The sequence below is a fragment of the Glaciecola sp. KUL10 genome, from assembly GCF_003203515.1.
Classification (GTDB): Bacteria; Pseudomonadota; Gammaproteobacteria; order Enterobacterales; family Alteromonadaceae; genus Glaciecola.
The window spans coordinates 173,015-288,357 of record NZ_BGNG01000002.1 but is presented as its reverse complement, the minus strand read 5'-3'; the positions used below and the strand labels follow the sequence as shown (position 1 = coordinate 288,357).

General features: G+C 41.4%; 96 protein-coding genes and 2 pseudogenes (2 of these 98 running past the window's edge). 38 read left to right on the top strand and 60 right to left on the bottom strand.

Annotated elements, in window-relative coordinates; all coding sequences use genetic code 11:
• From KUL10_RS05130 to KUL10_RS05095, 8 genes are all read left to right on the top strand, one after another.
• Positions 1 to 661: the 3' portion of a formate/nitrite transporter family protein gene (locus tag KUL10_RS05130; protein WP_110427827.1), read on the top strand. It extends 149 nt beyond the left edge of the window; only the last 661 of its 810 coding nucleotides appear in the window; the start codon falls outside the window, past its left edge; the stop codon is at positions 659 to 661.
• 138 nt (positions 662 to 799) lie between these two features.
• A complete protein-coding gene (gene cynS / locus KUL10_RS05125; protein WP_199509190.1) occupies positions 800 to 1,255 on the top strand; it encodes a cyanase in 456 nt (151 codons plus the stop codon).
• Positions 1,256 to 1,281: 26 nt separating this feature from the next.
• Complete coding sequence (locus KUL10_RS05120; RefSeq protein ID WP_110427826.1) at positions 1,282 to 3,015, top strand: bifunctional protein-serine/threonine kinase/phosphatase; 1,734 nt, start codon at positions 1,282 to 1,284, stop codon at positions 3,013 to 3,015.
• 165 nt (positions 3,016 to 3,180) lie between these two features.
• On the top strand, positions 3,181 to 4,209 hold the full coding sequence (locus KUL10_RS05115) for a 2-hydroxyacid dehydrogenase (RefSeq protein ID WP_233499730.1): 1,029 nt from the start codon (positions 3,181 to 3,183) through the stop codon (positions 4,207 to 4,209).
• Positions 4,210 to 4,349: 140 nt separating this feature from the next.
• Positions 4,350 to 8,339, top strand: a complete 3,990-nt coding sequence (locus tag KUL10_RS05110) for an ExeM/NucH family extracellular endonuclease (RefSeq protein ID WP_110427824.1) — start codon at positions 4,350 to 4,352, stop codon at positions 8,337 to 8,339.
• A gap of 35 nt (positions 8,340 to 8,374) precedes the next feature.
• Entirely contained in the window at positions 8,375 to 8,926 is a 552-nt protein-coding gene (locus tag KUL10_RS05105; protein WP_110427823.1) for a cohesin domain-containing protein, read from the top strand.
• A 208-nt stretch (positions 8,927 to 9,134) separates the two neighbouring features.
• Positions 9,135 to 11,324, top strand: a complete 2,190-nt coding sequence (locus KUL10_RS05100; RefSeq protein ID WP_110427822.1) for a M3 family metallopeptidase — start codon at positions 9,135 to 9,137, stop codon at positions 11,322 to 11,324.
• 156 nt (positions 11,325 to 11,480) lie between these two features.
• Entirely contained in the window at positions 11,481 to 13,478 is a 1,998-nt protein-coding gene (locus KUL10_RS05095; protein ID WP_110427821.1) for a S9 family peptidase, read from the top strand.
• 133 nt (positions 13,479 to 13,611) lie between these two features.
• On the opposite strand, the gene KUL10_RS05090 is transcribed toward KUL10_RS05095, so the two are convergent.
• Together KUL10_RS05090 and KUL10_RS05085 are read right to left on the bottom strand one after the other, a co-directional pair.
• Positions 13,612 to 14,208: a GNAT family N-acetyltransferase gene (locus KUL10_RS05090; protein WP_110427820.1), complete on the bottom strand. Its 597-nt coding sequence runs from the start codon at positions 14,206 to 14,208 to the stop codon at positions 13,612 to 13,614.
• Positions 14,209 to 14,236: 28 nt separating this feature from the next.
• Positions 14,237 to 15,418: a serine hydrolase gene (locus KUL10_RS05085; protein WP_110427819.1), complete on the bottom strand. Its 1,182-nt coding sequence runs from the start codon at positions 15,416 to 15,418 to the stop codon at positions 14,237 to 14,239.
• 222 nt (positions 15,419 to 15,640) lie between these two features.
• Between KUL10_RS05085 and KUL10_RS05080 the strand changes: the two genes are divergently transcribed.
• A complete protein-coding gene (locus KUL10_RS05080) occupies positions 15,641 to 17,131 on the top strand; it encodes a winged helix-turn-helix domain-containing protein (protein ID WP_158525321.1) in 1,491 nt (496 codons plus the stop codon).
• A gap of 5 nt (positions 17,132 to 17,136) precedes the next feature.
• On the opposite strand, the gene KUL10_RS05075 is transcribed toward KUL10_RS05080, so the two are convergent.
• The 6 genes from KUL10_RS05075 to parC form a co-directional block, all read right to left on the bottom strand.
• A complete protein-coding gene (locus tag KUL10_RS05075; protein WP_110427817.1) occupies positions 17,137 to 18,027 on the bottom strand; it encodes a PD40 domain-containing protein in 891 nt (296 codons plus the stop codon).
• A 127-nt stretch (positions 18,028 to 18,154) separates the two neighbouring features.
• Positions 18,155 to 19,003, bottom strand: coding sequence for a trypsin-like serine protease (locus tag KUL10_RS05070; RefSeq protein WP_110427816.1), 849 nt, complete (start codon positions 19,001 to 19,003; stop codon positions 18,155 to 18,157).
• A 607-nt stretch (positions 19,004 to 19,610) separates the two neighbouring features.
• Entirely contained in the window at positions 19,611 to 20,039 is a 429-nt protein-coding gene (locus KUL10_RS05065) for a RimK/LysX family protein (protein WP_110427815.1), read from the bottom strand.
• Between the two features lie 26 nt (positions 20,040 to 20,065).
• Positions 20,066 to 21,106 (bottom strand): succinylglutamate desuccinylase/aspartoacylase family protein, encoded by a 1,041-nt coding sequence (locus KUL10_RS05060; RefSeq protein ID WP_110427814.1) that lies wholly within the window; start codon positions 21,104 to 21,106, stop codon positions 20,066 to 20,068.
• Complete coding sequence (gene rimK, locus KUL10_RS05055; RefSeq protein ID WP_110428031.1) at positions 21,106 to 22,011, bottom strand: 30S ribosomal protein S6--L-glutamate ligase; 906 nt, start codon at positions 22,009 to 22,011, stop codon at positions 21,106 to 21,108. Before rimK ends, KUL10_RS05060 begins: the two co-directional genes overlap by 1 nt.
• A gap of 36 nt (positions 22,012 to 22,047) precedes the next feature.
• Positions 22,048 to 24,330, bottom strand: a complete 2,283-nt coding sequence (parC, locus tag KUL10_RS05050; RefSeq protein ID WP_110427813.1) for a DNA topoisomerase IV subunit A — start codon at positions 24,328 to 24,330, stop codon at positions 22,048 to 22,050.
• A 154-nt stretch (positions 24,331 to 24,484) separates the two neighbouring features.
• On the opposite strand from parC, the gene KUL10_RS05045 reads away from it, so the two are divergent.
• Both KUL10_RS05045 and KUL10_RS05040 read left to right on the top strand, forming a co-directional pair.
• A complete protein-coding gene (locus tag KUL10_RS05045; RefSeq protein ID WP_233499712.1) occupies positions 24,485 to 27,631 on the top strand; it encodes a hybrid sensor histidine kinase/response regulator in 3,147 nt (1,048 codons plus the stop codon).
• A 154-nt stretch (positions 27,632 to 27,785) separates the two neighbouring features.
• Positions 27,786 to 29,708, top strand: a complete 1,923-nt coding sequence (locus tag KUL10_RS05040; RefSeq protein ID WP_110427812.1) for a methyl-accepting chemotaxis protein — start codon at positions 27,786 to 27,788, stop codon at positions 29,706 to 29,708.
• Here KUL10_RS05040 and KUL10_RS05035 read toward each other — a convergent pair.
• From KUL10_RS05035 to KUL10_RS05020, 3 genes are all read right to left on the bottom strand, one after another.
• On the bottom strand, positions 29,705 to 30,307 hold the full coding sequence (locus KUL10_RS05035) for a DUF2982 domain-containing protein (RefSeq protein WP_233499711.1): 603 nt from the start codon (positions 30,305 to 30,307) through the stop codon (positions 29,705 to 29,707). The genes KUL10_RS05040 and KUL10_RS05035 overlap by 4 nt on opposite strands.
• Before the next feature lie 284 nt (positions 30,308 to 30,591).
• On the bottom strand, positions 30,592 to 33,762 hold the full coding sequence (locus KUL10_RS05025) for an efflux RND transporter permease subunit (protein ID WP_110427809.1): 3,171 nt from the start codon (positions 33,760 to 33,762) through the stop codon (positions 30,592 to 30,594).
• 1 nt (position 33,763) lies between these two features.
• On the bottom strand, positions 33,764 to 34,930 hold the full coding sequence (locus KUL10_RS05020) for an efflux RND transporter periplasmic adaptor subunit (protein WP_158525320.1): 1,167 nt from the start codon (positions 34,928 to 34,930) through the stop codon (positions 33,764 to 33,766).
• Positions 34,931 to 35,119: 189 nt separating this feature from the next.
• Here KUL10_RS05020 and KUL10_RS05015 point away from each other — a divergent pair, with 189 nt between their 5' ends.
• The 4 genes and pseudogenes from KUL10_RS05015 (at position 35,120) to KUL10_RS05000 (ending at position 39,352) form a co-directional block, all read left to right on the top strand.
• Complete coding sequence (locus KUL10_RS05015) at positions 35,120 to 35,782, top strand: TetR/AcrR family transcriptional regulator (protein WP_233499710.1); 663 nt, start codon at positions 35,120 to 35,122, stop codon at positions 35,780 to 35,782.
• A gap of 121 nt (positions 35,783 to 35,903) precedes the next feature.
• Positions 35,904 to 36,944: an aspartate carbamoyltransferase gene (locus KUL10_RS05010; RefSeq protein ID WP_110427807.1), complete on the top strand. Its 1,041-nt coding sequence runs from the start codon at positions 35,904 to 35,906 to the stop codon at positions 36,942 to 36,944.
• Positions 36,945 to 36,948: 4 nt separating this feature from the next.
• Positions 36,949 to 38,237, top strand: a pseudogene (gene hemL / locus KUL10_RS05005) (glutamate-1-semialdehyde 2,1-aminomutase).
• A gap of 14 nt (positions 38,238 to 38,251) precedes the next feature.
• The gene (locus KUL10_RS05000; protein WP_110427806.1) at positions 38,252 to 39,352 is read left to right on the top strand and encodes an adenylate/guanylate cyclase domain-containing protein; all 1,101 of its coding nucleotides are present in this window, start codon (positions 38,252 to 38,254) and stop codon (positions 39,350 to 39,352) included.
• 88 nt (positions 39,353 to 39,440) lie between these two features.
• Here KUL10_RS05000 and KUL10_RS04995 read toward each other — a convergent pair whose 3' ends face one another.
• The 3 genes from KUL10_RS04995 to KUL10_RS04985 form a co-directional block, all read right to left on the bottom strand.
• Positions 39,441 to 41,075, bottom strand: a complete 1,635-nt coding sequence (locus tag KUL10_RS04995) for a glycoside hydrolase family 43 protein (protein WP_199509189.1) — start codon at positions 41,073 to 41,075, stop codon at positions 39,441 to 39,443.
• A 3-nt stretch (positions 41,076 to 41,078) separates the two neighbouring features.
• Positions 41,079 to 42,164 (bottom strand): endo-1,4-beta-xylanase, encoded by a 1,086-nt coding sequence (locus tag KUL10_RS04990; protein WP_233499709.1) that lies wholly within the window; start codon positions 42,162 to 42,164, stop codon positions 41,079 to 41,081.
• 216 nt (positions 42,165 to 42,380) lie between these two features.
• Positions 42,381 to 43,400 (bottom strand): LacI family DNA-binding transcriptional regulator, encoded by a 1,020-nt coding sequence (locus tag KUL10_RS04985; protein ID WP_110427805.1) that lies wholly within the window; start codon positions 43,398 to 43,400, stop codon positions 42,381 to 42,383.
• 130 nt (positions 43,401 to 43,530) lie between these two features.
• Here KUL10_RS04985 and KUL10_RS04980 point away from each other — a divergent pair, with 130 nt between their 5' ends.
• The gene (locus KUL10_RS04980; RefSeq protein ID WP_110427804.1) at positions 43,531 to 44,229 is read left to right on the top strand and encodes a 2OG-Fe(II) oxygenase family protein; all 699 of its coding nucleotides are present in this window, start codon (positions 43,531 to 43,533) and stop codon (positions 44,227 to 44,229) included.
• A 12-nt stretch (positions 44,230 to 44,241) separates the two neighbouring features.
• Here KUL10_RS04980 and KUL10_RS04975 read toward each other — a convergent pair whose 3' ends face one another.
• From KUL10_RS04975 to mrcB, 8 genes are all read right to left on the bottom strand, one after another.
• Positions 44,242 to 45,624, bottom strand: a complete 1,383-nt coding sequence (locus tag KUL10_RS04975) for an ABC transporter permease (RefSeq protein WP_110427803.1) — start codon at positions 45,622 to 45,624, stop codon at positions 44,242 to 44,244.
• Entirely contained in the window at positions 45,624 to 46,322 is a 699-nt protein-coding gene (locus tag KUL10_RS04970; protein ID WP_110427802.1) for an ABC transporter ATP-binding protein, read from the bottom strand. Before KUL10_RS04970 ends, KUL10_RS04975 begins: the two co-directional genes overlap by 1 nt.
• Positions 46,323 to 46,393: 71 nt before the next feature.
• Positions 46,394 to 47,353: a Dyp-type peroxidase gene (locus tag KUL10_RS04965; protein ID WP_110427801.1), complete on the bottom strand. Its 960-nt coding sequence runs from the start codon at positions 47,351 to 47,353 to the stop codon at positions 46,394 to 46,396.
• On the bottom strand, positions 47,353 to 49,080 hold the full coding sequence (ggt, locus tag KUL10_RS04960) for a gamma-glutamyltransferase (RefSeq protein WP_110427800.1): 1,728 nt from the start codon (positions 49,078 to 49,080) through the stop codon (positions 47,353 to 47,355). The genes KUL10_RS04965 and ggt overlap by 1 nt, the downstream gene beginning before the upstream one ends.
• A gap of 231 nt (positions 49,081 to 49,311) precedes the next feature.
• Positions 49,312 to 49,776, bottom strand: coding sequence for a hypothetical protein (locus KUL10_RS04955; protein ID WP_110427799.1), 465 nt, complete (start codon positions 49,774 to 49,776; stop codon positions 49,312 to 49,314).
• Between the two features lie 220 nt (positions 49,777 to 49,996).
• Positions 49,997 to 51,244: an ammonium transporter gene (locus tag KUL10_RS04950; RefSeq protein ID WP_110427798.1), complete on the bottom strand. Its 1,248-nt coding sequence runs from the start codon at positions 51,242 to 51,244 to the stop codon at positions 49,997 to 49,999.
• 29 nt (positions 51,245 to 51,273) lie between these two features.
• The gene (gene glnK, locus KUL10_RS04945; protein WP_110427797.1) at positions 51,274 to 51,612 is read right to left on the bottom strand and encodes a P-II family nitrogen regulator; all 339 of its coding nucleotides are present in this window, start codon (positions 51,610 to 51,612) and stop codon (positions 51,274 to 51,276) included.
• Positions 51,613 to 51,884: 272 nt separating this feature from the next.
• Positions 51,885 to 54,263, bottom strand: coding sequence for a penicillin-binding protein 1B (gene mrcB, locus KUL10_RS04940; protein ID WP_110427796.1), 2,379 nt, complete (start codon positions 54,261 to 54,263; stop codon positions 51,885 to 51,887).
• A 97-nt stretch (positions 54,264 to 54,360) separates the two neighbouring features.
• Here mrcB and phaC point away from each other — a divergent pair, with 97 nt between their 5' ends.
• The 3 genes from phaC to KUL10_RS04925 all read left to right on the top strand — a co-directional run bounded on the left by phaC (position 54,361) and on the right by KUL10_RS04925 (position 58,913).
• Positions 54,361 to 56,139, top strand: coding sequence for a class I poly(R)-hydroxyalkanoic acid synthase (gene phaC, locus KUL10_RS04935; RefSeq protein WP_110427795.1), 1,779 nt, complete (start codon positions 54,361 to 54,363; stop codon positions 56,137 to 56,139).
• Between the two features lie 142 nt (positions 56,140 to 56,281).
• Positions 56,282 to 57,430, top strand: coding sequence for a polysaccharide pyruvyl transferase family protein (locus tag KUL10_RS04930; protein WP_110427794.1), 1,149 nt, complete (start codon positions 56,282 to 56,284; stop codon positions 57,428 to 57,430).
• Positions 57,431 to 57,674: 244 nt separating this feature from the next.
• Positions 57,675 to 58,913: an endonuclease/exonuclease/phosphatase family protein gene (locus KUL10_RS04925; protein WP_110427793.1), complete on the top strand. Its 1,239-nt coding sequence runs from the start codon at positions 57,675 to 57,677 to the stop codon at positions 58,911 to 58,913.
• 77 nt (positions 58,914 to 58,990) lie between these two features.
• On the opposite strand, the gene katG is transcribed toward KUL10_RS04925, so the two are convergent.
• Entirely contained in the window at positions 58,991 to 61,270 is a 2,280-nt protein-coding gene (katG, locus tag KUL10_RS04920; RefSeq protein ID WP_110427792.1) for a catalase/peroxidase HPI, read from the bottom strand.
• 268 nt (positions 61,271 to 61,538) lie between these two features.
• Here katG and phaR point away from each other — a divergent pair, with 268 nt between their 5' ends.
• From phaR to KUL10_RS04895, 5 genes are all read left to right on the top strand, one after another.
• Positions 61,539 to 61,961, top strand: a complete 423-nt coding sequence (gene phaR, locus KUL10_RS04915) for a polyhydroxyalkanoate synthesis repressor PhaR (protein ID WP_110427791.1) — start codon at positions 61,539 to 61,541, stop codon at positions 61,959 to 61,961.
• A gap of 227 nt (positions 61,962 to 62,188) precedes the next feature.
• A complete protein-coding gene (locus tag KUL10_RS04910; protein WP_110427790.1) occupies positions 62,189 to 62,881 on the top strand; it encodes a phasin family protein in 693 nt (230 codons plus the stop codon).
• A 48-nt stretch (positions 62,882 to 62,929) separates the two neighbouring features.
• A complete protein-coding gene (locus KUL10_RS04905) occupies positions 62,930 to 63,280 on the top strand; it encodes a phasin family protein (protein WP_110427789.1) in 351 nt (116 codons plus the stop codon).
• Positions 63,281 to 63,411: 131 nt separating this feature from the next.
• Positions 63,412 to 64,629, top strand: coding sequence for a polyhydroxyalkanoate depolymerase (locus KUL10_RS04900; protein WP_110427788.1), 1,218 nt, complete (start codon positions 63,412 to 63,414; stop codon positions 64,627 to 64,629).
• A gap of 261 nt (positions 64,630 to 64,890) precedes the next feature.
• On the top strand, positions 64,891 to 66,057 hold the full coding sequence (locus KUL10_RS04895) for a lytic murein transglycosylase (RefSeq protein WP_233499728.1): 1,167 nt from the start codon (positions 64,891 to 64,893) through the stop codon (positions 66,055 to 66,057).
• A gap of 70 nt (positions 66,058 to 66,127) precedes the next feature.
• Here KUL10_RS04895 and phbB read toward each other — a convergent pair whose 3' ends face one another.
• Together phbB and KUL10_RS18600 are read right to left on the bottom strand one after the other, a co-directional pair.
• The gene (phbB, locus tag KUL10_RS04890; RefSeq protein ID WP_110427787.1) at positions 66,128 to 66,850 is read right to left on the bottom strand and encodes an acetoacetyl-CoA reductase; all 723 of its coding nucleotides are present in this window, start codon (positions 66,848 to 66,850) and stop codon (positions 66,128 to 66,130) included.
• Positions 66,851 to 67,052: 202 nt separating this feature from the next.
• Positions 67,053 to 67,226 (bottom strand): hypothetical protein, encoded by a 174-nt coding sequence (locus tag KUL10_RS18600; RefSeq protein ID WP_158525319.1) that lies wholly within the window; start codon positions 67,224 to 67,226, stop codon positions 67,053 to 67,055.
• Between the two features lie 115 nt (positions 67,227 to 67,341).
• Here KUL10_RS18600 and purU point away from each other — a divergent pair, with 115 nt between their 5' ends.
• Positions 67,342 to 68,190 carry a formyltetrahydrofolate deformylase gene (gene purU / locus KUL10_RS04885; protein WP_110427786.1) on the top strand — a complete coding sequence of 283 codons (849 nt, stop codon included), beginning with the start codon at positions 67,342 to 67,344 and terminating at the stop codon, positions 68,188 to 68,190.
• 5 nt (positions 68,191 to 68,195) lie between these two features.
• Here the strand turns inward: purU and KUL10_RS04880 are convergent, their stop codons facing one another.
• Positions 68,196 to 69,728 carry an EAL domain-containing protein gene (locus KUL10_RS04880; RefSeq protein WP_110427785.1) on the bottom strand — a complete coding sequence of 511 codons (1,533 nt, stop codon included), beginning with the start codon at positions 69,726 to 69,728 and terminating at the stop codon, positions 68,196 to 68,198.
• A 302-nt stretch (positions 69,729 to 70,030) separates the two neighbouring features.
• Between KUL10_RS04880 and KUL10_RS04875 the strand changes: the two genes are divergently transcribed.
• Complete coding sequence (locus KUL10_RS04875) at positions 70,031 to 70,213, top strand: hypothetical protein (RefSeq protein WP_110427784.1); 183 nt, start codon at positions 70,031 to 70,033, stop codon at positions 70,211 to 70,213.
• Here KUL10_RS04875 and KUL10_RS04870 read toward each other — a convergent pair.
• The 10 genes and pseudogenes from KUL10_RS04870 to KUL10_RS04825 all read right to left on the bottom strand — a co-directional run bounded on the left by KUL10_RS04870 (position 70,210) and on the right by KUL10_RS04825 (position 83,379).
• Positions 70,210 to 71,514, bottom strand: coding sequence for a 3-deoxy-D-manno-octulosonic acid transferase (locus KUL10_RS04870; protein WP_233499708.1), 1,305 nt, complete (start codon positions 71,512 to 71,514; stop codon positions 70,210 to 70,212). The two genes, KUL10_RS04875 and KUL10_RS04870, sit on opposite strands and share 4 nt — an antisense overlap.
• Complete coding sequence (locus KUL10_RS04865; RefSeq protein ID WP_110427783.1) at positions 71,511 to 74,198, bottom strand: PAS domain-containing hybrid sensor histidine kinase/response regulator; 2,688 nt, start codon at positions 74,196 to 74,198, stop codon at positions 71,511 to 71,513. The genes KUL10_RS04870 and KUL10_RS04865 overlap by 4 nt, the downstream gene beginning before the upstream one ends.
• 4 nt (positions 74,199 to 74,202) lie before the next feature.
• Positions 74,203 to 75,196: pseudogene (gene moaA / locus KUL10_RS04860) on the bottom strand (GTP 3',8-cyclase MoaA).
• 122 nt (positions 75,197 to 75,318) lie between these two features.
• Positions 75,319 to 76,428 carry a glutathione S-transferase family protein gene (locus KUL10_RS04855; RefSeq protein WP_110427782.1) on the bottom strand — a complete coding sequence of 370 codons (1,110 nt, stop codon included), beginning with the start codon at positions 76,426 to 76,428 and terminating at the stop codon, positions 75,319 to 75,321.
• 22 nt (positions 76,429 to 76,450) lie between these two features.
• Positions 76,451 to 77,974, bottom strand: coding sequence for a carbon-nitrogen hydrolase family protein (locus tag KUL10_RS04850; protein ID WP_110427781.1), 1,524 nt, complete (start codon positions 77,972 to 77,974; stop codon positions 76,451 to 76,453).
• A gap of 194 nt (positions 77,975 to 78,168) precedes the next feature.
• Positions 78,169 to 79,185 (bottom strand): lipopolysaccharide assembly protein LapB, encoded by a 1,017-nt coding sequence (locus KUL10_RS04845; RefSeq protein ID WP_110427780.1) that lies wholly within the window; start codon positions 79,183 to 79,185, stop codon positions 78,169 to 78,171.
• 290 nt (positions 79,186 to 79,475) lie between these two features.
• Positions 79,476 to 79,964: an SEL1-like repeat protein gene (locus tag KUL10_RS04840; protein WP_110427779.1), complete on the bottom strand. Its 489-nt coding sequence runs from the start codon at positions 79,962 to 79,964 to the stop codon at positions 79,476 to 79,478.
• Positions 79,965 to 80,138: 174 nt separating this feature from the next.
• A complete protein-coding gene (locus KUL10_RS04835; protein ID WP_158525317.1) occupies positions 80,139 to 81,656 on the bottom strand; it encodes a diguanylate cyclase in 1,518 nt (505 codons plus the stop codon).
• Between the two features lie 264 nt (positions 81,657 to 81,920).
• Positions 81,921 to 82,355 (bottom strand): SirB2 family protein, encoded by a 435-nt coding sequence (locus KUL10_RS04830; RefSeq protein ID WP_110427777.1) that lies wholly within the window; start codon positions 82,353 to 82,355, stop codon positions 81,921 to 81,923.
• A gap of 76 nt (positions 82,356 to 82,431) precedes the next feature.
• Entirely contained in the window at positions 82,432 to 83,379 is a 948-nt protein-coding gene (locus tag KUL10_RS04825) for a hypothetical protein (protein ID WP_110427776.1), read from the bottom strand.
• Between the two features lie 204 nt (positions 83,380 to 83,583).
• On the opposite strand from KUL10_RS04825, the gene KUL10_RS04820 reads away from it, so the two are divergent.
• The 5 genes from KUL10_RS04820 (at position 83,584) to KUL10_RS04800 (ending at position 88,483) form a co-directional block, all read left to right on the top strand.
• Complete coding sequence (locus tag KUL10_RS04820) at positions 83,584 to 84,417, top strand: MipA/OmpV family protein (RefSeq protein ID WP_110427775.1); 834 nt, start codon at positions 83,584 to 83,586, stop codon at positions 84,415 to 84,417.
• A 10-nt stretch (positions 84,418 to 84,427) separates the two neighbouring features.
• Positions 84,428 to 84,838 (top strand): DUF3019 domain-containing protein, encoded by a 411-nt coding sequence (locus tag KUL10_RS04815; RefSeq protein WP_110427774.1) that lies wholly within the window; start codon positions 84,428 to 84,430, stop codon positions 84,836 to 84,838.
• Positions 84,839 to 84,840: 2 nt separating this feature from the next.
• Positions 84,841 to 85,551, top strand: coding sequence for a response regulator (locus tag KUL10_RS04810; protein ID WP_373415176.1), 711 nt, complete (start codon positions 84,841 to 84,843; stop codon positions 85,549 to 85,551).
• Positions 85,548 to 86,822 carry an ATP-binding protein gene (locus KUL10_RS04805; protein WP_110427773.1) on the top strand — a complete coding sequence of 425 codons (1,275 nt, stop codon included), beginning with the start codon at positions 85,548 to 85,550 and terminating at the stop codon, positions 86,820 to 86,822. Before KUL10_RS04810 ends, KUL10_RS04805 begins: the two co-directional genes overlap by 4 nt.
• A gap of 104 nt (positions 86,823 to 86,926) precedes the next feature.
• The gene (locus tag KUL10_RS04800; protein ID WP_110427772.1) at positions 86,927 to 88,483 is read left to right on the top strand and encodes a sugar porter family MFS transporter; all 1,557 of its coding nucleotides are present in this window, start codon (positions 86,927 to 86,929) and stop codon (positions 88,481 to 88,483) included.
• Positions 88,484 to 88,487: 4 nt separating this feature from the next.
• On the opposite strand, the gene KUL10_RS04795 is transcribed toward KUL10_RS04800, so the two are convergent.
• A complete protein-coding gene (locus KUL10_RS04795; RefSeq protein WP_110427771.1) occupies positions 88,488 to 89,339 on the bottom strand; it encodes a DUF6671 family protein in 852 nt (283 codons plus the stop codon).
• 176 nt (positions 89,340 to 89,515) lie between these two features.
• Between KUL10_RS04795 and KUL10_RS04790 the strand changes: the two genes are divergently transcribed.
• On the top strand, positions 89,516 to 89,818 hold the full coding sequence (locus KUL10_RS04790) for a hypothetical protein (protein WP_110427770.1): 303 nt from the start codon (positions 89,516 to 89,518) through the stop codon (positions 89,816 to 89,818).
• A 117-nt stretch (positions 89,819 to 89,935) separates the two neighbouring features.
• Entirely contained in the window at positions 89,936 to 90,874 is a 939-nt protein-coding gene (locus KUL10_RS04785) for a choice-of-anchor A family protein (protein ID WP_110427769.1), read from the top strand.
• 17 nt (positions 90,875 to 90,891) lie between these two features.
• Here KUL10_RS04785 and KUL10_RS04780 read toward each other — a convergent pair whose 3' ends face one another.
• Positions 90,892 to 91,233 carry a zinc ribbon domain-containing protein YjdM gene (locus KUL10_RS04780; protein ID WP_110427768.1) on the bottom strand — a complete coding sequence of 114 codons (342 nt, stop codon included), beginning with the start codon at positions 91,231 to 91,233 and terminating at the stop codon, positions 90,892 to 90,894.
• 165 nt (positions 91,234 to 91,398) lie between these two features.
• Between KUL10_RS04780 and KUL10_RS04775 the strand changes: the two genes are divergently transcribed.
• Positions 91,399 to 91,686: a hypothetical protein gene (locus KUL10_RS04775; RefSeq protein ID WP_110427767.1), complete on the top strand. Its 288-nt coding sequence runs from the start codon at positions 91,399 to 91,401 to the stop codon at positions 91,684 to 91,686.
• A 62-nt stretch (positions 91,687 to 91,748) separates the two neighbouring features.
• Positions 91,749 to 92,054 (top strand): hypothetical protein, encoded by a 306-nt coding sequence (locus KUL10_RS04770; RefSeq protein WP_110427766.1) that lies wholly within the window; start codon positions 91,749 to 91,751, stop codon positions 92,052 to 92,054.
• Positions 92,055 to 92,152: 98 nt separating this feature from the next.
• On the opposite strand, the gene rpsQ is transcribed toward KUL10_RS04770, so the two are convergent.
• The 12 genes from rpsQ to KUL10_RS04710 all read right to left on the bottom strand — a co-directional run bounded on the left by rpsQ (position 92,153) and on the right by KUL10_RS04710 (position 98,205).
• Positions 92,153 to 92,407 (bottom strand): 30S ribosomal protein S17, encoded by a 255-nt coding sequence (gene rpsQ / locus KUL10_RS04765; protein ID WP_110427765.1) that lies wholly within the window; start codon positions 92,405 to 92,407, stop codon positions 92,153 to 92,155.
• A 3-nt stretch (positions 92,408 to 92,410) separates the two neighbouring features.
• On the bottom strand, positions 92,411 to 92,617 hold the full coding sequence (gene rpmC / locus KUL10_RS04760; protein ID WP_110427764.1) for a 50S ribosomal protein L29: 207 nt from the start codon (positions 92,615 to 92,617) through the stop codon (positions 92,411 to 92,413).
• Positions 92,617 to 93,030 carry a 50S ribosomal protein L16 gene (gene rplP, locus KUL10_RS04755; protein ID WP_110427763.1) on the bottom strand — a complete coding sequence of 138 codons (414 nt, stop codon included), beginning with the start codon at positions 93,028 to 93,030 and terminating at the stop codon, positions 92,617 to 92,619. The genes rpmC and rplP overlap by 1 nt, the downstream gene beginning before the upstream one ends.
• A 2-nt stretch (positions 93,031 to 93,032) precedes the next feature.
• Positions 93,033 to 93,734 carry a 30S ribosomal protein S3 gene (gene rpsC / locus KUL10_RS04750; protein WP_110427762.1) on the bottom strand — a complete coding sequence of 234 codons (702 nt, stop codon included), beginning with the start codon at positions 93,732 to 93,734 and terminating at the stop codon, positions 93,033 to 93,035.
• A gap of 9 nt (positions 93,735 to 93,743) precedes the next feature.
• Positions 93,744 to 94,076, bottom strand: a complete 333-nt coding sequence (gene rplV, locus KUL10_RS04745; protein ID WP_110427761.1) for a 50S ribosomal protein L22 — start codon at positions 94,074 to 94,076, stop codon at positions 93,744 to 93,746.
• Positions 94,077 to 94,086: 10 nt separating this feature from the next.
• Positions 94,087 to 94,362 carry a 30S ribosomal protein S19 gene (rpsS, locus tag KUL10_RS04740; protein ID WP_110427760.1) on the bottom strand — a complete coding sequence of 92 codons (276 nt, stop codon included), beginning with the start codon at positions 94,360 to 94,362 and terminating at the stop codon, positions 94,087 to 94,089.
• A gap of 15 nt (positions 94,363 to 94,377) precedes the next feature.
• Entirely contained in the window at positions 94,378 to 95,202 is an 825-nt protein-coding gene (rplB, locus tag KUL10_RS04735) for a 50S ribosomal protein L2 (RefSeq protein ID WP_110427759.1), read from the bottom strand.
• A gap of 14 nt (positions 95,203 to 95,216) precedes the next feature.
• Entirely contained in the window at positions 95,217 to 95,516 is a 300-nt protein-coding gene (gene rplW / locus KUL10_RS04730) for a 50S ribosomal protein L23 (protein WP_110427758.1), read from the bottom strand.
• Positions 95,513 to 96,118, bottom strand: coding sequence for a 50S ribosomal protein L4 (rplD, locus tag KUL10_RS04725; RefSeq protein ID WP_110427757.1), 606 nt, complete (start codon positions 96,116 to 96,118; stop codon positions 95,513 to 95,515). Before rplD ends, rplW begins: the two co-directional genes overlap by 4 nt.
• 17 nt (positions 96,119 to 96,135) lie before the next feature.
• Complete coding sequence (rplC, locus tag KUL10_RS04720; RefSeq protein WP_110427756.1) at positions 96,136 to 96,774, bottom strand: 50S ribosomal protein L3; 639 nt, start codon at positions 96,772 to 96,774, stop codon at positions 96,136 to 96,138.
• A gap of 18 nt (positions 96,775 to 96,792) precedes the next feature.
• The gene (gene rpsJ / locus KUL10_RS04715) at positions 96,793 to 97,104 is read right to left on the bottom strand and encodes a 30S ribosomal protein S10 (RefSeq protein ID WP_110427755.1); all 312 of its coding nucleotides are present in this window, start codon (positions 97,102 to 97,104) and stop codon (positions 96,793 to 96,795) included.
• Positions 97,105 to 97,497: 393 nt separating this feature from the next.
• Positions 97,498 to 98,205 carry a helix-turn-helix domain-containing protein gene (locus tag KUL10_RS04710; protein WP_110427754.1) on the bottom strand — a complete coding sequence of 236 codons (708 nt, stop codon included), beginning with the start codon at positions 98,203 to 98,205 and terminating at the stop codon, positions 97,498 to 97,500.
• 319 nt (positions 98,206 to 98,524) lie between these two features.
• Between KUL10_RS04710 and KUL10_RS04705 the strand changes: the two genes are divergently transcribed.
• Positions 98,525 to 100,747 carry a GspE/PulE family protein gene (locus KUL10_RS04705; protein ID WP_110427753.1) on the top strand — a complete coding sequence of 741 codons (2,223 nt, stop codon included), beginning with the start codon at positions 98,525 to 98,527 and terminating at the stop codon, positions 100,745 to 100,747.
• Here the strand turns inward: KUL10_RS04705 and KUL10_RS04700 are convergent.
• Both KUL10_RS04700 and KUL10_RS04695 read right to left on the bottom strand, forming a co-directional pair.
• Complete coding sequence (locus tag KUL10_RS04700; RefSeq protein ID WP_110427752.1) at positions 100,728 to 102,482, bottom strand: helix-turn-helix domain-containing protein; 1,755 nt, start codon at positions 102,480 to 102,482, stop codon at positions 100,728 to 100,730. The genes KUL10_RS04705 and KUL10_RS04700 overlap by 20 nt on opposite strands.
• A gap of 169 nt (positions 102,483 to 102,651) precedes the next feature.
• Positions 102,652 to 103,212, bottom strand: a complete 561-nt coding sequence (locus KUL10_RS04695; protein WP_233499707.1) for an HAD family hydrolase — start codon at positions 103,210 to 103,212, stop codon at positions 102,652 to 102,654.
• Positions 103,213 to 103,357: 145 nt separating this feature from the next.
• On the opposite strand from KUL10_RS04695, the gene KUL10_RS04690 reads away from it, so the two are divergent.
• A complete protein-coding gene (locus KUL10_RS04690) occupies positions 103,358 to 103,642 on the top strand; it encodes a YebG family protein (RefSeq protein WP_110427751.1) in 285 nt (94 codons plus the stop codon).
• 101 nt (positions 103,643 to 103,743) lie between these two features.
• Positions 103,744 to 104,520 (top strand): MBL fold metallo-hydrolase, encoded by a 777-nt coding sequence (locus tag KUL10_RS04685; protein ID WP_110427750.1) that lies wholly within the window; start codon positions 103,744 to 103,746, stop codon positions 104,518 to 104,520.
• On the opposite strand, the gene tldD is transcribed toward KUL10_RS04685, so the two are convergent.
• From tldD to KUL10_RS04645, 8 genes are all read right to left on the bottom strand, one after another.
• Positions 104,497 to 105,942 (bottom strand): metalloprotease TldD, encoded by a 1,446-nt coding sequence (tldD, locus tag KUL10_RS04680; protein ID WP_110427749.1) that lies wholly within the window; start codon positions 105,940 to 105,942, stop codon positions 104,497 to 104,499. The two genes, KUL10_RS04685 and tldD, sit on opposite strands and share 24 nt — an antisense overlap.
• Before the next feature lie 98 nt (positions 105,943 to 106,040).
• On the bottom strand, positions 106,041 to 109,877 hold the full coding sequence (locus KUL10_RS04675; RefSeq protein ID WP_110427748.1) for a YhdP family protein: 3,837 nt from the start codon (positions 109,875 to 109,877) through the stop codon (positions 106,041 to 106,043).
• Positions 109,874 to 111,343, bottom strand: a complete 1,470-nt coding sequence (rng, locus tag KUL10_RS04670) for a ribonuclease G (protein WP_110427747.1) — start codon at positions 111,341 to 111,343, stop codon at positions 109,874 to 109,876. Before rng ends, KUL10_RS04675 begins: the two co-directional genes overlap by 4 nt.
• On the bottom strand, positions 111,340 to 111,930 hold the full coding sequence (locus tag KUL10_RS04665; RefSeq protein WP_110427746.1) for a nucleoside triphosphate pyrophosphatase: 591 nt from the start codon (positions 111,928 to 111,930) through the stop codon (positions 111,340 to 111,342). Before KUL10_RS04665 ends, rng begins: the two co-directional genes overlap by 4 nt.
• A 1-nt stretch (position 111,931) precedes the next feature.
• The gene (gene mreD / locus KUL10_RS04660) at positions 111,932 to 112,414 is read right to left on the bottom strand and encodes a rod shape-determining protein MreD (RefSeq protein WP_110427745.1); all 483 of its coding nucleotides are present in this window, start codon (positions 112,412 to 112,414) and stop codon (positions 111,932 to 111,934) included.
• Entirely contained in the window at positions 112,411 to 113,280 is an 870-nt protein-coding gene (mreC, locus tag KUL10_RS04655) for a rod shape-determining protein MreC (protein ID WP_110427744.1), read from the bottom strand. Before mreC ends, mreD begins: the two co-directional genes overlap by 4 nt.
• Before the next feature lie 27 nt (positions 113,281 to 113,307).
• The gene (locus KUL10_RS04650; RefSeq protein ID WP_110427743.1) at positions 113,308 to 114,351 is read right to left on the bottom strand and encodes a rod shape-determining protein; all 1,044 of its coding nucleotides are present in this window, start codon (positions 114,349 to 114,351) and stop codon (positions 113,308 to 113,310) included.
• Positions 114,352 to 114,482: 131 nt separating this feature from the next.
• A protein-coding gene (locus KUL10_RS04645) for a LamG domain-containing protein (RefSeq protein ID WP_158525316.1) crosses the window boundary here: on the bottom strand, positions 114,483 to 115,343 show its end. It continues 3,300 nt past the right edge of the window; the window shows 861 of its 4,161 coding nt (coding positions 3,301-4,161); its start codon lies beyond the right edge, outside the window — the gene reads right to left on this strand; it ends in the stop codon at positions 114,483 to 114,485.

Here is a 115,343-nt window from a genome sequence, read left to right as displayed (position 1 = left end):
CACCCAAACCGGTAATGCACTCATAGGCGCAATATTATTCCCCGTCGGTTTTATTATGCTTTATTTAATGAAATATGACTTGTTAACAGGCGTATTTACACTTGTACCACTGGCGGTTATCGATAAGCGCCCCGGATGCACAGTGAAAGGCATGCTGAGAAACTGGGGCTTGGTCTTTTGTGGAAATTTTGCTGGCGCGTTAACCACTGCATTTTTTGCATCGTTCATTTTGACCTATGGTTATCAGATAGACGGTGGTGCTGTAGCAGCTAAAGTAGCCACTATCGGTGAATCAAGAACTTTGGGCTATAAAGAACAAGGCGTATTGGGTTGGTTTACAATTTTTATTCGCGGCATGCTTTGTAACTGGATGGTATCAATGGGTGTGGTTGGAGCGATGATCTCGACATCAGCTGGTGCAAAAATGGCGGCTATGTGGATGCCAATTATGCTTTTCTTCTACATGGTTTTCGAACATTCAATCGTTAACATGTTTTTATTCCCATTCTCAATGATCATGGGTGGTGACTTTCATTTGATTGATTACTTCATGTGGAATGAAATTCCGACTGCGCTTGGTAACTTAGTGGGTGGATTCTTACTGGTAGGCTTACCAATTTACCTTACTCATGTGCGTGAAACTAAAAAGCGTGCAGCGTAATCGCTTGATAATCAATGTGAATCGCGTTGATAAATAAAGTGAGCGGGTAAATTAGAAGGATTTCAGATTTGCCCGCTATTAAATTCACGCCAACACATCGCAAGCGAACAACTTAAAGCATTTATGTGGAAAAATACTATGACAACACCAATAACTAGAAATGAAGTGACGGAATTAATCATATTACAAAAGCAATTGAAGAACCTCACATGGCCACAATTAGCTGACATTGTCGGTCAAAGTAAAGAGTGGACAACTGCTGCCCTACTCGGGCAAATGACTTTGACCGCGGATCAAGCTTCGAGAGTAGGACTAGCACTTGAGCTACCAGAAGCAGCTGTCGCTCAACTACAAGTTGTTCCCTACAAAGGCTCGTTACCTACAGCTGTGCCAACTGACCCATTAATTTATCGTTTTTACGAATTGATCAATGTATACGGTACCACTTTCAAAGCACTTATCCATGAAGAGTTCGGAGACGGAATCATGAGCGCAATTGATTTTGATATGGACCTAAGTCGGCAAGAAGATGCAAAAGGTGATAGAGTAAAAATTACCATGACGGGTAAGTTCCTACCCTACAAAAGTTACTAAAAACAACACATGAAAAAAGAATCACCATGCCTAGCCAATTAAGCGTATCGGTTGGGCAGTATTCAGATAAAGGCCGTAAGCCAGAAAACCAAGACTTTCAAGGCGTAATGATCCCGGCTGAACCTCAGCTTTCAACAAAGGGAATAGTGGCTGCTATTGCAGATGGTATAAGCACAAGTCAAGTCAGCCATATTGCAAGCCAAGCATGCGTGAAAAGCCTGCTAGAGGACTACTACTGTACATCCGAGACTTGGTCAGTTAAACAATCTGCCGAAAAAGTACTAAGTGCAAACAACTCTTGGCTATATTCACAAACCGATAAGAGTGAATACAAATACGATAAGGACAAGGGCTATGTGTGTACGCTCAGCGCACTGATTCTCAAGTCAACAACGGCTTATATCTTTCACCTAGGCGACAGCCGAATTTTTCATTTTAGAGCTAATAAACTTAGTCAACTGACAGAAGATCATCGCACTTGGGTCTCTAGTCAACAAAGCTATCTTGCGCGCGCAATGGGTATTTTTCCTCAACTCGACTTAGAACATCATTCACTAAAGTTAGCTGAAGGCGACATCTTTATACTCGCAACAGATGGTGTATATGAATATCTAAGCAAGCAGGATATGCAAGAAATCATAAATGACAATTCGGATGATTTAAATTTAGCAGCTAAACAATTGGGAGAACGCGCATTTAAATTAGGTAGTTCAGACAATCTAAGCGCCCAAATCATTAGAGTTAATAACCTACCCAGCGAAGACGCTAAAGAGCGCATAGAGCAACTATCAACCCTAAAGTTTCCACCTATATTAGAAGCTCGACAAGAATTTGATGGCTTCAAAATACTCAGAGTATTGCACTCTACTGCTCGAAGTCATGTATATCTAGCGCAAGACTTGTCTTCAGATCCACAACGGTCTTTTGTTTTAAAAGCCCCCTCGATTGCATTAAAAGAAGACGCGGCGCATTTAGAACGATTTTTAATGGAAGAGTGGATAGCAAAACGCATTAATAGCGCGCATGTTCTCAAACCGTGTGATGCAGGACACAAGCGGAATTTTCTTTACACCACGTTTGAATATATAGAGGGGCAAACTCTCAGCCAATGGATGCAAGACAATCCCAAACCCAGCTTGCAAAGCGTACGCGATATTATTGAACAAATCGCCAGAGGGCTAATGGTTTTCCATCGCTTAGAGATGCTCCATCAAGATTTGCGCCCTGAAAATATAATGATAGACCAAAATGGCGTTGTCAAAATAATAGACTTTGGCTCCACAAAGGTCGCAGGTTTGATGGAAATGACCCAAAGTACTGAGCATGAAGATATTCTAGGCACCGTTCAGTTTACTGCGCCTGAATATTTTTTAGGAGAGCCAGGTGCCCCCCGTTCAGACTTATTTTCGTTAGCCGTTATCTGCTATCAAATGTTAACGGGTAGATTACCCTATGGAAGTGCACTGCCAAGAGCAAGAACAAAAGCGGCACAAAGCAAGCTTAGATATCGCAGCGCTTTGCATGATGAGCGAGAAATACCGGCTTGGGTAGACGATACTCTAAAAACTGCTTTACACATAAATCCTCTAAAACGCTATCAAGAGTTATCAGAGTTTGTTTTTGATTTAAAACAACCAAGCAATTCATTTTTAAGGAAAAATAAAGCCCCTCTGATGGAGCGAAACCCAGTTGTATTTTGGCAAAGCACATGTATCTTTTTAATTCTTGTTATTGTTTATTTGCTGAATACAAATAACTAAGAATAATGTGCTAAATTGAGTTTGCTTCTCAACTAGTTAGCGAGTAAAAAGTGAATGGATAATCAACAACGACTTAAGGATTTACAGGCTAAACTTGACGCTTTAAATGGTCTTGACGAACGCTTATACGAGCAGCTGTCGGAACACTTATCTAGCGAAATAGATATGCAAAATTCATCAGATGACTCAGGTGTCAAAGTCGCTATGTTTGACACAAAGACATACGATAAAGAGTATTTCGATAAACTCAATCCTCAAAAGATACAGTTAAGAACCATCGCAGCTTCCCTTAATGAACAAACGGTTGACCTTGCTAAAGGGTGCGAAGTCGTTTGCATATTCGTCAATGATAAATGCGACGCCAACACGGTTATGGCACTTGAAAAAATTGGCGTTAGGTTGATTGCACTTCGTTGTGCAGGTTTTAATAATGTTGATTTAGAGGCATGTAAGCGCCACAACATAAGCGTCGTACGAGTGCCAGAATATTCTCCTCATGCTGTTGCCGAACATTCTGTGGCACTGATGATGATGCTTAATCGACAATTGCACAAAGCGTATATGCGAAATCGTGCTGGTCAATATGTGTTGGATGGGTTAGTCGGCTTCGATATGTTTGGCAAAACGGTCGCGGTATTGGGTACAGGTAAAATTGGAGCATGTGTCATCGAGATTCTAAGTGGTTTTGGTTGTAAAATCCTAGCCTATGACAAATACCCAAACCCTCGATTAGGCGAAATGAGTAACGTTGATTACACGTCCATTGAAAACATCATTAGCGCAGCCGACATTATCACTCTGCATATCCCGTTAAGCGACGAATCAAAACACATCATTAACGACGCAGCAATCGGTAAGATGAAGCGGGGTGTCATGCTTATCAATACTAGTAGAGGGGGCCTTGTCGATACATCCGCACTCATTAGGGGACTAAAAACGGGCATCATAGGTAGCGCAGGTTTAGATGTTTACGAAGAAGAAGCAAACATATTTTTTCATGATATATCCAATCAAGTACTAAATGATGAAGTGTTTGCTAGGTTAACAACCTTTAACAATGTGATTATTACCTCTCATCAGGCTTTTTTAACACAAGAAGCACTATCAAATATTGCTGAGACAACAATTGAGAATATTTTAGAATATGCCGCGGGAAAACGTTTTGATGAGTTGAGCAATTCAGTTGTTTGTTAAAGGCGCCGTGTTTAGTTCTATTCTGTAAAGTTGTTTGCTTAATTCAGAATCGTCAAAAATTTGTCATTTTCCTGTCATGTTTTTCCTAGACCCTCATACAGCTAAAAAATCTAACGACAACACTTCTCAAGGGAAACAACATGAACGTGAAATACACGAGTTTGTTCGCGCTTCTTTTGGCGGGAGCAAGCCATGCTAGTCCATTCATAAATGAATTGCATTATGACAATGACGGGGCTGACGAAGGCGAAGCAGTTGAAATAGCGGGTCCTTCAGGCACAGATCTAAGTGGCATGAGTATAGCTTTATACAACGGTAATGGTGGTACAGTTTACTCCACCATTTCGCTATCTGGCGTGCTGTCAGACCAAAGCAATGGATTTGGTACACTTTCTTTTTTCACATCAAGCTCAATTCAAAATGGTAGCCCTGACGGACTTGCTTTAGTTGCTTCAGATGGAAGCGTTATTCAGTTCTTAAGCTACGAAGGTCAAATAACTGCAACCGATGGGCCAGCCAATGGTTTAAATAGTGTAGATATCGGTGTATCAGAGAGCAACTCAACCCCCGTTGGCCATTCGTTGCAATTGAGCGGCACTGGGTCGCAGTATTCAGATTTCACTTGGTCTAGTGCAGCGGCTAATACTTTTGGCTCTGAGAATAATGGACAAACATTTACGACTTCCGATGGTAATGATACTCCCGACCTTGGCTTTGTATCAGGCAGTGCATGTCAAATTTCTGATGGTACATCTCAATGTCCAGATCTACCCTTCATCGTCGACATTAACGCATTCAATTCGGTTGAATATTACGCAGCGGTTACTACTGAAATTTCTTTAAACTCGGCTCCCTCAGTGATTCTTGGCGTCCTGAGCGATACTGTTACTCAAGGTCAAAAGGCCTTAAATTACAATGAAGTATGGACAGGTCTTACTTACACTGACGAAGACCCGAATAATACCGACAATGTATTGCTTTGGTATAGCAATCGCTCACAATCTAAGCTGACCAATGGCAGTGGCTCGGTTGCATCAAGTAATGGTGATAATTGGAACAGAGAACACTCATGGCCAAGAAGCCATGGTTTTAACTCTACATCACTGATGGCACACAACGACCTACACCACCTTAGAGCAACCGATATTTCAATCAACGGCGAACGCGGTAATCTTGATTTTGATGCGGGTGGGACTGGCTTAACTGAAAGTCCAATCAATAAGAAAGACAATGATTCATTTGAGCCGCGAGACGCTATTAAAGGTGATGTTGCTCGTATGATGTTGTATATGGATATTCGATACGAGGGGCTTGATACAGATGGTACCCCAGACCTTGAACTCGTCGATCGTTCTACCTCTACTGATGAAGCGAAACTTGGCTGGTTGTGTCGTTTAGTTGAATGGCATCAAGCGGATTTAGTTGACGCATCAGAAACACTCAGAAACAACCGAATTTACCAGTTACAGGGCAATCGTAATCCTTTTATTGATAATCCAGAATGGGTTAGCCTACTGTATCCAAGTGATGCTTGCAGCACGACAGGTGGCGGTGATGATGGCGATACCGGGGACGGTGATACCGGTGGGGACACGGGTGGAGATACAGGTGGAGATACAGGTGGAGATACGGGTGGGAACAACAACAGTACTGTTTTCATCAATGAACTACACTACGACAATGCCAGTACAGATACCGGTGAAGCAGTTGAAGTAGCAGCGTTAGCAGGGACTGACCTTTCAACCTTCAGTATTGTATTCTACAACGGTAGCAATGGTTCTTCATATGCGACACTTAACCTTGACGGTATCGTGCCCGATTTAGACAATGGTTTTGGTGTCTTGTCTTTTGCTCAAACCGGCATACAAAATGGTTCTCCTGATGGCTTAGCATTGGTTGACCCTAATAATAATGTCATTCAGTTTCTGAGTTATGAAGGTTCATTTACCGCAAGCAACGGCCCCGCACAAGGACTCACAAGCGAAGATATTGGTGTTTCTGAACTAAGCAGTACACCTATTGGTGAGTCACTCCAACTATCAGGCAGTGGCACTCAATACACCGACTTTTCTTGGCAAGCACCTGCAAGTTCTACATTTGATTCGATCAATAACAATCAATCCTTCGGTGATTCGAATGGAGATGTTACGCCCCCTATTGAAATCGGAATGTGTGGCGAAGATGCGACCTTAATCAGTACAATTCAAGGGGAAGCGCTTGAGTCTACTCTACAAAACGAAACGCATATAATTGAAGGAACGGTAACTGCCGTTTATGAAAATTTTAGTGGTTTCTTTATTCAGGAAGAAGCGAAGGATAGTGACAATGATGACGCTACGTCAGAAGCAATATTTGTTAATTATACTGCTAGCGAAACATTACCAACAGTCAATACAGTGATTAGGTTGCTGGGGCAAGTTTCCGAAACCTTTACAAAAACGACCCTCAATGCCAGTGAGCCAGAGGTTCTTTGTACAGAAGCAGAACCCACAATTTTACTCACTGAATTGACCTTGCCATTTAGCGATGAGAATCAAACCGAGGCACTTGAAGGAATGGTAGTAACAGCTTCACAAGATCTGGTAGTCAGCGAAAATTTCACCTTAGCTCGATTTGGTCAAGTAACCTTATCTAGCGAGCGTTTGTTTGTGCCGACTAACCTATTCGCTCCCGGCTCAGAAGGAGCGGTTCAGCTAGAAACGAGCAATGCTTTGAATCAAGTTATTATGGATGATGCATCAAATGAACAAAACCCGGATGTAGTCATATATCCCACGGGAGGTTTGTCAGCGAACAATACACTTAGAGTGGGCGATACAGTGAGTAATTTGAAAGGAATAGTCGATTTTGCTTTTGGAAATTACCGTATTCTACCTTTAAGCGAACCGACAATAATCGCCACTAATACGCGAGAGGCTTCGCCAAGTTTAGCTAAAGGGAACTTGAATATTGCAAGTTTGAATGTACTCAATTACTTCACAACCCTAAACGTTACTGGTAATCGTTGCGGACCAAATCAAAACTTTACCTGCAGAGGCGCAGGTTCTGAACTTGAACTTGAACGACAAAAAGCTAAAACGGTGGCGGCTATTGTTGAAATGGATGCAGATATTCTTGGGCTAATGGAAATCGAAAACAATGGTTTTGGAGAAGGCTCAGCGATTCGAAGCCTCGTCAGTGAAATCAATACTGAATTAGGCGAGCCGGTTTATGATTTCGTCTCGCATGAGCAAACTATTGGTAGCGATGCCATCACTGTCGCGATGGTGTACAAACCCGCAAGCGTTTCACTAGTCGGCGACGTCAAAATCTTAGACAGCTCAAACTCAATAAGCGATGAATTCGGCACTCTATTTAACGATGGTAATACACGACCAACCATGGCGCAGAAGTTTTTGCATACACAAAGCGGTAAAGAGCTTGTCGTTGCAGTTAATCACTTCCGTTCAAAAGGAGGAAGCTGCGATGATGATGAAGGGACTTTGTTACTCGTCGACGATGACTTAGTAAATGGTCAAGGCGCTTGCAACATTACACGTGTCAGAACATCTCAAGCGGTACTTGCCTTCCTTGAAAGCGAATTTGGCACCGATATCCCCAGTCTGATTATTGGTGATTTAAACGCTTATGCTAAAGAAGATCCGATTCGCGCATTAACCGATACTGGTTACACTAATCTTATTGAGCGTTTTGTTGGTGACGACGCCTACTCTTACACCTTTGGCGGTGAGTTTGGTTACCTAGATCATGCCTTGGCAAACGCTGCCGCGCTTGATTATGTAAGTGATGTAAGTGAATGGCATATTAATTCCGATGAGCCTGTTGCCTTAGACTACAACGTAGAGTTTAAGACGGAAGCGCAGATCGCAAGCTTCTACTCACCTGACGCTTTTAGAATGTCAGACCATGATCCAGTGCTTATAGCGATGCAGCTACAAAACGACGCCGTGCGAGGTGACTTCGACGGTGACGGTGATGTCAATATTATTGATATTCGTGCATTCATGAGAGCCATCATTTCACGTCAGGAAATCGATATTTCATTTGATTTGAATGACGATGGGAATATCAACGTGCTTGATGTACGAGCCATGTACAGACTATGCACAAAAGCTAGATGTGCAAGTTAACCCTACTTTTTGATCACAATAATGAGAAATATTAAATGAAATTTTGTAAACAACTTTTTATCGCTTTGGCACTTTGTTTAAGTTTTCAAGCAACTGCAAATGAGATCAAGATCAATATTGACGAATCTGAGTTCACTCTTGGGGAGCAGTTTGACGTAGAAATTGAACTCGCAGATTTAGACTTTTTCGATACTTTCGAATTCTACCTGTCGTTTGACGCAAGTATTTTTGAAGTCGTAATGGGCACTGATTCTACAACTCTTCCAAATGATGGAGTGGATAATTTGTTTGATTTTTTTGCTTCCCCTGGCGAAGTTGGATTCTCCTTTTTAAGCTTTGTTAACTCATTCGATGGTAGTTACCTAATCAATTTTTCCATGGAAGCAATCGGTACGACCGATTCACCAAGTGAATTGTTTTTAGATGTTGAAGTATTCGAAGACGTCTTTGCAGGTGAGGTTCTTACAATAGATAGCACTGCGACTAAGTCTTTAACAGTTAACGCTGTTCCAATACCAACGCTAGCAGGAATGATAGGGCTTGCGACTTTGCTGCTTGTTGGTCGTCATCGTCAGCAATCAAAATAAATAAGCAAATAGTCCTTTTTATAGTTTAAAGCACAATAAATGATTCACGTTATTATTTATTGTGCTTTTTTATTGATGACAGAGCTAACTTTCAAAATCTAAGAACGTAACGATACTCACATTTCGACACCTCAAAAATTGTCACTTAACTAATCCACTTTACTGTAAATAAACGTAGACATACTTATCGAAAATAAGAGGATAAGTAATGCCATCAATCGAACTAAAAAGAAGTGGTTTAGCGCTAGCTATCGCTATTTCACTATCTTTGAGCGGATGTTCAAAACAAGTAGACGACACCAATGCAAACGAAACAAGTATAACGGCAAGCGATGTCGATCAAGCAGCGTTAGCCAGCAATCCTTTCTTTCAGGATTGGGATACTCCGTTTAATACTCCACCCTTTGGCAAGATAAAAACAGAGCATTACAAACCTGCATTTCAAGCAGCAATGAAAGAGCACAAAGCAGAAATTACAAACATCGCGAATGCCGACAGTACGCCTGACTTTGACAATACCATCGCTCAAATGGAGCTTGCTGGTGCGCGCCTAACACGCGTCGCTCGTGTATTTTTTAATGTCGCAAATACTGAATCTGATGATGATATCCAGTCGTTACAACGCGAGTTTTCACCCATGCTCTCACGTCACAATACTGAAATCACAATGAATCCAGATTTATTTGCACGCGTGAAAGCTGTTTACAACAAGCGTAACGAAAGTAATTTAAACGCTGAACAACTTAGACTACTAGACCGCGTTTACGATGAGTTTGTGCGTGCAGGGGCTAATCTAGAAGGCGAAGAAAGAGAGCAATTTGCTCAAATCAACGAACGCCTTTCAAGCTTAACCACTTCATTTGGTCAAAATAGTTTAAATGATGCTAGAGCTTTCACCTTAACGCTCGAAGAAACCGATTTAGAGGGTTTACCTCAATCGCTTATCGATGCCGCTGCAGCGCAAGCAAAATCGCGTGGATTAGAGGGTAAGTACGTGATTACGTTGAATCGTTCAAGTGTCCAACCCTTCTTGCAATTTTCTGCGCGCCGAGACCTGCGCGAAAAGGCGTTTAAAGGCTGGGCAATGCGCGGAGACAACGACAATGAGTTTGACAACAAGGCAAATATTCAAGAAATCGTGGCCCTTCGAGCACAGCGCGCCAAACTATTGGGGTACAAACATCATTCGGACTTTGTTTTATCTGATGCGATGGCAGGTACACCACAAGCTGCAATGGATTTGCTATTAAAAGTTTGGGAGCCAGCAGTTGCAAAAGCTGAGCAAGAAAAACAATGGATTGAAGAAGTCATGGCGCAAGAAGGAGTAGAGCACAAGCTTGAACCTTGGGATTGGCGCTACTATGCAGAAAAAGTGCGCAAAGCTAGGTTCGACCTAGACCAAGCTGAAATTACTGAATACTTCGAGCTTAATAATATGATCGATGCTCAGTTTTATGTGGCAAATAAACTGTTTAGTTTGAGTTTTGAAGAACGTCAGGATGTGCCTGTATACAACGACGTAGTTCGGGTTTGGGAAGTTAAAGACGCTACCGGCAACTCGCTTGGGCTTTTTTATGGCGACTACTATGCTCGTGAGACAAAACGCTCTGGTGCATGGATGAGTGCATTTAGAACACAACAAAAATTAGCAGGTGATGTTAAGCCGCTTATCTTAAACAATATGAACTTGAACAAGCCGGCTGATGGCGAACCCACACTTATGACCTACAGCGATGCAGTGACCCTGTTCCATGAATTTGGTCACGCTTTACACGGCTTACTATCAGACGTAACCTACCCGACGCTTGCCGGTACAAGTGTTCCAAGAGACTGGGTTGAATTCCCAGCCCAAATATACGAGCACTTTATTGCACAACCTTATATGCTCGAAAAGTTTGCGCGTCACTATAAAACAGATGAGCCCATGCCATCAGAGCTTATCGAACGCATAAAAAGCGCCAGTACCTTCAACCAAGGCTTTGCGACCGTCGAATTTACGGCGTCAGCCCTAGTAGACATGGCTTACCACCAGCTAAGCACGGTTGAAGACTTAGATATTCGTGCATTTGAAGATCGCGTATTAAGCGAGTACGGTAAACCTGAAGAAATCATCATGCGCCATAGAAGTACCCACTTTGGGCATATCTTCGCAGGCGGCTATTCATCTGCCTATTACGCTTACATGTGGTCTGAAATATTAGACGCTGATGGCTTTGATGCGTTTCTTGAAGCTGGCAATATATTCGACAAAGAAACGGCAGATAGACTCAAAGAGTTTGTATTCAGTACTGGTGATACCATGGAATACATCGACGCTTATAAAGGGTTTAGAGGTCGTGCGCCAACTACCGATGCATTACTCAGAAATCGTGGGCTTGATAGAGGTACCTCGGAATAGTTTACTTGTAGCGTCAAATTAATTCTGTGAGGCATAGTGCCTCACAGGGTTTTTATTGGCCGTAAATTAAGTTATGCTTGTTGGGTAACTCAATATCTCTAATGGATAGAGTGTTTTGTTTAGCTGTACCCTTCTAATTAAAAAGGACTTTATCTCATGCTTTCACGCTTGTTTGTTTTTCTATTTCTATTAATTACCAGTCTATCTAATGCCGTTGTGGCACAAGTACTACCCATAAATGCTTTCTCTAAGCACGGTGACTACCTTGACATGAAGTTGTCTCCAGATGGCAAGCATTTACTTGCAAGAACCCGAATCGAAGGTCGTATTGTCATGTTTTTCTTCGACAGTAAAACAATGGAGGTAGTTGGTGGCGTCAAACCACCCAACAACGACGAGATTCACTCTGCCACATGGATCAATAACGAACGTATCGTCTACCAATACCGAGAGAAAAGTATTGAATTCGACCGTCCCACTGCGACAGGCGAATTATTCGCTGTCAATATCGATGGCACGAAGGCAAATATGCTGTTCGGTTATCGAGCAGGTGAATCAACCACTGGTACTCGTTTAAAAAAACGAGAAGCAACAAGGGCCAGCGCTGAGATCATTAGCCCATTAATAAACGACAAAAAATACATTTTGATCGCTGAATATCCCTTTTCAACGCAAGGTAAATACTTAATTGATGACAGAAAGCGCCAACCCATCATTAGCCGATTAAATGTATACACTGGCACAAAGAGAAAGCTAGAAGTCATTCCTTACGCAGGCGCAAAGGTCTTCGCGACAGACGAAGGTGATATAAAGTTCATTCGATGGATTGATGATGAGTTAAACGTAAAGTCAGCGTACCGAGAATCCCAAAAAGATGATTGGCAAGTGTTTGAAGTCTCAAACATGAACGATTTAGCACCAATTGCACTGAGCAATGACGGAAAAACAGTATTTTTGACGGGTGATATTGGTGCGCAAGAGCTCAATACTATTTATCAATTTAATCTAGAAACAAAGACCCTTACTTCACTGTTCGATAACCTAAGTGCAGATATAGAAACTTATAATTGGGACCCAGAACTCAATATGCCCGTTGTCGGCGAGAGTATGCCGTCGAAAGTTAAGTACCACTATGCACAAATTGATGGTGTTAAAGTCAAAAGCCGAACGGCAACTTATCATAAGTCTCTAGCGGCCGCGTTCGCGGGTCAACGTGTTCTCATCCAAAGTCAAAGTGAAGACGGAAAACTCTTACTATTGCATGTAAGCAGCGATATTAACCCGGGTGAGTATTACTTATTTAACACCCAATCTAATAAAGCTGACTTTGTATGGGCTAATCGTTCATGGTTAGATCCGCGAATGATGAAACCTAAAACCCCCATTTCATTTACGTCTCAAGATGGTTTGGTAGTTAATGGCTATCTGACCTTGCCAAAATCAGACACTCAAACAAGCCATCCGCTGGTAATAATGATCCATGGAGGCCCATACGGAATCCGTGATGAATGGGATTTTGAATCTGAAACACAGTTACTTGCCAACAGGGGATTTGCCGTACTTCAAGTCAATTACCGCGGTAGCGGTGGCTACGGTGATAAGTTTATTCGCGCAGGTCATCGCCAATGGGGCGGTTTGATGATTCAAGACATGCTAGACGGCATTGCACATGTCGTTAACGAGTATCCCGTTGACAAAGAGCGTATTTGCGCATATGGAGCAAGTTATGGTGGATATGCAGCGCTCATGTTAAGCGTAAAAGCGCCCGAGCTCTTTAAATGTACTGTTGGCTATGTTGGCGTATATGATATGAACTTTATGTACACAGAAAGCGACATTCCTACTAATACCGGAGGTCTAGCCTACCTTCACCGTGTAATCGGCACCGACCAAGACGAACTATATGCATACTCACCTGTAAACTTTGCAGATAAGATAAAAGCAAACGTTATGCTTATTCACGGTAACAAAGACATTCGTGTATCTGTTAAAAACTCTGAAAAAATGAAGGCAAATTTAGAAGCTGCTGGAAAACAAGTTGAATACTTAAATTTCAGTAAAGCAGGCCATGGCGTATATGGCGAAGCCGAGCGCGAAGACTTATACACTAACCTAATCCGCTTTTTAGAAGATAATTTGATGGTATCTAATTAATTAGTTAGATAAAAAGCCCAAAGAAACGATGTAGAGCAATAAAATTAAGAAACCTATATTTCTATATTTTATTGCTCGTTGTCTTTGACACCAGATCTTGGCCTGCCAAATAGGCTTGCAAATGCCAAGAGCGCTATTTGACAATCGCACCTGTCAACTTAAACGCCAAATTCTGCTTAACCGCCAACCACTCCGAATTAATAATAGAAAATACAACAGTATCTCGATAGCCGCCATTGGCTAATTTTTGATGATTTCTAAGCACACCGTCTTGCTTGGCACCTAACCTTAATATTGCAGCTCTTGAGGCTTGATTATGCCAATTGGTGCAAAACACAACGGCAATGGCCTTGAGCGTTTCAAATGCATGGGTTAATAGTAATAGCTTACATTCAGTGTTACACGATGTACGCTGAAAACGTTTACTATACCAAGTGTATCCAATTTCAACGCGCTTATTACTTGCATCTGCGTTACAGAATCGAGTAGAGCCAATAATGTCACCCGTAGATTTTTCTACCACTACAAATGGCAAAGATTGACCTCTCGCCTTTTGGTCGAGTGCATTTGAAATATAATCCTCAACTTTTTCAGTACTTGGTACAGAAGTGAACCATAAATTCCAAAGTTCACCATCGCTCGCAGCTTCTAATAAGGGAGCAGCATGCGATTTTGTTAATGGAATCAGTTTTATTGTTGTTGATTCAAGCTCGACGTCTGTTAACCACATTTTGTTCTCCTGAGCACTAATAGTATTTTTAATTCGAACGTACAGCTTTGCGAATATACTGATACATCTCTTGCTTGGTATCATACTCACTTGAGCCAGAAGCTCTTTCCCAATTACTGTTAATTGCGATAACTAAAGACGCATCAGGGTCAATAAACAAACCTTGCCCAAAAATGCCGCGGCCTTGAAACGTACCATCATGTGATGTCCACCATTGATAGCCGTAGCCACCTTTATCGCTGCCTGTTTCAGCTTTGACAGAAGTCGCCTGTTGCCACCATGTATCCGGAACGATAGCGTCGGTTTGACCATTAATTTGTTCAAGTACAAACTGGCCAAACCTAAGGACATCTTTGGTCGTAGCTTGTATGCAACAGCCTCCTATTTCATTGCCCGTTGGGCCCAAAATCCAAGATGCATCTTGCTCAGCTCCGATGTTTTGCCATATCTTTTCTGACAAATACGCTGACAATGATTTACCGGTTGCTTCAACAACAAGTAGCCCGATTAAATTGGTTTCGCCAGTGCTATAAAGCCATTGGCTACCAGCAGGAGCGGCTCTTTCTAATTTGCGCATATAACTTGCTGTTGCATCGACACCAGCGTCGGGTGCTTCAAAGTTAAAGCGAGATACGTCTGAGCTTGGATCGCTGTAATCTTCATTCCATTTAACGCCTGACGTCATTGTGAGCAATTGCTCGATACTCACATCGTCATAAACACTTCCTTTCATTGAGGTAATGTAGTCACTGACTTTGTCATCTAATGTCTTTATGTAACCATCTTTTATCGCAGCGCCAACTAAGGTTGAAGTGAATGATTTAGCCACAGAAAAGCTTGTCCATTTTTCATCTGGCGTAAACTCTAAGCCATATTCCTCAAGAACGACTTGTCCATTGTGCATCGCAATTAAGGAGGCCGTTCGGTTTTGCTGCATAAATTCACGAATGTAATGCATGTCAATTTCTGGAGCACTCACCTTTTCAAATTGACGCACCGCTTGGCCTTTTTGAATCATGTTATAAGGCAAGACTTTAAGCTTTTCGATAGCTCTAAACCCTGCGTCGCGTTGTTCGGTCGTCCAAAACAGAACGTTTTCGTTGGCAGGTGGATTTAGAATGAGGTAGCGCACGCTTTTATCCATGCTAAACCATGCAATAGTGCTTGCGGTGATGATGACGACAAGGGTAATTAGGATCCACTTTTTCATTGTTTGGCTCTTTTTTTTATTATTTTGGCTTGGTTTAGTTTATGGGTATGTGTTTGAGTTAACAAGCTTTGGCTTGTAGGAGTAGGGGTAAATTCCACTCCCGACGTCTTTCATTTTTAATAACGCGGCATAAGGAAATGTTTTTCGGCTGGACGCTTTCAATGTGATAACATTTTCTTAGTGTTGAACGCTTGCCCGAGTACTCGTAATCAGGAGTGAATATTGTCTTTACGTGAACATGTTTGTGAATTAAATAGACAGACAGGTGAAGTGCTAATTAACGGTCAGGTTATCGTATTAAGACCGAAAACATTTGAGTTATTATGTTTGTTAGCATCAAACCCAAAAGCCATTCACTCCAAGTCTGAAATACTGTCGACAGTATGGCATGGTGCTGTTGTTGAAGAACAGGTGATATTTCAATCCATAAATGAAATAAGAAAAGAAATAGGCTTACCTGAAGCCATCAAAACTTATCCACGCAGGGGTTATAAATGGGAAATTCCCATATCAATCATTAATGACGGTTCGGTCGTACCGGCCATCAATACACCCAAAGTTAAGTTAAAGCAGGCAGTCAAATCTCCTGTTGCTTTGATTACTGTGTTCATTGTTACTTTGTTGATTACTTTTCTCGTCGTAAACAAAAATCCTTCAATTAATCGAAACGAAGATCTCGTGCACAAGGGTATTCTTATTTTACCGTTTGATGTTTCGTCCATGAACGAACATCAACAATGGCTCAGATACGGTGGAATGGAAGGGTTGATTAGACGAATATCTCCGAATAAAGATATGACTGTTTTCCATCTTGAAGATGTCATTGAAATACTAAACCGAATTGATGTAGGTGAACGCAGGGATATCATTAAAATTTTTGCCAAGTCTGGTGCTTCGCATATATTGCAAACTTCTTTAAGTGGAAATCCAGGTGAATTCAATGTTGTTTATACAATTTATAGCCGAACAAACCGAATGACACACACGGTTCAGGCGAACACTATTGAACATGTTTTCACGTCGCTGGTAAACATATTTGAAGAAGCCATTGGAGAGAATTTAGCGTCAGAATTTAATGTTTTTGATCAAGGACTGCAAAACGACTTAATCGCCAAGGCATTGAAGTTTTTAGAGATAGATGACCTGACGTCTGCCTTGCCATTTATACAAAGTGCAGTGATAAATGACCCGGATAACATTCTTGCTTCTTATCTCCTGGTTAAGATTAATATGGAGTTAAATCAAATAGATCAGGTATTGGTAGCCGTTGATACCGCGTTGGGAATAGCTGAGAGGAAGCCACTCGGAGAATATAAGCATCGTCTGCAATACTTCAAAGGTGCTGGGTTAGCTGCATCAGGAGAGTTAACTCAAGCTGAGATGACGCTATTAGAATCGAAAGACCTAGCCAGAAAGAACAATGACTGGCTTTACTATGCTTATAGCCAGTCTATTTTGGCGAAAATCAAACTTATCCAAAATCAACATCAGGAGGCCTTTACTCTTTTGCAATCAGCGCTTGAGTATCAAACATTGCTGAATTGCCCAATGGGCATTGCACAAGGCTATCTGGATTTTGTTGATTACTATCTCAAAACAGGAAATCAATCGATAGCCCGTCAGGAGTTTAAGAAGGCAGAAACACTAGCTCATGAAAAGAACTTAATACAAATCTTGCCCCTACTATCTGAAATAAAGAATACGTTTGAGTAAATTTACTATTGTGATTTAAGTCTTAGTTCCTCTATGACCTTTGCATCAGCCCAATAAATATCGATATCTAGAGGCTCTTCACTTATGGTTCTATTGAATAAAATGTACTTACCATCTGGCGTGACTGATGCAAAGAAATCACTCTTTTCTGAATTTATACTAGATCCCATGTTGATTGCGCTCCCCCATGAACCATCATTTTGCTTGAAGCTGATGTATAGATCGGAGGCGCCATAGCCATCTTCTCGCTCGCTATCCCATATTATGTAACTTTCATCAGGTGCTATAAGCGGGTGTGCTGTCCATTTTCCAGTATTAAATTGAGCTCCTAGTTTTATAGGTTTTTCTCGCTTTCCATTGGTTATTTTAGAAATTCTTAGTTCATCTATCGTGTAATCATCAAACACATAAGTGCCCTTCGATGAAGCACTAAGACGCATAATTCCATATTCTTGTCGATCAAACACAGGCCCTAAACTTTTGAAACCTGACCACGCCTCGTCAATTCTATCTCTGTAACCTTTGGCTAAGTGCATTCGTTGCCCATCGGAAGAAAATACTACTTCACCGTGTCGAGGAAGTTCCACAAACTTGCGCCAAACATCACCTGTTTGTCGGTAACCAATGATGAGTGAACTAGCATCTTTTTCTTTAGTAGTTTTGTATTGTCTTGGGTCGATGGTGTAATAAAACTCTTTCATCCCTGGAGCAAAGACTCCGTCAAGTTCCCAGCCTTCTCTTGAAACAGTATTTGGCGCAAACTTTTCCGCTGTAATACCTGGAGGTGTTTGCCCTAGATAAGGGCCCGTATAAATGGGGAATTCTTCAAAACTAAATACCTGAGTAGAGACTAATACCGATAATACGCTCAATAAATACGTCATCATCTTTCTCATTTTAAATCCTAATTTAAGTTACAAGTAAACATAAAGGCTACATTCCAAAATATGTCTATACCAAAATATTAAAGTGGATAATTGAAAACCAAATTTATATGGAGAGACTACTCCATCGTTTAGATTTTCAACTATCAAAGCCGATTTTTTTACATATTGCTGACAATTTGTCTTTTATACGGTCATCCGCAAAGCGGTGTTGAGTAGTGTGACTTTTAGTGTATTTGTGGTTGCCTGCCACTATATTGTCAATCCATGAGGCTTGATAAGAAATTCTTGAGTAAATTTCGTTTACACCATACTCGCCCACGTTTAAGGTAGCTGCATCAGCACGAGAACTAACGCCATAAAGATAGTAATGACCATCGATCACTTTATAAGCCGGTCCACCGCTATCGGCATTACCTGAAACGCCTTCTAATGGAAGTGCTTTATCACCTTTGTCAAAAACGAAAAAGAGTTCCTTCTCACTTGTTTTTTCGATTCGATTTTCGGCTTTTCTTAATATGCCTTTGTTTACACTCATCTCAGGGTCAATCTGACCTGTTAAACCCGTACCTGTTGCACCGGCCCCAATAAACCATACGTTTTGAGTTGATTCATCGCTGTTTCTGTAGAGCTTTGCAGGTTCAATACCCGTAACGGGTGATTTTAGTCTAATGAGTGCAATGTCATTATCCTCTCTGATTAAATAGCCCGAATGCGTAAAGCGTGAATCTACTTCTACAAATTGATCTCCAACCTTAATTCTGTCCCCTTTTTCTATACAGAAAATAGCGTGGCCTGCGGTTACAACCCATGACGGGTGAATTAAGGTACCGTGTACACCAATTTTGTACAACGTCGCCAGGGGAGGAAAATCCTTCATAGATGCATGGTATTTATTTTCGTCCACATCATGCCTAACCACGATACTGTTTGCTTGAAAAACAACCACTGCTAGAGCTAAACCTAGAAAAGCCTTAGTGAAGTTCACCTGCTCACCTCTTGATTGAATGTGAAGTGTCTTAAAAACACAATTACTCGTTAATACCCAGCGTCCTATTTTGAGTTAATTTTTTCAGACAACACACCAGCTTGATTTAACTTTCTCTCTAAGGCATTCATTCTGTAATAACAAAATGCAGCTAGTACAAACCCAAATATTCCAAAAACTTCCAATTTAATTCTCCTAATGAAAACACTAATACTAATAATGTTGTGAAGTGACACGCAACAGTGAACTCATGTTCATAATTTTAATGCTATAAATAAATAGCATTTGTCTAAAACATCCCTAAAAGTTTTCTAAAATCCATAATAATCAGTGTATTGCATATGTATTAAGCGATTGATGTCAAACAATTAAAATTGCTGAACGGCAATGTTTGTGTGTCTTTTATAAGCAGTATTCAAGCTTTATCCCATGAAACATTTATGTTTTTCATGGGAATTAATTGGCTATTTTTCGATTATTCAGTTGACTAGAATATCTGAGACTGATTAATGGCTATAAACGTCCGCTTTCATTGGTTGCAAGCTATTGTTATTTGGGAATGACGAGGAATTGCGGAAAAGGAGATTGTCTGTAAACTCGCCGAGACTTAACTACCCAACAAATACTCCAACTCCGGATCCACAATAAACTTCCCTGCCATCGCCTCTCGCCCAAACAACATTAGGTATGTCATCTCGGAGCGGTCGGTGAGTGTCAGTTGAATTGGCCAACGCAAGTCGGCTATTTTGATATCGGTAGAGATTACATAGCGTTTTTGTCGAGTGGCTGTTGAGCTTTTGACGCGTCGTTGCCCCTCGACTTTTGCTTCACATCGTTTTAGCTTTTTAACATCGTGGATATCGGGGTGGATATCAAAGCGTATCCACAAATCATCACCTTGCTCAAATTCTTCGATGTTGTCTACGTGTAATGAAGAAGTAGCAGCACCGGTATCGACTCTTATATTGAGTGCTGTAATCCCCAAGTCTGGTAAATCACAATGCTCTAGGGCGCCGATTAGTATTTTATCTGTCATCTTTGGTTTTCTCTATGCACCTGCTTTCATCCCACTAGCATGGAATCTGAGCTGCCTAAGTTGTCTTGTAGCATCTCGACATGTTCTGCTACGGTATCGGGTTGTTTGAAATACGCGATATGATAAATCGCTTCGCCCTCTTGAGCTAAAGGAATGTTTTGCTTGCCAATAATCACCCCCGTTGCCGGTGAGATAAGGTCATCTAGCGGTTCGCCAAACGGATTGGAGATAGTAGCTAGCACATCGCCTTTTTCAACGTGATCGCCCAATTGTGCTTTGTGTAAGACAAATCCACTTTCGTTGGCTCTTACCCAGCCGCTTTGGCGGGCAATAAATGGCTCAACTTTGCGCCCTTTGTGCTTCGTTTTATTAAGCATGCCGATTTGTCTCATTACGCTGACAATGCCTTTTACGCCCGCACGAATCGAAAATTCGTCGTAGCGAAGTGCTTGCCCTGCTTCGTACAATAATACTCGTGCGCCCTCATCAGCAGCGGCTTGTCGTAAAGATCCATCTCTAATATCTGCGTTTAATAGCACAGGTACACCAAATGCTTTAGCCATTTCAGCAGTCAGTTCATCGTTGAGATTTGCTCTAATCTGAGGCAAGTTTGAGCGATGAATAGCACCTGTGTGCAAGTCGATGCCATAATCGCTTTTAGAGACGACTTCATCCAAAAATAAACGTGCAATTCTGCCTGCTAACGAGCCTTTCTTACTGCCTGGGAAACACCGGTTTAAGTCTCGTCGGTCAGGTAAATAACGACTTTGATTGAGTACGCCGTAGATATTTACCATCGGGATGGCAATCAACGTGCCTCGCAAATTTTTTATTGATGGACTTTTTATCAAACGGCTAACAATTTCAATACCGTTAAGCTCATCACCATGAATGGCAGCACTGACGAATAAAGTAGGCCCTTCTCGCTTACCGCGTTGAACATAGACTGGAATACCCATGCTTGTATCGGTGTATAACGGCGGCATTTCTAGTTGAAAGCGTTTTTGTTCACCGGCATTAATTGTGTGTTCACCAATTATTAGGTCAGGAATAGATGATTTGCTCATCACCCTTTTCCTTTTGTGCGCGTGTTCGACTTATCTGCGCTTTTTGCGATAAAATCGATGATCATGCCTGCAACATCTTTGCTTGTGGCTGTCTCGATACCCTCAAGACCCGGTGAAGAATTCACTTCCATGACCATTGGCCCATTTTTCGAGCGCAATATATCCACACCACACATATTCAAACCCATGGTTTTAGCAGCGTCTACGGCGGTTTTGCGCTCGGCGGGAGATAAGCGTACTAGACTCGCTGATCCGCCTCGGTGCAAGTTTGAACGAAACTCACCAGGCGCGCCTTGTCTCTTCATCGCAGCGATGACTTTGCCGCCCACTACCAAGCAACGGATATCTGCGCCACCGGCTTCTTCGATATATTCTTGCACCAAAATATCGGCTTTTAAGCCCATAAAAGCTTCAATGATTGATTCTGCGGCTTTTGCGGTATCGGCTAACACAACGCCGATGCCTTGCGTGCCTTCTAACAGCTTAATCACGACGGGTGCACCGCCGACGTTTTTGATCAAGTCATCAATTCTATCTGGATGATTTGCAAAGCCGGTGCGCGGCATACCAATACCTTTGCGAGACAGTAATTGAAGTGAACGCAACTTATCTCGAGAACGTGAAATGGCCACGGATTCGTTAATAGAGTATGTGCCCATCATTTCAAATTGACGCACAACCGATGTGCCGTAAAAGGTCACTGACGCGCCGATGCGCGGAATTACCGCGTCATATTTGGGCAAGGCTTTACCTTTATAACGCACCGATGGTCGACTGCTCGTGACGTCCATGTAACAGTGCATAGTATCGATGACGTCGACTTGGTGGCCTCGAGAAACGCCGGCTTCAACGAGTCGGCGTGTAGAATATAGCTTGGGATTACGCGATAAAATGGCAATTTTCATACTCATTTTAAATCACTTCCTTAAATAAAAGTGCCTTTACAAAGCCTCAGGAGGTGCTTCGCTTGGCTGAGTTATTATTTCAACTTCATCAACTCGTTGAAGGCCTCGAGGGAGTTTATTTCCTCGACGTCCGCGTTCGCCTTGATAATGGCTGAGGTCTTGGGCACTTAATGTCATGCCCCGTTTGCCTGCAACGACTTTTACACTTGCTTGGGCAGGTACCACGCATAGATAACTTAAGTATTCTTCTCGAGACTTCGCTTTGGCTGACGGGATATTCATCAGCTTATTGCCTTTGCCCTTGCCTAAAACGGGTAAGTCTTTTAGCGGGAATAACAACATGCGGCCTTCATTAGAGATACACAAGCACCAGTCGCTATCAATATCATTAACTAATTGCGGTGTCATTACTTTTGATGCGACAGGCAACGAAACAAAGACTTTTCCAGCTTTATTTTTGCTGAGCATGTCAGAAAACTTACCTACGAACCCGTAACCTGCATCCGAGCCAATTAAAAATGATTGTTCGTCAGGAGCCATAATCGCATTCTCGATGGTCTCGCCACCGACTATCGTAAACTTACCCGTGAGTGGTTCACCTTGGCTTCGCGCTGATGGCAGTGTATGAGCCTCGCAGGAAAACGCGCGCCCGGAGCTGTCGATAAAGGCAACCACTTGAGTGCTTCGCCCTTTCGCGCTAACCAGGTATTTATCCCCCGATTTATAACTCAATGCTTCTACATCAATATCATGGCCTTTGGCACAACGCACCCAGCCTTTTTCAGAAACGACGACCGTTACTGGCTCGGATGGCATCAACTCTTTTTCACTCAAGGCTTTCGCTTCGATACGCGACACAATAGGACTGCGTCGTTCATCGCCGTAGGTTTCAGCATCGGCGAGGATTTCTTTTTTGATCAGCGTCTTTAAACGTCTGTCTGAGCCTAATAGTAATTGCAGATGATCACGCTCTTTGGCTAACTCGTCTTGCTCACCTTTAATTTTAAACTCTTCTAATTTCGCTAAATGGCGAAGTTTTAAATCAAGTATGGCTTCTGCTTGTGTATCAGATAGTGCAAATCGCTCCATCAACACGGGTTTAGGTTTATCTTCGTTGCGAATAATCGCGATAACTTCGTCGATATTTAAAAAGGCAATCATTAAGCCTTCTAAAATATGCAGGCGTGCCAGCACTTTATCTAAGCGGAACTGCAAGCGCTTAGTCACCGTGTCTTTTCTAAATACCAACCATTCAGACAAGATGCTCTTCAAGTCTTTAACTTGAGGGCGGCCGTCCAAACCGATCATGTTGATGTTCACACGATAGCTTTTTTCTAAGTCAGTGGTCGCAAATAAATGCTGCATGACTTGTTGGGTATCAACTCTATTTGAACGCGGAGACACTACTAACCGAGTTGGGTTTTCATGGTCTGATTCATCTCTTAAGTCACTGACCATAGGTAGCTTTTTACTCGTCATTTGACCAGCAATTTGCTCAAGTATCTTTCCACCACTTGCTTGATGAGGTAAAGACGTAATGACTATCTCGCCATTTTCTTCATGGTAAACCGCACGCATTTTGATAGAGCCGCGGCCAGTTTCGTAAATCTTTTGAATATCTGCTTTTGGCGTGATGATTTCGGCATCAGTCGGGTAATCTGGCCCCTGTACGATTTCAAGTAAATCGGATAACTCGGCTTTACTATCATCCAACAACAGTGCGCATGCGTTTGCCAGTTCTTTCACATTATGCGGTGGAATATCCGTTGCCATCCCAACAGCAATACCGGTAACGCCGTTTAATAGTATGTGCGGCAACCGTGCGGGGAGAACTTTAGGTTCTTGCAAGGTTCCATCGAAATTAGGTAGCCATTCGGCAGTGCCTTGACCAAGCTCGGTTAACAAGACCTCACTAAATTTGCTTAATCGTGCTTCGGTGTAACGCATGGCAGCAAACGATTTAGGATCATCGGGTGCTCCCCAGTTGCCCTGACCATCCACCAGTGGATAACGATAAGAAAACGGTTGGGCCATCAGTACCATGGCTTCATAACAAGCAGAATCACCGTGAGGATGGAATTTACCAAGGACATCACCTACCGTACGCGCTGATTTCTTGTATTTTGCGTTGTTACTTAGACCAAGATCGGACATCGCATAAATAATGCGGCGTTGAACAGGTTTTAAACCATCACCGATGTGCGGTAGTGCGCGGTCCATGATGACGTACATCGAATAATTGAGATAAGCGTCTTCGGTAAACTGACTTAAAGGTAACTGTTCAGTCCCTTCTGTATTTATTGTTATGTCGTTACTCATTTGTTTCTTTCCTAGTGGGCTTATGCATTAGTGTAGCGCGTCAAGTTTTGAGCAAATCTATGCATCCAGCATCCCAAAGCTGTACTTATGTGAAAGCAGTCTTTATATTTAACAGCATGTTATATTATTTTTGATCTAAAGCATAACCGCTCAAGTGTCTATTCTTCTTCGATTGTTCATAAAGTTTTTGCTCTTTGTTTCTTTGCAACTTAGCTTTGAAGCAAACGCGCGTGTTTTTCTAGAAAACGACACGGGCCGCATTGAAATTAGTGATGCAATGCAGATTTATACACTCAATGAAGAGTTAAGCATCGAACTCTTTAAAGCTAGGCAACCGCGCTTATCATATCAAGAATATGAGTATCCCAATATTGGCTTTCAAGACAATAGCGTTTGGATGTTTACTCGATTAGAAAATAAAAGTGACCTAACACGCTGGTTTATCAATGTTAACTTTACCCAGCTTCCTCATGTAGATGCTTATTTATTTAAAGGCGATGAGTTAGTTTATTTTCGTCAAGGAGGTAATAAGGATAATCAGGAGCACTATCGATTACCCACATTCGAACTAAGCATAGAAACAAACACTGTTTACAGTTTATACATACGTGTAAAAGCTGAACGAATTCCCATTATTGCGCCAATATTTATTAGTGACGCATCCACACATGCGTATATGGTGTCCTTTGATTCTATGATATGGGGCGCGTTTTATGGTGGCCTTTTCATTTTGGCACTTTACGCCGTTTCTGTCGTCTACTCCAAACAAGAACTTTCGGCCTTATTACTCTTTTTTCAAGTATGTCTAGTGACTCTATGGCAATTTGTATGGAGTGGGCATGCACAACTGCTTCCTTTGAGTTTGAAGGCGCTTCCCATGTTTCATAACATGGACTTTTTAGTACCTTTTGTCAGTGCTGCTTCTACTCTTTTTATTGTGTTCTTTTTTAAAGACAAGTTATCGCAGAGATATCATCACCCTTTATTTATCGGTTTTTTTGTCGTCTTATTTTTGTGTGTGATAGCCGTCGCAACAAATCAATTCGAAGGAGAACACCTTGCGCTCTTAAGCCGTTTTGTTGGCTTTATTACAATTTTCCTCAATGTTTATTTATGTGCTGTCGGAGTCAAAGGCCGATATAAACCAGCCTATCCAATTGTGTTTGGAGTGACTGTTTTATTAGTGTGCTCAATTCTATCTAGTTTATTTATTGCCGGTTATCTTCCTCCTACTACTCCTAATACCTATCTATTCCAAATCTCGTTAGTGATATTGACATGCTCGTTTGCGTTCGCGCTAAACATAAAGCTTCGGTATATTCTTGAAATTGAAGTACAAGAAGCTTCAAGGGATGCAGAAAACAACTTTTTACTCATTGAAGAACAAAATGTGCACTTAGATATAGCAAGAAAAGAAGCCTTGCGAGCGAGTGAAGTAAAATCGCAGTTCTTAGCAAATATGTCTCACGAAATAAGAACTCCACTCAATGCCATAATTGGATTTTCAAAAGAAGTGGAAGAAAACCACAATCAAACTGAACGTGAAGAACATATCCGCATCATCAATTCAGCTGCAAGTGACCTACTGACCATCGTCAATGACATATTAGATTTTTCAAAAATGGAAGCCGGTAAACTAAATGTTGCTAACAAACCATTTTCTGCTTATGCAATATTTGAAGAGGCCGCCAGTCAAGTTGCAAAATCAGCCCATTTAAAGCAGCTACAATTTATTCTCGATATTCAACCGTTGCCAGCAAGTCTCATTGGCGATCAATTTAAGATTAAGCAACTTCTTAGTAACCTGTTAAGCAATGCTTTAAAATTTACTAATTTTGGCACGATAACGTTAAAGGCAGGTTATGACTGGCTAAATCACGATGAAATTAACCTAAATATTGAGATCAAAGACACCGGTATTGGCATAAGTGAACAAGATCAATTACAGCTATTCACACCTTTTAGTCAACTAAACGATGAGTTGAACCGATCTTTCCAAGGTACTGGCTTGGGCTTGGTTATTTGCCAACAATTGACATATTTAATGAATGGCAATATCCAGGTAAAAAGTGAATCTGGCAAAGGCAGTTTATTTAAGCTTCAACTGCCATTAAAGGTCTTAGAGCAGCGACTCACACCAGAGAAGATGCCGTTTTGGTTAACAAAGACAGCCTGTATATTCGATCCCAACCCGATAACTCGAGCGGTAACGATGAGGCTGCTACGTTCCATAGGAATCAATACATATTCGTTTGATAAACTAGATGTTCTGCTTGGCCAAGATTATGAGTTTGACCTTGCGTTCATCACACTTCCCATGGAAGACGTCGTCAATAGAACGGCTACAATTAACAAGAGTTACGCGATTAAAGCGGATCAATTTGTATTGGTTTATTCGGGTCCAAGCCCTGAAACCCACCAGTATAATAGAAGTGACCAAGAGCCGGTGCTGCTGCGCTTACCAATTACCACAAAGAAATTGGAAGATATCTATGCAACACCTAACCAAGTCAGCGATGTAAGTTCGAAAACCAAGTTTAACAAGTTGCCGAATATCAAGCTCTTAGCTGTTGATGATATGTTTATCAATCTAAAGCTGTTACAAACGTGGTTAAAGAACTCTCCAGTACAGTTGTACACAGCAGATTCAGGTCAAAAGGCTGTCGAACTTTGTCAAGAAAGTGAGTTTGATATTATATTAATGGATATACAAATGCCCAATATGGACGGTGTGCAAGCCACGGGCTTAATCAGAAAAACGTCGTTGAATCAAGGCACACCTATTGTGGCAATTACTGCACATGCATTTCAGGAAGAGAAAAAGCATTTCCTAGACTCGGGAATGGACGACTACTTACCCAAGCCCATTGATATCAACAAACTTGTGGCACTCATCAATGAATGGTGCCCAGCGGATACATTTGAGCCTGTCTCAAAGAAATCGATTAATTGGGAGCTCTCGATTAAACGCTCGTATGGTAACCAACAAGCTGCATTTGAATATCTAGAAGAGTTTGTTGAAGAGCTTCCTACTCATGTTAAACAACTAGAAGCGCTGTGGCAGCAACAAGACATCACCGAATTAAAAGTACAAATTCACAAATTACATGGCGCTAGCTGTTACACGGGTGTTAGTGATTTGCAGAAAAAGTGCAACGAAGTAGAAGGTTTGTTAAAAACAAATCGTCTTCAAGATATCGCTAAACCTATGTCGTCTTTATTACTAGAAATTGAAGCGGTCATAAAAGACTGGGCGCAAGTGAGAAATCAAGTTCAAAACACCTTACAGAATGAAAATTAAGTAAGACTTTAAGTCTAGCTAAATTTTATCAATATACTTCCGATACCTATAAAAGAGCGAAGCGTGTTTGTCGCGTCTTATTCGTTATTCTTACTGAATTTAGTTAACCAAATATGCTTGGAAACCGTCCATCAAATATGCTTGGAAACCGTCCATGAGTCCACTCACTATTCGTCAAAAAATCGTGCTGATGTCAAGTCTAACGGTATTATTAACTGCAATATCAATTACTTGGGCGAGCTCATTCCTTGCTAAACGCGTAATAGAACAAAGACTGTTAGAAAACGAACTACCTAATACTATTGAAAAAGTGTCTGCCGAAATAAACAGTCAAATACACACTATGAGAGCATTATCAGAGCAGATAGCAAACAACCATTTTGCTTTAAATTGGTTGGAAAATGGCGCACCCACACAACAAGAGAAATTACTTGTGGATAGTTTAAAAGCTATCGCTGAAGCGAATAACCTAAGCGGTGCATCTTTTGCAGATCGACAAACTGCTAAATACTGGAATGACAAAGGCTTTTTGCGAACACTCAAGCAAGATCAAGCCGACAATTGGTTTTTTGAGTATCGAGCTTCGGGTCAAACAAGCATGGTCAGTGTTTATCAAGACCCCAATACTGGCAAGACAGACCTTTTTGTTAATTATCAACAAATGCAAGGGAGAGGCCTCGCTGGCACTGCTAAGTCATTTAATGATGTCGTAAACATGCTTGCTACACTCACAGTGGAGCAAACTGGATTTGTTTTTCTTGTTAACAAGAACGCAGAAGTTGAGTTGCATAAAGACAGAACATTACGAGGTCAAAGCTTAAGTAAAATCTATCCTGCCGCAGATGTAGAAAGCATGCTTTCAACTGCAGCACATCAAATTCAAATCATCGATGCCGACACAAAGTACATTTTGGCGTCGTCGCATATCCCTACTATGGATTGGTTTGTAATCGCATATATTCCTTACGATGAAGTGTTTGTCAATTTGACCCAAGCAACATGGAAAATTGCCTTAGCTAGCATCGTTATATTGTTGATAGCTATCTCGGTAACTTGGTTTATCGCCAAAAGTATCACCCGCCCTATTAATCGACTAGCAGGCGTGTTCAGCGATATGGGACAAGGTAAAGCAGATCTATCATATCGCTTACCAGAAACGAGACATGTTGAAATTAACCAAATATCTCAAGGTTATAACCAGTTCATTTCAAAACTATCGCAAGTATTCGACGAGATCAGTACTAGTGGTGCTCAGCTGAGAGAAGTCGCTAGGCACCTATCAGAGAATACAAATCAAACGCAGAATCGAGTAAAAGACACATCAGCAAATACGATTGAGCTAACGGCTGCGTTGAATCAGGTAGATGCGGCAGCAGTCAGTAATGTTGAGAAGGCAGACAATGCTGCCGAAATAAGCAGACGAGTCGGTGAAGATGGGCTTGCAATTGCGTCTATGATTCAAACCACACAACAAGACATCCTTTCTTTATCATCAAAAATTAATGACGTCGCTCAAGTAATTAGATCATTAACAACCAATACTGAGACAATTGCCGAGGTGCTTCAAACGATTGAAGCAATTTCAGAGCAAACCAATTTACTTGCGTTAAATGCTGCAATTGAAGCAGCAAGAGCAGGCGAACAAGGCAGAGGCTTTGCAGTTGTCGCAGATGAAGTAAGAACACTCGCTAGTCGGACAGCTGTTTCAACACAAGAAATACAAACAATCATGGAAGCTTTGAAATCGACGTCGGCAGATGCTACACATGAAATATCGTTGATCATCGAGCAATCCAAATCGACCTCAGATTCGATAGTCAACGCAGAATCGATCCTTAAAAACAACACTGTTCATTTTGAAGAAATTGCTCAATCTAATGCAGATGTAGCACGCTCAACAAAAGAGCAATCAGAGGTTATCACGCACATCAACGGGCGCATGCTAACAATTAAAAGTAATGCTGAGGGCAACTTAGCTCAAGTTCAACAAATCGCCGAAGAATCCGATAACTTAATTGAGCTCGCTCAGAAACTAGATGATTTGTTGCACGCCTATCAACAACATCGCAAAAGCTAACCGGACTGATTAGATAGCCTTTGTTGAATCAATGTCTCTTGGCAGTCTTTGATGAGTTGAATAAACTCTTGAGGGCTGCGATCAAGTTCGTTAGTCGAAATAAATACGTCGTAACCTAATCGCTCTTTTAGCTTGAGCATTCTATTGCCAAACATTGCCGTGACGCCCTTTACTTGTGTTCCGTCTTGGCGCGTATACGTTTCATCCTCAATCATATCGTCGCCATAGCATCTGCCGGTCGCACAATTTGGATCCACGTTATGCATAACTAACGGGCGTTGCTCAAGCAATAAATGGGTGATCAAACGCATCGAGATATCATCTAAGAAGGTGTCGCTGTCTTTAAGACGAAAACCAAGCATTTCCAATTCCACGGTTTCAATACCTTTTGTCACTCTGGGTACATCGACGCGCTGTATATTATCCCAATGAATTCGCCATTTTCCGCGACGGTGATGGTAAACAATGTGCTCTTTGGTAATCTCTAAACTGTAATTAGGTTCACGTAGTTTAAACCAACCTATGATCAGGCCAACAATACCACCAGAAACGATAAACACCCCTGGTAAAAAAAATAGTTGAGGCAAAAATGCTATCACTATTGTGCCTAATAAAATGAGCCCACATCCTACTAAAATAGAAACCACACCATTGCTGGACGAGGACGCTTTTATAAATATTGAATCTTGATTATCGCCATACATAAAAATAAAACACAAACATAATAATTGCCCATATCATTATATAACGTGAACGGCGGCAAAAAGCACAATCTGTATTCCACCAATTTAGCAATTTTTGTAGCACGTTGTATTTTTCTCGTAAAAGGTATTGAACATAGTATGCATCTTCAATACCAAGATAGTTTGCAAAAGCCGACAAATTAACTATCTAGATTAAGCTGTAAGTTGTGTTTTTCTTGAAACGCGACTCGTTTTTGTCTTAATCGACATAATGCTGCAATAATTGTTGGCGTAAAGAACAGCGATAATACCACTGAAAAGCCAACTCCACCGGCTAATACAACAGCTAGGGGTGGCCAAAACGAACCCTGACTAAACAGTAATAAGGGTATCAGGCCACCGACGGTAGTAAATGTTGTCGATAAAATATGTCTAGAACAACTCATGGTTTCATCAATTATCGCCTGACTATTTCCTTTCATCGCTTCAGGGTTACTGTTGATGGCCGCGATAACTACAATAGATCCGTTGATTGCCACGCCGATAAGGCCTGCACTCCCTAATAATGGGTTGAAACCCACCGGTAAGCCTGACAACCACAAACTGAAAAAGCCTAGACCGACCGATAATATGGCAACAATACCTATAACTGAAGCAAACCTTACACTACTAAAGGTCAATATTAATGCTGTGATCATCAATACAAGCAAGACTGGCGCATAGGTACTTAGCTGGCCCAAGGCCTGTTCTTGTTCGTCTGCATCACCTGCCATCTTCAAACGATACCCTTGAGGAAGTTGCAAATTTGCTTTTTCAATATTCTCTCTTAGCTCGTTACTAGCACTGACTGCTGGCACGCCGGGCAATAGATAAGCTTGAATGCGATTAACGCGTTCACCATTCGTGCGTGTGATCCCACTGATACTCGGTTGAAGCGTCAATTCGCCAAGTGCAGCTATGCCAACGGAAGCCCCTTGTTGAGAAAGCGCAGGGCTGACTAAGGGTAAAGCATCTATGTCCAGCATATTATTGCGCTCATCATCAGCGATCCGAACAACGACTGGAAGTTCCTCTGTGCCCTGCAAAACAGACCCGCCCGATGCACCTGATAACGCTACTTGTAGTTGTTGTGCGATCTGGTTTAAAGACAATCTAGCTAGATATGACTCATTCTCATCGACATCATATTTAAGTTCGGCCTCACCCACTGTAATAGACGCAAGGCTTTGAGTAATACCTGGAGTCTGAGTCATAGCAAGTCTAACTTGTTTACCCAATTCATCGAGCACTGCTAAGTCAGGTCCATAAATATCAACCTCAATAGGCGCGGCGATAGGCGGCCCCTGACCAAATGCGCGAACAATAATTTTTGCCTGCGGAAACTTGTCTTGAAGCTCAAATTGAAGCTCTGCGATCAATTTAGCGGCACTCTTCACATTCACCGTATTAATCACCGCTTGCGCGTATTCAGGAGAATTGTCTTTTGTCATCACCTGATTGTAGTACACAGAAGGTGTAGACCCTCCGACTAACCATGTCACCTGAGTCACATCAGGTTTTGATTGAATGTGTTCATTGACCTCTTTTACAACCGAGTAGGTTTCGTCAACAGAGGAACCGCTTGGCATATACAAATACATTTCGAATTGATCACGGTCTGCACTTGGAAAAAAAACATTTGCCAATTGGGTGGATAAGAAGAAACCACTTAGACAAAAAACAACTACCAGTGGTAACACTAACCACGGTTTTCCAATCGACGTTTTCAATAGGCTTGCAAAACTTTTTGAAATCGACGGCATCTGCAAACCGCGTCTCCACCATGCATGACTTTCACTGCTATCTCTTGGCAAGAACCTCGCTGCAAGGGCACCAATTATACTCAATGAAATAAACAATGAACCCAACAAGGCCATCACAACACTAATCGCAATTGGACCGATGAAGTCACCTATATTTCCATTGAGCAAAAAGATCGGCATGAAGCCCAAAACCGTCGTTAAGGTAGATGCTAACAAGGGAGCAAATAAATGGCTGATCGACTTTTGCAATGCTTGAATGCGACTTAAATCGGCATTAAGCAAATTCAACCTTATTTCGTCGGTAATAACGATGGCGTTATCTATCAATAAACCAATCGCAATAATGATACCAAATATCGACATTTGATGAATTTGCTGGTTAAAAAAGCTCAATGAAAAAATCGCAAAAGCCGCACAAAGTGGCAAAGCAAGTCCAACGATAAAAGAGGCGCGCATGCCCATAAAGACAAGAATTACGAACATTACGACGAGAGATCCCATTAACAGGTTATTGCTCAGTTCTGAAAGCCTTTGTTCTGTATAGGTGTTTTGCTCGAACACGACTTGCGCACTAAAGGAGCCTTCAAACTCTTGATTAAATTCATCAACCTTTTTGATAATTGACTCGGTCCAGCGATCAACCCGAACGGACGTCTGCATGCGTGCAGCGATAAAAATTGTGCGTTCGCCATTCAGCAGCGCAATTTCGCTTATAGGCGTTTCCCATAAGCGTTCGATATTGGCAAGATCTGATACGCGTAGATACTGCCCAGCATCAGTTAACAGTGGGATCTCGCCAATGATATCCGTATTTTCTAGCGGCTCTGCCACTTGTACCCTTACATTTCGCTGAGGATGACGCATCACACCAGCCGGAAGCTTGGCATCAGCTTGTGAGATACGCTGACTAACATCTTGCAAGGTCATCCCAGATAATGACAAAGCTTGAGCATCAAGGGTTACCACAATCTGCTCTTGTGGCTCACCATAAATCCTAACTAATTCGGTACCAGTGACATTTCGCAATCGGTCTGTCAATTCATTTGCCATCCGCCCTGTCATGCTAAATGGTGTGTTCTCTGGATAAGACGCTTGCATGGCTAATAGCAAAGTGAACGCTGTTGCACCTCGTTTATCCTCAACAATAGGTTTAGCAGCACCGGCTGGCAGGCGAGAAGACACATTTTCGATACTGTCTCTGATTTTCGAAAATATCTGTTGGTTATTGCTATTGTCTACCCAATCTTGAACTTCAACAGACAAGCTAGAGAAGCCTGCTTTTGAGGTCGATTTGATTTCTTTTATTTCGTACAGTTCTCTTAATTCGTCTTCTAAAACATCAGATACTAGCGCTTCGACTCGCTCTGCAGATGCACCAGGGAAAGATGTCAACACTAAGATATTACGCAAATCGATGCGTGGGTCTTCCAGTCTAGGTAGATTTTGGATCGCAGATAGACCTGCAACCAGTACAATAATAATACTCAGTACAAGCAAGTGCCCACGTCTAAAGAACAAGGTATACCATGCAGGATGTTGGTCAGTTTGAACCGCTTGATTTTGATTCATATTAATTACCTAAACTCACACTGACTTCATTTACCTTGGCAATAATTTGATTAGGTGTCAGGCGTTGAAGCCCATTTACCACAATTTTGTCGCCATCCTTGATGGCACCAGTGACATAAGCTCGCTGTTCCTCCAAGTATTCAACGGCAACCGTACGGCTTTTCACAATATGTCCACCCTCTACCTTTTCTGCGACATACAGCGTCCATAATCCGCGTACACCATTAGCTAATGATGATACAGGAACCCAAGCTCCCTTTTTGGCCACTTCGTTAGTCACACTAATTGAGACAATGTCGCCAGTCATCAAGTACGGGTTCTCATCGTTATCCAAGGAAAATACAGTATCGATTGTGCGCATTGCCCTGTTGCGTTGAGTCGCGATGGATTGAACTTTTCCACTGACCGGCATTTGTTTGGTATCTATAACAAACTCTTGCCCTATTTCGATACCAAAAGCGGTATGGGTCGGTAATCCAAAACGGGCCTCTAGTTGAGTATTTGCAACCAATGTGAACACGGCTTGACCGGCACTCACAACAGATCCTAAATCTTGTAACTGACGCAAAACTTGACCATTAAATGGTGCAACTAATTTGGATTTTTGAATTTCGACATCTAAAGCGCTGATACTTGCCTCGACTTCTTTCACCACCGCATCTGCGGCCTTGAGACGCGCATTTGCTTGATCCAAGTTTTGAGTGGAGTCTAACTTTGCCTTTACCAACTCATATACTCTATTTACAGATAGCTGGGATATTTCAGCGTCGGCTTTGGCACGATTTAGACTTGCATTTAATTGCGCTTTCTGGGCGTTTAAACGCTTTAAATCAATAGTCGCCAGCACTTGTCCTTGCTTAACATATACTCCTTCGGTCACGTTTAATGAATCGATACTGCCCGATAACTCAAAACCTATGTCAATTTGTGAAGCAGATTCAACTAAGCCAAAAACTTTTTGCTGCTTTTGATATGCGTCTAGAATTTGCACCCTGTGCACCTCTACGTTTGCATTTTGCAACACCATGGTTTGATTCTGTGAAAAAGCGTTCACACTTTTCTCTCCAGAAAAAAGCATCAACACAGTGAGCAAAAACATACAAATACCGCTCATCGCAATTAATTGGATGCGCGCATTTCTCGAATCAGTTGTTTGTTGATTTTGCATGGTTTGTTTTTCCATAGCTCGCAATCATCTTAGGTTGATAATTTGACAGTATAGCGATATGCTAGACTATAAATACTAGACTGTACAGTTTGATTATTAAAATTTTATGAATTTAGTGGTGATACGCTATGATGATGAGCATAAAACAAATCTCCCAAATGCAATTGATTAAATCGAAAAGGCAGTAGATTGAACCCGCAAGAAACGATGTTTGATAAAACTAGAGTGAAAGGTCAAGGTCGCCCCAAAAGCAACCAAAAACGTTTGGCGATCCTTGAGTGCGCATCCGAATTATTTTTGACGCAAGGCTACACGCATACTTCGATGGATGAGGTTGCCAAAGTCAGCGGTGTATCTAAACAAACCGTGTATTCGCACTTTAAGAACAAGGAACTTCTGTACACAGCAGTGATTGAGCAAAAATGTGACGAATATCAGATTGATGCCGTTGGAGTTTGCTTGGACACAATGCCACTAGATGTGATTCTTAAAAACATTGCTCAGCGGTTTATTAAATTGTTAGTTGACCCTAGTGTTATTGCCATGTATTCAGTAGTGATAGGTGAAGCAAAAAACAATCCAAAGGTAGCTCAACTATTTTACAATGCGGGGCCATTGCACAGCGTCGAGGTCGTAGCAAAATTATTAAGAGAACATCCTCAAACCCAGCTTGATTCTGCATTTGCAACTGAAACTTCTCATGATTTTTTTAACCTATTAAAAGCAGAGTTTCATATGCTAAGCATGCTTCACTTAGAATATGAGTCACCACTTACATTCGAAAATGATTTAAGCGAAAAAGTAGTACGCAAAACAATCGCGCTGATACAGCTTGAGAAAGGCAACAATTAATCAATCCCCCTGAGTCCATATTAGTTGACAACAAAGCTTTGATTTTCAATACAAGTACATCAATAAATAGAAAAATTTGTTACACTTCCGCGAATTTTGTTTTTAAGTGGATTTTGCAACAATGAGTGGTGCTCAGGCCGATTTTTCTAAACAACAATTTGCGGGTAGTCACATACTGAGCGTCAGTCAGTTTGACCGCGCAGCTATCGAAAAAGTATTTCAGGTAGCGGATAAAATGCTGCCATATGCCAAACGTGAAAAACGCACAGAAGTCCTCAACGGTGCAATTCTTGGTAACTTATTCTTTGAACCTAGCACACGAACGCGAGTAAGCTTTGGAACTGCCTTTAATCTCCTTGGCGGCTATGTCCGAGAAACCACTGGAATGAGCAACTCTGCACTTGCAAAAGGTGAGTCGCTGTACGATACCGCTCGTGTCTTAAGCGGATATTCTGACATCATTGCTATGCGACATCCGGATGCAGGTTCAGTGGCTGAATTTGCCGAAGGAAGCCGTATTCCGGTGATCAACGGTGGAGACGGCGCCAATGAGCACCCAACTCAAGCGTTATTAGATTTATATACCATTGAAAAAGAACAAAAATCTCAAGACTCAGGTATCGATGGGCTCCATATTGCGATGATTGGCGATTTAAAATATGGGCGGACAGTGCATTCACTATCAAGGCTTTTAAGCTTATATAAAGGGCTGAAGTTTACGCTCATCTCACCTGAAGAACTTTCGATGCCTAGCTATATTTGTGACTTGATTGAAGACAGAGGTCATGAACTGCATATCAGTAACCAGCTAGAAGGTAACGTATCAGCTGATATTTGTTACCAGACACGTATACAAGAAGAGCGCTTTCCATCACAAGATGAAGCCAATAAATACCGCGGTAAATTTCGTTTGAATCAACAGATTTACACTAAACACTTCCAGTCCAAAACTGTCATCATGCATCCGCTTCCTCGTGATTCCCGTGCGGAGGCAAACGAGTTAGATAACGATCTCAACCTCAATCCTAATTTAGCTATTTTCAGGCAAACCGATAATGGTGTGCTCGTCAGAATGGCCTTGTTTGCCCTAACATTAGGTGTTGAGGATAAAATCGAAGACTTTGATAGACCGGTTCACTGGTTCAGTACTAAAGGCCAATAAAAATATGAATAAATCAGAAACTCTTTTCGCTCGTGCGCAAAAAACCATTCCTGGCGGCGTAAACTCTCCTGTTCGTGCATTCAAAGCCGTAGGTGGAACACCTCGTTTTATTCAAAAATCCGACGGGCCCTACATATGGGATGCCGATGGCAAGCGTTATATTGACTACATTCAGTCTTGGGGGCCAATGGTGTTAGGCCACAATAACGCTCAAATAAGAGAAGCGGTCATAAAGGCTGCAGAATTTGGCTTAAGTTATGGTGCACCCACCGAAGCTGAAGTGATCATGGCCGAGTTAGTGCGCGATCTAGTTCCTTCAATGGAAATGGTGCGCATGGTTAACTCAGGTACCGAAGCGACAATGAGTGCGATTCGATTAGCACGTGGATACACAAATAAAACAAAATCCTAAAGTTCGAGGGTTGCTACCACGGACATGCTGACTCGCTTTTGGTTAAAGCTGGCTCTGGGGCGTTAACATTTGGCGTTCCAAGTTCGCCTGGTGTGCCAGAAGACTTTGCTAAGCATACCCTCACAGTAGATTTTAATAATATCGAATCCGTACAAGCAGCTTTTGACGAACACGGAGACGACATAGCATGTATTATCGTTGAGCCCGTTGCTGGCAATATGAACTGTATTCCGCCGGTAGAAGGGTTTCTAGAGGGGCTACGTTCAATTTGCGACAAGTACAATAGCGTTTTGATATTTGATGAAGTGATGACCGGCTTTAGAGTCTCGAGAGGCGGTGCTCAAGAACGTTACGGTGTGATGCCCGACCTAACCTGCCTAGGAAAAGTAATTGGCGGTGGTATGCCAGTGGGGGCATTTGGCGGTAAGAAAGATATCTTAACCCACATCGCACCAACAGGCCCAATATATCAAGCGGGTACACTGTCAGGAAACCCTGTTGCTATGGCTGCTGGGCTTGCTGCACTTACTCAAATTGCACAAAACGGACTGTATGATTCAATTTTTGAAAATACTCAAATACTTGCCGAAGGTATAAGAGACGCAGCCCACAAACATGGTATTCCCATGACAATCAATGTGGCGGGCAGTATGTTTGGTATCTTTTTCACAGATGTGGACAAAGTCGTTAATTATCAACAGGCAACGAGTTGTAATACCGAGCAGTTCAATGCTTTCTATCACGGAATGCTAGAAGAAGGGGTTTATCTTGCACCCGCTTCATTTGAAGCTGGCTTTGTTTCAAAAGCTCATGATATTGAAATTGTTAAGGTGACAATTGAAGCAGCAGATCGTGTATTTGCAAAAGTCGCACATCTCTAAGGTGAAGGGCTAACGTGATTGGCTTAGTTGCTTTAATTATAGTACTGGCGGTTTACGCCATTGTGATTACTTCACTTTGGCGTAAAGCAATAGATACTAAAAATACACCCCATAATACAGCTAAACCTGAACCTCACAACTCCACTGTATCTCGCGTTTACTCCGACGACGAATATAAAATCAAAGCGGATGAAGCTCGCCAACTCACGAATACCTTTCAAAAGTTTGTTCCCAAGCAGTTTGTCGAACACTTTTCCAAACACGGTACAAACGAGTTTGCCCTAGGCACAGCTGATGAAGACAACGTTGCGATTTTATTTTGTGATATTCGCGGTTTTACCGGCCTTTCTGAAAAAATGAAACCGCAAGAATTAATGAACTTCTTAAATTCATACTTTTTAAGAATGAATGCGCCTATTCATACTAATCATGGCTTTATTGATAAGTTTATTGGTGACGCGATAATGGCACTCTTTGATCGACCTGATGGCAGCGACAGTGATAAAGCGAGAGATGCTATAGTCGCAGCATTGGGTTTACGTCAGTCCCTTGCGCTTTATAATCAACATCGAGCAAAGAGTGGATATGAAGCAATTGATATTGGTATCGGTATCCATTTTGGACCTGTAATTTTAGGCACTGTAGGTTCTGACGACCGCATGGACACCACCGTTATTGGTGACAGTGTTAATATAGCTCAACGATTGGAAACGTTAGCGCCCAAATACAAAGTCGATATTGTTGTTAGTAGAGCATTAATTGACACCCTTAACCAAAACAAAGCAAAACACTTAGCGCCAGAACTGAACTTTCGCGTAATTGACTGGGTGCGGGTCAAAGGGCGTTCAGAGCCAATTGAACTCATCGAAGTGTTAAGTCATTTAAACGAAGAAGAGCAAAGTTTTAGAAAAGATAACGAAGCGACGATCAAAGAACTCATTAAGACCCGCAAGGAGCATGATTTTGAGCGAGGGATAGCGCTCATTTCAAACCTTGAAGCAATTGCTGATCAACAACAAAATAGCGACCCAATCATTGCCCATCATTTATCGGCATTTCAGGAGCTAAAATCTAGAGCACCTAATAGGGCTTGGGATGGTGCTCTAGACCTTTAACATATGAGACTTAAATCCTGGGTGCTATGCATCGCTAACATAAGTTATAGGATGAAGATTTGTTGGGGCTCGAATCTATAGACATGGCCTATTCAAGTTCAAGGTATTCAAAATAGTCAAAATCAGCATGGCATTGCTGGCCTGATACATCTTGGCACGCCATACCTACAAATGCCCCCGTAAAATGACATCCTTCTCCAACACCAGCTTCGTCGGCCAAAATCGTCATATCGAGATTTACTGGTAACTTATTCCATACGTGCTCATTTAAAGAAAAGCTAAAGACTAGCTGATGATGATCTACATCAGCCCTTAAATGAATCGCGCCAGTTTTTGGAAGTGCAAAACGAGCATCCGTTTTCCATTCTCCCATGTGCCCATCTCGTAAAGGGAAGACTAAACTCAAACTAGGGTCGGCGAGACAACTCATGATGTCAACAAAGCGGTTACCATCATCATCAACAGAAATATAACAATAGTGAAATTTTGAGGTGTTGTAATAACAGATTAAACCTGCAGTTTGTTGGAAGTTAACAGGATCAAATTCAATGCTGGTTTGTGCTTTATAAGCAAATGCCTGTTGCCTTCGAGCTATCAAAGCCTGTTCATACAAACTTCCTAAAGACTGCTTTCCAATGAGCCGAAGCTTTCCCTTACAAGCGGATAAATCCATAAAGGTTTCTGGATATGGAGTGCGTAGCCACTGAAAATCTATTGGCAAATTCGGTTCATCAAAAGTACATCGCTCCTTTGCTTTAGGCCATTTATGCTCAGGTAAGTTGGGGGCTTTTACTTGCATTTTTGGTAAGCCATCGGTAACTGCATCTTCGACTCTTAGCCAATCGTCTTCGGTCCAATACGTTTTTTGAATGCCAGTTTCTCTTCCTAATACACATCGCGTTGCGCCTTTGTATGGGCGACCACATAAATGCACTAAGTAGGTTTCCCCTGTTGAAGTTTCAAAAATGTCACCGTGACCGGTGCGCTGAAGCCCCAAATCTTGGTTGTCTTTTGCAGTCAGCAAATAGCCGTAAGGATCATCTTCATAGGGCCCGTGCAGGTTTTTGGAACGCGCCATTGTCATTGCATGAGTTGAAAATGTCCCGCCTTCTGCAGTGATAAGATAATAATAGCCGTTGTGCTTGTAGAGGTGAGGAGCTTCCGTGATGGCTAGCTTAGTCCCCTTGTATATATTGGTAATCTCACCGATTAATTTTTTCTGCTGAGGACAGTATTCTTGCAACAAAATACCGCCAAAACGGTTATTTTGGTGACGATGGTCCCACACCATGTTCACGAACCACTTTTTACCGTCATCATCATGAAAAAGAGATGGATCAAAACCGCTCGAGTTCATGTACACAGGGTCAGACCACATACCATCGATGGTTTCACACGTAGTAAGATAGTTATGTGCATCTTTGAAGTTCCCATCAAAACGCTTTACGTCAGTATAAATCAAATGGAACAAACCATCGCTATATGTCAGGCATGGCGCCCATACACCACATGAATCAGGTTCGCCACGCATATCTAATAACGCTTCTCGATTACAAGGGCGACTGACCAATCGCCAGTTAATCAAATCTTTCGAATGGTGAATTTGCACGCCGGGATACCATTCAAAGGTTGAGGTAGCAATATAGTAGTCATCACCCACAACACAAATACTAGGGTCGGGGTTGAAGCCCGGCAGTACTGGATTTTGAATCATATTTGTCATTTTTTAGTCCTTGGCTAGTCGTGCACGATGAGCAATGTCATACATGAAGGGTTTTACTTGGTTATTGCGATCAATGATTAGCGCATAATCTGTTCGGCCTTTCATTGGCCAGTTATTTTTCCATGAATCACCATCGGTTAGTCCCCACATAGTGACACGTGATATCTTTTCTTGATGTTTAAGGAGCATTTCGAAAAGCGCTGTATAAGCGTTTGCCTGATTTACTTTCATGTGCTCATCGAGTTCGCTTGGGAAAGGGTTGTATTCGCTTTGCAAGGCAAAGCTTTGTGATACGTCTGCGCCAAACATGGCAAATTCAGGGAACTTGAGTACAGAAATGTCTAACTCGGTAATCATCACATCAAGTTCATTGTCAGCAATGGCAATAATGCTAGCTTCTAGTTCGTCGATAGGTACATCAATTAAATAATGGCCTTGCGCACCTATACCATCAATTTTAATGCCCTGATTGCGCAACCGGTTGGCGATCTTGATTGCTCCCTCTCTTTTGGTGGGCTTAAATAAGCTATAGTCGTTGTAATAAAGCTTGGCATCGGGGTCTATCTCATGCGCTATATTAAAAGCATATTCAATGTACTTGTCGCCTAAAATCTGACGCCATTTCGTATCCCGCGGAGTACCGTCATCGTTTAGCGCTTCATTAACAACATCCCAGCCGTGTATTTTCCCCTTATAACGGCCAACGATTGCAGAAATATGCGCGCGCATTCTTGCTAGCAAAAGCTCTGAACTTGCAGGGTTACCTTTTTCATCCTCAAAAACCCAATTCGGTACTTGTTCATGCCAAATTAGTGCATGCCCAATGACTTTTTGTCCATTTTTTTGAGCTATTTCGATTAACTTGTCTGCATGTTCGAATATAAATTGTCCTTCTATCGGTTGAATAGATTCCCATTTCATATCATTCTCAGCAGTTAGCACTGCAAAATGCTCATTAATGAGTTTCGCCGCTCCTGAATCTGATTCAGATGCCTGCTGGCGGTTAATCGCCACGCCAAAATCAAACGCGCCAGCAAATGCATTCTTTAATTGGATTGGCGCTTGGTTTGTCTGAGATAAACTTTTCAACTTTGCGCTTTGAGTGTTGACACCACAAGCAGAAACCGAGGTCAATATTAGGCTGTAAAACAAAATAAAAACTAAATTAGTTTTTTGAAGCTCGTCATTTCAACTCCTCTCTGAACGTTGTCTTAATTTCTAGATGAGGATGTTAACTCAAAATGTTAACGCTAACAACATCAGATTTTATAGCGCTCCCAATTGCAAAGAGCTTAAGTCTTTTTCTTAGGTAGACGCCCTGTTTACAAGCGCATGCTTTAATATGTGAAGTTTAGGCCTTGAAGTTTGCTCGTTGGCATTTTTAGCGTCTTGTTTGCGTGTCGTAAGTAATTGCACAGCAAGCTCTGCCATTTTTGTGACAGGTTGCTCGATCGTGGTGAGATTAGGCCAAACTACCCTCGCCAATTCGACGTTATCAAAGCCTGCAATTGCTACTTGCTCAGGTACTTTACTTCCATGCATTTGCGCGGCCGCGAGCGCACCTGCTGCCATATCATCATTAGCTGCAAAAATTGCAGTTGGCGCTTGCGGTAAGTTGAGGAGTATTTGGGCTAACTCATTGCCAGTTTTATAGCTAAAATCACCGTATTGAATATAAGCTTCAGGCAAACTGATTTGATTATCAAACAGAGCATCCTTAAAGCCCTGTAGTCGAAACTCGCTGACACGTTGACTTATGCGCCCACAAATATGAGCTATTTGGGTATGCCCCTGCTCAATTAGGTGACATGTCATTTGATAAGCAGCTCTGTAATCATCCATGCAAATCACCGGACTAATATTAGATTGATCGTTTGGAGAAATCCTAATAAATGGCACATTCATTTCTAACAAAGCCATTGTTAGTTTTTTATCGTCGCATACTGGCGGCAGTAAGATAATACCTTCTGCTTGCATGCCATTAACTAGTTCTTTTGCGATTTCGATACTCTTATCACTATCACGCAAGGTCTCATCGATCACGATATGGTAACCGCTACCTCGACATTCGTTTAAGCACCCTAATAAAAATTGGTTAGCATAAGAAGAATTGACATGATCACACATGACCGCCAGGACAAATGAACGAGAACTGACTAGATTTCTAGCAGCTAAATTGGGTTGATATCCCATTTCTTTCGCGATTTTTTCGATACGCTGCCTTGTTCTGTCTCCCACCTTAGGGTCTTTATTCATCACCCTTGAAACAGTCATGGTAGATACGCCCGCTGTTTCTGCGATATCTTTTAACTTAACCTTAGACAAGCTAACTCCTTGCTTTTATGCAGTGCCATAATATGTAGTGTCGATATGTTAACGCTATTTTATAGTAGCAAACAAATGTTAGTATTTATGCTAACAATCACATTCAAACAATTAATAAAGAGTATTTTGCATGCAGTCACCACTCACCAATGATTTAAATAACGTAAAAGACCAATTTGCAAATGACCGCCGCGTGCAGATCCATAAAATAATCCCCAATGAAGTCGCAACTTCATTAATGCATGAAGTTGACCAACTTGACTATGAGATGGCATACACCTCGTCTTCACAAGTGAGTACAATTACAAAAGCTCAGTTAGCGCAAAAAACGCCACAAGAGCAACAGATGTTTCTAAATGGAATTTTTAAAGATGCCAATAAGGGAATTGGCTTTTTTTATCAACGGCGCGGCCTGTCTCTGTCAAACACTGATCAAAGCGTTGCTCAAAAAGTATTCCAGTGGCTAAATTCCGAGGCAACCCTAAATGCAGTTAGAGAAGTCTCAGGCTTTGACGACATCATTGCTGCCAGTGGACAGCTCACTAGATATTTGCCTGGTCACTTTTTAACGCGGCACAAGGATGTGCACGAAACTGAGCAACGACGCATTGCTTACGTGTTGAATATAACTGAAGCATGGCATCCAGACTGGGGCGGTTTATTGCAGTTTTATCAAGACGACGGTACCCCAAGAGATGCATTAACGCCTTCATTTAATGCAATGACTTTGTTTGATGTTAAGCATGTGCATGCGGTGACTTACGTAGCGCCTTTTGCCAGTAAACCACGCCTAGCTATTTCAGGTTGGTTTAGAGCAAGTCCTTTATAAATAAGCGTTGAGCTAAAAAGATGAAGTCTTTGCTTTTCGATATGCCTGCATTGCAGGCAATAAGCCTAGCGTAAAACTAGCCAATAGGGTTAACAAGACGACAAATACCATTTGTGTGTTGAATATTGAGCCAGTCAACGAAATGGAAAGCTCAGATGACAACCAATCACCTAGCAACCATAAGGTGATATTTAGGAGTGCCATCGCGACAACTTGACTAAGCAACACAATACTGAGTACTTCAAGCTGAATAAGCGAAAAGATAAAGCGTGGTTGCGCCCCCATAATTCTCAACACGGCAAATTCAGACGAACGCTCGCGCAAAGAAGCAAGCGTCATTGTAGCAAGGCCAAATAGCGCGCTGATGAGCATTAAGCTTGAAATTAATAGCAATAGGTTTTCGACCGAGCCCAATAAGTTCCATAGTTCAGCAAGCGCTACACCGGGAATGATAGCCGAAAGCGCTTCTGTTTTGTCTTGATTGATATCACGTTGCATGGTCAGCACGCCAATACGTGAATTTAAGCCGAGCATAAATGAACTGATCTGAGTGGCTTGTGGCAGTGACTCCATGCTCTGTGTTGAGCGAGGCGCTTGTTTTTTCTTTGCGTGATGATGTTCGTCGCTATCATGACTATGCTTGTCGTCATGATGCTCATGTTCATCGTGCTTGTCTTCAACATGGTCGTGAGAATATTGCTTACTTTCAATACTCGTCGGCGTTTGTGTTCTCGATAATGCAGAAAAAGCAGAGGCAGGAGGCTTAACGTGAATATTCTCTAATGCGCTTAAATGTACATATAGCGAACGATCAACAGGTGTCCCCGTCTTTGCTAAGACACCACTTATATAAAACGGAAAATCGTGATGATGACTAAAACTCACCTCCCCCAAACCATGAGATAAGGTGATTGAGTCACCTTTTTGGTACCTAAGTGTTTCAGCTACATCAGCGCCGATCACGATGTCATATGCAAATGTGAGTTTATCACCTTCAATAAAGTCCAATGAACGCTTGTTTGCATAGCGATAGTGCTCAAAGTACCGATTGTCAGTGCCGACAACAGCGAAGCCTTTGTGTGAATCGCCAAGCGCCATCGGAATCGTCCATGCCACGCGTTTATCGCTTGCCCACTTTGAATAAGTGTCTAGGGTGATGCCGTTTGCATTGGAGCCCACTCCAAAAACAGAGCTTAATAATACGTTGATTTGACTACTGCGCGCAGCCACTATCAAATCCACTCCCGAGACTGTGCGTTGAAAGCTTTGCTTGGCTTGCGTGCGAATATGCTCTACAGCAAACAACATCGCAAAGCTTATAGTTAATGCAACGACAGTAATGAATACCGAAGTCTTTCGGCTAAGCAGGCTTTGTTTTGCAAGATTAAATAACATCAGCCTACCTCTTTCGGTGCGGCACTATTGATGTCACTTAATCGTATGTGTTGCTCAAATCTATCCGCTAGTCGCTTGTCATGACTGACAAACAATATCGTTGTGTCATGCTTGCTCGACACTTCAAAAAGTAAGGCTAAAAACCCCAAAGTAGCATCCTCATCCAACGCTGATGTAGGCTCGTCAGCGATAAGAATCTTGGGGGCATTTATCATTGCTCGAGCAATGGCGACGCGCTGGGCTTGTCCAACACTCAACGAACCCGCGCTTTGCGCTAAAATAGAATCAGGCAGCTTTAAGCTTTGACATATTTGTTGGCAGCGCTCCAACAAATTTTCACTATGTTGAGCATCGTCTGAAGCAAAGTATGCAGCGGTTTTTAGGTTATCAAACACACTGAGATAGGGAATCAAATTAAATTGTTGAAAGACCACTCCTAAATGCTTTGCTCTGAAAGCGTCTGTTTGAGATGGTGATAGTTGACCTAATTCTTGCCCTAAAACATCTATTGAACCGCTAGTGGGTACTAACATACCACACAACAAATTTAATAAAGTCGATTTACCAGAACCAGATGCACCTGATAAGAAGGTGTGTTGACCTTGCTCAATTTTCAGGTTAGCGATATCGAGAACAGAATGCTTACTTTTCGGATAAGAAAAAGTGAGCTTGTTAATGTCTATCGCACTCGTTTTCAATTCTGCTTTACCCTATTTTTGCTTAACAATTTAGCTCGCAGGCCATGTTTACTGGTAACGCTTAATACGCCTTATTCATCAAAATCGATTTGGCTACTCAGCATATCATCGACTGTTTGAGAAACTGCGCTACGCTTAATAAACTGAATCGAAGGCGCAAAAAATGCTGCGCCAGTTTCAGCGCTTGTGTAATCTAAAAACCGATCGTAGTTACCGTTCTCATCACCAAATATACGACTATAAAGCACGTCTTTAAACGCTTGTCCGTCATTTGAACATGCCACATAAAACAGCCCCTGCACGGACATATTACCGTAGGGCATGCTTTGCTTTAACAAGGTGGGGTATTTGCCATGACGCAAAAGCTTTGTGCGGTGCGTATGAGAAGATAAACCGCTATCCACCACAGGCAAATTGTGTTCTTTCGTGCGCCCAATCACTTGTTCTTGGCGCTTTTCAGATAGGGTATTCCAGCGTGCCATATCATGTCGATATCGTTGAATATGAATGTAGCTGCCACCAGCAAACTCGATATCATCGTCTCCGATAACCGCTACATCAAATTTCTTCATGCCGCGTGGGTTATCGTCTGCATCAATAAAGCCCGTCAGGTCGCGACCATCCAAGTAGCGAAACGCGCGAACTTGCTCAACCAGTTCGACATGAAGTTTGAGCAGTTCAAGCACTTCGATGCTCATTTGATGAACAATGTCTAAGCGGTCAGCTCTAATTTGAATAAACAAGTCGGCTTGAAGAACAGGCGCACAGCGATCTTCGCACTGCATATCTGGAAAAGGTGCTAATTCGCGGGGTGTCGCCCCCGGATAAATCTCATTCCAAAATGAGTTACCAATACCAATGACACCAGACACCATCGCTTCATAATGCTCTTCATCGTAGTAATCGAACAAATCGAGCACACGTGCTAGTTTTTCACGCATGACAGAAAGTTCGTCATCTACTACGTTAAACATTAAATACTGAGCATGCAGATTAGGCTCTGCAACTATTCCTTTTTGAGCTTGTGCCATTAATATCCTGCTGCTTGCCCGTCTTTACGCGTTTCTGACGCACCGTAATACACGCCTGATTTATTATCTCGCATGATTGCCTGATACCCACCAAAGGCGCCATTCACATCTCGAATACTATGCCCCATTTTCATCAATTCGCGACGCGTTTTTTGAGAGAATCCTGATTCGAGACTGATATACCCACCATCGGTCATGATGTCGCCCTCAGGTTGACTTGAGCCAGAGTGAAGAATACGAGGAGCGTCACCTGCCTCTTGTAGATTCATACCAAAATCAATCATATTGACGATTATCTGAGCATGCATTTGTGGTTGAGTGCCGCCGCCCATGACACCGAAGCTCATCATTGGCTGATTATTGCGGGTAATAAAAGCGGGAATAATCGTATGAAATGGGCGTTTACCCGGTGCATATGAATTGAAGTGGTTCTCGTCTAGGGCAAACATTTCACCTCTATTTTGTAACACAAACCCTAAATCGGTAGGAATCATCCCCGATCCCATTCCGCGATAATTGCTTTGAATCAATGAAACCATATTGCCGTCTTTGTCTGCAACCGTCAGATAAATAGTATCGCCATCATTTTTACCAGCATCCAAGCGCCTTGAAGCTTTATAGGGATTAATCAGCTTTTGTCTTTGCTTGGCATAGCCCTTAGAAATCAACCAATCAACTGGAATTTCGTTAAACTCAGGATCAGCGTAGTACTTAGCCCTGTCTTCAAACGCCAGCTTTTTAGCCTCTACAAAGGTATGTACAAATTCTGCCGAATCTCTTTCCATGCCTTCGATATCATACAACTCCAATACATTTAGTATTTGCAAAGCTGCAATACCCTGTCCATTGGGTGGTAACTCCCATACATCATAGCCACGGTAGTTACTTGAAACTGGGTCAATCCAATTTGAGGTGTGAGAAGCCATATCGTCATAGGATAAAAAGCCTCCTTGAGACTTCATAAACGCGCCTATTGTGCGAGCAATATCACCTTTGTAAAACGCATCTCGGCCGCCTGTCGCTATCTTTTCATAAGTGGTGGCTAGATTTGGATTCTTGAAGATTTGCCCCTTGCGAGGTGTTTTACCATTTATCGTGAATGTTTCGTTGAAACCAGGGTATTCACCGATACGCGCTTGATTGCGTTCAAAGTAATAAGCAATAAGCTCAGAAACTGGGAAGCCATTTCGAGCATAAGCAATCGCAGGAGAAAGTAATTCTTGCATTGATTTGCTGCCAAAACGCTCATTTAGCATAAACCACCCATCAACCGCGCCAGGAACAGATACCGGTAGCGCGCCAAATGCGGGTATTTTTTCCAACCTTTGCTCCTTAAAGTAGTCCATCGTGAGACTTTTAGGAGAGCGTCCAGATGCATTTAAACCGTGAAGCCTTTTTGTTTTTGCATCCCAAACAATGGCAAACAAATCGCCGCCGATACCACAGCCCGTCGGTTCGACCAAGCCCAACATTGCGTTAGCAGCGATGGCTGCGTCAATCGCATTACCGCCTTGCTTGAGCACATCTAAAGCGACTTGGGTAGCAAGTGGCTGACTGGTCGCAACCATACCGTTTTGTGCAATCACTTCAGACCGACTGGCAAAAGGCTCGCCAGTGATTCTATCGTAAGCAATGGTGTGCGCACTGATAGCAAAAAGTGCGCTTGTGATTAGCACTTTACTTAAAAATAAGAGCGTAGATGTTGAGAAAGTGGCGCTTGTATACATAGTGTTCAACTTTTTATTATTTGTTTTATGAGTACTATTTTATTACTGAATTTTTGAGCAAAAAGCCTAGTAAACACAAGGCTAATCATTGTTAGCTTCAGACAAGCTAACGCTGATTACTTTTTAGCATTGTATCTGCAAATGGTAAAGAAGTGGTAAAGAAATGAGAAGTTTATAGGCTATTTGCCTTCCACTGTTGAAAACAGCTATTTTACGCACAAGCGGTTAAAATTATTTAAAAACCGAGTTAAAGTTTTCCTGAAGTTTTATGGACATGAAATATCCCAAAACACCACCTACCAAAACTCCTACAGGAACTGTTATAAAAACTAAAATCCACGTCCAACCGAACTTTGTTTGATCTTCTACTCCTAGAGCAATGATTTGAACAATAAAAAATAACCCATATAAACCAATTGCGCTTCTAACTTCTCCATTTTTCTCGGTCGTAACTGCAACAACATCGTGGCAGTTATCGCACTCCCAAAACGTAGCTTGACCTGAACTTTGTTTAAGTTGGTTCATTGTATCTTTAGGCGAGAAATAGATAGTACCGTATACATCGGAGAGGTAAGCAAGACCACGTAATGTGCAAAAATCGCAGTCACATTCACGTGCCTGATACTCTTCTATTGGCGATGGGAATTTGGTGACAACTTTGACTTTGCCACAAGAGCATGATGTTGAATAATTCATTACACCCTTCCTTTTCCAAAGCGCCTACTAGGATGCTGAATGTGCTATCAAGCAAAGAAGCGCTATCTATCATCGAACTAATGACATCCCACTATAAAACCGGCACACAAAACAGAAAAAAGCCCTTTAAGTTTTCACTTAAAGGGCTTCGGAGTTGTAAAAGCAGGCTGATTCTTTATTGCTTTTATTATGAACCAGCCTGTTACACACACAAACCTATTTACGAACGGTTGCTTGTAAAGTCAGGGTAAGCTTCAAGACCACACTCAGCCATATCCACACCTTCGAACTCTTCTTCTTCGCTAACTCTTACGCCCATGACAGCTTTAAGTGCTAACCAAACAACCATACTCACTGCGAATACCCATACAAAGATAGTCACTGCGCCAATTAGCTGACCAGAGAACTTAGCACCTTCGTTAGTTAGTGGTACAAGCAATAGACCAAGAAGACCAACAACACCGTGAACAGAGATAGCACCTACTGGATCATCAATTTTAAGCTTATCAAGCGTTGTGATACTGAATACGACTAATACGCCACCAAGTGCACCAAAGATAGTTGCTTGTAGTGGAGTTGGAGTAGAAGGTTCAGCAGTGATTGCAACTAGACCAGCCAATGCGCCGTTCAATGCCATTGTTAAGTCAGCTTTACCAAACAATACGCGAGCTAATAGTAGAGCTGCTACTGTACCGCCTGCTGCTGCAGCGTTAGTATTCATGAATACAACTGCAACTGAGTTTGCACTTTCAACAGATGCTGTTGCTAAAACAGAACCGCCGTTGAATCCGAACCAACCCATCCATAAGATGAATGTACCTAGTGCAGCGAGTGGTAAATTTGCACCTGGGATAGCGTTGATTTTGCCATCAGCGGTGTATTTGCCTTTACGAGCTCCAAGAACAAGCACGCCAGCTAGCGCTGCTGAAGCACCTGCCATGTGAACGATACCAGAACCTGCAAAGTCAGAGAAACCTAGGTCGCCAAGCGTGTACATACCAAATACAGCTGCACCGCCCCAAGTCCAAGCACCTTGCATTGGGTAGATGAAACCACACATAACAACTGCGAACGCTAGGAAAGCCCAAAGCTTCATACGCTCAGCAACCGCACCAGATACGATTGACATTGCTGTTGCTACGAATACAACTTGGAAGAAGAAGTCAGCAGAAGGCGCGTATGTCGCTGGATCTTCAGCTACGCCTGTTGCGCCGTCACCTGTAATTCCGCTAAGGAACAGAGTGAATTCACCGCCGCCATACATGATGCTGTAACCACATACCATGTACATGATACAAGCGATTGCATATAGCGCGATGTTTTTAGTTAAGATTTCAGTGGTGTTTTTTGCGCGTACAAGACCCGCTTCTAACATTGAGAAACCTGCCGCCATCCACATTACTAGTGCGCCGCAGATTAAAAAGTAAAAGGTATCTAGTGCGTACCCTAATTCAAAAGTGATTTCCATGATTGTTCTCCAGTATTCCTAAAATCGACCTAAAGTGCTTCTGTATCAGCTTCGCCAGTACGAATGCGTACGGCTTGCTCTAAGTCGTAGACGAATACTTTACCGTCACCGATTTTACCTGTTTTAGCAGCTGCAACGATGGCTTCTACTAAACGCTCAACTTGGTCGTCCTGTACCGCAATTTCAAGTTTCACTTTCGGAAGAAAATCAACTTGATATTCCGCACCACGATATAGCTCTGTATGGCCTTTTTGGCGGCCAAAACCTTTTACTTCAGTCACGGTTAATCCATCGATGCCGATCTCTGAAATTGCTTCTCTGACATCATCTAGCTTGAATGGCTTGATGATTGCTGTCACTAATTTCATGTGTAGCTCCTAGTTACTTAAGTAATTATTTTTGTTCCCGATGCCGAAGTAATACAAAACCAGTGCCAGATTTATAAATCCATATAATTCATACAATTAGCGATTCCAGGAAACAATTTGATACAATTTATCGCACCATTAATGTGCAAAACTGGAGTGGCGCACCAAAATAAAACACACACCTAGCACCATGAAGAGTTAGATTCAAATGAAAGGGTTAGATACCCGATGAAGTAATGCAGAAAAGGTTTGTTGCTAAAGTATAATTTTCGCTAACCAAATAACTTTTCCCAAAACGATTTCTTTTTGGGTTTTAATTCGGGGGTTGCTTTTTGACCGGCGCAAGGTTTAGATGTTGCGGGAAGTGCACTCAAAATTGCAGGAACGCTCATAATATCACCACATCCGGGTGCAGACAGACTACCTGTCGCCTTATCAAAATGAGCGATGCCGAGTTCGGCTGGAAATCGTCTTGAGAGGTTCTTAGGTGATTGTTGCTTTTGAAACGCAATAAAGACTTGCATTGCGCCGCTAGCACCAGATAGACCTACTTGAGTATTATCATCCGCCCCCATCCATATACTGGTCACTAAATTGCGATCAAAGCCAGCAAACCAAGAATCCCTATAATCATTCGTTGTGCCTGTTTTACCTGCCATATTGATAGAAGGAAAGCTTCGTTTTATTTGTTTTGCAGTACCGTCTAGTGTCACTTTGTGCAATGCGTAATTAATGAGATATGCAGCCGGTGCACTACTTCTTTGTTCAGACAACAACTGCCTTTGCCAAAGTAGAATATCGTCGTGTGTACTCACCGCACTCAAAGAGTGCAATTCTGTCATAAGTCCATTGTTCGCAATTGTTTGGTACATTTGGTTGACCTGTAATGGAGACAGATCAAGCGCGCCTAAGGTCAGTGCAGGCACCTGTTTTATGCTCGCATTAACACCTAATCGTTGAAGTGTATATGCAACTTCACCTAAGCCTACTGTCATACCTAATTTTACACTGGGTACATTATACGACTTGGTGATGGCATCAATTAGCGGCACCTGCCCCCTAAATTTCTTATCTGCATTTAGTGGTTCCCATAATTGACCACCTGTACTTTTCATTTTGACAGGCTTGTCTTCCAGCAAGGTCGCAAGGTTGTAATTAGCAGGGTCCTCTAATGCGGTTAAATACACTGCTGGCTTAACCAAGGATCCAATTGGGCGTTGGGCGTTTAACGCTCGGTTAAAACCTGCATATTGTGTTTGTTTACCTCCCACGATTGCTCGTATACCGCCAGTCTTTATATCACTGACGACCATCGCCCCTTCTAACTTGGGCTTGTTTCGCGCTTTGGATATTTTATCGACCTGTTGCCTTAGTGCTTGCTCAGCTCGGCGTTGAGCGTTGATATCAAGTGTCGTAAACACCTTAATTCCTGACATCAGCGCATCGTCATCCCCCACTACTTGTGTGAGTTCCTGTCTCACTTTTTGCATAAACGCAGGATGTTTTCCACTGGCTAAGCTAATATTTTTTGTCGTTTTAAGTGGTTGATTAACATAAACTTGATATTCATTTTTGGTGAGCTGTTCTGCCTCGAATAATAAACGTAAAACTAAATTTCGCCGTTCAATAGCTCGAATGTGTTGACGCTTTGGGTGGTAGTAAGATGGCCCTTTCACCATACCGACCAAGGTCGCAATTTCTGGTACCGTTAACTCAGGCAGAGGTTTATTAAAGTAAAAATGACTGGCTAAACCAAAGCCATGCACCGCAACTGCGCCGTTTTGCCCAAGAAACACCTCATTGATGTAAGCATGAAGAATCTCCTCTTTGGAATACCTAAAATCAATCACCAATGCCATTAACGCTTCTTTTAACTTTCTTGTGTAAGATCGCTCTCTGGTGAGAAAAAAGTTTTTAGCAAGTTGCTGAGTAAGCGTACTGCCACCTTGAACAGTTCGGCCGGCAGTTAGATTCGCAACTAATGCGCGCGCTATTGACAACGGTGCAACGCCAAAGTGCTGATAAAAATCTCGGTCCTCTACCGTAATCAAAGCCTGCTTCAATAAAACGGGTATATCGTCGTTAGACACCAACATGCGATCTTCTTCAAGCCCATTGACCATACGGGCAACCAACCAAGGTTCGAGTCGGACTTGCTGCATGGATCTTCGGGTATCAAGATTGCGAATGGTTTTGATCCGGTTGCTATCCCATGTAATCATTAAATGTTTGTGGTCTTCGTCTTGTCCAGGGAAATGAAATGCCCTTCTTTTTATTTCTATTTGGCCTGCATACTGGCTAAACTCTCCTGTCTGCTCAACGCTTGGCACTCTGCGATAACCTAGCAAATCAAGTTCATCTTTCAGTTCTTGAATACTAATTTCCTGATCGATGTTTAGCAGCAAGGGTCTAGCATAAACCTGAACAGGTACTTCCCACTTATTACCCTCGAAGCGCTTTTTTACGTGAGCATCTAAAAAGACCAAGTAGCCACAAAGTCCCACGCTGGCAACCACAAATAACTTGAAAAAATGACGTTTTATCCATCTGAACGGAGTTAACAAAAGCGATAATAATGTTTGTAATATTTTCAAATTATAGTGTTCTCTGTAGCGAGTATTTATGCGATGCCCATGTTTTTTAAAGGGCATAAAATGATGAAAACCTAGTACCTTGGTCTAAAAAGGTGGATTTTCATTAGGCATGATCTTAATCTAAAAGTTCACAAAAGGCATCTAGGGAATCACCATGGGTACGGACGACACACAGGTATTACAATATATTGAAAAGTACGCAAGCGTGTTTAACGAATTCGCGAAGGAAATACTGCTTCGTGGGATGTCGAAAGACGCGGGGCAAGTTCCATCATCGATGTTTGATCCGAGTAAACTAAGTAAATTACTCGAAGGCAATGTCAAAGTTGATCCTAATAAACTTATTCAACACCAGATGCAGTACATGCAGGAGCAAAGCGACCTGTGGCAGCAAGCATCGCGCGCAATGATGGGGGAAAAGCTTGAAAACAAAAGTGCAACAAAAAGCAAGGACCGTCGTTTTTCACACAATGAGTGGGAAGAAAACCCAGTTTTTAACTACATCAAAGAATCTTACCTAATCAATGCAAAGATGATGGGAGGAATGATAGACGCCATAGAATTTGAAGACGAAAAAGAAAAAGAAAAAGCACAGTTTTTCACTCGTCAATACGTCAATTCACTCTCGCCTTCCAACTTTGTACTCACCAATCCGGAAGTATGTGAGGAAATAATTAATAGCCAAGGGCAAAACTTGGTTAAAGGTATGCAGAACTTTTTAGAGGACTTAGAACAAAGTCCTCTAGAAGCCTTTAAAATGAGGCAAACTGATTCTTCCGCCTTTGAAATAGGAGAGAATCTCGCGACGACACCCGGTAAAGTTATTTATCAAAACGAACTTATCCAACTTATTCATTATCAACCTACGCAATCAAAATGCTTCGAAACACCAGTATTGGTTGTGCCACCGTTTATCAATAAATATTATGTGATGGATTTAGATGAAAAGAAATCACTGGTCAAAGGTCTGCTCGATGACGGCTATTCAACTTTTATCATTTCTTGGGTAAATCCAGATGCTGAGTTGGCCGACAATAACTTTGTCGATTACATGCGAAAAGGCCCCTTAGCCGCCTTAGAACAAATCAAAACAGTCACTGGACAACCCAAAGTTAACGCAACGGGTTTTTGTGTAGGTGGAACACTTCTTTCAACTACCGTAGCTTATCTTCGAGCTATCGGTGATGAATCGATTGCGTCCCTGACTTTGCTTACGACTCTATTAGACTTCAACCAGCCTGGCGAAGTAGGCAACTATTTCAGTGAGGAAATGATGCCGTTAATAGAACAAAATGCCGATGTTAAAGGTGTTTTTGATGGCCGAATCATTGGCATGAGTTTCAGTCTACTTCGTGAAAACAGCCTATTTTGGTCATTTTTTATTGATAATTATTTAAAAGGCAAAGATCCCGCACCTTTCGATATTCTTTATTGGAATAGTGACTCAACAAACATAACCGCAAGTTGCTTGAAACAGTACTTAAAACTGACCTATTGGGATAACGTATTAAAAGATGCTGGCACCGTTTCAATTGATGGTGTACCGATAGACTTTAGAAATATCGATGTGCCCACTTATTTCTTATCGACTGTCGCTGACCATATCGTGCTTTGGCAGGGTGCTTATGAGGGCACAAAACTGATTCAAGGGCCAGTGCGCTTTGTACTCGCGGGGTCAGGGCATTTGGCAGGCGTTATCAACCCAACAAAAGGTGGAAAATACCCGCATTGGACAAATGACGAATTGCCAGAAACACCTGAAGAATGGCAAGCGGGTGCGATTGAGAATAAAGGCTCATGGTGGCCGGATTGGCACCAGTGGATGGAAGGCACATCAGGCAAGAAAATCAAACCACCTGTCCCAGGTGAGCATCCTGAGTTACCTTCAATTATGGATGCTCCTGGGTCTTACGTGAAAAAGCGTTTAGAATAGCACCTCTCCAATCGGTAGTAATTTGAACATTCAAACTAGCAGAAATTATTCTAGAATTAGGTATACTCTTGTCATCTTTGCAGCTTTCACTTTGTAAGCTGCTGCTTAATCTAGCCTTTGTTGTTTAGGAAACAAAAAATTCATGTCTTTACCCCGTTTCTACTGTGTCGCTGCAAGTGATCGCTATAATTATGGAGATCTACTCTTTCCGTTGGTTGCAAAATACGCGCTCGAATCCTGTGGCCCTTGCGAGTTTAACAATGTAGCAATAATAGAATCTGATTTATCTGAAATTGGCGCGCTGCCAACGCAAGACTATTCTGTTTTTCTTGCCCCAAATAAAATGCCAATTAAATCGAACATTTTGATTGCCGGTGGACAAGTGGTTAATTCTGAATGGACGCAACTACTAGCATTTATCAACGAACGTTTTGTGCGTTTATTTGAACGCTTCAAAGCTAATAAATTACGCTCAAAACTTTATTACAAATTTAATCTAGCGCGAGAACCTTTTCCTTTTGTTATTTCCAACCCCGAAACACTTGCGAATAATCGCGTTTTCTATCATGCAGTCGGTGGCTCGGTTCCCTTAGACAAGAAAAAAAGTGCATTAATGCAGGATGCGCTTGAGGAATCTGCTTATTTAACCGTTCGAGATAAGAGAACAAGAATCCTCTTGAAGAACAAAATGGGATTAGATGCGCCAATACTTCCTGACTCAGCAATGCTGTACAGCGAGATTCGGCCGCGAGAGCACCTAAAAAGGCCTGTTGAGCATGATTATATTTGCGCACAATTTGGCTATCAAAAATCGAAGCCTAACTTACAGACTATTTTACGAAAGCTGAGAGAAGTACATAAGTTTTTTGGTATGCCAATTGGACTATTAAGTATCGGAAACTGCCCTGGGCATGACGATATGAAAGTTGTAGAGTGGATTGAAGAACATGCTGATTTTCCCGTCTTCCGTCTTAAGCATGATCATATTGATGATGTAACAGCTGCTATTGCGCATGCTAAATTATTCATAGGCACATCATTGCATGGTGCGATTATATCAATGAGTTATGGCAACCCCTTTGTCGCGGTGAACAAGAATATTAAAAAACTTGATTCATATACAAAAACTTGGGCGCCACAATACTTGAAAGGCTGTGTTGATTATCAAGATATTGCTCGTGAATCTAGGGTCAGAATGAAATCTCATGTGGTATACAAAAGCTTAGTTCACCGTCAGCAAAAAATGGTTATTGATTCCTTTAAAGGAATTTATGAAAAGGCACTCAGTTAAGTCACATTTATGGGCGGTTCGAGAAAACCAAACAGACAATGTTTACACAGATTTTTACACCGCGATTTGATGTAAGTACTTCAAGCTCTGGTCGCCAGACTGGCGTCGATCTTAATTTCACTCATATCGTTGACTAGAACTCGTAAATTGCAGAGTTTGTTATATTATAACATCCCAAATATAATCAAATTCGGAAAATTTCAAGCACATTTAATAGACCGATAATAGTCAAAGGTAATTAAGAATGAACAAAGCACTAGCTAACGTGGCATTAAAATTTTGCACCTTGTTATTCAGTATTTTGATTTTGCTCGGCTGCTCACTTCTACCAAAAGGATCACCGGAAAGAGCTGTGTCAAATACGGTGAAGATTGCGAGTTTCAATGTCAGCATGGAAGCAAGAAACTACAGCAGTGCAGACGAAAACCAGTCTGCGCAACAACTAAGCAAAGGCCCTGTTTTGTTGATGAAACACCTTCAATCTGGAAATCATCAGCAAATTAAAAACATCGCCGAGATCATTCAACGCATCCAACCAGACATTATCCTTTTAAATGAATTTGACTACATCGATAATCCTAAAAAAGGTGTCGAGGCGTTTATCAAAAACTATTTGAATAAGTCTCAAAATGGCGCAGAAGCAATTGATTTCCCATATTATTTTTACGCACAATCCAACACGGGATTACCCACTACTTTCGATTTAGACAATAACGGCAAAGCTGAAGGTTTTGGTGCTGATGCTCACGGGTTCGGTCTATACCATGGGCACTATGGCATGGTTTTACTCTCTAAATATCCAATTGTTCAGAAAGAGATACGTACTTTTCAGCGCTTTTTGTGGTCTGATATGCCAAATGCTTTGAAGCCTATTGATCCAGAAACTAACCTTCCTTTTTATGACGAACTTGAATGGGCAAACCTAAGGCTTTCTTCAAAATCGCACTGGGATGTGCCGATTAAGATAAATAACAAGACTGTCCATGTATTAGCCAGTCACCCCACACCTCCTGTTTTTGATGGCGATGAAGATCGAAATGGTAAACGCAATCACGACGAGATCCGCTTTTGGTTAGACTATGTCTCACCGAAGCAGGCTAGCTATATATACGATGATCGATGTATAAAAGGCGGCCTGAATGAAAAGGCTGAATTCGTTATTTTAGGTGATTTAAATGCATCCCCCGATAGAATTGAAGATAAACAGCATGCATTACATCAATTGATCACTTCCAAAAGAGTAAACGAAAGTAAAATTCCAGCAAGTCGTGCGGGTCGAGAAAACCGGCCAGACAATGTTTACGCAGATTTTCATACCGCCAGTTGGGCAGCGAGAGTTGATTACGTGATGCCTTCAAGCGGATTTGAAATTATTGATAACGGTGTTTTTTGGCCGACCAAAAATGATGATCTGCATAGACTAGTTAAAGATCGAGCCAGTTCATCAGATCATTTTATGGTTTGGCAAACGCTACGATTTTAGTAAATGCTGAAGCTTACAGATTAAAAAATTCCCGCAATAAGCGGGAATTTTTATAGGTTCTGAAATGATTGCTTTCGCTAAACGTTGGGCTGACGATCCAAATTCATCACCTTCACCCATGCCTTAACAAAATCATCTACAAATTTTTGCTTTGACGTATCGTAGGCATAAACTTCTGCAACAGCTCTAAGCTCAGAATTTGACCCAAAGATAAGATCTACTGATGTAGCAGTCCATTTTTGTGCACCTGTCGCGCGGTTTAAGCCATTGTATACACCATCTTGCTCAGCTTTTTCCCACTTTGTAGACATGTCTAGTAAGTTAACAAAAAAATCGTTGCTAAGCGCACCAGGCTTGTCGGTCAAAACACCGTGTTTATTACCTGAGTGATTCGCATCAAGGGCTCTTAAACCGCCTACTAGTGCTGTCATTTCAGGGATAGATAAGTCAAGTTGATCAGCTTTATCCACTAACATTTCGGTAGGTGACTTATAACTTTCTTCAACATTGAAGTAGTTTCTAAACCCGTCTGCAGTGAGCTTAAGCAAATTAAATGAGTTCACATCTGTTTGCGCTTGAGTGGCATCGCCTCTACCTGCTGTAAACGGCACTGTGACTTCAAAACCTGCATCTTTTGCCGCTTTTTCAATGGCTGCAGCGCCCCCCAGAACGATAAGATCGGCCAACGACACTTTGTCACTGTTGAACAAGCCTCTATTAAAACCATCTTGAATCTCTTTTAATTTAGCGATGACTTTTGCTGTTTCCGCTGGGTTATTTACTTCCCAATCCTTCTGAGGCGAGAGCGCTAATCTGGCACCATTTGCACCGCCGCGCATATCTGAATGACGGTAACTAGCAGCTGATGCCCAAGCAGTGCGCACCAATTCTTGTACACTCAAGCCACTATCTAAAATTTCAGCTTTGAGTTTGTCTATGTCCTTGGCGTCTAAGTCTGACTGAGTATCTTCCGAAATAGGGTCTTGCCAAATATGAATCTCATCAGGTAACTCGTTGCCCAGATAGTTAAACGTAGGCCCCATATCGCGGTGCGTCAGTTTGTACCATGCCTTCGCAAAGGCTAGTCGGTATTCTTCTGGGTCAGCTAAAAAGCGTTCTGCAATTTTGCGATACTCAGGGTCAAATTTAAGCGCTAAGTCAGCAGTTGTCATCACAGGTGGATTAAATTTACCCTCAATATGCGCATCAGGCACGACTTTCTGCATAGACTCATCAGTCGGGATCCATTGAATCGCACCGGCTGGGCTTCTGGTTTGCTTCCACTCAAAATTAAGTAGATTGCTTAAGTAAAGTGAGGTCCAACGGGTAGGTGCTTGTGTCCACGCACCTTCTAAACCACTGGTGACGGTATCTTCTGAATGCCCTTTGCCACAGGTGTTTTTCCAACCCAAGCCTTGTTCTTCAATCGGTGCGCCTGCTGGCTCTGGGCCAACACAGTCTTTTGGTTTGTGGGCGCCGTGCATTTTGCCGAATGTATGACCACCAGCAATCAAAGCCAATGTCTCTTCATCATTCATCGCCATTCGCCCAAAGGCAACGCGAATATTTTTTGCCGAACCTACTGGGTCGGGCACACCGCGTGGTCCCTCTGGATTAACATAGATCAAGCCCATGTGTGTAGCGCCTAGTGGACGTTGTAACTTACCGTCTTTCTCTTCACGATCTGATGCAAGCATTTCAACCTCTGGCCCCCAGTACACCATGTCTGGTTCCCAATCGTCAGGGCGTCCACCCGCAAATCCGTAAGTCTTAAACCCCATGTTTTCTAACGCAACATTACCCGCTAATACCATTAAGTCAGACCAAGAAAGCGCTTCTCCGTATTTCATCTTTAAGGGCCACAATAAACGACGAGCTTTATCCAAGTTGCCGTTGTCAGGCCAACTGTTAAGCGGATCAAAACGCATTTGACCACCGCCAGCGCCACCACGGCCATCTAAAGTGCGATAAGTACCGGCGCTATGCCAAGTCAACCTGATAAAGAACGGACCGTAATTTCCCCAATCTGCTGGCCACCAGTCTTGAGAATCCGTTAATAAAGCGTCTAAGTCTTTTTTAACCGCTTGCAGGTCTAACTTGCTGAATGCTTCTGCATAGTTGAAGTCAGCACCGTAAGGATTTGAGCGACCATCATGGTCACGAAGCGCGTGCAAGTCTAATTGATCTGGCCACCAAAACTGATTAGATTTAGCTTGAAAAGCCTTGGTTGCGCCAGTGCCCATAGCGCCTTTGGGCTTGGATATTTCAGCTGTTTCAGCAAAGGCTTGACCTGCACTCAAAGCAAGAGTTACAAAGCAGGATACGAGAGTAGCTTTAAATAGTCGTTTTTTATTCATTGGTTTTTACCTTATATAAGATTCACTAAGATCAATTCTTATCACCGTCTAATAACATCGAACGAACCCTTGTAAACTTATTGTCAAATAATCGTAAACAGCTCGTTACTCGATGCAGTAAAAGAAGTATAGAAAAGGTTTTAGAAAAAGTATTTTGAAGAAAAACGATTGTTTCAATCGGAAAAGCAAATTGAAACGAACTGCAAGATAGCCAAGTATTAATTCATGTTGTATTCTTTATTCGTCTTCATCATCAAGAGCATCTAAATTGATTATCATCAAAAAATATCCAAATAGAAGAATGTACGATACGACGCAAAGCAAGTACGTAAATTTGGAATTTATCAAGCGTTTAATCAATGATCGTCTTGAATTTAAAATTATTGATTCAAAGTCTGATGCCGACATTACTAAGTCTGTATTGTTACAAATCATTGCCGAATCCGAATCAAATGAGCATCAAAGCCTACTAACAGATGCTTTACTCAAACAACTGATAAGATTTTATGATAGCGAAATGGAAGTTTTTGTAAGGCAGTATCTGGAACAAAGTCTTGTTCAGTTCATCGAACAACAAGATAAAGTGCAAAGTATGGTTAAGAATATGGTCGATAACTCACCCATGACTGTGTTTTCAAAAATGATGGAACAAAATATGTCTGTTTGGAACTTCACAAAAAAAGAAAAATAACCTTTAAATACAAATACTTAAAAAATTCCAAACCTTTCAAACCTGATTTAAATCAATTTTTTGTTGCACTGCAACAAAATAAATCTTGACCTTAACTCCATATTGGCTATTATTTACACATATTCGATGTTGCAGCGCAGCAAATTAGCTTGTTAAATGATGCAAGTTTAGCTAAACAACACCAGTGTTCAACTAAGTTAATTGTAAATGAAGTCAAGGAGCAAACCATGTTTGGTAAATTTCAAGACCAGTTCAAAAAGACAACTGTTCCGGCAAACTCACTGTTTGCTGCTAATGCAAAATTAATTGAAAAAATGTCAGTGCAACAAACTGAGCTTTTCTCTGGTGTGATCAATGACAGCCTCAAGTTAATGGACTCATGTGCAGAACAATCGGAACTTAAAGGTTTGCTGGCTGCTCAAAGCATGTTTGCACAATCATTTAGAGACAGGATGACTAGCGTGTCAAAAACGACTTACTCCACACTAAATGACATGGGACAAGAATACACAGCAGTTATAAAGCAATCGTTCGAAACAGCATCAGAAGTAACAAAAGACGTTGCTGAACAAGCTGCTCAACAAACAAAGCCAGCTGTAGTAAAACCAAAAAGTGCCCCTAAAAAAGCAGCGCCAAAGAAGGCACCAACAAAATCGAAACCTACAGCTACAAAAGCAGCGCCGAAAGCAGCACCTAAAACAGCAGCAAAATCTGAAGTAAAACCGGTAGCTGCTAAGCCTGCGGCAACGAAGACAACAAGCAAAACGCCTACTAAAAAAGCTGCTCCAAAAACAACGACTAAAGCAGCACCTAAGCCGGCAACGAAGGCGGCAAGCAAGCCTGTTGCGACCTTGAGCGCAGAAGAAATCAAAGCTACTGCACCAGTTAAAGCAAGTGCAAAACCGAAAACATCTGTTTAATCAAATTAGTTTTTAATAATACCTTTACCGTAAATCTGGAGATACCACATGTTTGAACAATTAAATGAGCAATTGAAAGAGTCAATGAAGCCTGTTACTGAACTAGCAACATTGAACATGACAACATTACAAACATTAGCTGAAAAGCAAAATACTTTGTTTTCAACACTTCTTTCTGAAGGCGCAAGTTTTGCTGAAACTGCAAGCCAACAAAAAGACGTTATGAGCCTTGCTGAAGCTCAAAAAGCTTACTTCGAGTCATTGCAAGCAACCGTCACTGACGCTGCCAAAGAAACTTACACATTAGTCTCTGGCGCGCAAGCAAAAGCAACTGAAGTGATGAAAGGCATGAGCGAAGAAATTACAAGTAAAGTTGCAGCTGCTGCCGCTGCAAAATAGCTCCACGTGGTGTTGCTCGCGACACCCTGTATTAGCTTATATACCTTTATAAGTTTTTAAAACTTCAATCATCACGGACTAGGGTGCTATTTTGATTGAAGTTTTTTTTCGTCTTGGATTTAGGAGAAAACATGAATTACCAAACGTATGACTATTTTGCACGTAGTGGTCAGCTACTGAGCGAAAGCTTTAATCTTGTCAACGATGTTATTTCCCATCCCGCCAATCCATTCTCTTACACGTGGAGTGGCCGTATTGCCAGTGCTACGCTAGAGACTGCCATTCGAGTAACCCAGCGCTATGATAAGCTAGGCTTTGACATTAACAATGTTCAAATAGAAGATTCGACTTATCAAGTACGCGAAGACGTTGTGCTAAACAAGCCCTTTTGCAACCTTGTACATTTTAACAAAATGGGACATGTTGGGCATGATAAGGTATTACTTGTTGCGCCTCTTTCTGGACATCATGCAACGCTGTTAAAGGGAACAGTAGAAGCGCTCTTACCAAACCATGAAATTTATATCACTGATTGGGCTGATGCTAGGGAGGTTCCGTTAGAAGCAGGTCCATTTTCATTTGATTGTTACGTTGAATATTTGATTGAGTTCATGAACCATTTAGGCGGCGATACACATATGATCGCTATTTGCCAGCCTACGGTGCAAGCACTGATTGCGACCGCCGTGATGTCACAAGAAAACAACCCGAACATACCAAGAACATTAACCTTAATGGCCGGTCCATTAGACACCACGAAAAACCCGACTCGCGTTAACGAGTTTTCTCATCAAAAACCTATGTCCTGGTTCGAAAATGTAGCCATCATGGAAGTTCCCTTTGGGTACGCGGGCACAGGTCGAAAAGTCTATCCAGGGTTCATGCAACTCGGTGGGTTTATTTCAATGAACAAACAAACTCACCTGAAAAAGCATGCAACTTACTTTCAGAATCTTCTATTTGGTGAAAAAGAGGATGCAGATAGGTTTAGAGCGTTTTACGACGAATACATGGCTGTATTGGATATGCCTGCTGAATTTTATCTAGAAACCATTGAGCGTGTTTTTAAAAATAATGAAATTGCAAACCAAACGATTACCTACAAAGGCAAAAAAGTAGATTTCTCTGCGATTGAAAAAACAGCCTTGCTAACAGTTGAGGGTGCTGAAGACGACATTTGTGGAATTGGGCAAACAGAGGCGGCTCAAGATCTTTGTGTGAATATACCAAAGCAAATGAGAAAACATCACGTTCAGCCTGGCGCAGGTCACTATGGAATATTCAGCGGGTCAATGTATCGTAAAAATATCCGTCCACTCGTGACTGAATTTATCGATAAATATTGCTAATTGACTTATCGACGTCAAATTTAGTGAAATAAAAAGTGCCTCGCAATGGCACTTTTTTTGTTTTTACAGTCAAATAAAACAACACGTTGCAGTGGTCTTGGGGTTATAATCAATGCCATATCAATGACGCTCCTTACGTACCCTATAACATCAGGTAAAAATGGAATGAAACAAGCCTTTCTAGGAACCCTAAATTGGACAATGAACAAAACCGTTCTGGTGTCTATCGGCATCACTTTCTTTTCACTGTCATTACAAGCAATGACACCCGAGAAATTAGCGAAGCGCATTAGTGACAATCAAGCTGGATTTGCCCAGTGCCTATCTGAGCTTGCAGTTAAAGCTAAAGAAGCCGGTGTCTCCGATGAGCGAATTAGAGATGAGATTCCAAGTTTATCCTTTGTGAAACGCGTCATCGAGTTAGACAGTAGTCAACCAGAATTCGTCACCACTTTCCCCAATTACTTCAGCAAAAGAGTGAATGATTGGAGAATAAACAAAGGTCGAGAAATGCTTGTAAAGCACAAAGACTTTTTACGAGAGTTGACTAAAACTTATGGAATACCTGGCCACTACTTACTATCTTTTTGGGGATTAGAAACAAACTTTGGCGGCTACAAAGGTAAAATGTCAACGCTTGATTCACTAGCAACGCTTGCGTGTGACTACCGTCGTAGCGATTACTTCACTAACGAGTTGTTGCTTGCTCTAAAATTGATGGATTCTCAAGGTTTAAGCAAACAAAACATGCAAGGCTCATGGGCTGGCGCAATGGGGCATACGCAATTTATGCCTACAGCTTATACGAATTATGCAATTGATGGCGACGGTGATGATCAAATTGACCTTTGGAATAGCGAAAAAGATGCACTTGCCTCAGCAGCTAACTTTCTTTGGAAACTTGGATGGAAACCTGGTTTGCGATGGGGAAGAGAAGTCATATTGCCAAACAACTTTGATTTCACACAAGCCAATAAGCAATATCGTTCTTTAAATGAATGGTCAGACATGGGAATCGCGAAAACAGATGGCAGCAGTTTAGGTAATTTAGATATCCCCGCAAAACTGCTGGTTCCCGCGGGACACAAAGGACCAGCATTTATCGCATATCATAACTTTAAAATAATTTTACGTTGGAATAACTCAGAGTTTTATGGCATTGCGGTTGGCCAATTAGCGACACAAATTGCAGGAGGTGTAGGTTTAAGTAAGCCTTTACCTGAATTGCCTAGGTACAGCATTGCTGAAATGGCAAACATGCAACGGGCATTAAATAAATCAGGTTTCGATGTAGGCGGAGCCGATGGAATAATTGGCCCTAGCACACGTGCAGGTATTAGGGAGTTTCAAGCAGCGAATGGATTGATTGCAGATGGCTTTCCATCTCCAGAAACGCTCAACGCTATAATGGGTGCCGATCGTAACTAACCCGAATATTTGTTGCGCTAGGTATACCTAATAAAAAAGGAGCTATAAGCTCCTTTTTTGCGTCAAACGCCTAGTACATATGTTGACCGCCATTAATTGAGAGCGTTGAACCCGTTATAAAACCAGATTCGTCATCAATTAGAAAGGCTACTGCATTTGCAATATCTTCAGGTTTACCCAAACGCCCAACAGGAATAGTTTTAATAATTTTAGCAAGTACATCTTCTGGGACAGCACGAACCATGTCAGTATCGACATATCCTGGTGCAATTGCATTGACTGTAATACCTTTACCAGCACCTTCAAGTGCAAGTGCTTTGGTAAAACCATGAATGCCTGATTTTGCCGCAGCATAGTTTACTTGGCCATACTGACCTGCTTGTCCGTTGACAGAACCAACATTGATAATACGACCAAAATTACGAGCGCGCATACCGTCAATAACCGCCTTACAAGTATTAAAGCAAGACGCTAAGTTAGTCTGTATAACTGCGTCCCAGTTATCAAATGACATTCTATGCATTGTACCGTCGCGCGTAATACCCGCGTTGTTAATAAGCACTTCCACTGGACCAAAATCTACTTCAATCTGTTGGATCGCAGTTTGTGTAGCTTCGAAATCTGATACATCAAATTTAACAGCTGGTATACCCGTTCTTTCAGTAAACTCTTGCGCTTTTTGATCGTTACCACCGTAATTCGCGACAACTTTATAGCCTTTATTCTTGAGTGTGTTACAGATGGCTTCACCGATACCGCGAGTTCCGCCCGTTACTAATGCTACTTTTGCCATTTTTGACACTTCCTTATTAAAATGATTAATCAAACCGAATAACGGTCAGTTATAATCTAATAGAAAAATGACAGTAATGCGACCTTGGTAGGAGAAATAATAAAATACTAGGAAAAACCAATATCTATTGATCTCGGTCATGATTTTTTGACGAGTTGCGGGCTAACAACTAACGATACAAATAAATAAGTCGTTTTATTTATTAGGCGGCAAAAAGATAAAGGTTATACTCATCACAATCAGAAGTGAGTAGGTTTGCAAGATCATTGTGAGTAAATCCGGCTTCTAATAATACTTGTTTTGCAGTGTCCCTTGCGCATGAAGTTTGATGCTCGTCGCAATAAGCCTTTATTGCCTTTTCAATATACGCTGGCATAACTGAGTCTCTTGAATAAGTATATAATACTGTAGTCTTATATCGACTTTTCTGAAAAGTAGATTATTTCTTGGTCAGACGAATAATGACTAAGCAACAAATAAAAGGATATAACGTGAAGCAAACATTTCGCCTCGTCATTGATTGCCCAGATCAAACTGGTCTGGTAGCTGCCGTATCGCAATTCTTATCTCAACACGATGCGAATATATTAGAAGCCAGTCATCATACTGATTTGGCGGTTAACCGCTTTTTCATGCGTCATGAAATAGCAGCAGATTCATTACAGCTCGACTATCACAATTTTAGTAAAGAGTTTGCCCAACTTGCGCAACAATATGACATGAAATGGAGACTAAGTGACTCTAGCAAAAAGGCGAAAGTAGCGCTTTTAGCCAGCAAAGAATCTCATTGTCTCAATGATGTACTTCATCGTTGGCACACCGGCGAACTTCAGTGTGACATTCCTTGTATCATTGCTAATCACGAAGAAATGAAGCAATACGCGGATTGGTATAAGATCCCGTTTTACTTGGTCGATTTTTCAGACAAAGCTGCTGCTTTTGAAAAGATTGAAAAGCTGTTAGAAGACTATGAAATTGAACTAACGGTGCTTGCGCGCTTCATGCAGATTATTCCAGACTATTTATGTCAAAAATTGGCAGGGAAGATTATCAATATCCATCACAGCTTCTTACCCTCATTCGCAGGCGCTAAGCCATATAAGCAAGCATATGATAGGGGCGTTAAATTGATAGGCGCTACATGTCATTATGTTACATCTGACTTGGATGAGGGGCCAATCATAGAACAAGAAGTAATGCGCATCAGTCATAGCGACTCCGCACTTGATATGGTTAGAAAAGGCAAACGATGCGAAGTCAATGCACTGGCAAATGGTCTGCGTTACCACCTAGAAGAACGTGTGATTATCCATCAGCACAAAACTTTGGTATTTTCGTAAACGCTTCATATATTAAGCTCTTTTTGTCCTTTTAAGAGGCTAGCTAAAGCTTGGGCGGGCATTGGTTTACCAAACAACCACCCCTGCCCTTGCGCAACGCCAAAGTCCAAGAGTGCTTGCTGTTGTCGGCGTGTCTCTATGCCTTCTGCGACGATCTCTACTTCTAGCTGTTTTGCTAATGAAACGATATATGGGATTAAGGTAGATTTCACACTTTTTTCTTCTAGTGAAATGACAAAAGAACGATCGATTTTCAGTGTGTCAAACTTAAACTTTTGCAACTGTCCAAGGTTTGCATAGCCAGTACCAAAATCATCAATTGCTACCTGCACGCCTTGCTCACGCAGTACATCAATATTGCTAAGCGCCTGAGCATTATCAAGCGCCTCGTCTTCAGTCAGCTCAAAGCATATCGCAAATCGACTCTTTAAAAGTCCCATTCGAATGGCTTCTTCGACATTTTGTTCATTAATATCACACGGAAAAACATTAAAATTAACTTTAAAGTTTGTGGGGATATTTGATTCTTTATCCAAAATACTTAAAGATCGTGACATCAACTGCGCAGTGAAACGTTTTGTCAATTTCAGCTTTGAAATCATGGGTATAAATTCATCCGGATACAATACCCCTTTTGAGTCTTTAAAGCGGGCTAGCATCTCACAGCCTATAATGCGACCAGTGTAAAGGCATACTATAGGTTGAAATAAAGGGTAATATGCTCCCGTTTTTAGTCCCCTTCTAACCCGTTGAGGTACAGAAAAATACCACTCAAACACTCTTGAAAGAATAAGAAATCCGATAAACCAAAACAACACAAAGAACAAAAACCACAACATCACAACTTTGGTGGTTATAAAACTAAATATGTCCGTGACTGTCGCGATACAAAACGGGAATTTTTGATCACATAGGGTGACACCAAATCGAGTCATACCTAAACTCAAATCGCCACGAATTAGATTTTGATAAAGGTTACTTTCACCCAGCATGGGGAAAAAATCACCGTTTTCACTATAGACAAGTTGGTAACGATAGGGAGCCATACCTTCAATAGCGACATCATTTTGGTCAGTAATAATATTGAAACGATTTAACTTGGTAGCAAACGCCGAGTAATCTTTTTGAAATAATTCAAGCTCTGAGTTTGTCCAAATTGCAAATCCACGACTAGTGATAAAATCAGGAGAGGGTTCTTCAATTACGCCGTCAATTATGCCAAGACCGGTTGTACACTGAACTTTCCCATCATAAAAATATCCTATATCTTTTATGTAGGTAGATTGGAACATGATTTGTCGCAAGAAGATTAAAAATTCTTTGTTGCATTCAACGTTTGGCGAGCGGTTTAAGCGAGTCAAAGTGGAAGTTGTTTCAGTACTTATTTCTGCAAGTTTTGCCAAATAACGCTCAGAGAAACGTAGTTGCTCGCCCTTAACTTGTTGTATTCCAACCCAGCTAACAACGGTCATGCAAAGAGCGGCAAAAGCAGTGCTCAAGAAAAATACTAACAAGAAACTAGCAATAGACCGTTGCATTGACCAGATTTCATTCCTTTAATTTAACAAAACGCACTAAGTACACTTCATGTGTTTGACATATTAGCCGAGATTAGCGCTTAAGATAACTCGAATATAGTTGTCTTGTTACTCATAAATTCTAGCCCTAAGCGTCTTTTACATTCTACATGTATTTGATTAGCGGCACCTAATATAGATATATACCATGGTATGTGTCTTTATTTGCTTCACTCTAAAATAATTACTTACATTTAATGAATTGCTAATATTCCGAAAAGTTAATAAGTTATGATGACGCACATATTTCGTAGGGTTGCCTCATGTTACGCAATGGTTTTGTTAGGTTTGCAGTTTTTTTAGCGCTTATCTTTGCAGCAATTACATTTTACTCAATGGGCATTAAATCAGGGGCCTTTATTCTTGTTATCTTGGGTTTCCTTCTTGAAGGAAGTGCATGGATGGCTATTTTTGGTCGCCGAAAGGTAAACACAAACAAGACTTAAGCAATCGATTCTTCGATAATGGCCAAGGTTTTTTGAGTGGCACCAGCATTACTTTCAATGACTTTATGACCCTTCTCTCCCCTAGCCTGCGCCTCAATAAGGTCGTTCAAAAGCGTATCTAATGAATTAAAAAGGGAGTCTTCATCATTTACAATGTCCAACGCTTGTGCCTTTGTAAGAGCGCTAACGATCAATGGATTATTAAATGTACTTGGCCCCATGCATATTGGAACGTGGTACAAAGCAGCTTCTAGAGGGTTGTGCCCCCCCCTGTCGACAAGACTTCCGCCAACAAAACACAATGTAGAAACACGGTACATCGCTTTTAACATTCCCATTTGATCGACGACGATAACATCGTTGTGCTTTTCAGTATTTTTTGCACTTACTGTGGTTGATTGAAAGCCCATTGCATTGACTAGTATAGCTACTTCTTCAAATCTGTGAGGGTAACGAGGAACCAATATCAATAGCAGATCATCATGTGTGCATTTGAGCTTTTTGAATACCTTGAGAAGTGCCTTTTCTTCTCCTTCATGAGTCGAAGCACCAAGTAAAACAGTTCTATTCTCAACACCAAAAGTCTCTGCAAACATGTTAGCCTTACCTTCATCTTCCACACTCGCGGTTAAGTCAAATTTTAAGTTATTGCTCAAGTGTAATTGGCGTTTGTAAACACCTAAATTGATGAAGTTTTCAAAATCGAGCTGACCTTGGGCACATATTGCGTCGAATTTTCGTAGTGTGGGCCTGTAAAGAAATGCTAGTTTTTTATAATTCGTCAAAGAGCGCGATGTCATTCGCGCATTAATTAGTATTTTAGGAATCTTGTGTACATAACATTGGTGTACAAGGTTTGGCCAAACTTCAACTTCAGTAATGATCAAGCCCTTAGGCTGTAATCGAGTTAACATTAAATGATTGAAAAGTGGAAAATCGATAGGTAAGAACGCATGTTGAACTAAATTACCATACAATCGCACGGCTTGTTGTGCGCCAGTAATTGAAGTGCAAGTAAGCGTAATGGGTATACTTGGATGTGACTTAATCAAGCCCCTAACAACCCCTTCAGCTGCATTGACTTCACCCATTGATACGCAGTGAATGAGCAATCCATTTGGCTTGAAATTTTTTGGATAAATACCAAAACGCTGACGATTCTTGTGCCACTCTAAGCTGCTGCTATCAGCTTTTTTTGAAAACAATTTAATTAAAAATATAGGGCTTAATGCTAGTAAAACCAGACTATACAACCATCGCCAAATGAAATGGTACCATTTGTGTCGGTAGCTCAGTTTCATAGATTGCGGCGAATCACTTTGTAAAGTTGTTCTTGATTGAAAGGCTTGATTAAATAATCGTTCATTCCGACTTGAAAGCATCGTTGTACATCACCCGCATGCCCATGAGCAGTTGCTGCAATAATTGGTATATTTTTAAGTGCATGATTGTCAAAATTTCTGATTGTTCGGGTTGCCTCAAACCCATCCATGATGGGCATTTGGCAATCCATCAAAATCAAATCAATATGTTCTCCACTACGAATAAAATCTAATGCTTCCTGACCGTTCATGGCGAAGTGTATAGAGGCACTGTATTTTTCTAACATAGCCTCAAAGACAGCCTGATTAATATCATTATCTTCAGCAACCAGAATACTCACACCCGATAAACTCGGCTTGTCAGTCACACTATCTTTTGCATAGACATATGACAGATAACGAGCCGTTAAGTATGCATCAGACAAAGGAATATCATCTTGTGATATCTGCATACTTGATTGCTTTACTAGCTTATCGATAGCAATATGCTTGATCGGCGATTTGATCTCTTTCACCAGCGACTCGTCGCCAATGAAAAACAGCTTCTGACTCGCACCCAACTTTCTTGAAATTGATGCCAGTATCAGTTTGTTATCTAAGCCATAATCACCTTCATATACGACTATATATTCCCAGTGTTTTGAGCTGACAAGCATTTCGATCACGATTTGTGCTTGCGTTAACACTAGCATTTCAAAGTCGTGTTGTTCGCTCAACGTTTGCCAGGTATCGATCAAAGCAGCTTCATGCGTGAGCACAAGTACAGCTGGCAGTTCTACTTTCTCTTTTAAGGATCTAGATTCCCCTTTATTCTCGACGATAGGGAGTTCAAACCAAAACTGCGAACCCTTCCCCTTCTCACTAATGACACCAATTTTACCATCCATCAATTCGACTAACTGCTGACAAATAGTCAGTCCAAGACCCGTCCCACCGTACTTGCGGGAAAACGAAGAATCTAATTGTTCAAACTTTTTAAACAGCATTGGAATTTTATCTGAATCAATACCAATCCCAGTATCGGAAACGCTATAACGAAGGGCTCCTTTTTCAAGATATTCAATCTTCAGTATCACTTCGCCGGTGTCGGTAAATTTTATTGCGTTTGCACAAAGATTAGTAATCACTTGCTCAATGCGCTGAGAGTCTCCGTAAACCGAACTTCCTATTCGTTCATCTATAAACGTAGAAAAATTTATTCCCTTCATTTTCGCAGCATGCTCATGCAAAGCCGTTTTATTGGCAATCAAGTATCGTAAATCAAATTCCGTAGGAACGATGGATACCTTGCCAGCCTCAATCTTTGAGTAATCAAGCACGTCATTGACAATGTGGAGCAAAGATTCTGCGCTTTGCTTGACCAAATTCGCATAATTAAACTGCGTACTATTTAAATCTGAATTGAGTAACAACTCGCCCATTCCGATCACACCGTTAATGGGTGTACGTATTTCATGGCTCATATTGGCAAGAAAGGCACTCTTGGCAGCATTGGCCTTATTTGCATTTTCAACAGCAACTTTTAAGTCAGTGATGTCTTGAAAAGCCCCTTTCAGCCTCACTGCTTCGCCATTTTCATATTCAGCATAACCTACTGTTCTTACCCAAATATGCCTGTCTTTTGCAGTAATAAAGGGCAGCTCTAGATCCCAATGCTGACCTGTTGCGATTCCGTTTTCGACAGCCTCACGGATAATAGGGCGAGCCTGTGGTGCGTAATAATTGATTGCAGAATCGACCTCGACAAACGTGCCAAAAGGAATTTCATGAATATTATATACCTGTCGAGACCATGTGAGCTTCTGATTAATGATATCTAACTCCCAAGTCCCTAGTTTCGAAAGTCGAGCGACCGTTTCTAGCGTTTCTTGGTTTTGTTTTAAGGCGTGTTCTAACTCAATCTCTCGTGTTACATCATATAGGTTCATGACAAACCCTACCGACGAGAAACCCTCGAACGAAGGATGTAGGTGGACGTTAAACCACTTTTTCTCTTCATCTTTTGTCTTTAATGCAAGCTTACCGTTGAATGAGAAGGTGGACGCTAATGCATCGGTAAAACCTTTAACTTCGTACGGATCGTTGCCTTTGTGCAAGCAAAACAGAGGATGCTTTTTTATGACCTCATGATTGTCGTATCCAAGATGCTTGATGAAAGCTCCGTTAACCCACCCAATCGTAAAGTCTTCGTTTAAGATAAGGACTGCCGAATCAGAAGTTTCAGACATTGTTGTTAAACGAGTGTTGTCTTTTAATCGCGTGGCAGCAAGTGACTTTGACTTGGCGAGTGTCTCTTTAAGACTTTGTAAGCGATTAGACTCAGTGATGGTGACCACTACAGTGCTCTGCTCACCATGGAGTAATGACAAGCCAATACTGATATTTATACTACTCTGATCTTTATGTAAACCAGGGAATGAGTTTCCTTCTCCCATATTTCGAGCTTCAGGGTTGGTAAAATAAGTCTCTAACACCTTTGAATGTCTTTCACGAAATTCATGAGGCAACAAAACATTGATATGCTTACCCACTATTTCTGCAGGTTGATAGCCGAAAATTGTTTCGATTGGGTCGGTTGCTTGCAAAATATAGCCATTAAAATCAACCTCAAGCATAGCACTGGCGCTAGCATTTAATAATGTGCTTGCACTTGATGGAGACACTTTACTAGCCCCCTAACATCGCTAGATGGGTAGTTGCACCCGTATTACCCTCTAGTAGGTCATGTGTTTTTTGCTTGTCAGATAAACATCCGGCTATTTCGCTGGCTAACAAAAATGCGTTTTTCGTTTTCATCGTTGACCTCAGATCGATGCCATTTTCTGCAAACAGACACAAATGCAACTTACCAATCGCCGAAATCCGAAGTCTATTACAATTGTCACAGAAATTTTTAGAGTACGGCATGATTAAGCCAATGTTGCCTTTGTATTCTGGATGGGTAAATATTTTCGCGGGGCCTGATAATTGATCCCTTGGTTTTTCTGTCCATTTTTGTGAAAGCAATACTTGTTTTACAGACTCCCCTGAAAAGTGCTCTCTCTCAAAAAAATGAAAGATTATCTCCTGTCTGCATTAGCTCTATAAAGCGCATGGAAATAGATTTATCTTTGATCCAGTATAAGAATTGATTGAGTTGTTTTTGTGTAAATGATTTTAATAAAACAGCGTTCACTTTCACATTAAGGCCCAAATCTATCGCTTTTTCTATGCCCGTCAAAATATTTTGCAAGCGACCATCACCTGTGATTAATTTGAACTGAGTTGCATCGAGCGAATCTATGCTCACGTTTAAATTCGTCAATCCGGCATCTGCCCATTTCTCTACTTGTCTATCCAAGTTGTAGCCATTAGTTGTGATGGCCACTTGTTGGATTTTTTCAACACTCGCAACCAGTTTGATGATATCCAAAAGATCTTTTCGTAAAGCAGGCTCTCCCCCCGTGATTCGAACTTTTTTTGTGCCCATTAATGCAAACGCGTTAACAGTGGTGCTTATTTCTTCGAGCGATAGAAAGTCTGTGGGTGTGTTACATTCATACCCATCTGGAAGGCAATACTGACATTTAAAATTACAAACGTCAGTGATTGACAGCCGGAGATATTCGAATCTTCGACCAAAAGTATCTGACAACTGAGCGGGTAAACTTGAACTATCCATCCATGCCTTGAAAATTTAACTTTGATTAATACTACAAAGTTTTTGACCTTATGAATACGTCTAGACTGCGATAACTTAGATATAAAAACATAATATAACTTAAGTTTGGCAATATTGCTTCACTACGCCTTTTTGGGGTACAACAAATTGCGCTTACGAATAAGTTGAGTAGTAATTTTTATGTTCATACTTTCTTGCCCGCCCACACTCTGCAACCACCCATTTACTGCTTGCAAATGCTGAGTATCCAGACTTTGATAAAAGTTGACTGGTCGCTGGAGCATCCATTGCGCATAAGAATTAATAAGCCTTGTTTCTTTGCTGTTGCCAATTGAGAACTCAAATTTTCCTAAGAATCGTGGCAACTTTGCCGTTGGGTGAGTTGAGATTCTTGAGGCAACTCGCTCTATAGTTTCTTTCAAAACAGGGAATTGCTCCTTAAACATTCGTTCAAATATCGGCGTGAGCGTAGATGGCACACTATCCACAAATCCCAAGTTTGCCTGCTCTGGACTAAGTTGATTCATTCTTTCGACCCATAGCGCAACATTTGGTGCTTTGCTCCGCATCAATTCGCCTGAATATGGATCTCGATATAAATGCGCATAAAGAGGTCCAATAAATCCAAAATCAGCAATACAAGGTGAGTTACCAAGTAAAAAATCATACTTCTGAAAATGCATATCAAGCTGTGATAAAAACGATTCATACCAAAGCTCTATCGCTTTATAGTTACGTTTACTAACGCCAAGGACGGGGCCAAACATTTTGCCAAAATACAAAGCTGGCAAAACCCCAAATAAAGGCTGAATGAATTTAGGCCAATGAGGCACTCCGTTTGCACCAAACTCCTTTAAAACGAACCACAGGTGACGCTTCTTATAAAACCAACGATAGTGCATTGCAGGAAGCAATAGCCACTCATCTGCAAATAATTCTAATAAAAGCGCTGCAAGCTTGACACTAGGATTTTTAGGATAAACTGAACTGTCTGTGAATCTTTGTTCCAAGTAATCTATGATCTCGGTTGTATCTTGAACAAACTCATTTTCAGGCGTCTTTAATACGGGGATCACTCGCACACCTGTGTTGGGATATAGAAGCTCTCTAACTACCTTTGCAGAAGCCTTATGTTCCTCAAAAGGAATTCCTTTGTATCGCAAATAAGCTCTGGTTTTGCCACTAAAAAGTGACACTTCGGCACCATAGTGTATATAGGTGGGTTTATTCATTGCCGCGCCTTTGTTAATACGCTTATTTGCGCCAGGAAATACTGTATAAATCTTGCCTGCGATCTTTCAAATTATTGACAGAACCCTCACTACGGACCAATTTCAACTTGTCTAAGTCCAGATCCGAAAACATCATCATTTCTGTATTTGCTGTTGTTTCACTCATTACAGCATCATGTGGAAAAGCAAAATCAGATGGTGAAAATACTGCTGATTGGGCATATTGAACATCCAAATTCTCTACTGCAGGTAAATTCCCACAGCTGCCGCAAATCACAACATAACATTCGTTTTCAATCGCCCTCGCTTGAGCGCAGTGACGAACTCTTAGGTAACCGTTCTTTGTATCTGTCCAAAAGGGTACGAAAATAATGTCTAAACCCTCTGCAGCCATCATTCTACCTAATTCGGGAAACTCAATGTCATAGCAAATCAAGATCCCCACTTTACCTGCATCAGTATCGAAAACCTGTAGCTTATCACCACCTTGAATAACCCAATCTCGGCGCTCATGAGGCGTAATGTGGACTTTCTTTTGGCATTCTATTGTGCCATCACGACGACATAAATAACTCGCATTGTATAGCGTATCGCCCTCCAACAAAGGAAGAGAACCTGTGATTACATTGATATTGTAACTGACTGCCAATTGTGACATTTCAGTTTTAAATCGTTCGGTAAAACCAGCTAAAAAACGGATAGCTTCTACCTGTTGGCTTTGATCTGGGCAAAGTCCCATTAAGGCTGCGTTAAAGAACTCCGGAAACACAGCAAAGTCACTTTGATAACTTGATAGGGCATCAATAAAATATTCCACTTGCTGTAAAACATCTTCAACAGAGTTGACTTCTCTCATCATCCATTGAACAGCGCCCACTCTAACTTGGGTCTTGCGGCTCTCTATGACAGTATCAGAAGGTTCATATAAAAAGTTATTCCATTCCAACAGTGTTGCATAGCCTTGTGACTTTTCGTCTTCAGGCAAATATTTATGAAGTAACCTTTTTACTTGAAAGTCATTGGACAATTGAAAGGTCAATATTGGATCATACACTTCGCGTCTTGCTACAGCCTGCAAATACTCACTGGCCCTCATCTCACTGGCATGTTTGTGATAACCTGGGATCCTGCCACCAGCGAGTATCGCCTTTAAATTCGATTGACGACATAACTCCTTCCTAGCTTCATACAAACGCCGGCCCAACCTATAACCGCGATAATCTGGGTCAATCAGAAGGTCCAAGCCATAGAGTGCGTCGCCTTCAACATTATTTAAGATTGTTTCTCGATGTCCAATTAAATCATCATAGGTATGAGGGTTGCTGAACCGTGTATAATCTACTTTTACAGTGAGCGCTACACCGACAAGTTTTTCGTGGTCAATCACTACAATCTGACCTTCCGGTAAATCCTCAATTAAGCGATTGATTGTATGACGAGACCAAGCCCCACCGATATCTTGATACACCTTATCCATCAACAGTTTTAGCTGTGAATAATCACTTTTTTCCAGATTTCTAACTTTTAATAACAGATCATCATGCATGCTTTTCTCTAGTCGTGAACTCACTTCAAAGACAATAAGAGAATACCTAAACAAGTGCAAACAGTCATAAAAGATTTAATTAGTCTTTAGTGATGCTAGCGCAAATGAAAATAGCAAGATTTACTATCGAACACCGGTCGTTTACCCGTATATATTGTTACAATACCTATAAAATTTAGCATATAAACACCAATTTAAGGCAGGCATTGTCGACAATTATGAGCTTTTAACGCCTCCAACTTAGCGGCATACAAACGTTGGTTTTCTTGCGTACCTGCCAATACCAATGCTTTTTGTAATGCTAATCGACTCGAATTGAGCTTACCTTGTTGGAAGTAAATGCTGGCTTTAAGAAAATGAGGCTCATGTAGATAAGGCGCTAAGTTTTCGGCTCGCTCAACAAAGCTAATCGCTCTTTGATAATTTGTTTCATTGATATGAGTTTTAGCTAATGCTAGCCATGCATAGGGGTTGCTTTCATTTACGTCTGCTAGTGATGCCAGAATATTTTCCGCTTTGCTCTTTTCTCCCATACTCAAAAGCAGGTTTGCATAATTTTCCGAAGAATTTAAAGTTGCGAGCTTTTTATCCTCCATTAACTTAAACACTGCAAGTGCATTGCTAGTTTGCCCAATACGCTTGTAAATCACGGCAAGAATATTCAATAACTCGCTTTGCGTTGGATCTTGCTCTAAGCCCTTTTTTACATGAGCGTAGGACAAGTCATAAGCATTATCGACTAATGCACTCGCAGCTTTGTTTTGGTGGTACATTGCAATAAATGTGTTTTCTTTCACTTCGTAACTTTGCACGACCGTACTATCTGGAAAGTAATCAATGATTGAATGGGCTCGACTAATCAGTATTTTACCTGATTTAACTTGCTTGATAGGTTCAAATACTTTTGTTCTTACATGGGAAGATAGCAACAGGACGTTGCCTTGCTTATTAAAAATAGGTTGAGAATCATTTTTCTGATATTCGATATCAAGACCCGCAATTTTTGCCAACGCCGTCGTTAGTATTGCAAGCGATAAACAATTACCCGCGCCCTTTTCATAAGCTTCTTGTGCAGTATAGGTAACCCCATCATAAGTAAAACCCGATAAGGAGCCTGACAGATAATCCGCAAACCGACTATGCTCTTTAGTAGTAGCCCGTTGAGGATCATAGTAGTAATCTTCAAATTGTTTTATTTGTTCAGGAGACAATGAAAACAGTTTTTCAGCCGACAGATCAACAACATCAAAATAATCGTCGTAAAGTACATTTTTAACGGCTTCATTAATTGTCTGACCCTGCTTGAACTTGACTAAATTTTGTTCGGAGTCACTTGAGTTTGATCCAGATGATATATGGCTGCAACTGGCAAGAATACTGGCCCCAGATAAAAGAATAACGAAAATGAAAGGCCGAATGATAACGCTCCTTGATTACATTCATTGGCCTTTAATATGCGTGAATTAAGTACTCTTTGCAATTATGCGACCGATAAGGCCCCCTATTTACCTGGCGTACGATACTTACTACACTGCATTAGTTTTCGGTTGGTACCCATTTCTGCGCGCTTATAACAGCTTACTTCTTGAGCATCCTCACCATACATCGCGATGTATTCGTCTATCATTGGTTGAAGTGCTGCTTTTTGCTCACTAGAAAGACTACTTTTTATTTGGTCTCGAACGTCTCTCCATTTACGCTCTTTACCTTCGGCTGCCACGTTTAGCCAAAGATAGGCTTGCGTTACATCTTGTTCGACACCTAGTCCCTGCAAATACATAAGCGCTAAGGCAAACTGAGAAATTTTATTGCCCAATTTTGAAGCGATATTTAAGTTTTCATATGCACGATCATAATTTTTGCTTTGTAGTGCATCCATCGCATCAATTGATGCGCGATTGAATTCCTCAACCTCAAACGATGTCGCAGCGTGTGCTGAAAATGAAAATGCACTTATTAATAACGCGGAAGAAAAAATTAAACGTTTCATGTTGAAAGCCCTTTGCAATATGGAGACTGAAGTGTCACACAAAAAAGTGTGTGTTATATGCACAGAATGTAACAAAGCTTGTAAATTTGAGTATTTTGAAACAAGTCCTAACACTTACTGAAAAAAATAGGTGTTTGGTTTAATAATAAACGCGACTTAGCGACTTAAAACCCTTTACTTGCAAATAAACGTGACTATCTTATCTCTGCCAGCGTGTTTGGCTTTGTAAAGACCTTTGTCCGCTAGAATAATCGCCTCTTCGAGATCCGTTTTTTGACCCAGTTGAATGACGCCAGCGCTGAAAGAAACATGAATTGAACCACCTTTATCGTCACTAAAGGACATCGCTTTAAAAGCAGATTTTATGCTGTTGAGTTTTTTGGCTGCCGCATCTACCGTACAATTTTCAAACGCGATGACGAACTCTTCACCCCCCCAGCGACCGATAGCATCAGTATCTCTTAGAGAATTCATAAGCAACTGCCCCAGTGAAAACAGAACGCGATCGCCCACCACATGACCAAAGGTGTCATTAACTTGTTTGAATTTATCTAAATCAATTACTGCAAGTGATGTGGGCTGCTTTTCACGTCGGGAACGCTTGATTATTTGGTTTGTCACTTCTGCAATTTGTCCGTGATTCAATACACCTGTCAACGCATCTCTTGCAACATGCTTACGAATATCATTAGCCCGCTTTAAACGTGTCAAGATTTGACTTTTTACCGCTCCAATCGCAGACGCTTTGGAAATGACGTCCTCTGCTCCAGCCGAAATCGCGTGTAATCTAGTTTCAACGGTCTCGTCAGCAGTAATAAAAATAATGGGTGTGAAATCAAACTTAGCCTCGTACCTAAGCATCTTAGCCAGTTCAATCCCATCGACATCAGGCATATTCATATCAAGTAAAAATAGGTCTGGGCGCAAATTTTCAAGTTCTTTAAAAAGGCCTTCCGCTGATTCAAAGTAAATAACGTCACAACCTTCTTGTTCAATCATGAGCTTATAAAACGTGCCCATCGTAGCTTGATCGTCGACAAGCACCAGTTGGAAAGCATGCGATTGATTAGTGCCTAGTGTGCGAGAGATTTTTTCAATTAAGGAATATGAATTAATTGGCTTGGTAATGAAGTCAGCACAACCCGCTCTTACCGCTGCTAAGCGTGTTTCAAAGGTAAATGTTGACGAGCAAACAATCACCTTTTGCCCCTTTTCAGATTGACGTTTTGCGAACTCGAACACCTCAGTTTGAGTCACCTTTGGCATCACGATGTCGAGTAAAATTAAATCAATATCCTTATCGCTTTCTTCGTACTTTTCAATGCTTTCAAACCAATATGCATTGATAGCAAACGTATGAAGTATCTCGATAAGTGCATGCCCAATAGATTTCTGATCATCAATGATACCAACTGTCTGCTTATCTATTCGATGCAGTAAGTTTTCATGCTGATTAATAAATGATGAAATAAGGTCTTCACCACCAACATCGCTATTGACTTCCACGAGAAATGGATCTGGTTTTTCTTTTTGACCTGTGATTAATTGATCAATCAACCACTTATTATCAAGAATTGTTTCATCAATTGATTTCTGCTCTTTTAATCCATCGTTTGAATTGTCGATGAGGCTTTTAATTATTTGTTGCAGAGCAAATAGTGTAAGCGGTGTGATATCTGTATAAATTTTCAAGCATTGTTTCTGAAACTCAAGCAAAGCCTCAGATTTGCGACTCTGTTCAAAAAGCTCCCAAGTTTTAAGAAGCTTGCCCAACTCCCTAATATAGGTTGTCTCGTATTCAGATATCAATATTGTACGCCGATCAAAAGTGTTAAATAAATTCCATTCTTGATGGTTTATCGGCAAATAATTAAGTTTTGCAAGTCTTTATTATGACAAAGCTCATAGCTTTCGATTAGCACTCGCTATGCGCAATAATTCTAGTTAAACACACTATCAAGCATACAAAAATGGCGAAGTAGTATTAATCATTTCTAATAAAGCATTAGTACCTTTGACCTTTAAATGGTCCGCGAAGCCCAGGCGCGCGCTCATCACTAGCCAAAACACTGCACTTAGCAAACCAACAAATTGCCAAATTCGTTTTTTAGCCCATTTTAAGGCAAGAGTGATTGATAAAACATACAACACAAAACCAGCTAACTTAGAAGATGCCCAACCATTAACAAAAGGGTAAAGGTTAAGTGGATTATTAAGCACAAGGTAGACAAATGTAATCACAAACAAGGTATATAAAATATGTGGACCTATCTTGAGAATTTTATGACTAAGTGCATCAGAGTTTTTGAGCGTAAGTACAAAATTTATAATAAAAAATATAAATGTAAGTAGGATGATCGTTAGATGGGCGTGCTTTATTATTGTGTACATTCGTTATTCTCTGTTTCGCTGAACCATTTTTCTATTAATGTATACGCCATTGAACCAGTATTAGGTGCAAAATCAATTACTTTGAACCTTCAGGTATCAGTTGGCTAACCGAATTATTTTCGCTAAACCCTCTTTCACAAGGCGCAACGACAAAATCATATCCATAGTTAGCTTGAGGGTTTCGTTCAATCAGCAAAATTGCATTTTCGTCAATAACCACCGAGCGCTGATGACTCTTTTTATGGCATGAACTATAAGGGTAAGCTTCAAAGTGAAAAATAAACTCAGCTATCAACTTGCGAACTGATGCATGACGGGCACTTATCTTTTGTAATTCTTCACGAGCTGCTTCTTCATCTAATACGTTTAGGGTAAATGCACCTTGCTCATTATCGTTGCTGCTCGGGCCAAACATCACAAACTCAACTCTATTACCAGAAGCCTCAGTAACATAGGGAGCGAGCGCAGCAACAATACCGATGATCATGATGGGTAATAAAATAAGCCTCAATACTAGACTCAGAATCGCATGCTTCTTGTCTTTCCAATGAACCTTTATTTCAAACCCCAGAACTTTTAACAGTAAGCTAATAAGTATCCATGCGTTTAAAAATATGATACCGATTGCTAAAAATACGATGCTGGTTATACCGATCCACAAGGGGGCAAACACTAGCGTAGTAAATCCAAGCGTGAAGATAAATGGAGAGGGCTCAATACCTGTAATCAAATTAATCTGCAATGCTGCAAACGCCAATGCAATGTTAGCTAACGTGGCGTAAGTGATAATGAAAATACTCTTCCCGAGCGTCGTATCCCATACCTTTTGAAACATTTCGAGCAGTTCACCGCTAAACCCAATAAATATTAACCCAAATGCTAAAATTCCTGGTAAAGCCAAGTCGTCAAAACTGACTATTTGAAAAATAAATAAGATTAACGCGAAAAAATAGCACCGTTGAGCAAAAGTATAGGGTTCGATCCATGCCTGAGTTTTTTGAATGACACTTGCTTTAAGATTCATGAGTCGCTTCCATTTGTCGTTAAGCACACGCACTATACGGTATACGAGTTTATTGTGTTAAGTTGTTATACGCTATTTATTCAATTACTTACAGTGCTTATAGTGTGAAAACGCTACACTTTGTTACAAACACAAAATCTTGTTACGTATATACTTGTCGGCAATGGATACACTGCTCGGGTGTTCAACAATTAAGGAAAAACAATGTCTTCACCCAATAAAGTATTGGCAAGTCTATTATTAGCATCATGTTTAGCAACTACTCCTGTTTTTGGTGCAGATATCGCTCGTGAGTTGCGCGTAAATGCGGACGAAAACGCAGCGCCGGATAATTTTTTAGAGTTTGGTTTAGGTGCAGTAGCAGGTACTGGTCCTTCACTTACTGAAGATGAACCCGAGTTTGCAGGCTTTACATTTGTAGTAGCGGCTAGCTATAACTACCGAGGCTTTTTTGTCGACGTCGCTGGCGAAACCTCTGAGCCTCTTTTATTTGGCTACAACGCCTATAACACGGACAACTGGTCATTTGATGTTGTACTTGCCAATACTGGCGATGGCATCTCTGATGATACAGACGATAGATTCAAAGATATCGATGAACGAGAAGCGAGTACCATGTTTGGTGGAAGAGCGACTGGCTATCTAGGCGAAAATATTGTGCAATTTTCATTGAAGCACGATGTATCCGGAAAGAGCAAAGGTATCACCGCTAGTGCCCTAATCGGCCGAAACTGGCAATATCGCAACTGGAATTTCCACGGACTATTAGGTTTATCATACGCAAATGATAAATTTTCAAATTACTACTTAGGTGTGTCCGAAGAAGAGTCGCTACGAACAGATTTTGAAGCTTATGAAGCCAGTGCCATGCTAAATGCTAATGCAAGTATCGGCGTCACCTATCCGATTAGTGAAGATTGGATTTTTAGAGCCACCGCAGTGGCACACACGACTAATGGAACCAAAGACAACCCATTATTTAAAACGACTCGCGACGGTGTTATTGCTGTTGGCGCTAGTATTAGTTATGTGTTTTAGGAGTTAAATAATGAAACTACTAAAATACTTTACTGCGCTTTTGATGTTAATCATCACATCCTTGAGTCACGCTCAGCAGCAAACAAGTCCCCAAATGAAAGGGCTGGCAAAGCTAAGTATTTCACCCAAAGGATGTGTTGCTTTGCGCAAGGGTCAAATCTGTTATCAGCAAACAAGCTTAACATGGGAGCACGCGATTCCAGGCGACTATTGCATTATTCAATGGTCTAACAAAAGCGTACTTAAGTGCTGGCAAAACCAAACAGGTGGCCAATTTTCATTTGATTTTCAGTCAACCCAAGACGAAGAATACGTGCTGGCTCAAAGAGACTCGCAAGAAGTGCTTTCGCGCACCCGCATGGTAGTCTCTTGGGTATTTAAATCATCTAAACGTCCAAAATCGAGCTGGAGACTTTTTTGACAATAGACACACAAACGCATGTCATGCTCATCGAGGATGACATGTCACTAGCACAGTGGTTTAGCGACTATTTAAACGAGCACGGTTATGCGGTTTCAATCGTCACTCGCGGCGATCTTGCAGTAGAAATGGTACTTCAAGATCGTCCCGATATTGTCCTTTTGGATATTATGTTACCGGGTAAAGATGGTCTAGATGTATGTAAAGAGCTTCGCCCCAGATATCAAGGTCCAATATTGATGATGACCGCACGTGACGAAGAGATGGACGAAGTATTAGGGCTAGAAATTGGTGCTGATGATTACGTTACCAAACCGATAAAGCCTCGCGTCATGTTATCAAGAATAAAAGCCTTGTTACGACGTGAAACCACTTCACCTCTTAAAGAAAACGAACACGCACTGACGTTTGGTAACTTATCTATCAGAACTGAAAATCGCACCGTTTTATTTGCAGAAAAAGTCATTAAACTCACATCTAATGAATTTGATGTATTACACCAATTAGCAACTCATGCGCCTGATATTGTTAGCCGAGAATTTCTCTCCAAACAGATTCGAGGCATCGAATACGATGGCTTTGACAGAAGTATGGACATCATTGTTTCAAGACTGCGCAAGAAACTAAATGACGATGCTAGCAACCCATACAAAATCAAAACGATTTGGGGCAAAGGCTATATGTTTATTGAAAATGCTTGGGATGAATTGTGAAGAAATTAGGCTTTTCTCTTGTATTTGTGATTCTCAGTGCGGTTTTCTTACTCGGGTTCGCGCTCGATAGCTTTTTTCAAAACCTTAACGAGGCTCAGGTTGATGATGAGTATCTAAGCCATAAACAAATGGTAAAAAGCCTTGCTAAGGTAATTGATCATTCACAAGACACACAAGTTGCATTGGCAATGTGGGAAGATAACAGCCAACAGACGATCAAACTTACGCCAATCGCGCAGTTTCCGCTGCCACCAGAACTCAATCAGAGCTTTATCAAGGGCGAAGTCTTACTGCTTGAGTCTAGCGAAGCAATTACGATTAATGTTTTCTTACCTAATAAAAAAAGCGTGTTATCGGTAAGTGTGACTAAGTTAAATAATCAAACGAACAATGAATGGCTAAAACTTGTTTTTTCTAGCTTGTTTTATATCGGTGTATTAGCCAGTGTGATCATTTGGTTATTCCCATTAATTAGGCAACTAAGCAACTTAAAGAAAGCCACTAATGAAGTAGCTAATGGCAACTTTGAGGTGCGTATCAAGCATCAAAGAACCTCATATATTTCAGATATCGAATCAGCATTTAATCAAATGGCTCACAAAATACAGATGCTGATTGATGATAATAAACTACTGACCAGTGCAGTTTCTCATGATCTAAGAACCCCTATCGCCCGCTTGCGTTTTGGAATAGAAGCCTTAGAAGAAACGCAAGACCCAGAGAGGATGCAAGCCTATATTAAGCGACTTAACCAAGACATTGGAGAAATGGAAAGCTTAATTTCTGTCATGCTAAGCTACGCGAAACTTGAGCAAAGCATGAATCAAATGGCAAAACAACCATGCGAATTGTGTAACTTAGTAGAAGGTGCAATTGAACGCCGTAAACAATCGACCAAATTCAAAAACATCGACATTCGCCTCAATGTAGCAAACGATATCGTGCTAGAAGTCGAACAAAACCTGTTTCAAATGGCATTAATCAATTTAATCAATAATGCATTGGAACATGCAAACTCCCTTATTGTGATCGAATATATCCAGCAAGCAGGTAAAGGTGTTTTGAGCATTACGGATGATGGCAAAGGCATTAACGAAGAACAAGCCAATGAACTATTAAAGCCCTTTAGAAGAGGTGCGAGTAAACCTGACTACTCAGGTTATGGAATGGGCTTGGCAATCGTTGATAGAGTTTGCTATTGGCACGGAATCGAGTTTTCAATCGGCAACTGCGATGAAATGGGCGGGGCGCGCGCCGAGATGGTGTTTTAGACTGTATACATGTTGATAGCATTAGTCGTATCCTTACAAGATAACAACAATTATTTTACAATTGAGCAGTAGCATGTCGCTAAGGCACAATTAAGGATCCCACTGTGACTTACAAAGCTTCTTACTCTCTTTACTGTGCAATTGTCGTTTCAATGGGAGGCTTTGTCTTTGGCTTTGATGCTTCGGTCATATCTGGCGTAATAGGCTTTGTGAGTAGCGAATTTAATTTAACGCCGATTCAGGCTGGCTTTGTTGTCGCCGCGCCTACCTTGTCTGGTTTATTTGGCACCATGATAGTGGGTCCCTTGAGTGACATAATTGGCCGTAAGAAAATATTGCTATGTATTGCATTTCTTTATTTACTCTCTGCATTGGCCTCAGCTTTTGCAACTTCTTATGAAATGTTAGTAAGCGCCAGAGCGATTGGAGGATTGGCGTTTACTTCGTTAATGATCGCCCCCTTGTATATTGGCGAGATATCCCCCGCGACCAAACGGGGCAAGAGAGTCTCAATTAATCAGTTAAACATTGTCATTGGCTTATCTGCTGCCTACTTTACGAATTACGCTATTTTGCAATTGAGTGACTCTGATGCGGCTTGGCGATGGATGCTTGGCCTTGAAATCATACCAGCACTTATATTTTTCTTAGCCTTATTCACCATTCCTGATACACCACGTTGGTTGTTTGCACAAAATAAAAGAACAGAAGCTGAAGACATCATTCATAAACTTATGCCTGTAAGCGAGGCTGAACAAGAAATAGCAGATATTAAAAGTAGCTCTGCTCTTCAAACAACTTCTCTTTGGAAAAAGCTGAAGGATATATTCAGCTCAAAAATGCGTTTAGCCTTATTAGTAGGTGTAGTCATCGCTATCACCCAACAAATTACAGGGATCAACGCCATTTTCTTTTATGCGCCAACGATTTTTGAACAAAGTGGAATCGGCACCGATGCTGCATTTTTACAAGCGGTTTTGGTAGGTGTTATTAATGTCGTTTTCACTATCGTGGCGATGTCTTTAATCGATAAATGGGGTCGTAAACCGCTTTTAATAATTGGGCTAACAGGCATTATTTTGAGCATGGCAATATGCACATATGGCTTTGCTAAAGCTAGCTATATGATTACTCCTAAAACGTTCACTGCAATTGAAGAAAGCCAAGCAGCTGATAGGCGTTTTGATACAACAGATTTAAAGCCATTGGTGAATAAGTCCTTTGATAGCGATGTTTCATTTAAAAAGGCGCTTCGTGATGCAATTGGAGAAGAAGCTGCCAGAGACAATGAAAGTTTGCTAATCAGCAACAGTATTACCATCAATGCAAAACTCATCCTTGCCGGCATTTTAGGGTTCGTTGCTTCGTTTGCGATTTCACTTGGTCCGGTGATGTGGGTCTTGTTTTCTGAAATTTTCCCCACTCAACTGCGTGGCGTTGCTATTTCTTTTGTTGGGCTTATCAACGGTTTAGTCAGCTTTTCAGTACAACTCATTTTCCCAGTTGAACTAGCCACGTTAGGCGCGGCAACTACCTTCGGGTTATATGGCATGTTCGCAATAATGGGGTTAGTGTTTGTAATTTACTTGCTTCCCGAGACCAAAGGGAAATCGCTAGAAGAATTGGAACACATATTAAGTAAACCAAAGGTTAGCACGTAGCGAGCTATGGATTGCAGAAAGAACAGTAAAACGCACTTCCCACTGTTTTCACATTGGGAATACTCTCTTCAAAACCACATGCAGAGCACGTTTTAGCTCTCTCTTGGACCTGATTCGTTGGTAGCGTACAAAGTTCACACGTTACGTAGCGGACTTTTGCGTGGCACACATCAAAATCGACCTTGCCACACTCAGGGCAAAATGAATTGAGTTGCTCAATGAGTTTTTCTGCACATTTTGTTATCACTGTTTGTCTATCAGGACAGTGCATGGCTCTAAAATCTGGCTCCAAATAAACGTCAATGTTTTCTACGTCTTTAAAGCGAAGTAGTAATTCGTTTGCTGTTAAGCCCTTTTCCCACTGCTCTTTTTGAGTTGCATCATTAAGCTTGTTTTTGCTTAACATCCAAGCTTGTTCATTATTGTATTTGGACAATTGCTCTTTAAGACTGATTTCCGTGTCGGCCCGAATGGGCCCCAGCGCCAAGCCCGAATGAACGCGGGCAACAACCTCTAGCTTTTTCTCAATATCGATAAACGCTAAGTATTCCTCATCCACTAAACCAACACCGAAAATTGAATTAATACTGCCTTCGCTCCCAATACCTTGATTACAGCCTGTTGCCTCACAAGATAAGTAAGCTTTCTTTAACGCAGCCTGGCTAGGGGTCAATGTTCTTTCAACCGAATGATCAAATGCGCCAAGCAAGTCAGTGTCAAAGGTGTCTGTGTGAACAATAGTACTGTTGAACGCTTCTCGAAAAAGGGGCGCTATAAGTGTTTGCTTTCCATGCTTGGTTAACAATGCTACCGTTTGATGTACCACTTTAGAGTGAGTTGAAGGGCTGTTTGACATTTATGTGTTTTAAATAAAAGAAGCGACAATAATCAATTGCTAATAGTGTAATCGGATAAGGAATTACAGTTAAGTTCATTTAAGCAGGCTTATAAGTAATTGGATGAAACTTAAAGATTTGCCCATATCAATTTCTAACTAAATTTATCAAATCACGATAAAAAGAGAGTTTATTTATGAAAAATCTAATTACACTCATGTTTTGCAGCCTGACCTTATCCTCCTGCGTGATAGTACCCCAAACAGACCACGTCAATGTAAATCGTTGTGAAATTTCATCGGACAAGAAAACTTTAAAATTTGTGGATGGCTTCAATGAAAGCAATACTTTTTATTCAATTGGTGGCTTCGTGTTAGCACCGATATCTGGAATTTTTTCAGGTAGTTATGTCGCTATCAACAATGTATATAATTTAGGTGAGGAATTAATTGTATGCGGTATCTATGACAATGATACGGGTACAAAGAGTAAAATCTAGTTCTTTCGCAAATCTGTATCAGGCTCAATAAATAACACTTAAGTATTACTTGACTCATAGAGGTCAGACCTGTAACCTGCCCGCCCCAACGATTAATTAGTTCAACGGATATTTAGTATGTTCAAAAAATGCGGCAAAACCCTTCTCAAATTGACAGCGCTGTCATTATACTTAATAGCGTTTATTGCCCATGCTACCGTTATCGATTTTAAAGATATGGGTGATGCAAACGCGTACATTTTTAGTGAATTTACTGGTTTGAATAACGACTCACAAGGTGCCTTATTGGTAAATGAAAATATAGATTTAACTGGCTACACTGTCGCGACACTTAATGGTTCTGATGAGCTTGCGATTGCTACAAATGGAAATTTAAGTGTAAATGGGGGCGATGTAAATGGTTTGGTGAGTGTTGCGGGTACTGCTACTATCAATAATACTAACGAATTACGAAGCACTTCTTCCAATTATGAATTCGACAAAAATCACTTCCAGAAGTTATCAACCAATCTCAGTATATCAACAAATACAATTAATACAGTGAAATGGAGCGAGCTCTTAATCGATACTTCAACATCACGCTATACCTATATTACTAATATTGACAGTAATCAGTTATTTAATTTTAACAGTGTCAAAACAAGTGAATTGGCTTTAGGGGCTCGTATAGTATTTAATGTTTCAGGTGAAAATATTAACCTTACTGCAAAGGATTGGTTGATTAAGACTGCGGCATATGAATCTCATGACGCAAAGAATATACTTTTTAACTTTTTTGAAGCCGATACTGTCACTATCAACACGTCTATTTACGGCTCGGTACTAGCGCCAAATGCTAGCGTAATTGGAGAGGGTGGAATGGTCAATGGCCAATTGATTGCAAACAGTTTTACCACCGGAACCAACGGAGGTGGCACCCAACTAAATCAAGCTGTTTTTAATAGTGACACTCTTTCTTTTGATAATACTGTTGATACCATTCCCTTACCTAAAACAAACTTAATGTTCATTGGAGCATTATTCTTAATACTTCTTCGCAGATTAGTGGTCTGCTAAATACAGTAGAGTTGGCTCTAGTCAGAGACCCTCTTAACAAACTTCGCTGTAATCATGATTTCACCCGCCCCATCAACTTTGCAGTCGAGTTGATGGTCAGCTTTGTCCAACACCCGCCTTACAGTTGCTTTGGTACCGATTTTAATCACACTTGAAGAGCCTTTTAGTTTTAAGTCTTTAGCGATGTATACCTTGTCGCCATCAACAATTAAAGCTCCGTTTGCATCTAGTATATTGGGCGTATCGTCATCGCTTTTATCTTCTGGGTTCCATTCATGGCCACATTCAGGGCAAATCATCATCATTTGATCCGCGTATGTGAATTCGGAACGACATTGTGGGCAGGGTGGAAGTGACATTATTAAATCTCGTGCAGGTTCAAACTTAGATTTTATCAAGATTCAAGTGACTAGTCAGCCAAATACTAGTTGAAAGGGCAGTTGATTCGCCTTATTGAAAACTCTACATTATTTGGCCTATCTAACAATGGATAGAATACTTCAACCTTAACAAGGAAGTTATAAATGAAAGAGTTATTAGAGCACGAAGTGGATGATGTAGCGGGTGGCGCACTGTTTGCTGGAGCAGCCATCGGAGCAATTGGCGGTGGGTTTTCAGCTTGGTTAAATGATGGGGATCTTGGCGATATAGTAGTCGGCATAGCGTTCGGCGCCCTTGGTGGATTTGTAGGAGGGGCGGGCTCTATAATTTTTAATGCAGGAGCAAGAGCTTCTGGTTCGGCGGTTTCCGCAACAGGGCTCGTTATCACTAATTTAGATCCAATCGTTAAAAAGTTAAACAAAAAAACCTAGTACAGGCAATTTTAAGTTTCACTTTTTGTTGGAAGTAATCACAAGTAGATAGAAGTAACGGCATGAAAAACAAATTAACCAACCTTTTTTCATTATATTCACGGTGGGATGAGGATCAGATACAAAGATGGGAAAAGAAGTACTCTAGGGGGATCGCACGATTCCTGTTACTTGATGGTGTAGTTATATGGGGCATCCCTAGCGGAATGATCTTCATGTGGCTAACACTATCTAACGGCTTAGATACAATGAAATTTATCGCTACTGTCTTAGTTTGGTTCATTGCTGGTATCTGTTATGGCTTAGTGGTGTGGCAAGGTACATCTCGGTCTTATGCTTTAAATGTAAAAAACAGAAAGCAGAGATAAATATTCTTATTAGTTACTAGAAATTGCAGTTAAATTTCAGAAAACAAAAAAGGCGCTAAGTTTTCACTTAGCGCCTTTTCAATTTGTTAAAGCAAAAATTACTGTGCTTTAGTCACTACGTCAACTAACTTCCAAGTCTTAGACTTAGACAAAGGACGACATTCAGTAATAGTTACTACGTCTCCTTCGTTACATACGTTAGCTTCGTCGTGTGCGTGTAGCTTAGTTGAACGCTTGATAAACTTCCCATAGATTGGGTGCTTAACAGTTCTCTCAACCATAACAGTAATGGTTTTATCCATTTTGTTACTAGTTACACGGCCTTGTACTGTACGAATCTTCTGTTCAGTCATTATCTATTCTCCAGCAGCAGGCGCATTTGCCTTCTGCGTTAAGATAGTTTTAACACGTGCGATGCTGCGACGTACTGTACGTAATTGGTCAGTTTTTTCTAACTGGCCCGTAGAGTGTTGCATGCGAAGGTTAAATTGCTCACGAAGCAATTCAAGTAATTCAGCATTCAATTCTTCCACGCTTTTTTCTCTAAGTTCAGTCGCGCTCATTACATCACCGTCCGAGTTACAAAGGTTGTTTTAAATGGCAGTTTTGCCGCAGCCAATGCAAACGCTTCACGTGCTAATTCTTCTGGAACACCTTCCATTTCATATAACACACGACCCGGTTGAATTTGGCATACCCAGTACTCAACGTTACCTTTACCTTTACCTTGACGAACTTCTAAAGGTTTTTCAGTAATTGGCTTGTCAGGGAAAACTCGAATCCAAATTTTACCTTGACGTTTAACGTGACGAGTCATGGCACGACGAGCTGCTTCGATTTGGCGAGCAGTCATACGACCACGGCCAACAGACTTAAGGCCAAATGTTCCGAAGCTTACTTTGCTACCAGCAACAGCAAGACCACGGTTACGACCTTTGTGCATCTTACGAAATTTCGTACGCTTTGGTTGTAACATGATTAGCCCTCTCGTTTAGCGTTACGGCCTTTCTTCTTAGGTGCAGGAGCTGGTTGCTCTTGAGTAAGTGGTAAACCACCTAATACTTCACCTTTGAAGATCCAGACTTTAACGCCAATGATACCGTATTGAGTCAATGCTTCAGACGTCGCATAATCGATGTCTGCACGGAAAGTGTGTAGTGGTACACGACCTTCACGATACCATTCTGAACGAGCAATCTCTGCTCCGCCCAAACGGCCGCTAACTTCAACTTTGATACCAAGTGCACCTAGGCGCATTGCGTTTTGTACCGCGCGCTTCATAGCACGACGGAACATAACACGACGCTCTAATTGGCTAGAAATACTATCGCCAACAAGCTGTGCATCAAGTTCTGGTTTACGAACTTCAGCAATGTTGATCTGAGCTGGCACACCGGCAAGCTTAGATACGTGATTGCGAAGCTTCTCTACGTCTTCACCTTTCTTACCGATGACAACGCCAGGACGAGCAGTGTGAATAGTCACACGGATACTCTTAGCTGGACGCTCAATCACGATTTTAGAAAGTGACGCGCTTTTCAACTGTTTCGTCAAATATTGACGGACCTGGTGGTCATTAAACAAGTTGTCTGCATACTCTGCTGTATTAGCGTACCAAGTCGATGTCCATGGTTTGCTGATACCCAGGCGTATACCGGTAGGATGAACCTTCTGTCCCATAATCTACTCCTAGTTATCCGCTACAATCACGGTAATGTGACTGCTACGCTTAAAGATACGATCAGCACGGCCTTTAGCACGTGTCTTGATTCGCTTCATAGTCGGGCCTTCGTCAACAAAGATTTTAGCTACTGACAATTCGTCAATATCTGCGCCTTCGTTGTTCTCAGCGTTGGCAATCGCAGACTCAAGAACTTTCTTGACTAGCGCTGCGCTTTTCTTTGGGCTGTACGTTAAAATTTCTAAAGCTTTTTCAACGTGCAATCCGCGGATTTGATCTGCTACCAAGCGTGCCTTTTGAGGTGACGTACGAGCAAAACGGTGTTTAGCTAAAGCTTCCATTTTATTCTCCTTATCTCTTGGCTTTCTTATCAGCGACATGGCCGCGATAAGTACGCGTTGGCGCAAATTCGCCCAACTTATGGCCGACCATTTCGTCACTAATGTGAACAGGTACGTGCTGGCGACCGTTATGAACCGCAATGTTTAGCCCAATCATATCTGGGATAATTATAGAACGACGAGACCAAGTCTTAATTGGTTTCTTGTCGCCCTTTTCCACTGCAGCTTCTACCTTCTTCAGCAAGTGTAGGTCAATAAAAGGACCTTTCTTGAGAGAACGTGGCATGGTGAATCCTCGCTGTTATTTATTACGACGACGTACGATAAGTTTATCGGTACGCTTATTACTTCGGGTTTTCTTACCTTTAGTAGGAACACCCCAAGGTGATACTGGGTGACGACCACCAGAAGTACGACCTTCACCACCACCGTGCGGGTGATCAACCGGGTTCATGGCAACACCACGAACTGTTGGTCTAACACCACGCCAGCGTGTAGCACCGGCTTTACCTAGTGAACGAAGCATGTGCTCTGCATTACCAACTTCACCGATTGTTGCACGGCAGTCAGCTAATACTTTACGCACTTCGCCAGAACGTAAACGTAGCGTGATGTACGCGCCGTCTTTCGCTAGCATTTGTGCATATGCACCAGCAGAACGTGCAATTTGTGCACCTTTGCCAGGCTTCATTTCGATCGCGTGTACGATGGTACCTACAGGAATGTTGCGCATTGGCATTGCATTACCCGCTTTAATAGGTGCATCAGAACCAGATTGGATTGCATCGCCTGCTTTAGCGCCTTTAGGTGCTAAAATGTAACGACGCTCACCGTCTGCGTATAATACCAAAGCGATATTAGACGAACGGTTTGGATCATATTCTAAACGCTCAATTTTCGCTGGAATGCCGTCTTTGTTACGTTTGAAGTCAATAATACGATAGTGTTGCTTGTGACCACCACCGATATGACGAACCGTAATACGACCGCTGCCGTTACGACCACCAGATTTGCTCTTAGTATCAAGCAAAGGAGCATGAGGTGCGCCTTTATGCAAATCAGGGTTAGTAACCTGAACAACGTGACGACGACCTGCAGAAGTTGGCTTAGCTTTTAATAATGGCATTTCTAATCCCCTTCTTACTCAGCCGCACCGGCGAAGTCGATGTCTTGACCTTCTTTAAGCACTACATATGCTTTTTTCCAGTCGCTGCGTTTACCAAAAGATTGACCGTGACGCTTAGTTTTACCTTTGCAGTTCACTGTACGAACAGCGTTTACTTCTACTTCGAAAAGTTTTTCAACGGCCGCTTTAATTTCGGCTTTGTTCGCATCTTTAACTACTTTGAAAACAACCGTGTTGTTTGCTTCAGCAGTTAAGGTCGCTTTTTCTGAAATGTGAGGTGCTAAAAGCACTTTTAACAAACGTTCTTCGTTCATGCTAATGCCTCCTCAAGTTGTTTAACTGCGTCAGCTGTAATCAATACTTTATCAAAAGCGATTAGGCTTACAGGGTCGATGCCTTGAACGTCACGTACGTCAACTTTATACAAGTTGCGTGATGCTAAGAACAAGTTCTCATCAACTTCTGGTGTCACAATTAATACGTCGTTTAGTTCGTATTCGTTAAGCTTAGCGATAAGCTCTTTAGTTTTTGGCGCTTCAACACCAAATTTTTCGACTACGATTAAACGCTCTTGACGTACCAGCTCAGATAGGATGCTTTTGATCGCACCACGGTACATCTTTTTATTTACTTTTTGATCAAAGTCACGCGGCTTAGCTGCGAATGCACGACCACCACCAACCCAGATTGGGCTGCGGATAGTACCAGCACGAGCACGGCCAGTGCCTTTTTGACGCCATGGCTTCTTACCGCCACCACGTACTTCTGAACGCGTCTTTTGCGCTTTAGTACCTTGACGAGCACCTGCACCGAAAGCAACAACCACTTGATGAACAAGTGCTTCGTTGAATTCACGGCCAAAGGTAGTCTCGGATACTTCAAGAGCGCCTTTCGCGTCTTTCAATGATAATTCCATAAGATTACTCCCCAGACCTAGGCTTTAAGTGCCGGCTTGACGATAACGTCACTGCCAGTTGCGCCAGGTACAGCACCTTTAATTAATAACAGGTTATTTTCTGCATCAACGCGAACAAGTTCTAAAGACTGTGTGGTGATACGCTTGTTACCAAGCTGACCAGCCATTTTCTTGCCTTTAAATACTTTACCTGGTGATTGGTTTTGACCAATTGAACCAGGAGCGCGGTGAGATAGAGAGTTACCGTGCGTCATACGTTGTGAACTGAAGTTCCAACGTTTGATAGCGCCTTGGAAACCTTTACCTTTTGATGTACCTGCTACATCGACTTTTTTCGTGTCATTGAAGATTTCAACAGTGATTTCACTGCCCACTTCAATATCACCGCCTTCAGAACCTTCTAGGCGGAATTCCCACAAGCCGCGGCCTGCTTCCACGCCAGCTTTAGCAAAGTGACCTGCTTGAGCTTTATTAACGCGGTTAGCTTTCTTAGTGCCAGCGGTAACCTGTAGTGCACGATAACCGTCAGTTTCGTCAGTACGTAACTGAGTCACACGGTTTGGGGTCGCTTCAATAACAGTCACAGGGATAGATACGCCATCTTCTGTGAAGATGCGAGTCATACCCACTTTACGACCGATAAGACCAATCGACATTGTTATTACCCTCTCTTGTTAGCCCAGGCTGATTTGAACATCAACGCCGGCAGCCAAGTCCAATCTCATTAGTGCGTCAACTGTTTTATCAGTTGGCTCAATGATATCTACTAAACGTTTGTGTGTGCGGATTTCGTATTGATCACGTGCGTCTTTATTGACGTGCGGAGAAACTAGAACCGTGTAACGCTCTTTGCGTGTTGGTAAAGGGATAGGACCCGATACTTGTGCACCAGTGCGCTTAGCGGTTTCTACGATTTCGCCTGTAGACTGATCGATCAACTTGTGATCAAACGCTTTTAAACGAATACGAATTCTTTGATTTGGCATCGATTAAGCTCCAATCGAAAGAACAAAATAAATCACCTTTTCACTCCTTTATACCCTTTGTAAAAAACAAAACAGGCACGGATGAAAAGATGTGCGTAAACCATTGACCTACAATTGAGGTCCTGTTCATATGCTAACGTGTTCCAAAACTTCATTAAGCGTTTGCTTTTGTGAAGCGCTTGAACTGGTGCGTAACTAAAGAAGCGTAAGCTTATTGACCTAGTTAAACAGCCCGTTAACGAATGTCTTTAATAAGTATCTATCAAGACAGTGGGCGCGAATTATACAGATGTTTGGGACATGTGCAAGCTTTAATCAGTTTCAAAAGCATTAAAGTTGCACGTGTTTAACAAATCTAGCGTGCTATGAAAGGAAGCAATAAATGGAAAAGCCTCAATAACGCCATTTTCTGCTGATATAAAAACAACCCAGCGCGCCAAACAAGAAACCAATGGCTGGGATTAAAAACCATTTGTGGCCAGTATATCGATTTACTTCTTTTGCCGAGACTTTTTCGTAAAAGCGTCTGCCGTTTAGGGTTTTCTTTACAAAAGAGTTACCGCGATCTTGGTAGCTGGTATGTTCAAGTTGATGAACTCTAGGAAGCAATGCTTTTTGTCGTGCAATCCGATCAGCCCACTCGGGACGCTCTTGGTAATCTTTATTGAGGATACTAAAGGTTTCCAAAGGTTCATCAGGCAGCAACTCGGCTTGTGAACGATATAAGTATAATACAGCCTGTTCACTTGGAATCAGCGCATGTCCAAGTGAGGCTCCCCCCAATATCAATAATGCGAGACCTGCGACAAGCCAGCTCCTTACATGCTTTACTTGCTGTTTTTCTTGCCGGAGTATTGCATCTTGAACCTCCCGAACTGTTTTAAGCTTTTCTAGTTCCGCTGAATCCACTAACTCATATAATTCTTGAGTATTAATTTTATATGCGTCCACTAAGCGCTTGTAAATATCGTCAGAGGGATACGACTTACCTGTCTCCAGTTTTGACAAATACGATTGCTCGATTTCAATCTTTTTTGCAGCTTCAGGCTGAGTGAGTGAAATTGCCTCTCTGCATTTACGTAAATAGTCTCCAAATTTCATATGTGATCCTTGTTATCTGTTTTGGCGCTTAACGCGTTGGTAGAGCTAAACATTCTTGGCAAGTCGTGAGGGGAATACTAGATGAATAAGCTTGAATATTCACGACCTATTAAGAATTGTGATCACTTTTGTCAAATTGTTTCATTGAGATATTCGTTGATTACATTTTCTCGCATGTTTGCCGATATAAAGCTGATATAGGGGATATAGGCAAAAGATTGAGAGACAAGACTGGTATTAGGATCAATGTTAACCTCAATGCACCATGATTAAACTAATATTAACCAAGTAGTCACACTTATAAGGATAATTTACGTAGATGTTGGATAGTCCGCAGTACAAACCAGCTTTGGATAATTTAAAGAGCCAATTAGAAACTTATCCAACATTGATAGACGCGTTTCATCAAGTTGAGCCCGTTATCCTTGAGTTGTTTGGTGCCCAACGAATGAGTTTATTTCAGCGCAGACGCCAACATCAGGATCTAGTGGCTCGATTCAAGACGGGCAAAGAAACGAAACAAATTAAAGTCCCTATCAGTCCCTTATCTATTGCGGGCTATGTTGCTTTAGCACAAAGACCTATCAATATTTCAGATCCCTATGATCCAAGCGAGCTTTCTGAAATTCACCCAAGACTGCGATTTGCGGACCAATTTGACAAAAGCAGCAGTTTCAAAACCCAAAATATTTTGTGCATACCGGTTATGAATGCAGACGTGCTGATGGGTGTTATGCAGATTATAAACAAAACCGATGGTGACTTTTCTCAATCAGATCTTGAGTTAGGTGGCGAAGTTGCCAGGCTGCTAGGTGACAAATTTAGGTATGAACTAGGCGGAACTAAACACCAGTTTGATTATCTTGTTCATCGTGGACTAGTTAATCAAAAAACCATCGATGAACTATCTGAGAATAACGCAACCACAAAGCAAATCATCCAACGTTTAATGTCTGAGCAACGTATCTCTGAGCAAGATATTGGCAATGCAATATCGATTCATTATCAAGTCCCGTATATTAGTTACTTACCCGACAAATATCATTTATTCCAGCATGACAGTAAACTAAACTTATCTTATTTAAAAAGAAATCACGTTGCCATTGTAGCAGATGCGAGCGATGCACCAATCATCCTTATGGCAGAACCTAACAATGCCGGTTTGCTGATGGAAATTGAGAGCGTTATCGGTATTCACAGTTACGATATAGCCGTATCGCTCCCAACCCAAATTTTGCAATATTTAGGTGAAAGTGTCGGCGGTTCTGGCCCAGGTGACCTTGATGAAATATTAGATGAAATAGGTTCTGCAGGTGAAGATGATGATGACCAGGTCGATGAATTATCTGACGATGCACCAGCTGTTGTGCGCTTGGTCAGCCGAATACTTCACGATGCAAAACGCCTCAACGCATCAGATATTCATATTGATCCAGAAAAAGGCGCTCCTACTCGAGTTCGAATGAGAGTTGATGGTGTTGTAAGGGATATTAATCAAGTTCCTGCTTCACACCACAACGCTGTGATTGCTCGCATTAAAATCATGGCAAGCTTAAATATTGCTGAAAAACGAGTTCCGCAAGATGGAAAGTTAACCTTTCGTATGTCCGGTCAGCCTGTAGAAGTGAGGGTCGCAACAATTCCTACGGTTGCTGGTGAAGGTGTTGTGATGCGTATCTTAGCCACTGGAGGTGCAATGCCCATTGGCAAGATGAATCTTTCAGAACGCAATATGGACATGCTTGAAACGATGATTAAAAAACCCCACGGTATTCTGCTGGTAGTAGGTCCAACCGGCTCAGGAAAGACGACAACACTACATGCGATACTAGGATATCTAAACACACCCGATAAAAAGATTTGGACAGCTGAAGATCCCGTCGAAATAACGCAACCTGGACTACAACAAGTTCAAGTAAGCCCCAAGATTGACTTTACCTTTGCAAAAGCTTTGCGCGCATTTTTGCGAGCTGACCCAGACATCATCTTGATTGGTGAAATGCGCGATAAAGAAACGGCACATGCTGGCATTGAAGCTTCCTTAACCGGACATCTAGTGCTTTCAACCTTGCATACTAACTCTGCACCAGAAACGATTACTCGTCTGCTGGATTTGGGTTTAGACCCAGTGAATTTTTCAGATGCGTGTGTAGGCATCTTGGCTCAGCGTTTAATCAGAACAATATGTGCTAATTGCAAGGAGCCTTACGTAGCCAGTGAAAAAGAAATTAGCTTTATTAAACGCAATTATGGCGAAGCGTATTTATCAGATTTTACCTTAGATGAACCACTTACTCTACATAGAGGGAAAGGATGCGAAGAGTGCGGTGATACCGGCTATAAAGGAAGAACAGGTGTACATGAACTACTCACCATGACACCCGATTTAAGAAGCTTAGTATACAAAGAAACGTCAGTCTCAGAGATGAAAGCTCAGTGTATGTTAGATGGCATGCGTACACTTACTCAAGATGCTATTTTAAAAGCTTTGAAAGGCGACACCGATATTTCGCAGGTACAAATTATTGGCGGACACGGCTAACATCGACGAGTTTAGAGGGCGCAAAACCATATTCCTTTTTGAAAGCGGTGCTAAAATGAGACAAATTATTGAAGCCGACCTCATAGCAAGCTTCCGATACTTGCGCGCCAGATAAAATTGAAAGTTTTGCATTTTCTAATCGCACCTTTTTGAGGTGCTCTCCAAAGCTAATGCCAGAGTAAACATTCAGTTTCCGTGAAAGGGTTCTCGTCTCAACAAACATTTGCTTAGCCACCTTTTCGCGACTAAAATCCGGGTCCGAATACTGTTCGTTTATAATACTCGCAAACCTTTCCATGAATTCGGAATCGGTAGCATTATTCACTGAGTACTCTACCTTACTTTCCCCAACTGAAGTTGAATCGTCAGCACGTTCCTTAATTGCGTTTTTTAGCACAAGTTTTATTTCATCCATACTATACGGAGATTGAACAACATCACTGACACCCCGTCTCAGCAGGCTTAGCCTAGACTGAGTATCGGGAGAATTGAGTAACACTAACGAGCTTGGCCTATGATAGGTCTGAGGTACTTTAATGCGGTCGAGTAAATGTAAGACCTCTATTGCGCTTAAACCACAAAATCCATGTTCGATGATTATCGCTGATGCTTCAGATTTTGAATAGCTAGCAATGACTGATTCTATGTTCAAAAAAGAATCGCACAGTAAATCGCTTCCAAGGGTTTCTTGAAGCCTTAACGCGATGGCTCGATCTGAGGCTAAAATCATAATTTTTGGTTTAAGTGACACCGGTGGTTCAACTTCATACTTTGGGTGTAATTCAGCGGTATCATTACTTAGCTCAAAATTTAGAGACTGTTGTTTATTGATATTCGAACTTGCATCAAGATTACAAACCGGAAAATATAAATAGCTTCGAGTTGAATAGTTAACCGCACTCACGAGATCAAAGGAACCACCGAAATGTTTACAAATACTGGTAATATCTTCGAGGCTAAGTAAGTCTGTCCCATTTATATATTTATCCAAATCTGCTGAAAGCGTCTTTATACTCGCATTCAACGCAATATTTCTTTGTCGATGAAAGGGAATACCTTGTCCAAAATCCTCGATACATAAATAAAAACCCGACGCATCGCTGCTTGCGTTTACAACAACCGGCTCATCATCTCTTGAATGTTGAATTGAGATAATAACTAAGCGGTTTATCAGTTTTTCTAACAGTTTTGCTGGAAGCTCTACAACAGCCTCAGTTGTGCTATTTATCACCAATTTTTGATCGTTCACTCGGCAAAACGAGGCAAATAGCTTTGCACATTTATCGAGCACATCAGCAGTGTTTGTCTGATAGGTGCTTTGAGGACCAGCAAAACGCTTAAGATCCAGTGAAACCAACTTGTTAGTAACGGCCTTTAATGTAGAAGACTGAAAAACCAATGAATCTTTTTGTTCTATCCACGAAGTTTCATCATGAGCTTGCGCTAGGCCCTCATTCGTGTCGTTTATAATAGATTGTATACGGTTTGCACAATTTGAAACCTGTAGATGCTGCTGAGCTAGTGCTACTAATAGCTCTCGTTTTTCAAGCTCAAGCGCATTAACAACAGCTTGTGAGTTGATTTTTAAGTGTCGGGCAAAAAACGCTATGCTACTAAGGAATAAAATACCAATAAATAGTAATAGGCCTGTTACTGAGCACTCAGTGAAAGAGTGATATTGATGACTTTCAAAAAACGCCAAAGAGAGTTCAGCACTTACATCCGTATAAACCAAGTTATTCCCCTACTACTGCCTACATCTAAATATCTGGCAAAGAATTACCCACCTCAAGTGGTACGACCAGAACAAAAGTACAACTAAAGTCTATTTTTTGCAATAATTATTAGGAAATTTCGAATAATTATTTCGAAAGCGCAATGAAATTAGCAACATAGCTTGCCATCTATTTTTCTATCAATTGCAGCATGTCTTCGAAGTCAGTTTTGTGAGGGTCATGGGAAAACAACCAAGCCTGCATATTCGCGTTGTGAGCAGCCTGAATATCGTATTTATAATCACCGATATAGGCGACCTCATGAGAAGCAAACTGCCACTTTGCATTTATATCATTTAGTGCACTTGGATCTGGCTTAGCTGGAGCATCTTCTCGTGTAATAATTAGGTCAATTGGGATACTATTTTTTTTAATTTTAATCTCAGTTGCTTGCCGACAATTTCGGGTGACAATGGCGCATGGAATACCTTGTTTCTGAAGGCGTATTACAAAGTCTCTAGCCCCCTTTATCCAAACAGAGGTGTGCGCGTCATCAAGTTCGTGAGCCAAAATGACACTATGTGCATGCTCACGTTCTAACTTATTTGGGATAGATGCTACAAAGCTTAAAATATCTTGATCTGGTGGACATGAAATAGCAGATTTTATTTTCCCAAAATCAAGATTGGTATGTACTAACGTATCATCCAAATCAAAGATTACGCCCCTAATGCTATAAATTGGAAACAAGTTATCTCCTAGTCCATGTAATCAAAGGAAAATTATACGGTAAATGAATGTGTTGAGACCAAACACTTATATACCCCATCGAAAAACTGTTTATTTATACAGTGATTAATGTATATTAAGAGTTCGTCGAAAACGGGAGAAAACAATGGCTGTCATCACTCAATATGTGGTTAAGCACAAAGGAGTCGATAAATTGGTTACGACTGACAAAAAAGAAGCTGATAAATACGACAAAATGCTAGAGGTCGCGGACAACCTAAATGCATACATCTGCGGCAAGGGTGTTGATCTTTCTGAGGAACTTGCGGAAGAGTTAACTATTCTTTTATCGAAAAATAAGGAATCGGTACTTAAGATATTCAAAGGCGCAGAAGCTGGAGAAATGCTGGCTCAGGAAAAAGCAGACATAGTAGATATCAAACAGGCTTAAACTCTCTACTTTACATCTGATGCACACAGACGAAGTGTTATAGTCGATTTCAAAATCATTCATGTGGTACGATGAGTTGAAGCTATCAACAACCTACTAATATGAAGATACATACTATAAAGGGCTATATTCAAAACATTCATTTGGTCGAATACCAGCACGGTTGCTTACTGCTAGATGGGTGCAGTATCGCGGATTTTGACGTATTGAATCAGTATTTCGAAACTGAGCTTAAACGGCCTTTTACAGACTTAAATACAGTTATTGTTACTCATATGCACCCTGACCACGCTGGCTGCGCAGTTGCACTGAAAAGAGCGACGTCGTGTCAAATTATCAGCGGAGAGTTTACGCGTCAATGGTACCACGGTGTTAAAGGTAAGCTGGCTCATTTAGTAGATATCGGATTAGCCTCTTGGGTTGCCGGACGAATGGGCAAGAAACGTCGGTTTATTTGGTTTCCACCCTCATTAACATCAGACCTTATGTTAAAAGATAAAGAGAACATCCCAGGGTTTGAAGATTGGGTTATCGTCTCCACGCCTGGGCATACTGACAGAGATATCTCTGTTTTTCATGAAACGTCAGGGCATGTATACGTTGCTGACTTGATTGTTCAAGTAAAAGGGCAACTGACACCGCCCTTTCCAGTTCACTACCCCATTCTTTATAAGCAATCACTAGAAAAGTTGAAAACGCTTAATTGCAAGTATTACCTGATGGCGCATGTAAATAAGCTAAGTAGCGATGCAATTGACATTGATAGACTAGTGAAAATTGCACCTGTAAGGCCGAAAACCAGTTGGCTAGCGTTTAAGGGTAAAGTAAAGCGAACGCTTGCGGGTATTGGAGTATTAGGCCGTTCCACCAACGGTTAGCTCATCAACTTTTAAGGTAGGCTGCCCTACACCGACTGGAACAGATTGACCGTCTTTACCACACACACCAATACCATTATCAATAGATAAGTCGTTTCCTATCATTGAAATCTTTTGCATAACTTCTGGTCCATTACCAATCAGCGTTGCTCCTTTTATCGGCGTCGTTACCTTGCCGTTTTCAATTAAATATGCTTCAGATGTTGAAAATACAAACTTTCCTGATGTGATATCGACCTGCCCACCACCAAAGTTTGGTGCAAACACACCTTTTTCGACCGTCGCGATGATATCTTGTTGAGAATGTTGACCACCAAGCATATAAGTATTAGTCATCCTTGGCATGGGTAGATGTGCATAAGACTCACGTCTGCCATTTCCTGTAGGTTTTACACCCATCAACTCTGCGTTTTGTTTGTCTTGCATGTAGCCTTTTAAAACACCATCTTCGATTAAGATATTTTCTTGTGTTGGTGTACCTTCATCGTCAATCGTTAATGAACCTCGTCTATCAGGCATCGTACCATTGTCAATCACGGTAACACCTTTAGCAGCTACCTGCTCGCCGATGCGACCACTGAATGTCGATGCACCTTTTCTGTTAAAGTCGCCTTCCAAACCATGTCCAACTGCTTCGTGTAACAATACACCCGGCCAACCATTCCCCAACACTACTGGCATCAGTCCTGCTGGCGCATTTACTGCTTTGAGATTTACTCTTGCCATATGTAAAGCATCGTCGGCAATGACTTTATAAAGCGGTTTATCAGACGAAGTTGAATAAAAGAAATCATAGCTTCTTCTTCCTCCCGCGCCAGAGCTTCCGCGTTCACGTTTTCCATTCGATTCAAGTAATACTGAGCAGTTGAGCCTTATTAATGGACGAATATCACTTGCGAAGGTGCCATCACTGGCGGCGACTAAGACCTCTTCATATACGCCCGTCAGGCTGACCATAATTTGTGAAACATCAGGTGCTTGCTCGCGGATATAGGCATCGACTGCTTTTAAAAGCTCAATTTTATCTTGATCTTTCATGCTCGCAATTGGATTTGACGGGGAATAAACCGTGTCAACATGCGAAGCTGTCTTAAATCCTGCGACTTTTAACGCTCGACCATCAACAGAAATGCCTCTAGCAGCTCGACATGCTTTTTCAAGTGCTTCCTTTGATATTTCATCTGAATAAGCAAAACCTGTTTTTTCTCCTGATATAGCGCGTACACCGACACCCCGTTCAATATTATAACTTCCATCTTTTATGATACCGTCTTCCATTACCCAGCTTTCATGCTGACTTGATTGAAAATATAGGTCAGCAAAATTAATTTTATAAGACAATATTCCATCTATCATGCCCGATAGCATTGACGGTGTAAGGCCTGAAGTTTGCAACAGATTATCCACGACATTTTGCGGCACTATCATTTCCTTAGGGGTATTTTATTCAAATCGATGTGTTGAGGTTGATTGTACGTTGAAAGCACTACTTAGCCAATTAAACTTACCCAAGTGGACATTTATGAATCGTCGACTTCTATAGTTATAGTATCGTCTACGGTTGGCGGAATAAAAGGCTCATCATTAGTAGGAATATCTCGCCTTGCAGGCAGCTCCACTTCGGTGCTGTCTCGACCAGTCTCAAGCAAAATAGGTTCATCTAAGGTGCCGGTAATTGAATAATTAACGTTTGAGATAACTTTGGTTGAGGTTAGTACCTGATCAAGCGCTAACGCAGCTATCGCGGTTGGTGGATTGACCATAAAGTAAATAAGTACAGGAAGATTACCTGTCACTTTCGGCGTAAAACTAACATTGTAGTTTAACTCTCGACTGTCTAAATCAGTATAGCCATAGATAGTCATTTCGCCCGCGCCACCGTCAATAATAGTATCACGCGTATCAGCCTTACCTTGCGTTATTTGAATCGTTCCTTCCATATTGTCATAGAAAAAACCTTTAGCAAAAACGTCTCTGAAATCTAAACTTAACTTGCGGACCAGCGACTCTAAGCTCAAGAGTGTGAAAATACGAGAACCTTTATCGCTAAGCTCGGTCAAATAGCCGTCGCTTAAGTTCCATTGCAATTCACCATCTAGTTCTGAAAATGTGAAATCCAACGGAGAATTTTTCCAAGTGATCGCAAAATCGATGTCCGCTTCCGAGTCTTTAATTCCTGAATCAAATTTAAAATCCTTTAAGAATGCACCAAAGTCATTACTCTCAAGATCTCCATTGATAAAGGTGTAGTGGTCACCATTGCGTTTATACCACTGTCCATCAGCATCAAACACGCCATGTTCACCATTGAAGAAAATTTTGTCGATTCGCATGCCGTCATCATTTGGAAATGTTTCTATCCTTACTTCACCCAACTTATTAGAAAGAATTTCACATTGTCGACAGGTGAAGTATATCGGGGGAAGGATTTGTGGCTCAAAGTCGCGTTTTGTCTGACCATCAGACTTTACAAATTCATCTATTCGTAAAAAGTCCGCCTCTATTTTTATACCTCGTTCTAACCACTCTTGATAGAACGTTATGTTGGCCTTGGTTTCATCCGAATTTAGATCCAGTAACCAATTACCATTTTCATTCTTAACTACCATATCAACATCATTAAAAGGCTGTTGAGCAATCACCAAAGTATCTGTTTCAATAAATAAGCGAGATGGTTGAGGGAAGACAGGTTTTTTTGAAGATGTGGATGACTTTATGACGGCATCAATGGTTTGGTACCAAGGCAATACATCGATTTGCGGCAAGTTGGCACTGATACTCAAACCTAGCCCTAAACCAATAAAATCAGTTTTACCTAAAGCGAGGTGAGCGCGACTAAATTGCTTTTCTTTATGAGGTAAAATTCCGTCAAATTGAACGTCATCACCTAAAGAAACTGATAGGTTACTGGCTTGGTTATTTCCTCTAGAAACAATCCTTAAGGGTAACGATTGGTTTTGCTCAGTCGCAAAGGGAAAGGGCAAGCTACTGTTCGTCTCTTTTAGTGAGCTAAATATGGTTGCAGCGTAGTCAAACGCCTCTTTTTGAATAGTGGCATTAACGACACCATTCCAATTTATTTCACCATCCAATTCTTTTGTTAGTGGTTGAGCTATCAATTGAGCCGTTTTGTCGACATCCCATTTACCTTCAATTATAGCGTCTAAACGATAACCTTCGTCTGATACAGCGCTGTTATAATCAATTGTGATAGGTTGTTTAAACAGGAACGCGGCCATATCATTGAATTTAACAGAATCGTCAGTAAACCTCAGCTCTCCTTCGAGTGACTCTAGCTTCAAATCAAGTTTTGACAGTAAAACTGAGTTCTCGTTAAATTTAACACGACCACTGGCTGATGTGTCTGCTGGGCTATCAAGCGGTACATAAAGGCTTAAATTTGCCTCTAGTTGCTTGTCAATAATCAGATCTTCACTCAATAATTTACCCAATGAATCAGATAAGCTGCTTTTTAACATCAGGCGACTTACCTGAGTTCCGGTCGCCGCAATATCCGCTTCAATAATCAAATCGCGCGACTTGGATAGTACAGGAATGCGTGCATTTACATTGGATAACGCGATACTATCGAGATTCCCCTTGCTGGCCTCCATCATTAAATCGTTATTGACAAAATTAAGGTCAATGTCCATATTCGTAATTTGTGGCCACTGACTAGAGAATACAAAGTCAGAGTCCTTCAGCGACATATTAGCTAAAAATACGCCATCATTTTTGTCAAAAGGAAAGTTACCGAGCTCGCCCTGCCATAATGCCGTTGCGCTCTCAACACGACCATTCTCGTTAAATGCTCTCGTTAAAAAACCGGTGGCTTTTTGCCCAAGTATTTTAGACGGTAGGTACTTTTTTAAGGCTTGATTAGTCAAGCTAGGAATACTCGCAAACGCGCTAAGCTCATTAGAGCGCGCCGTATAATGCAATCCACTCTCAATGTTAAGCGTTTGACTACTAAGCTGAATAGCATCAGCACTTATTTCCCAGCTTTCATTATGTTTTAAGGCTTTTATTGGTATTTCAAGCCTGTCAATTAGAAGATCTTCGTCAAAAATATTTGTCGAAGTTAACTGAATACTCTCTCCACTTATTGCCAAATTTAAAACATCGTCATGCCAGTAAAGGTCAGCGCTTAGCTTATTTACACCGGGGATTTTGTTATGCGCTAACCATGAGATGTCATCAAGACTCGCACTTATACTAATATTGCGCTGTGGATTGATCTGCAAATCAAAAGCGGTAAGCGAAGCAGTAGGCGCAATATTTAAAATCGTATCACCGGTATTTGGGTTCAATCGGCTTGCAAACTCAATAAAAGGTGCGATGTCTGTGACCTTCCCTAAGCTTAGGCTTACCTGTTGATCAGCGCTTATCTTTCCATTAACGCTAGTTGAAACGCTGTTTCCCAATACATTTAGTTTCAAGGCATTTACAGAAAACAACCAATCTGACTTATTCGGTATGAGTGAAAACGTACCGCCATCAATAGAGCTATTGAATTCCGCCTCACCTTGTTGCCAGACAAATTGGCTTGGCTTAATACTGCCGTTGATTTTAGTTAACTGGCGCGCTTTAATTTGGCCCCATACCTCAAAATTACCGCGACCTTCCTTTAACTGGCTTTGCAGTTGACTGAACTCATTGAACCAAGGCGATATATCAAGTGCTTCTGCCTTTGCATATACTGTCCCATTGATAGATTCTGAAACGGTGTATAAATCAATGACAAAATAAGCCGAATTATTTGCCAATTCAGCAATTTGAAGGCGGCCTTGTCCTTGGTGGCGAGTACCTTTGTTTAACCAAGAAAGGCTTTCAATGTTCACCGATTCACTTGTGTTTTTCGTAACAATTGAAACTGTACTATCGGTCACTGAGAACACTTTTAATTGTTCTAAAAATAAGCCTTCAAGTGCATCAATTATCGGAAAATCATTATCAGAGGCTTCAATTTGTTGAACGTTAACTCGCAACGCTAGTCCGTCTAAATTAAAGTTTTTAGAAACTAGTCGTTGATTTAATAAACTTTCCCAAAACTCAATATGTACATAAATATCTTTAATACTTAGTTCGATTGGCGACACATCACTTTGCGGAAGGCTGACGTTTTGAAGGACAAGTTGAGGGCCACTTCCCTGCCACTTTGCATCTATACTGCCAATGTATAATTGTACGCCGTACTGAGAGAACACATACTCTTCGATGTAATGTTTTTGGTCATTAAGGTAGGGTAAAGAATAGCGAACTGCACTGACTAATATCGCAAACACGACAAGCGTTATGGCAAACATTGACCATAATGCTCGAACGATCAGTGTGGCAACACTAGTGAGTTTATTCACATCATGACCACGTCAAATTTATCTTGGTGATATAGCAATTCAGTTTGTACCTTTATTTGTTTAGCGACAAACACCTCTAGCTCCGCTAGCATATGTGATTCTTCACCTAGTAGCGCATCAGCAACCACACTCGATGCGTAAACCACAAATTTATCTGCATCATAGGCCCGATTTACGCGGACAATTTCTCGCATGATTTCAAAGCAAATAGTTTCAATGGTCTTAATGCTTCCTCGGCCTTTGCAAACAGGACATTCGCCACAAAGCACATGCTCTAGGCTTTCTCGTGTGCGTTTTCGAGTCATTTCTACGAGCCCTAAAGCCGTGAATCCATGGATATTAGACTTAGCACGGTCTTTGTTCATAGCGACTTCTAGACTATGTAAGACTCGTCTTTGGTGGTCAGGTTCAGTCATGTCGATGAAATCAATTAAAATCATGCCGCCTAAGTTGCGTAGCCTGAGCTGGCGTGCGATCGCCACTGTTGCCTCGATATTGGTGTTAAATATTGTCTCTTCTAAGTTGCGGTGCCCAACAAAAGCTCCTGTATTCACATCGACAGTCGTTAACGCTTCAGTTTGGTCAATGATCAAATAGCCGCCGGATTTTAAATCGACTCGTCGTTCAAGCGCACGTTGCGCTTCATTTTCAACGTCATAAAGGTCAAAGATAGGACGGTCGCCCGTGTAGGTCTCTAGTTTAGAGCTTAATTCGGGAACATAATCCTGGGTAAATTGTTCTAACTCTTGAAAAGTGAGTTTTGAATCGATTCTAATGCGGTCAAGCTCTGTGCCAACAAAGTCTCTCAGCACCCGCCTCGCGAGCGGTAAATCCAAATACAGCACGTTAGATCTTTTAGAACTCATTCGTTCTTGGATTTTTGCCCACAAGCGACGTAAAAAAGCAGCATCTTGGTTTAATTCGGTTTCAGACACCCCCTCAGCAGCAGTGCGAAGAATAAAACCACTTTGCTCACCATTGTTAAGTTGATTAACGAGTTCTTTTAAGCGCTCTCTTTCTGCCTCGTCCTCAATACGTTGAGATACGCCCACATGCGAAACACTTGGCATGAATACCAAATACCGTGATGGAATAGTGATGTCGGTTGTTAGTCGTGCACCTTTTGTACCGATTGGATCTTTAACAACTTGTACAACAATATGTTGACCGTCTCTGACTAACTCTCGAATGTCTTTTTTCTCAATAGGAGATTCAGATACTTCGCCTTCAAGCTCGTCATGCATAGCAATATCAGAAGCATGGAGAAAAGCAGCTTTGTCTAGACCAATATCGACAAACGCCGCCTGCATTCCTGGTAAAACCCTACTTACTTTACCGCGGTAGATATTACCAACGATGCCCTTTTTGGCATGGCGTTCAATGTGAATTTCTTGCAGAATGCCATTTTCGATCAAAGCAACTCTTGATTCTGAAGGAGTGACATTGATTAATAGTTCTGCGCTCAAGTTATTATTCCTATCTGTTTTAAAAGTTCTTTGGTCTCAACCAATGGCAATCCAACTACCGAGCTATAACTGCCTTTTATTTGTTTAACAAACTTGCCACCAATGCCTTGAATCGCATAACTGCCCGCTTTATCACATGGTTCTTGAGTTTGCCAATAGTCACTTATTTCACTTTCGGTAAGCTGACAAAATTCAACATCTGTTATCACTAGACAGGATAGCGCCTTATTTTCTTGCGCATCATCTTTATAATGAATGCTCACAGCCGTCATTACTTTATGCCACCGGCCAGATAGCTTATCTAACATCTCTTTGCTATCTCGAATGTTTTCAGGTTTACCTAAAATTAGCCCATCAATGACAACAATAGTATCTGAGCCCAACACCGCTGCGTGGGTGTTTACTTCGTATATTTTTCGAGCTTTTTCTTTGGCCAGACGCGAAACATATTCATAAGGTGTTTCATGAGCGTAGATAGTCTCATCTATGTTTGCTGGTATCTTATCAAAATTACAAACTAAATGGGAAAGGAGTTCGACGCGTCGACTAGAAGCGGACGCGAGAATCAAAGGCTGTTGAGCGGGCATATTAGCTTACTCCGAAAGCGCGCCTTAGTTTTCGAAGTAACCAAAACAACCAAGGCCAAATAAAAATGGATGTAAATACAGGAAAGAGGTACTCAAACCTAAATTCAATTCCCGTCAACCAGTATTGAAGCCAAAATATTATCATATGATACAAACTACCCAGTACGAGTATCATGATAGCTTGCTGAATAACTGAATAGTTGCGTAGGCGCTGGTAATTGGCGACGACTAAAAATACTGGTATCGCCATGGCAAAACTATGAACACCTAGAGCCGTGCCATAAAGAATATCTAACACTATCCCACATACCGCGGTCACACCAACGCCGACGCGGTTTGGTAAGGCCATGCTCCAGTAACACAAAACCAACAAGAGCCAATCAGGCCTGTAAGTGTCTATACCACTTGGCATTGGCATGATTTGTAGCACAAAGCCTACGATGATGGTGATGGGAATTAAAAACTTACCAGATGATTTATTCACTCACTTAACTCACTAGCATTAGGTGCGATTGCGCCTTCAGGTGCGAGGTCTGCTGGCCACAACAGTAATAGGTATTTAAGACGATCTAGCTTTGCAATGGGCTCTGCAACAACTTGAGCAAACGGACGGCTTTCATCCCTGATAATAGACGTTATCTTAGCGACGGGGTAACCTTCAGGAAATACTTTACCAAGTCCAGACGACACCAATATATCCCCTTCTTGTATATCAGCACTGTGCGCAACATGCTGTAATTGTATACGATTGATATTTCCATCACCGTTGGCAATAAAGCGAGCATTATTGCGTTTTACTCTCACTGGAATTGCATGGGTCACATCAGAGATGAGTAGAACGCGACTATTGGTTGTACTGACTTCAGAGACCTGTCCGACTATCCCGCTTTCATCTAACACTGACTGACCAAGAAAAACCCCATCTATTGCGCCTTTATTGACTACAATTTGATGACTATATGGATTGGTATCTACCGCCATCAACTCAGTAATCATTCTGTGCATCCCTTCTCGAATGGGTGCATCTAATAAACGCCTCAAGTTATCGTTTTCGAGCTTAAGAATATCGAACCTTTGAAGCTGCTCTTGTAAGAGTGTTATTTCACTGGTCAAACGTTGATTGTCTTCGAGAAGTTGCTGCCTGGATGTCAAATTCTGCGAACTCCAGTTGAGCATCGCACCCGGCAAATTAGCAATATATTGGAGTGGGCTTACAAGTGAATTTAAATACGTACGTGCCGTTTCAAAGCTTTGTACTTTTGTGTCGATCAGCATTGATGCTATCGACAGTCCGAGCACTATCAATAAGCGAGAAAATAACGAAGGACCGCGTGAGAAAACTTCATTCATAGTAGAAAAAAGGCAACATTAAGTTGCCTATTCGTAACTAAATAAGTCGCCGCCGTGCATGTCGATCATATCAAAGGCTTTGCCGCCTCCACGCGCGACACAGGTAAGTGGATCATCAGCGATTACCACAGGAATACCTGTTTCTTCCATTAATAATCGGTCTAAATCTTTCAGTAAAGCACCACCGCCAGTTAGCACCATACCACGTTCAGAGATATCTGAAGCAAGCTCAGGTGGAGACTGCTCAAGTGCTACCATAACCGCACTGACAATACCTGAAAGAGGCTCTTGTAAGGCTTCAAGAATTTCATTGCTGTTTAGGTTGAATCCACGCGGAACACCTTCAGCTAGGTTTCTACCGCGCACTTCAATCTCTTTAACTTCATCACCTGGATAAGCTGCGCCGATTTCATGCTTGATCCGCTCGGCAGTCGCTTCACCAATTAGTGAACCAAAATTACGGCGAATATAATTGATGATCGCCTCATCAAATTTGTCACCGCCAATTCTGACAGAAGAAGAGTACACCACACCGTTCAACGATATGATAGCAACCTCAGTAGTTCCGCCACCGATATCAACAACCATTGAACCAGTTGCTTCAGAAACAGGCAAACCTGAGCCTATTGCTGCAGCCATCGGTTCATCTATAAGGTATACCTCGCGAGCACCTGCACCCAATGCTGACTCTCGTATTGCGCGGCGTTCAACTTGCGTTGAACCACAAGGAACACACACTAAAACGCGAGGGCTTGGTCTCAAGAAATTGTTGTCGTGCACTTGTTTAATGAAGTGCTGAAGCATTTTTTCAGTGACATAAAAGTCAGCAATAACGCCATCTTTCATCGGACGAATGGCTTTAATGTTTCCTGGCGTTCGCCCGAGCATTTGCTTAGCTTCATGGCCTACCGCAGCGACGCTTTTAGGCCCACCGGCACGCTCTTGGCGTATAGCAACTACAGAAGGTTCATTAAGGACGATGCCATTATCTTTGACATAGATAAGCGTATTCGCAGTTCCCAAATCGATGGACAAGTCGTTTGAGAACATACCTCGAAGCTTTTTAAACATGGATTGCCTTTATTGTTCTTGTTATTTTTGTGCGTCAATAACGCAAGACTAGCGCACAATGTTGGGTAATTAGATGATATCTAGTAACTTTACCAATGCATAAGGGTTTGAGCAAGTAATCAAAAAGGTTTTTACTCATTAAAAACTTCGCGCCAATGGATTATTCGATCATTTCCTCTAAATATCCCAAAAGTCGCTATTGCACTGGGTGCATCAGCATTGTCAATATCACCATCTAAATCCCAATCTATATTCAAATGGTCATTCCAAGCGCCACTGTTGCTTTGAGGTATTAAAGTCACGATCGCTGAGCCTGAAACGCTTACGCCCGCAATAGAGGGAGGTGAAAGTCTCAAATCTAAAGAGTCCGATAAACCATTCATGAGTGTACCCGTCGAACTTAGATTGGTAATCAGAGTCGATATATTTGTTTCACTTTGACTATCATGACTAACGCTAAGGTCACCCGTTAGTTGTGAGAGTGCAATACTTGAACAATTATCATCGTTGTTTAACAGCCATGTTCCATTGACTAAATATTCGGCTTGAATCGGCATAAATAGCCAATCATTTTCTGGACCAAAAGTATTGATAAGATTAAGACGACCATATCGCAGTTGCGTGCCCGATATGTCATTCACTACAAAGTCTGCGCATCCACCATTAGGAAAATCTGGTTGATAACATACGCCATCACTGTCAGTGAAAATCGATTTATCTAAAGTAAGGTTTAAATTTGCATCAAAAGGTGAAGCATCTGCACCGCTGGGATTGGCAATTTTTTCGTATACAAATTCCATGCTAGAAAAACTCATGGTCCCCTTGCCTGTGAACTCAGTGTAATCAGCCAGGCTCATGCCTGTTCCAACATCGACAACAGATAGACTACCAGAGTATACACTTTGATCATCAAGCGAAACGCCACTGCTATAAACCGACTGACTTGGTCTCAATAGCCAATCATCATCAGAATAATTTTGAGTAATACTGCC

Excerpts from the sequence above, each read along its gene's own strand:
- cynS (WP_199509190.1), top strand. The coding sequence starts at position 800 with ATGACAACACCAATAACTAGAAATGAAGTGACGGAATTAATCATATTA.
- KUL10_RS05120 (WP_110427826.1), top strand. The coding sequence starts at position 1,282 with ATGCCTAGCCAATTAAGCGTATCGGTTGGGCAGTATTCAGATAAAGGC.
- KUL10_RS05115 (WP_233499730.1), top strand. The coding sequence starts at position 3,181 with ATGCAAAATTCATCAGATGACTCAGGTGTCAAAGTCGCTATGTTTGAC.
- KUL10_RS05110 (WP_110427824.1), top strand. The coding sequence starts at position 4,350 with ATGAACGTGAAATACACGAGTTTGTTCGCGCTTCTTTTGGCGGGAGCA.
- KUL10_RS05105 (WP_110427823.1), top strand. The coding sequence starts at position 8,375 with ATGAAATTTTGTAAACAACTTTTTATCGCTTTGGCACTTTGTTTAAGT.
- KUL10_RS05100 (WP_110427822.1), top strand. The coding sequence starts at position 9,135 with ATGCCATCAATCGAACTAAAAAGAAGTGGTTTAGCGCTAGCTATCGCT.
- KUL10_RS05095 (WP_110427821.1), top strand. The coding sequence starts at position 11,481 with ATGCTTTCACGCTTGTTTGTTTTTCTATTTCTATTAATTACCAGTCTA.
- KUL10_RS05090 (WP_110427820.1), bottom strand. The coding sequence starts at position 14,208 with ATGTGGTTAACAGACGTCGAGCTTGAATCAACAACAATAAAACTGATT.
- KUL10_RS05085 (WP_110427819.1), bottom strand. The coding sequence starts at position 15,418 with ATGAAAAAGTGGATCCTAATTACCCTTGTCGTCATCATCACCGCAAGC.
- KUL10_RS05075 (WP_110427817.1), bottom strand. The coding sequence starts at position 18,027 with ATGAGAAAGATGATGACGTATTTATTGAGCGTATTATCGGTATTAGTC.
- KUL10_RS05065 (WP_110427815.1), bottom strand. The coding sequence starts at position 20,039 with ATGACAGATAAAATACTAATCGGCGCCCTAGAGCATTGTGATTTACCA.
- KUL10_RS05060 (WP_110427814.1), bottom strand. The coding sequence starts at position 21,106 with ATGAGCAAATCATCTATTCCTGACCTAATAATTGGTGAACACACAATT.
- rimK (WP_110428031.1), bottom strand. The coding sequence starts at position 22,011 with ATGAAAATTGCCATTTTATCGCGTAATCCCAAGCTATATTCTACACGC.
- parC (WP_110427813.1), bottom strand. The coding sequence starts at position 24,330 with ATGAGTAACGACATAACAATAAATACAGAAGGGACTGAACAGTTACCT.
- KUL10_RS05040 (WP_110427812.1), top strand. The coding sequence starts at position 27,786 with ATGAGTCCACTCACTATTCGTCAAAAAATCGTGCTGATGTCAAGTCTA.
- KUL10_RS05025 (WP_110427809.1), bottom strand. The coding sequence starts at position 33,762 with ATGAATCAAAATCAAGCGGTTCAAACTGACCAACATCCTGCATGGTAT.
- KUL10_RS05020 (WP_158525320.1), bottom strand. The coding sequence starts at position 34,930 with ATGCAAAATCAACAAACAACTGATTCGAGAAATGCGCGCATCCAATTA.
- KUL10_RS05010 (WP_110427807.1), top strand. The coding sequence starts at position 35,904 with ATGAGTGGTGCTCAGGCCGATTTTTCTAAACAACAATTTGCGGGTAGT.
- KUL10_RS04995 (WP_199509189.1), bottom strand. The coding sequence starts at position 41,075 with ATGACAAATATGATTCAAAATCCAGTACTGCCGGGCTTCAACCCCGAC.
- KUL10_RS04980 (WP_110427804.1), top strand. The coding sequence starts at position 43,531 with ATGCAGTCACCACTCACCAATGATTTAAATAACGTAAAAGACCAATTT.
- KUL10_RS04975 (WP_110427803.1), bottom strand. The coding sequence starts at position 45,624 with ATGTTATTTAATCTTGCAAAACAAAGCCTGCTTAGCCGAAAGACTTCG.
- KUL10_RS04965 (WP_110427801.1), bottom strand. The coding sequence starts at position 47,353 with ATGGCACAAGCTCAAAAAGGAATAGTTGCAGAGCCTAATCTGCATGCT.
- ggt (WP_110427800.1), bottom strand. The coding sequence starts at position 49,080 with ATGTATACAAGCGCCACTTTCTCAACATCTACGCTCTTATTTTTAAGT.
- KUL10_RS04955 (WP_110427799.1), bottom strand. The coding sequence starts at position 49,776 with ATGAATTATTCAACATCATGCTCTTGTGGCAAAGTCAAAGTTGTCACC.
- KUL10_RS04950 (WP_110427798.1), bottom strand. The coding sequence starts at position 51,244 with ATGGAAATCACTTTTGAATTAGGGTACGCACTAGATACCTTTTACTTT.
- glnK (WP_110427797.1), bottom strand. The coding sequence starts at position 51,612 with ATGAAATTAGTGACAGCAATCATCAAGCCATTCAAGCTAGATGATGTC.
- mrcB (WP_110427796.1), bottom strand. The coding sequence starts at position 54,263 with ATGCCCTTTAAAAAACATGGGCATCGCATAAATACTCGCTACAGAGAA.
- phaC (WP_110427795.1), top strand. The coding sequence starts at position 54,361 with ATGGGTACGGACGACACACAGGTATTACAATATATTGAAAAGTACGCA.
- KUL10_RS04930 (WP_110427794.1), top strand. The coding sequence starts at position 56,282 with ATGTCTTTACCCCGTTTCTACTGTGTCGCTGCAAGTGATCGCTATAAT.
- KUL10_RS04925 (WP_110427793.1), top strand. The coding sequence starts at position 57,675 with ATGAACAAAGCACTAGCTAACGTGGCATTAAAATTTTGCACCTTGTTA.
- katG (WP_110427792.1), bottom strand. The coding sequence starts at position 61,270 with ATGAATAAAAAACGACTATTTAAAGCTACTCTCGTATCCTGCTTTGTA.
- KUL10_RS04910 (WP_110427790.1), top strand. The coding sequence starts at position 62,189 with ATGTTTGGTAAATTTCAAGACCAGTTCAAAAAGACAACTGTTCCGGCA.
- KUL10_RS04905 (WP_110427789.1), top strand. The coding sequence starts at position 62,930 with ATGTTTGAACAATTAAATGAGCAATTGAAAGAGTCAATGAAGCCTGTT.
- KUL10_RS04900 (WP_110427788.1), top strand. The coding sequence starts at position 63,412 with ATGAATTACCAAACGTATGACTATTTTGCACGTAGTGGTCAGCTACTG.
- KUL10_RS04895 (WP_233499728.1), top strand. The coding sequence starts at position 64,891 with ATGACACCCGAGAAATTAGCGAAGCGCATTAGTGACAATCAAGCTGGA.
- phbB (WP_110427787.1), bottom strand. The coding sequence starts at position 66,850 with ATGGCAAAAGTAGCATTAGTAACGGGCGGAACTCGCGGTATCGGTGAA.
- KUL10_RS18600 (WP_158525319.1), bottom strand. The coding sequence starts at position 67,226 with ATGCCAGCGTATATTGAAAAGGCAATAAAGGCTTATTGCGACGAGCAT.
- KUL10_RS04880 (WP_110427785.1), bottom strand. The coding sequence starts at position 69,728 with ATGCAACGGTCTATTGCTAGTTTCTTGTTAGTATTTTTCTTGAGCACT.
- KUL10_RS04875 (WP_110427784.1), top strand. The coding sequence starts at position 70,031 with ATGTTACGCAATGGTTTTGTTAGGTTTGCAGTTTTTTTAGCGCTTATC.
- KUL10_RS04870 (WP_233499708.1), bottom strand. The coding sequence starts at position 71,514 with ATGAAACTGAGCTACCGACACAAATGGTACCATTTCATTTGGCGATGG.
- KUL10_RS04855 (WP_110427782.1), bottom strand. The coding sequence starts at position 76,428 with ATGAATAAACCCACCTATATACACTATGGTGCCGAAGTGTCACTTTTT.
- KUL10_RS04850 (WP_110427781.1), bottom strand. The coding sequence starts at position 77,974 with ATGCATGATGATCTGTTATTAAAAGTTAGAAATCTGGAAAAAAGTGAT.
- KUL10_RS04840 (WP_110427779.1), bottom strand. The coding sequence starts at position 79,964 with ATGAAACGTTTAATTTTTTCTTCCGCGTTATTAATAAGTGCATTTTCA.
- KUL10_RS04830 (WP_110427777.1), bottom strand. The coding sequence starts at position 82,355 with ATGTACACAATAATAAAGCACGCCCATCTAACGATCATCCTACTTACA.
- KUL10_RS04825 (WP_110427776.1), bottom strand. The coding sequence starts at position 83,379 with ATGAATCTTAAAGCAAGTGTCATTCAAAAAACTCAGGCATGGATCGAA.
- KUL10_RS04820 (WP_110427775.1), top strand. The coding sequence starts at position 83,584 with ATGTCTTCACCCAATAAAGTATTGGCAAGTCTATTATTAGCATCATGT.
- KUL10_RS04815 (WP_110427774.1), top strand. The coding sequence starts at position 84,428 with ATGAAACTACTAAAATACTTTACTGCGCTTTTGATGTTAATCATCACA.
- KUL10_RS04795 (WP_110427771.1), bottom strand. The coding sequence starts at position 89,339 with ATGTCAAACAGCCCTTCAACTCACTCTAAAGTGGTACATCAAACGGTA.
- KUL10_RS04790 (WP_110427770.1), top strand. The coding sequence starts at position 89,516 with ATGAAAAATCTAATTACACTCATGTTTTGCAGCCTGACCTTATCCTCC.
- KUL10_RS04785 (WP_110427769.1), top strand. The coding sequence starts at position 89,936 with ATGTTCAAAAAATGCGGCAAAACCCTTCTCAAATTGACAGCGCTGTCA.
- KUL10_RS04780 (WP_110427768.1), bottom strand. The coding sequence starts at position 91,233 with ATGTCACTTCCACCCTGCCCACAATGTCGTTCCGAATTCACATACGCG.
- KUL10_RS04775 (WP_110427767.1), top strand. The coding sequence starts at position 91,399 with ATGAAAGAGTTATTAGAGCACGAAGTGGATGATGTAGCGGGTGGCGCA.
- KUL10_RS04770 (WP_110427766.1), top strand. The coding sequence starts at position 91,749 with ATGAAAAACAAATTAACCAACCTTTTTTCATTATATTCACGGTGGGAT.
- rpsQ (WP_110427765.1), bottom strand. The coding sequence starts at position 92,407 with ATGACTGAACAGAAGATTCGTACAGTACAAGGCCGTGTAACTAGTAAC.
- rpmC (WP_110427764.1), bottom strand. The coding sequence starts at position 92,617 with ATGAGCGCGACTGAACTTAGAGAAAAAAGCGTGGAAGAATTGAATGCT.
- rplP (WP_110427763.1), bottom strand. The coding sequence starts at position 93,030 with ATGTTACAACCAAAGCGTACGAAATTTCGTAAGATGCACAAAGGTCGT.
- rpsC (WP_110427762.1), bottom strand. The coding sequence starts at position 93,734 with ATGGGACAGAAGGTTCATCCTACCGGTATACGCCTGGGTATCAGCAAA.
- rplV (WP_110427761.1), bottom strand. The coding sequence starts at position 94,076 with ATGGAAGCTTTAGCTAAACACCGTTTTGCTCGTACGTCACCTCAAAAG.
- rpsS (WP_110427760.1), bottom strand. The coding sequence starts at position 94,362 with ATGCCACGTTCTCTCAAGAAAGGTCCTTTTATTGACCTACACTTGCTG.
- rplB (WP_110427759.1), bottom strand. The coding sequence starts at position 95,202 with ATGCCATTATTAAAAGCTAAGCCAACTTCTGCAGGTCGTCGTCACGTT.
- rplW (WP_110427758.1), bottom strand. The coding sequence starts at position 95,516 with ATGAACGAAGAACGTTTGTTAAAAGTGCTTTTAGCACCTCACATTTCA.
- rplD (WP_110427757.1), bottom strand. The coding sequence starts at position 96,118 with ATGGAATTATCATTGAAAGACGCGAAAGGCGCTCTTGAAGTATCCGAG.
- rplC (WP_110427756.1), bottom strand. The coding sequence starts at position 96,774 with ATGTCGATTGGTCTTATCGGTCGTAAAGTGGGTATGACTCGCATCTTC.
- rpsJ (WP_110427755.1), bottom strand. The coding sequence starts at position 97,104 with ATGCCAAATCAAAGAATTCGTATTCGTTTAAAAGCGTTTGATCACAAG.
- KUL10_RS04710 (WP_110427754.1), bottom strand. The coding sequence starts at position 98,205 with ATGAAATTTGGAGACTATTTACGTAAATGCAGAGAGGCAATTTCACTC.
- KUL10_RS04705 (WP_110427753.1), top strand. The coding sequence starts at position 98,525 with ATGTTGGATAGTCCGCAGTACAAACCAGCTTTGGATAATTTAAAGAGC.
- KUL10_RS04690 (WP_110427751.1), top strand. The coding sequence starts at position 103,358 with ATGGCTGTCATCACTCAATATGTGGTTAAGCACAAAGGAGTCGATAAA.
- KUL10_RS04685 (WP_110427750.1), top strand. The coding sequence starts at position 103,744 with ATGAAGATACATACTATAAAGGGCTATATTCAAAACATTCATTTGGTC.
- KUL10_RS04665 (WP_110427746.1), bottom strand. The coding sequence starts at position 111,930 with ATGCCCGCTCAACAGCCTTTGATTCTCGCGTCCGCTTCTAGTCGACGC.
- mreC (WP_110427744.1), bottom strand. The coding sequence starts at position 113,280 with ATGAATGAAGTTTTCTCACGCGGTCCTTCGTTATTTTCTCGCTTATTG.
- KUL10_RS04650 (WP_110427743.1), bottom strand. The coding sequence starts at position 114,351 with ATGTTTAAAAAGCTTCGAGGTATGTTCTCAAACGACTTGTCCATCGAT.